Below are 112744 nucleotides of genomic sequence, written 5' to 3' on the forward strand. Positions count from 1 at the left end.
CCCAAGGGTTTGTGCAGGTGGATCAGCCATTCATGACGCTCGGACACCGAGGCCACCATGCCCGCGCCGATAAACAGCATCGCGATGACCATCAATGCCATCAGCCAGTGCAGCAGGCGCGCCAGCGGGACGAAATGCTTGGGTTGGGCGCTCATTGTTGAGCCTCCTGTTTGGCGGCGGGCAACTGATTCACTTCGCTGGTGCGACGCAGGTAGGAACTGGCGTATCCGGCGGAGCGCGCGGCGAGCAACGGGTCGTCGGAACCTTCGATCCCGGCCGGCAACACCAGCGGGTCGTAGTTGATGTCGCGGCACTCGCCGTTGAGTTGCGGCTGGGTTGCGTCGAGCACCAGAGTCCCGGCGTTGATCACTTTGCGGCCCTCGGGCCAGGTCTTGCTGGCGTCATTCACCGGATCACCAGGGTTGGCCAGGGTGATGTTCAACTTGAAGCGCAGTGGTCCTGCGGCAATTTTCTGCACCAGGTCCTTCTCCAGGAAATCGGCACCTTCAGGCGCCGTGGCACCCGCCGCGTCCTGGGCCACCGGGACCATGCTCCAGCGCACTGCCTGCTTCTGCCCGGACGCATTCACCAGGTAAAACGCGTTGATGCTGTTGTAGGTTTCCGTCACGTAACTGGCCGAAGGCTTGGCCGTCTTGATCCAGGCCAGAAACGGCCCAGCTTCCGGGTGCGCGCCGAAGAATGCCGGCACCGCCGCAGGATTGGACTTGCCCGTGGCCGGATCCGGCGATTGCGCCTGCTGCAACTGATAGAACGCCTCGGGCGTACCCACCGGGAACACCGGCATGCTGTTCATCCCGGTGCGCCACTGTTGGCCGTTGGCCTGGGTGAAACGCAGCGCCAGGCTGCGGATCGGCACGGCGGAGTCCGGCGCATAAGGATTGCCGGCCGGCAGGGCGAAACGTCCGACCACCGGGGTCCGCGCGTCATTGAACACCTGGGCAGTGGAATAGCTGCGGGCCTCGCCGCTGCTCTCGAAGTGGCCGATCACGCACACGCCTTTGGAGTGATTACGCCGGAACCCCGGGTGCACGCCGTTGTTGGTTTCCAGCACGTTGATCAGTTTTTTCGGCGTCAGGCGTTGTGGGTCGAAGGTGCCGTTGACGTAGGCAAAAGCCCCGGCCACGGCCGCAACGATGACGGCGATACCGGCCAGGCGCGCGGTCAGGCTGGCGGTACTCAGCGGCGGCCGGTTGGGCGGTGTTGAGCGATCTACCATGAAAGACTCCAGGGCCATCGGCCACAAGTGAGAAGAACCAAGCAGACGCACCCCGCGCAGGTTTATTCCATCGGCCGGTATTTATTTTTTCGGGCGTGGAATAACCTCAGGTGCCGGGCGTCTTCCCGGAGTCAGGTCTCGCAAATACGTTCCTTTTGGCGAGTGGCTGTTGTTGCCAGACAAGGCGCCGCGACGAGTCGTAGCCCGCTATGGCGAGGAGCGGCAACGCAGTATGGCGACAACAGACGCCGCCAAAAAGGAACGTATTTGTGAGACCTGACTCCCCCTAGCGTAGTGACTAGTCAGAAACTCATGAACGATATCGACGAACAGCTCAGAGAAATCATTCCCAGATTGCGCCGGTTTGCCGTGTCGTTGACGCGCAACCCCAGCAGCGCCGACGATCTGGTCCAGGCCAGCCTCGAGCGGGCGCTGTCGAGTTGGAGCGACAAACGCCCCGACGGCGATCTGCGGGCCTGGCTGTTTTCGATCCTCTATCGGCAGTTTCTCGACGCGCACCGGCGCTCCCGGCGTTATGCGCGGATGCTTGAATTCTTTACCGGACGTGACGATGCCCAGCCCTCGGCCGAGCGCACCGTGATCGCCCAAACCACCCTGCAAGCCTTCGACCAGCTCAACACCGAACAGCGCGCCCTGCTGCTGTGGGTGTCGGTGGAAGGCCTGACGTATAAAGAGGTCGCCGAGATTCTCGGCGTCCCGACTGGCACCGTGATGTCCCGCCTGTCCCGCGCCCGCCAGGCCTTGCGCGAACTCAGCGATGGCAAAATCAGCCGCCCTTCCCTGCGGAGACTCAAATGATCAGCATGCCCCCAAGCGAGCGTGACCTGCACGCCTACGTCGATCACCAACTCAACGAGGCCGACCGACATCTGGTGGAGACTTTTCTGGCCAGCAATGCAGAAGTTTCCGAACAAGTGCGGGCCTGGCAGCAAGACGCTCAACAACTGCGCGCGGCGTTAAGCGGCGCGTTGCAGCAACCGGCCAATCCGGACCTCGATCCCGTGGTGATTCGCCAGGGCCTCAAACGCCAATCCCGGCGCCATCTGGTCAGCGCTGCCGTATTGTTGATCGCGGTCAGCGTCGGCGGCATCAGTGGCTGGCAGGCGCGGGAAATGACCCTGCTCAGCACCCAGGCGCCGATGGCCGATGCGATGCAGGCCTACCGCTTGTTTGCCCAGCAAGGCATGTTGCCGGCGGACTACAAGGTCAGTGATGACGGCGACATGCAGCGCTGGCTCGACCGTTACTTCACCCAGGCTAACCGCTTGCCGGACCTGGCGGGGGCTGGTTTCAAACCGGTCAGCGGACGCTTGCTCAGCACCGAGCAAGGGCCGGCGGCGATGGTGGTTTATGAGGATGCGGTCGGGCACAAGATCAGCTTCTACGTCCGCCCGCCAGGCCCGAAAAACTACCTGCTGCCGCGAGGCAGTCGCAGCGATGGCGAGTTGCAGGCCGAGTACTGGTCGGGGGCCGGGTACAACTACGCGATGGTCAGCCCGACTGACACAGCGGCGGCGCGGATGCTCAAACAAACCGTGAACTTCTGACCCTGATCGTTCCCACGCTCCGCGTGGGAATGCAGCCCGGGACGCTCCGCGTCCCTTCCCTAAGCTGGAACGCGGAGCGTCCCTTGAGGCATTCCCACGCGGAGCGTGGGAACGATCAACAATACTGGTCAGGGGCCGGGTATAACTATGCGATGGTCAGCCCGAGCGACACGGCGGCGGCGCGGATGCTCAAGCAAACCGTGAACTTCTGACCCCGATCGTTCCCACGCTCCGCGTGGGAATGCAGCCCGGGACGCTCCGCGTCCCTTCCCTAAGCTGGAACGCGGAGCGTCCCTTGAGGCATTCCCACGCGGAGCGTGGGAACGATCAACAATACTGGTCAGGCGCCGGGTACAACTACGCAATGGTCAGCCCGACTGACACAGCGGCGGCGCGGATGCTCAAACAAACCGTGAACTTCTGACCCTGATCGTTCCCACGCTCCGCGTGGGAATGCAGCCCGGGACGCTCCGCGTCCCTTCCCGAAGCTGGAACGCGGAGCGTCCCTTGAGGCATTCCCACGCGGAGCGTGGGAACGATCAACAATACTGGTCAGGGGCCGGATACAACTACGCAATGGTCAGCCCGACTGACACAGCGGCGGCGCGGATGCTCAAACAAACCGTGAACTTCTGACCCTGATCGTTCCCACGCTCCGCGTGGGAATGCAGCCCGGGACGCTCCGCGTCCCTTCCCGAAGCTGGAACGCGGAGCGTCCCTTGAGGCATTCCCACGCGGAGCGTGGGAACGATCAACAATACTGGTCAGGCGCCGGGTACAACTACGCAATGGTCAGCCCGACTGACACAGCGGCGGCGCGGATGCTCAAGCAAACCGTGAACTTCTGACCCCGATCGTTCCCACGCTCCGCGTGGGAATGCAGCCCGGGACGCTCCGCGTCCCTTCCCTAAGCTGGAACGCGGAGCGTCCCTTGAGGCATTCCCACGCGGAGCGTGGGAACGATCAACAATACTGGTCAGGGGCCGGGTATAACTATGCGATGGTCAGCCCGAGCGACACAGCGGCGGCGCGGATGCTCAAGCAAACCGTGAACTTCTGACCCTGATCGTTCCCACGCTCCGCGTGGGAATGCAGCCCGGGACGCTCCGCGTCCCTTCCCGAAGCTGGAACGCGGAGCGTCCCTTGAGGCATTCCCACGCGGAGCGTGGGAACGATCAACAATACTGGTCAGGGGCCGGGTATAACTATGCGATGGTCAGCCCGAGCGACACGGCGGCGGCGCGGATGCTCAAGCAAACCGTGAACTTCTGACCCTGATCGTTCCCACGCTCCGCGTGGGAATGCAGCCCGGGACGCTCCGCGTCCCTTCCCTAAGCTGGAACGCGGAGCGTCCCTTGAGGCATTCCCACGCGGAGCGTGGGAACGATCAACAATACTGGTCAGGCGCCGGGTACAACTACGCGATGGTCAGCCCGAGCGACACAGCGGCGGCGCGGATGCTCAAGCAAACCGTGAACTTCTGACCCCGATCGTTCCCACGCTCCGCGTGGGAATGCAGCCCGGGACGCTCCGCGTCCCTTCCCGAAACTGGAACGCGGAGCGTCCCTTGAGGCATTCCCACGCGGAGCGTGGGAACGATCAACAATACTGTGGTCAGGGGCCGGGTATAACTATGCGATGGTCAGCCCGAGCGACACGGCGGCGGCGCGGATGCTCAAGCAAACCGTGAACTTCTGACCCCGATCGTTCCCACGCTCCGCGTGGGAATGCAGCCCGGGACGCTCCGCGTCCCTTCCCGGCGCTGGAACGCGGAGCTTCCCTTGAGGCATTCCCACGCGGAGCGTGGGAACGATCATCAGGCCTGCCCAAACACTTGCGAGGGCCTGCGCAACAACGGATCAAACGGATTAATCCTTGGCCCGATCAGCGCCGCCTCACGCTTCAACATCTCCACCACCGTCGGCAACCGATCCGGCCCCAGTCGATCACTAACCGTCGCCACACTCAACGCCGCCACCGCCCGCCCGTCACGATCCAGAATCGGCACCGCCACCCCGGCCATGCCCTGCAACACCCCCGTGTTACGCCCGGCATACCCCAGCGCCCGCACGTTCTCGACCTCCGAGCGCAGGAACACTTCGTCATACAAATGGAAGTCCTTGAGCCGTGGCAGGTTGTAGTGAATCACCGTATCCCGCTCTTCTTCCGGCAGAAACGCCAGGATCGCCAGACTCCCCTGCCCCACACCCAACGCCACCCGCCCGCCGATGTCGCCGGTAAAGGTACGAATCGGAAACGGCCCCTCACTGCGGTCCAGGCAGATTGCGTCAAAACCACTGCGCGCCAGCAGAAACAACGAATCCCCCAACGACGCCGACAGCCGCAGCAACGCCGGGCGCGCCAGTTCCCGCAGGTTGCCGGTGTTGCCGGCACGGGCCGCCAGGGCAAAGAAATCCAGACTCAGGCGATAGCGTTTAGTGCGCGCATCCTGCTCGACCATGCCCTCGTCCATCAGGCTTCGCAGCAAACGATGCGTCGTCGGTTGCGATAAACCGATGCGCTGGGCCAGTTGCGTCACGCGCTCACCACCCTCCACCGTATCGCCGAGGCTACGCAGCACCGCAAACAGGCGTGAGACGGCGCCGACACCGACTTCATTTTTTGTTTCGTTCCGCTCAGTGGAATCAGGCATGGGTTTTCTCGACAATAAATTTACTCACCGAATGAAACTGAAAATAGTCATCGCTTCAGTGAAATAGGCCATTGAGCGCATCCTATTCTTCGTCCTACTCTGCGTCCATACAGGGGCGATTCGAACAACAGCGGCAGCCGACCCAAGTCGAGCGCCAACGCACCCCGCATCATCCTTTCGTATCTGCCCATACAAAAAAGCGCGACCTCAAGGCCGCGCATAACAATCTCAGGTGGAGCGCAGCTATGGCCTTCGTGCAACTTGAAAACCTCGGTAAACGCTACGGCGAAATCGATGCCGTCGTCGCCACCAACCTCTCGGTGGAAAAAGGCGAGTTCGTGTCCCTGCTCGGCCCTTCCGGCTGCGGCAAAACCACCACCCTGCAAATGATCGCCGGCTTCGTCGACGTCAGCAGCGGACGCATCGTGCTCGACGGTCGCGACATCACCCACGCCAAACCCGCCAGCCGTGGTCTGGGCGTGGTGTTCCAGAGTTACGCTTTGTTTCCGCACATGAGCGTGCAAGACAACGTTGCCTTCGGCCTGCGGATGCGCAAAGTGCCCAACGCCGAGTTGCAGCAACGGGTTGATCGCGTCCTGAAACTGGTGCGCCTCAATCAACACGCCGAACGCTATCCACGGGAACTGTCCGGCGGTCAGCGTCAGCGCGTCGCGTTGGCCCGGGCGTTGGTGATTGAACCGCCGGTTTTGCTGCTCGACGAACCACTGTCCAACCTCGACGCCAACCTGCGCGAAGAGATGCAATTCGAGATCCGCCGCATCCAGCGCGAAGTCGGCATTACCACGCTGATGGTCACCCACGACCAGTCCGAAGCGCTGTCCATCAGCGACCGCGTGGTGGTGATGCAGGCCGGGCGTATCACCCAGATCGACGCGCCGTACACCCTTTATGAACATCCGCGCACCGAGTTCATTTCCGGGTTTGTCGGCAAGGCCAATCTACTGCCCGGCGAGCGTGATGGCGCCGGCATTGTTCAAGTGCGCAGCGGCGGTGATCTGACCCTGAGCCTGCGCCCGGAAAAAATCGATCTGCGGGATAAAGATCACGGCCGTTTGCAAGGTCAGATCGTCAGCCGCTTCTTCCTCGGCAGCCAATGGCTGTACGGCGTCTCCACGCCCCTGGGCGAACTCAGCGTAGTGCGTCGCAACGACGGCTCGGCACCGTTGGCCGAAGGCACGGCGGTGGGCCTGGACTGGGACGCGGCGCTGTTGCGGGTGTTGAGTGTCGACGAGGTGCCGGCATGAGTCTGCTCGCCGCCGCCCGCCAGGGACGCCAAGGCTATCTATTGTCGGCACCGGCCCTGGCCTTGTACGTGTGCCTGCTGGTCATTCCGTTGCTGCTGACATTGGTGTTGTCGTTCAACGTCTTCGACTACAACTCCGGCATCAACGGCAACGCCTACACCCTCGACCACTACAGCAGCCTGCTGGGGGATCCGTACTTCTACGAGATCTTCCTGCGCACCTTCTGGATCAGCGGCCTGACCACGCTGCTCTGTGTGCTAATCGGCGTGCCAGAGGCGTACATCCTCAGCCGCATGGGCGCGCCGTGGCGTTCGATTTTCCTGATTCTGATCCTCACCCCGCTGCTGATTTCGGTGGTGGTGCGCGCCTTTGGCTGGAGCCTGTTGCTCGGTGCCGACGGCCTGGTCAATCAGACCTTGCAAGCCTTCGGCGGCTCGCCGATGAAGCTGCTGTACACGCCGTTTGCGGTGGTGATTGCACTGGTCCATGTGATGCTGCCGTTCATGATCATTCCGGTCTGGACCTCGCTGCAGAAACTCGACCCGGCCGCCGAGCAAGCCGCGCTGTCCCTCGGTGCCAGCCACCTCACCGTCATGCGCAAAGTGGTGCTGCCGCAAATCATGCCCGGCGTATTGTCCGGCACCTTGATCGTGTTCGGTCTTGCTGCCAGCTCCTTCGCCATTCCCGGTTTGCTCGGCGGCCGTCGTCTGAAAATGGTCGCCACGCTGATCTACGACCAGTACCTGTCGGAGCTGAACTGGCCGATGGGCGCGGCGATTGCCGTGGCCCTGTTGCTGCTCAACCTGCTGATCATGCTGTCGTGGAACCGGATGATCGAAGGCCGCTACAAGAAGTCATTGGGATAACTCGACATGTCCAAAAACGGTCCTTTCGCCCTGCTGTTTCATGCCCTGGTGGTGCTGTTCATGCTCGCGCCGCTGGTGGTGGTGTGCCTGGTGGCGTTCACCCCGGAAAACACCCTGAGCCTGCCCACTACAAACTTCTCGTTGCGCTGGTTTCGCGCCGTATTCGAGCGCGCCGATTTCGTCGATGCGTTCTACAACAGCCTGATCCTGGCGTTCTGCGCCGCGACGCTGGCGACGTTGATTGCGGTGCCGGCGGCGTTAGCCATCACTCGCTATGAGTTTCCTGGGCGGGGCTTTTTCAACGGTTTGTTCCTGTCGCCGATCATCATTCCGCACTTGGTTCTGGGCGTCGCACTGCTGCGCCTGTTTGCGCTGATGGGCGTGAATGGAAGCTTCGGCTGGCTGATCTTTGCCCATGTGCTGGTGATCACGCCGTATGTGCTGCGGCTGGTGCTGGCGTCGGCGATTGGCCTGGACCGCAGCGCCGAACACGCCGCGCAATCCTTGGGCGCCGGGCGGTTCACGCTGTTCAGGCAAATCACGTTGCCAATGATTCTGCCCGGTGTGGCCGGGGGTTGGTTGCTGGCGTTTATCAACAGTTTCGATGAGGTGACGTTGTCGATTTTTGTCACCTCGCCGGCCACGCAAACCTTGCCGGTGCGCATGTATGTGTACGCCACTGAGTCCATCGATCCAATGATGGCGGCGGTGTCGGCACTGGTGATTGGTTTGACGGCGTTGACGATGATTCTGCTCGACCGGGTCTATGGCCTGGATCGGGTCCTGGTGGGCAAACAATGAGGGCGCCATGGCTCTGCTGAAACGACTGGCCGAAGGCGACCGCCCGGCCCTGGACTTCGTCCTCGACGGCCAACCGTCCACCGCCCTGCTCGGCGACACCGTGCTGACCGCCGTGCTGACCTGCAGCGACCACCTGCGCGGCAGCGACTTCAGCGCCGAGCCCCGCGCCGGGTTCTGCCTGATGGGCGCGTGTCAGGATTGCTGGGTGCGCCTGGGCGATGGCCGCCGGGTGCGGGCCTGCTCGACGCTGCTCGAAGCCGGGCAACAGATCAACCGTGAGCCGGGGCGTTTGGTATGAATCCCGTGATCATCGTCGGCGCCGGTCCCGCGGGTATCCGTGCCGCACAAACCCTGGTCGCCCATGGCGTGCGTCCGATCCTGCTGGACGAAGCCGCGCGCGGCGGCGGGCAGATTTATCGGCGGCAACCGGCAAACTTCACGCGCTCGGCAGCCAAGCTCTACGGCTTCGAAGCGCACAAAGCCAAGGCGATCCATCAAACCCTCGACGTCCTGCGCGAGCAACTCGACTACCGCCCGGAAACCCTGGTGTGGAACGCCGAGGCCGGTGCGCTCGACACGTTGCAGGATGGCCGCGCCACACGCCTGGCGTTCTCCCGGGTGATCGTCGCCACCGGCGCCACCGACCGGATTCTGCCGGTGCCGGGCTGGACCTTGCCGGGGGTTTATAGCCTCGGCGCGGCGCAGATTGCGCTGAAGTTTCAGGGCTGCGCCATCGGTGAGCGAGTGGTGTTCGCTGGCAGCGGACCGTTGCTGTACCTCGTCGCCTACCAGTACGCCAAGGCCGGCGCGAAAGTGCTGGCGGTGCTCGACAGTTCACCCTTCGGCGCCCAGGTCCGCGCCCTGCCCGGCCTGCTGACACAACCGGCGACCCTGGCCAAAGGCATCTATTACCGCAGCTGGCTGACCGCCCACGGCATCCCGGTGCATCAAGGCGCCAGCCTCGTTCAGGTCAACGGCGAACAACGGGTGCAGTCGCTGAATTGGCGCAATCAAAAAGGCTCACAGCAAATCGACTGCGACGCTGTCGCCTTCGCCCATGGCCTGCGCAGCGAAACCCAACTCGCCGACCTGCTCGGCTGCGAATTTGCCTGGAACCCCCTCAACCGCGCCTGGCTGCCCCGACGGGACAGCGCCGGTCGCAGCAGTGTCGCCGAGGTGTACCTGGCCGGTGACGGCGCCGGGATCATGGGCGCCGACGCGGCGGAAATGGCCGGTGAACGCGCCGCGTTGGCCCTGCTTGCAGACAGCGGTTTCCTGATCCCGACCGAGCGCCCCGCGGCCCTTGAACAATCACTGCAAACGATCGGAACGTTCCGCAAAGGACTGGAGCAAGCCTTCGCCTTCCCCGAAGACTGGGCCGCCAACACCGCCGACCACCTGATCGTCTGCCGCTGCGAAGAAGTCCGCGCCGGTGATATCCGCCAGGTTGTGCGCGAAGGCCACTGGGAGATCAACCGGGTCAAGGCGCATTGCCGGGTCGGCATGGGGCGTTGCCAGGGCCGGATGTGCGGGGCCGCAGCGGCGGAAATAATTGCCTGCGAAAGCCAACGTCCCGTGTCGCAGATCGGCCGATTGCGCGCGCAGTCCCCGATCAAACCGCTGCCGTTTGGCCTGGAGGTCAAGCCATGATCGAAGTCGACGCCATCATCATCGGCGGCGGGATTGTCGGCGCCTCGGCCGCGCTGTTTCTGAGCAAGGCCGGGCGCCGTGTGGCGCTGCTGGAGCGAGACTTTTGCGGCTCCCATTCCAGCGGCGTGAACTACGGCGGCGTGCGCCGTCAGGGCCGGCCGTTGTCACAACTGCCGCTGTCGCAACAGGCCCACGAACTCTGGGAACAATTGCCGCAGTTGATCGGTATCGATGGTGAGTACCAGCGCAGCGGCCATCTGAAACTGGCCCGCAGCCTCAACGACCTGCGCGCCTTGCAGGACTACGCCGCCAGCAGCCAGGGGTTCGGTCTCGACTTGCAGATCCTCGAACGCGATGAGCTGCGCGCACGGTTTCCGTGGGTCGGCGACGTGGCAGCCGGTGCGTCCTTCTGTCCCGATGACGGCCACGCCAACCCACGACTGGTGTCCCCGGCGTTTGCCCAAACGGCGCGGCGCCATGGTGCGCAGATTCATGAGCAATGCGCCGTCACCCGGGTTGAACACGACGGCCAGCTTTTTCACGTCGGCACCGCGAGCGGCCTCGAATTCCGCGCACCGTGGCTGCTGAATTGCGCCGGAGCCTGGGCCGGCAAACTCGCCGAACAGTTTGGCGAAGCCGTGCCGATGCACGCCGGCCACCCGGCGATGCTGGTCACCGAACCGCTGCCGCTGGTGATGAACGCCAGCACCGGGGTCGAGGGTGGCGGCATTTACGCCCGCCAGGTCTCACGCGGCAACTGTGTGTTGGGCGGCGGCCAGGGCTTTGCCCTCGACGACGCCCGCGCCCGGCCGGGTCAGATCGCCGTGCTTGAGATCCTGCGGCAAGCGGTCGAACTCTACCCGTTTCTTGAAGGTGCCCAGGCGATTCGCACCTGGAGCGGCACCGAAGGTTATCTGCCAGACCGCCAACCGGTGATCGGGCACAGCGGCACCCAGCCCGGTCTGTTGCACGGGTTTGGCTTTGCCGGCGCCGGTTTCCAGATCGGCCCGGCGGTGGGCCAGGCGCTCACCGAGATCATCTGCAGCGGCGCGTCAAAAACGTCGCTGGATGCGTTTTCCATCACCCGGTTTCACTCCATCCCAGTTGCTTGATAGAGGAAGGTCGCGCCAATGAATAACGTCAAACGCACTGCACTGCTCGGGTTGTCCTGCATGGGCGCCCTGCTCACGGTCGCCCAGGCCCAGGCCGAACCGACGCTTTACCTGGGCATGAACGGCGGGACCATGGAGCGGCTCTACGCCGACAAGGTGCTGCCGGTGTTCGAGAAAGCCAACAACGTCAAAGTGGTGATCGTGCCGGGGACATCCGCCGACATCCTGGCCAAGGTCCAGGCCAGCAAAGGCAACCCGCAGCTGCACGTGATGTTCCTCGACGACGGCATCATGTACCGCGCGATCTCCATGGGCCTGTGCGACAAACTCCAGGACAGCCCGACCCTGGCGCAGATTCCGGCCAAGGGCCGGATCAAGGATCAAGCCGTGGCGGTCAGCCTCGGCGTCACCGGGCTGGCCTACAACACCCGGCTGTTCAAGGAAAAAGGCTGGGCCGCGCCGACCTCGTGGATGGACCTGGCCGACCCGCGTTTCAAGGATAAAGTGGTGTTCCAGTCCATGGCCTCCTCGACCTTCGGCCTGCACGGTTTCCTGATGTTCAACCGGATTCAGGGCGGCAGCGAAACCGACGTCGAACCGGGCTTCAAGGCCTGGCCGAACACCGTGGGGCGCAACGTGCTGGAATACATCCCAAGCTCGGCGAAGATCTCGGAAATGCTGCAAACCGACGAAGCCGCGCTGTTCCCGCTGACGCCAACCCAGGTCACCGCGCTGAAACTCAAGGGCATGCCAGTGGAATATGCGCAGCCCAAAGAAGGCGCCGTGGTGCTCAACGTCGCCGAATGTGCGATCGCCAACAACACCCAGCCGGAACTAGCGCAAAAACTCGCGGCGTTCCTGCTGACACCGGACGCACAAGCCGCTGCGTTGGAAGATGGCGACCAGATCCCGTCCAACCCCAACACCCCGACTACCGACAAGACCCGGGGGCAGGTCGAGGCGATGCAGCAGTATTTGCAGACAGCGATTGCGGTGGATTGGGACCAGGTGAACGAACAGCGCCCGGCGTGGAATGCGCGGTGGAATCGGAGTATTGAGCGCTAGTAAACCCATGGCTTCGCACGCCCCTGGAGCTGCCGATGGCTGCGATCTTTTGATCTTGATCTTCAAACATGCCAACCGCACACGCGGGTGGCAGGTCGTTTAACCCTTTGGTTAAACTACGCCGCCGCCGCTCGATGAGCCGGCCTGAAGAACCCGGGAGTGACATGATCGTGGCCATTCGACCGCCCACCCGTTCGCGACTCACATCACGCTGGCCCGCGTTGCGCCGCTTGTTCGGCAAGGTCGCCGCGCTGCCGGCCAGCCACCGGGTCATCCATGATTACTTCCAGCACAAGGCGCTCGCCCAGGGTTACACCCTCAGCCACAGCCAGCAGCGAGTGATCGACTGCATGGCCCAGCACGCGACGACGCTGCTCGGTACGTCGGCGAAAACCCTGCCCGGCCTGTACCTGCACGGCGCGGTCGGGCGCGGCAAAAGCTGGCTGCTGGACGGATTCTTCCAGGCCATCCCCCTCGCGCAAAAACAGCGCCTGCACTTTCATGAGTTTTTCGCGCGACTGCATCAGGGTATGTTCAGCCATCGCGAACAACCCGATGCCCTGGCGACCACCCTCGATGAGCTGTTGCAGGATTGTCGGGTGTTGTGTTTCGACGAGTTTCACGTCCACGACATCGGCGATGCGATGCTCATCGCCCGGCTGTTCAAGGCGTTGTTCCGCCGGGGCATTTTGCTGTTGATTACCTCCAATTACCCACCGGAAGGCTTGCTGCCCAACCCGCTCTACCACGCGCGTTTCAAACCGGTGATCGACCTGATCAACACACGCATGCAGGTCATGGAGGTCGGCGGCCCGCATGACTACAGAAGCCAGGCGCGAACCCACGCCCAGCAGGTGTTTACCCACGGCCGGTACGTCTGGCCGGGGACGCCGCTCCAGCGCCAGGCGTTGAAGCTGCCAGAACGCGGCGCCCCCCTGGCGTTGCCCGTCGGCACTCGCCATCTGCCCGCGCGGTACTGCGAAGGGCGAACCGTCGAATTTACTTTCAGCGATCTGTGCGACCACCCGACGGCGGTAATGGACTATCTGGAACTGTGTCGGCGTTTCGATCACTGGATCATTGATGAACTGCCGACCCTGGGCGATTGTTCGATGGCGGCGCAGCAGCGGTTTATCAACCTGATCGACGTTTTGTACGATCAGGACAAGCACCTGGTGTTGCTGGGACGGCTATCGTTGCGCGAGAGTCTGCGCGGCGATGCGATTGACCTGGCGCGTACGCGAAGTCGGTTGGGGCAGTTGGTTGAAGTCCGGGAGTCATAGGCCGAGATCTTTTCAGGGCCGACACCGCCTCATATCGTTATCATGTCGCCCGCGTTCTTCTTCACCCTTCAATAGCGAATCCGTTCATGAATACCCTCGCACAACTGCGGGCCGGCGAGCTGGCCGGCATCACTCGTCTGGATCTGTCCTGCGGCCTCACCGAGTTTCCCCGGGAAATCTTCGACCTGGCGGACTCGCTGGAAGTGCTCAACCTCAGCGGCAATGCCTTGAGCAGCCTGCCGGACGACCTGCATCGTCTGACCCGTCTGCGGATTGTGTTCTGCTCCGATAACCAGTTCACCGAACTGCCGGCGTGCCTGGGCCAATGTGCCGCGCTGAGCATGATCGGCTTTCGGGCCAACCGCATTGAACATGTGCCAGGCGCCGCCCTGCCACCACTGCTGCGCTGGCTGATCCTGACCGACAACTGCATCAGCGAACTGCCGACTGAATTGGGTGAACGTCCGCTGCTGCAAAAACTGATGCTGTCCGGCAACCAGTTGCAGCAACTGCCCGAGAGCCTGGTGCAGTGCCATCGCCTGGAACTGCTGCGTATTTCGGCCAACCGTTTTACCGAACTGCCCGAATGGCTGCTGACCTTGCCAGCCCTGACCTGGCTGGCCTATGCCGGCAACCCGCTGGAAACCGAAGCCGACGCCACCGCCCTCGACGCCACACCGAGCATCCCTTGGTCAGCGCTGCACCTTGAGCAAAAACTCGGTGAAGGCGCTTCCGGCGTGATCCATCGCGCCTCTTGGGAACGTGCGCAGCCGCCGACCACCCAGGTTGCGGTAAAACTCTATAAAGGCGAAATGACCAGCGATGGCTCGCCGCTGCACGAAATGAACGCCTGCATTACCGCCGGCCTGCACCCCAACCTGATCCGTGTCGAGGGGCGTATCGTCGAGCACCCGCAAGACCAGGCCGGGCTGGTGATGCAACTGATCGACCCGAGCTATCGCAACCTGGCCGGGTTGCCGAGCCTGGCGTCCTGCAGCCGCGACGTCTACACCGACGACACCCGCTTTACAGGTGCTGTGGCCTTGCGCATCGCCCGTGGCATCGCGTCGGCGGCTGAACATTTGCACCAACAAGGCATCACCCACGGCGACCTCTACGCCCACAACATTTTGTGGAATGAACACGGTGATTGCCTGCTGGGCGACTTCGGTGGTGCGTCGTTTCACGCGACCACGGACAACCTGGAAACCCGCGCGCTGCAACGGATCGAGGTGCGGGCGTTCGGGGTGTTGCTGGAGGAATTGCTGGCGCGGATCGATTCAGGTCTGAGCGATGCCGATCGGCTGGCGCTGGAAGCGTTGCAGCGACGTTGCTGCCAGGCGGATGTGCTGGCGCGACCGGGGTTTGGCGAGGTTGTCCTGGAATTGGCTGCCATGCATTTCCGATAGCCCTACCAAAAAACCTGTGGCGAGGGAGCTTGCTCCCGCTGGAGTGCGCAGCGCTCCCAAGCTTTTGGGGCCGCTTCGCAGCCCAACGGGAGCAAGCTCCCTCGCCACAAAGTCAGATCACAAATCAGCGTTGCGGCTTAACCCGCCAACCCGACAAACATGTCCTGCACGTCATCGTGGTTGTCGAGGCCTTCGAGGAAGGCTTCGACTTCAGCCATTTGCTCGTCGCTCAACCCGCTGACCGGGTTCTTCGGCTGGTAGCCCAACTTGGCGGATAACACGGTAAAACCCTGCCCAGGCAAGGCTTTCTGTACGGCGTCGAGGTCCGCGGGCTCGGTCAGGAACAGGGTCGTGCCCTCTTCGTCACCCGGCTCGAAATCCTGGGCGCCCGCTTCGATGGCGGCCATTTCCGGGTCGGCGTCGGGGCTGTCCGGGGACGCCTCGATCATGCCGACGTGGTTGAAGTCCCAGCTGACCGAACCGGAAGCACCCAGTTGGCCCTTGCGGAACGCCACGCGGATTTCAGCCACGGTACGGTTGATGTTGTCGGTCACGCATTCAACGATCAGCGGCACCTGATGCGGGGCGAAGCCTTCGTAGGTCACGCGATGGTATTGCACGGTCTCGCCCAACAGGCCCGCGCCTTTCTTGATCGCGCGATCCAGGGTTTCCTTGGGCATCGAGGCTTTCTTGGCCTGCTCGACCACCAGACGCAAATGTGCGTTGGTGGCAGTATCGGCGCCGTTACGTGCAGCAATGGTGATTTCTTTCACCAGTTTGCCGAAGATCTTGCCCTTGGCGTTGGATGCCGCTTCTTTGTGTTTAACCTTCCACTGTGCGCCCATTACTCACTCTCTTGATCTGTGGCGCCGAGACATCTATTGGCCGACGCAGGGTGCGAAGTTTATACGGCCTAAAGTTGGCAATCGACCAAAAATTCCATCCTGTTTACCGGCAGCACGCATCGGCATCTTCAGCAGTGCGTGTAGGGCAATTCTGAAAAGTCGCTTTGCGATGACTATTCAGGCCTGTGGTTTCGTACCCTCTGCGCCCACGTATTTCATGGCAGAAGCGCACTCGATGCACAACGACAAGGAAAGTCCTTTCACCCTGACCCTCGTCGAGGCTGATTTGAGTTTGCAGGTATTGCAGTTCAACGGCCGCGAAGGCCTTAACCAGCCCTTTCGGTTCGACATCGAAGTGATCGGCCTGGCGCCGGCGATGAACCTCGAGCGCCTGCTGCAACAACCGGCCTTCCTGAGCCTGGGTGACGAACAGGGCTTTCACGGTGTGCTGTGCAGCGCCAGTCGTGAGCATCGTGGCGCGCACCGGATCGGTTATCGACTGACGCTGGTGCCGCATCTGCAAACTCTCGAACAACAGCGCAACCGTCGCGTGTTTCATCACCTCAGCGTGCCCGCCATCCTGCGCCAATTATTGGAGGAGCATGCCCTGCCCACACTCAGCTATCGCTTTGAACTGAGCACCGGGCAGTATCCGGTCCGGCCCTTTTGCATTCAGTACGAGGAAACGGATCTGGGCTTGCTGCATCGACTTTGCGAAGAGGAAGGCATCCACTATCACTTCGAACACCGGCGCGAGGGGCACGTGCTGGTGCTGGCCGATGACAGTTTGAGTTTCCCCCAGGAACCGGTGCTGACGCCCTTCCATGACCAGCCATTCGACGAGCCTGAATCTGCCGCGATCCGCGAACTGTTCCAGCGTCATGACTCACCGCTGACGCTTGCCCCCACCCAGGCCCGGGACCGCAGCACGGGGGCCGACGGCTTTGGCGCGGCCAATCATCCGCTGACCGGCAAACCGGCGATGAACCGTGATCAACGCAGTCGTCGAACCTTGGAGCGGTTGCGTTGCCAGCAACGGCAAGTCCACGGCCAGAGCGATCAGACCGCGTTGCTCAGCGGACGGATCGTGCAGGTGGAGCAACACCCGATCACGAGTTTCAACGACCAATGGTTGCTCACCGACATTCGCCACCAGGGGCAACAATCGTCGATCCTCGCCGAGGCGCCGTTTGAAACGCCGGGCTACTGCAATCGGTTCCGCGCGATCCCCTGGTCAACGGAGTTTCGCCCGGCGCTTAAACAACCCCGGCCGAACATCCCCGGCTATCAACCGGCCCGCGTCCTGGGCGAGCCAGGGCGACCGGCGACGCTGGACGAACAGGGGCGGATTGAGGTCAGCCTGTGGCCGGGACCCAATACGCGCGAGCCCATGGGTTTGTGGCTACCGGTGGCCGTGGGCGCATCCGGGCTGCCCTTGGCCGGCAGCGACGTGTTCATCAGTTTTCTGGACAGCGACCCGGATCGGCCGGTCATTTGCGCCGCTTCAAACATCCAGCATCCACAACCGCCACAGCCCCCACCACCGCGCGGCGATACGCGGTTGTTGCTCGATTGGTTGGTCAATCGCCCGGACATGCCCTGACCCGGTTTAGCAAACAACACTCCACTGTAGCTAGGTGCTTGGGTGAGGGGAAATTGTCTGTGGCAAGCCCCCTCGCCACAGGTTTGTTGTCACCCTTAACTGAGAGGCGCGCTCAACCCTTGTCGGCTTTGCCCGCCGCCGCCGCGAATTTCGCCAGCCGTACATCCAGATGCCGCGGCCGGCGGCCATGATCCTCGGCGCGTTCCTTGCGGCGGATCGCATTGCGCACCATCAATGAGCCCAGGTAACGAATCGGCTCCGGCGGGAAGTACCCCAACGGTCCGTTGACCAGCGGCGAGCGGGTCCAGGGGTTGTCCAGGCCTTGCACCATCGAGGCCAGAATCTGCCCGCCCATATGACACGGGCCGACGCCACTGCCGGAGTAACCGAAACCGTAGAACACATTGCCGCTGGTGCTCATCTGACCGAAGAACGGCAACCCGGTGACCGAGCGATCCGAAGGGCCGTTCCAGGTTGCCTCGACCTTGACCTCGGCAAACGCCGGGAAGAAGTCCGCCAGGCTGCTGCGCAACAGCCCGGCATAGGGCGATGGCTGATCGAACACCGGCAGCATCCGCCCGCCGTAGGCGAAGGTATTGCCGCCCTTGCCGAGCATGATCCGGCCGTCCGGGGTGTTGTGGTAGTAGTGCACGAAAATCCGCGAATCGAGCACGGTGACGCCACTGGTCAAGCCGATTTCATTGAGTAAGTCCGGGCGCGGTTCGGTGATCAGCATGTCGCTGGAGACAATCGCCACGCTGCGCTCGAACTGCGGGAAGGCCCGGGCCATCCACGCGTTCATCGCCAGCACCACCCGGTCCGCGCGGACAGTGCCGTTCGGCGTTTGAATCCCCGCCGGTTTGCCCTCCTCCAGTCCGGTCATTGCCGTGTTTTCGTGAATCCGTACGCCCAGTTGCAACGCCACCCGCCGCAAACCGCGCACCAGTTTGCCCGGTTGCACACTCGCCGCCGCTGGGGAAAACCAGCCTTCCAGGTGCTTGCTGGAACCGGCCATGCGCTGCACATCCGCCACCGGTCGTTGGGTAAACGAGTTGATGCCGTTGCGCTCCAGCGCCGCGATCACCGCGTCGGTCGAACCGCATTGCGCGCGGTTGGTGGCGGTGTAGAGCGTGCCGTCGAGGCGGTAATCGGCGTCGACCCCGTACTGCTCGCAGAACGTACCGATCGCGTAGATGCTGCGTTCCGATTCCTTGACCAGTCGCACCGCTTCTTCAACCCCGAACAAGCGTTCCAGGGTGAAATACTTGGCCGACCACGACAGTGCGCAACCACCGTTGCGGCCACTGGCACCGGCGCCGCAGATGTCGGCCTCGATCAGCAACACGTCGAGCTCGGGGTTTTGCTCCTTGAGCATGATCGCGGTCCACAACCCGGTGTAGCCACCGCCGACGATGCACACGTCGGCCCGGGTGTCGCCCGCCAGTGGCTCGCACGGCGCGCAGGGCTGCGCCGCCAGCGCTTGGTCCAGCCAGAAAGGTCTCATGGGGGTTTCCTCAGGTACGCAGGGGTTTGATGGTCATGGGTTGGTTGGGCACGGAGGCGCAATCGAGGCTCAGGCCTGCCGGGCGGCTGTTCCAGTGCGGGATCAGGACGAAGGCCGAGAACATGGCGCAACCGGCGAAGATGATGAACACCGTGACCGAGTCGAAATACCCCGGCAGCAAGCCGCCGAGAATCGCCCCGACTGAGCCGCAGCCATTCACAAAACCCGCCGCCGTGGCGCCGGCCTTGGCAGTACCAAAATCAATCGCCGCCGCGCCGCTGATCATCGAATCCGGCCCGTAAAGCGTCAGGCCCATGACGAACAACAGCGCCACCACCAGCATCACGCTGCCGGTGTGCAAGGCGCCCATGAACAGCGCCAGGGAAACCGTCAGCGCCAACAGACTGATCACACACGCCGGCATACGACGGGCACCGAACAGTTTGTCCGAGGCCAGCCCGAGCAGGATCGGCCCGAGCAGCCCGGCCAGTTCGAACGAAGTCGGAATGATCGCCGCACCGACCTTGCCCACCGAGGGCATTTGTTCGAAGACGATCACCGGACCCCACAACAGAATCGCGTAGCGCGCCGGTTTCAACAGGAAGTACGAGAGCCCGAGCACCAGCACCGTGCGGTTGCGCAGGATTTCCTTCAGGGGTTCCAGAACGCTGATTTTGCTTTGTGCGTAAGCCTCTTCGGCACTCAGCTCGGGTTCCGGCTCGACGGCAGGCAAGCCCACGTCTTCAGGTTTGTTACGTTGAAAAATAAAAAACAGCACGGCGACCAGCCCAACCACCGCCGCACTGGAAATAAACGCCGCGTGCCAACTGCCCACCAGCGTGTAAGCCCACCAACCGGCGAACGGTGACGCCACCAGTCCGCCGAAGGCATAACAGGAACTCCACAACCCCAGCACCCGCCCACGCTGCTGGGCGGGAAAGAAACTGCCGATGTTCTTGCACAGTCCCGACCAGCCGGTGGACTGCGCCAGGCCTTGAATCAACATGCAGGTGGCGAAGATCGGCAACGTGGCGAAATTGCCCATCACCAGTGCTGCCGCCGCGGAAATCAGCAAGCCGCCGAGCACGACTACTCGCGGGCCAAAGCGGTCGGCGAGGATGCCCCAGGTGAATTGGCCGACGGCGTAGGCCGCCAGGTAGATCGCGTCGAGGTTGGCCATGGCCATTTTGTCGAGCATGAAGGTGGGGTCTTCGGCGATCCCCAGTTTGGCCACCGAAAAGGCTTTGCGGGTGAAATAGAAAGCGGCGTAAGCGAGCCAGGTGATAGCGAAGATCTGCACGCGCCAACGCTTGATGGTGCCGATATGCTTGTTCATGGTGGTTCTGACCTCAGGGTGTGAGTGTGCCGGCAGAAATTGAGAAATAACGCCTGTTTTTTTATTGTTGAGCACTTCGGTATCGCGGCTTCCCTGAAGCGATACCGGTCAGATGAGTCCTGCTGTTGCACGCACAGGCTCATGGCACCCGACGCTGTTCGACTGACCAGTCACCGGGGCTGAGGCGGATAAAAACAATTACTGATTAATAAGTGAAATCGATTTATCGTATTTCCAATATAAGCTCAGCTTGTTACTGGAGGTTTCGATGTCGGTTTCCCACGCCCAACTCAAAGCCTTCCACGCCGTGGCCGTTCACGGAAGCTTTACCAAGGCCGCCGAGCGGCTATTCCTCACGCAACCGGCGATTTCCGACCAAGTGCGCAAACTCGAAGAGCGCTTCGGTGTTTTGCTGTTCCATCGCAACAAACGCTCGGTGCGCCTGACGGATCTGGGCGAGCGCTTGCTGAGCATCACCCAGCGCCTGTTCGTCATCGAGGCCGAAGCCCAGGAGTTGTTGCAGGATTCCCGGGCGCTGCAAACCGGCAGCCTGATCCTCGCGGTGGATGCGCCCATCCACGTGTTGCCGCAGATCGCCCGGTTCTGCGAGCGCTACCCCGGCATCAGCGTCAAGATCGAAACCGGCAACACCGATGAGTCGCTGTTCCGGTTGTTCAACTATCAGGCGGATCTGGCGTTACTGGGCCGCGATGTCAGTGATGAACGATTGATCTCGTTGCCGCTGCGCAATGACCCGATGGTGGCGTTCGTCTCGCGCAATCATCCGTGGGCCGATCGCGAGTCGATCTGCCTGGCGGACCTGGATGACACGCCGTTAGTGCTGCGGGAGATTGGCTCGGTGACGCGCCAGACTCTGGAGGAGGAAATGGCCGGGGCCGGGTTGCGGATTCGGCCGGCGATTCAGGTCGAAGGCCGGGAAGCGGCGCGGGAGGCGGTGGTGGTCGGGATTGGGGTTGGCGTGGTGTCGGCAGCCGAGTTTGGTGCTGACTCCAGGGTTTGCGCGTTGCCGATTATCGACTGCAAGCGGCGGCTGACGGAGACGCTGGTGTGTTTGCGCGAGCAGAGTTCACGGCGGGTGGTGGCGACGTTTCTGGAGATGGTGCGCGAGAGCCTGCCCAAATGATCGTCCTCACGTAGATCGTTCCCACGCTCCGCGTGGGAATGCAGCCCGGGACGCTCCGCGTCCCAAAGCGGACGCGGAGCGTCCATTGAGGCATTCCCACGCGGAACGTGGGAACGATCAGGTCAGCGGCCTGGCGCTAAATCGAAAAACGCCTGAATCAAGCGCAAATCCCGCCGCCGATCCATGCAGCCGATCATGTGCCGATTGATCAGCCCCTCGCCAATAATCGGCACCGCCACCACCCGCGGGTCATGGCTGACTTCCACTGACGACACCACGCCAACCCCCAACTCCGCGGCAACGGCCTCGGTCACCGCCTCACGACTGTCCAGCTCCAGCAACACCCGGGGATTGACCTTGGCCTGCGTGCACGCCTCATCAAACGTACGCCGGGTGATCGAGCTCGGCTCGCGCAGCACCATGATCACCTGGTCCAGTTCCTTGAGCTGCACATCCTTGGAACGCTGCGCCCACGGATGCCCGGCCGGCACCAGTGCGCAGATCCGTGACTCGCTCAACGCTTGCAGATGCAAACCCTTGCGCGGTTCGACTTCGGTCAGCACCGCCACATCGGCATGCTCGGACAACAACGCCGCCAGGGTTTCCTGGGCATTGCCCAAACGCAGGTTCACCGTGATCCCCGGATAGCGCGCCCGCAAGCTGGCAAGCATCGGCATGACCATGTGCGGTCCGTCCGCCGCCACTTCCAGGCGCCCGGTCAGCAACTGGCGGTTGGCTTCGAGCATCACTTGCGCTTCTTCCGCCAGGCCGAACATCGCCCGGGTGATCGCCGCCAGTTTGGTGCCCTCCTCCGTCAGCTCCACTCGTCGGGCGGTACGGCGCAGCAGGGTGATTTGGTAGTGCTCCTCCAGCGCCTTGATGTGCCCGGTGACCGCCGGCTGGCTGATGAACAGCCGCGCGGCGGCCCGGGTAAAGCTGCCTTCCCGGGCCACGGCATCGAATGCGCGGAGCTGGAACAGATTCATGAATAACCCTCACTGATGGCTGGCATAACAACAAACAATTTGATTGATAGCTCGGCAAATTGCAATTTAAGCCCCGTAGCGTCATCCCATCGATTACGAGGACATGAGAATGAGTACTGCCGAACCCATCCTGCTCACCCCCGGCCCGTTGACCACATCGGCCCGCACCCGTCAGGCGATGATGGTCGACTGGGGTTCATGGGATGACCGCTTCAACCAACTGACCGCCAGCCTGTGCGAACAACTGCTGGCGATCATCAACGGTGCCGACACCCACCACTGCGTGCCATTGCAAGGCAGCGGCACTTTCGCCGTCGAAGCCGCCATCGGCACATTGGTCCCGCGTGACGGCAAAGTGCTGGTGCTGATCAACGGCGCCTACGGCAAACGCCTGGCGAAGATCTGCGAAGTGCTCGGTCGTTCGTTCAGCACCTTCGAAACCGCCGAAGACGAACCGACCACCGCCGCCGATGTGGATCGCCTGCTGCAGGCTGACCCGAGCATCACTCACATTGCGCTGATTCACTGCGAAACCAGTACCGGCATCCTTAACCCGCTGGCGGAAATCGCCCAGGTCATCGCGCAACACGGCAAACGCCTGATCATCGACGCCATGAGTTCTTTCGGCGCGCTGCCGGTGGATGCGCAACAAGTGCCGTTCGATGCACTGATCGCCGCTTCGGGCAAGTGCCTGGAAGGTGTACCGGGGATGGGCTTCGTCTTCGCTCGCAAGGAGTCGCTGGCGAATGCCGGCGGCAACTCGCACTCACTGGCGATGGATTTGTTCGACCAGCACACCTACATGGCCAAGACCGGCCAATGGCGCTTCACCCCGCCGACCCACGTGGTCGCGGCGCTGCACGAAGCGCTGCTGCAATACAACGAAGAAGGTGGTTTGCCGGCGCGGCATCAGCGCTACGCCGACAACTGCCGGGTGCTGCTCGATGACATGGCCCAACTCGGTTTGCGCAGCTTCCTGCCCGCCGCAATCCAGGCGCCGATCATCGTCACCTTTCACGCCCCGAAAGACCCGCGCTACCAGTTCAAGGAATTCTACGAACGGGTCAAGGCCAAGGGTTTCATCCTTTACCCCGGCAAATTGACCCAGGTCGACACCTTCCGCGTCGGCTGCATCGGCCACGTCAATCCGCCCGAGATGCACGCGGCGGTGGCAGCGATTGCCGAGGTGTTGCAGGAAATGGAAGTACTCGACATCTGAATCAGCAGACACCGCCGAACCTGTAGGAGCGAGGCTTGCCCGCGAACACAGGCGACGCGGTCCCCCAGGCACACCGAGTTATCGTTCTTCGCGGGCAAGTCGGTACGCCGCATCGCTCGCTCCTACAAAGGAATCTGAGACATGAACTACAACAACCCTACCAAGCTCCAAGCCGCCATCCTCGACTGGGCCGGCACCGTGGTCGATTTCGGCTCATTCGCACCCACCCAGATTTTTGTCGAAGCCTTCGCCGAGTTCGACGTCCAGGTGTCCATCGAAGAAGCCCGCGGGCCGATGGGCATGGGCAAGTGGGACCACATCCGTACCCTGTGTGATCAGCCGCAAGTCGCCGAGCGTTATCGCAAGGCGTTCGGCCGCACCCCGACTGACGATGACGTCACCGCCATCTACAAACGCTTCATGCCGCTGCAAATCGAAAAAATCGCCGAACACTCGGCGCTGATCCCCGGTGCCCTGGACACCATCGCTAACTTGCGCCAGCAAGGGATCAAGATCGGCTCCTGCTCCGGCTACCCGAAACAGGTCATGGACAAAGTCGTGGAACTGGCCGCCACCAACGGTTACATCGCGGACCACGTGGTCGCCACTGACGAAGTGCCCAACGGCCGTCCATGGCCGGCCCAGGCCCTGGCCAACGTCATCGCGCTGGGCATCGACGATGTCGCGGCATGCGTGAAGATCGACGACACGGTGCCGGGCATTCTGGAAGGTCGTCGTGCCGGCATGTGGACCGTGGCGCTGATCTGCTCCGGTAACGCGCTGGGTCTGGACTACGCGGGTTATCAGGCCCTCGGCAGCGAGGAGTTGGCCAGCGAGCGCAAGCGTATTCACGGGATGTTCGAAGGCTCGCGGCCGCACTACATGATCGACACCATCACCGATCTGCCCCAGGTGATTGCCGATATCAATAAGCGACTGGCCAACGGCGAGATGCCGCAAGCCGCCTGACCCACCGCCCACCTTGTAGGAGCATGGCTTGCCCGCGATGACAGTCTCAAGGACGCCATCGCGGGCAAGCCATGCTCCTACAGGGTTTTTTATTGTCAATTAGCTGAACCAGAGCATTGAACGGGCAAATCGTCTCAGGCAAATACGGCAAAACAGGATTACAGTTAAAGCACAGTGCCGCACAAGAACGGCGCTTTGAGCATTGACCTGTGGAGAGCCCCGTATGCCCTGGAAGAACTCCGACTCACGTTACAGCACGGTGTCGATCACGTTGCACTGGCTGATGCTGGTCTTGCTGATCCTGGTTTACGCCTGCATCGAATTTCGCGGGATTTTTCCCAAAGGCAGCGGTGGCCGCACGCTGATCACCGAATCGCACTTCATGTTGGGCCTGACGGTGTTTGTGCTGGTGTGGCTGCGCCTGTTTGCCCGCAGCCTGGGCCCGGCGCCGCAGATCTTCCCGGCGTCGCCGCATTGGCAGACTACCCTGGCCAAATTGATGCACTGGGCCTTGTACTTGTTCATGATCGCCATGCCGATCCTCGGCTGGCTGGTCACCAGCGCCAAGGGGCATCAGGTAATGTTCTACGGCTTTGACCTGCCGTTGCTGGTCCCGGAGGACAAGGTGCTGGCCAAGCGGATTCAGGGCTGGCATGAACTCGGCGGCACCATCGGCTACTGGCTGATCGGCCTGCACGCCGTGGCGGGGCTGTATCACCACTATGTGGTGGGGGATAACACCTTGTTGCGGATGATGCCGAAGCGGGTTTGAGCCGTTGCCTCAATTTTTGGCCAAATGATGACCTGTGGCGAGGGAGCTTGCCCCCTCGCCACAATTGTTCAGTGTTTTGAGCTAAATCCCCGTCGGCCTTGCAAGCCACCGGTATGGATGAAGATCAACCGCGTGCCTTGAGGGAATCTTCTCGCTTCGATCTGCTGCTTGAGCGCCAGCAACGCCTTGCCGGTGTACAGCGGCTCCAAGGGAATGCCGCTGGCCTGCTCGGTCTCCTCGATGAACTCCAGCAACAGCGAATCAACCTTGGCAAACCCGCCGCGACTGGCGTCGAACAGCTCATAAGCTGGCTCCCCCCCTCCCACAATCGCTTCAACCTGATGCGCCACGCCGTGATCGCCCGGCACCGCCAACGCGCCATAGACCGGATGCTCGCCCGCCTCGGCCAGCACCAGCCCAGCCAGCGTGGTGCCCGTTCCGCAAGCCAGCCACCAGCCGTCGTAGTCGCTCCAGCCCAATCCGGCCAATCGCTCACGCACCTGATCCCTGAGCTGCATGCAGCCCCGCGCCCCACGCAAACCACCTCCCCCTTCCGGCACCGGGTGCAAGGTCGGGTATTGCGCCTGCCACGGCTGCCAGAAACCCGGTTCATGGCGCGCGCGATAACCGCCGTAACCCAGCCAGTGCAGGTGCATGCCGAAGTCTTGTAGATCCTTTACGGTCGGCGTGCCTTGCGGATGACCGCGCAGCAATCCCACGGTGTTGAAGCCGAAGCGTTTGCCCGCAGCGGCCAACGCGTGCAGATGATTGGAGTGAGCGCCACCAAGACTAATGATGCCGTCGGCACCGGCCTGGTCGGCGGCGTGAAGGTGTTCGATGAGTTTGAACCACTTGTTGCCGCTGATCAGCGGGTCGATTTGGTCCAGGCGCAGGATGGCGACTTCGATGCCGGCTGCGGTGAGCCAGTCGAGGTGCAGGGGTTCTAGAGGAGCTTGGGGTAGCCAGTCGTTGAGAGGGAGGAGCATGAGGCCGGCTCTGGGAAAGAGCCGACATCTTAGCAGCACCTTTGTGGCGAGGGGGCTTGCCCCCGTTGGGCTGCGCAGCAGCCCCAAAAACCATGTAGCGCGGATTATCAGAATGACCGCGTTGGATGGGTTTACGACTGCTGCGCAGCCCAACGGGGCCAAGCCCCCTCGCCACAAGGGGTGTGTTGTTACAACTCGGCGGCCAGACGCGACCCTTGGTTGATCGCCCGCTTCGCATCCAGCTCCGCCGCCACGTCCGCGCCGCCAATCAAATGCACATTCTGTCCCGCCGCCACCAGACCATCCTGCAACTCACGCAGCGGATCCTGACCGGCGCAGATCACAATGTTGTCCACCGCCAGCACTTGCGGCTCGCCGGTTTCGCCGATGCGGATGTGAAGGCCGTCGTCGTCGATTTTCAGGTACTCGACGCTGTTGAGCATCTGCACCTGCTTGTTCTTCAACCCGGTGCGGTGAATCCAGCCGGTGGTCTTGCCCAGACCGTCGCCGACCTTGGTTTTCTTGCGTTGCAGCAGGAACACCTCACGGGCCGGTGCATGGGGCTGAGCCTTGATCCCGGCCACGCCGCCGCGCGCCTCAAGCTTGGTGTCGATGCCCCACTCTTTCCAGAACGCGGCACGGTCGAGGCTGGTGGCCACACCTTCGTGAACCAAAAACTCCGAGACGTCGAAACCGATACCGCCGGCGCCAATCACCGCCACGCGCTTGCCCACCGGTTTGCGCTCGAGGATCACGTCCAGGTAGCTCAACACCTTGGCGTTCTCGACACCCGGGATGGCCGGGGTACGCGGTGCGATACCGGTGGCGAGGATAATTTCGTCGTAACCGCCGGCCACCAGTTGCGCCACGTCGACGCGGGTGTTCAAACACACCTCGACATTAGTGGTCTGCAATTTGCGGTTGAAGTAGCGCAGGGTTTCGAAAAACTCTTCCTTGCCCGGCACGCGTTTGGCGATGTTGAACTGACCGCCGATTTCGCTGGCCGAATCAAACAAGGTCACCTGATGCCCACGCTCAGCAGCCACGGTTGCCGCAGAAAGACCTGCAGGACCGGCACCGACCACGGCGATCTTCTTGATCTGCTGCACCGGTAAATAATTGAGTTCGGTTTCATGGCAGGCACGCGGGTTGACCAGGCAACTGGTCAATTTGCCGCCGAAGGTGTGGTCCAGGCACGCCTGGTTGCAGCCGATGCAGGTGTTGATTTCATCGGCGCGACCCGCGGCAGCCTTGTTTACGAAATCGGCGTCAGCGAGGAATGGCCGGGCCATGGACACCATGTCCGCATCGCCTTCCGCCAGGATCTGCTCGGCGATTTCCGGGGTGTTGATGCGGTTGGTGGTGATCAGCGGAATGCTCACCGAACCGCGCAGCTTGGCCGTGACCTTGCTGAACGCGCCGCGCGGCACTTTGGTGGCGATGGTCGGGATCCGCGCTTCGTGCCAGCCGATGCCGGTGTTGATGATGGTCGCGCCGGCCTGCTCGATAGCTTTGGCCAGGGTGACGATTTCTTCCCAACTGCTACCGCCTTCCACCAGGTCGAGCATCGACAGGCGGAAGATGATGATGAAATTCGGACCGACCGCTTCGCGCACCCGGCGCACGATTTCCACCGGCAGGCGCATGCGGTTTTCGTAGCTGCCGCCCCAACGGTCGGTGCGGTGGTTGGTGTGGGCCGCGAGGAACTGGTTAATGAAATAACCTTCGGAACCCATGATTTCGACGCCGTCGTACTCGGCGACTTGCGCCAGTTTCGAACAGGTGACGAAATCGCTGATCTGCTTCTCGATGCCTTCCTCGTCCAGCTCTTTAGGCTTGAACGGGTTGATCGGCGCCTGGATCGCGCTCGGCGCCACTTGTTTCGGGCTGTAGGCATAACGCCCGGCGTGCAGGATCTGCATGCAAATCTTGCCGCCCGCCTCGTGCACCGCGCGGGTGACGATCTGGTGCTTGAGCGCTTCTTCCTCGGTGGTCAGCTTGGCCGCACCGGAATACACCCCGCCTTCATCGTTCGGGCCGATACCGCCAGTGACCATCAGGCCTACGCCGCCCAGGGCACGTTCGGCAAAATACGCCGCCATGCGCTCGAAACCGCCGGGCTTTTCCTCAAGACCGGTGTGCATCGAGCCCATCAGGGTGCGGTTGCGCAGCGTGGTAAAACCCAGGTCCAGCGGGGCCAACAGGTGCGGGTAGTGAGCAGCGGCCATCGGAAACTCCACATCGAGCGATCACGGGAAAAATGCAGGAGCTCTTCGGCCCCCGTCGGTCATGTGCCACAGACTAAGAGTCGCACCGCTGTCACTCAATGACCCAAACTGACAACTTATTGATCCAAATGTGCAGCGCCCCTTGGCAAGCGCCGACCGGGGCCCTACCCTAGTCGACGAATCCTGCACACGGCTGTCGACTGCTTTCCCATGCGCAAACTTCTGTACCTGACCTTTTCCATGGCGTTGATCGCCGCCCTCACGACCTACGCCATGTGGGCCGCGGACCGTCCGGTGGGTCATTACCTGTCGGACCTGCGGATCAGTCTGGCGGTCGATCAAGGCACCCCGGCCGATCGCGGCAACCTGCTGGGTATCCAGCCCGAGCTGTTCCCCACCGACTATCAAAGCCCGGAGCGTTTGCACCGTAAGCTCTCCGCGTATCTGCAAAAGGCTCAGGATCAGGGCCTGCTGAACGAAAAGACCATCGTGGTGCTGCCGGAACATGTCGGCACCTGGCTGATGGTCAGCGGCGAGAAGGATGAGCTGTACCAGGCCAGCACCCTCAAGGAAGCCATGAACTGGCTGGCGGCGAGCAATCCGCTGCAGTTCGTCCGCGCGCTGATCAGCGCCAAAGGCGCCAGTCGCCTCGACGACGCTCATTTGCGCATGAAGGCCAAGAGCATGGCCAAGGACTACCAGGCGCTGTTCGGTGGCCTGGCGAAAGAATTCCACGTGACCCTGGTGGCCGGCTCCATCGTGCTCCCGGAGCCAAGCGTCAACGACGGCACCTTGAAAATCGGTCACGGCGCGCTGTTCAACAGCACCGTGGTGTTCGGTCGCGACGGTTTGCCTATTGGTCAGCCGCAACGGCAGATGCACCCGATCTTCGCGGAACAGGACACCCTCGCCGCCAACACCGATCACACGGTCAATGTGATCGATACGCCGGCCGGACGTTTGGGCATTCTGATCGGCAGCGACAGTTGGTACCCGGACAACTACCGCAAACTCGACGAACAGGGTGCGCAACTGGTGGCGGTCCCGGCGTTTGTCGTCGGACGCGGGACCTGGGACAAACCATGGCGCGGTTACAAAGGCCTGTCGACGCCCGGCTCCGTCAGTCTCAAGGCCGGTGAACTCAGTGAAGGCCAGGCCTGGCACCGTTTGACCCTGATCGGCCAGCCACCGAGCAGCCAGGCCATAGCCGGCATGAGCGTATTCCTGCGCGGACAGTTCTGGGACAAGGGTAGCGCCGGCCAGAGCTTTCTCAGCAGCAATGGCCAGCATTCCGCTGACGGTGATATCCGTGGCGCGCGCATGCTGAATCTCTGGTTATAAACCATGAAGCCACTGCCGATGCGCCTCGGGGATCTGTCGGTGGGCTTTGTTCATAGCCTGGCCGATGCCGTGCGCAGCCACGGTGTTGACCCGCAGCCATTGCTCGATCAGTACGGTCTCGACGCGGCGCGCCTGGGCGAGGCTGGCGCCCGGCTGTCGATTCCGCGCTACATGCGCCTGGGCCACGGCGCGATTCAATTGACCGCCGACCCGGCGCTGGGGTTGCGCATGGGGCAGCTCAGTCGTCTGAGTCAGGCAGGCCTGGCCGGCGTCACCGCCGCCCAGGCGCCGACGGTGCGAGAAGCGGCCCGCTGTCTGATCCGCTTTGAAGCCTTGTACGGCTCCAACTATCGAGGCCAGTCGAGCTTTCACGAAGACGTTCGGGGCGCGTGGCTGCGTTTTTACTCCATCAGCCCCTACAACGCCTACAACCGCTTTGTGGTGGACTCGATCATCGCCGGCTGGTTGCAGCAATTGTCCAGCGTGAGCCCTGCCCCGCTGCGGGCCGAACGCATCGAAATCGAATTCGAAGAACCGCTGTATCGAGACGCCTACAGCGTGTTGGATTGCCCGATCCAGTTCGGCGCCGAACACAATCAACTGCGCCTGAGCCTGGACGCCCTCGCCCAGCGCAACCCGCAGCACTGTCCAAGCACCTGGCGGCACTTGCTGCAACTGTGTGAACGGGAACTGGAGCAACTGACACGCACCCGCAGCCTGCGTGAACGCATCACTCAGTTGCTGGGGCCATTGCTCAATGGAGGTCGGGAACCTGACCTGGAAGAAGTGGCGGCACGCCTGAAGCTGCCCACCTGGACCTTGCGTCGCAAACTCGCCGAGGAAGGCACGCAATTTCGCGCGATTCTCAACGACACCCGCCGCGACCTGGCCATGACCTACATCCGCGATACCGAACTGGCGTTCGGAGAAATCGCCTATCTGCTTGGCTTTGCTTCAGCCGAAGCCTTTCAACGGGCCTTCAAACGCTGGAACGGCCAGACACCCGGCGAGTTTCGCCGCAGTCATCGCCAATCCGCGTAACGCCCTACAGTTCGGTGGCGTCTTCCGCTGGTTCCAGCGGATCCAGTTCAAACGCCGAATACTCAAGCAACTCTTCTTGATACTCGTCCATTGTGATGTCCCCCATCGCTCATTAAAAATGGCCTGATCAACTGACCCGTACCTTGAGCATAAAGTGCCCGCGTGAAAGAAAAATGACGTTCACACGACACTCGCCCGCTACTGAATAAAACGTAGCAGGTGGTCAGGAATTTATCACAGGATTTTTTCGATAGAGGCCGTAGGACAACAGCCTGGTTTGACGTGGGTCAAGCTTGATGGCCCGTTACGGGAGTCGTGCCGTCTGACACGCTCCCGCAAGGCCTGGACCGCTTACTGGGCCGGGATGGGTTCGCTTGGGGGTGGCATGTTGTCCGGATGCGTCGGTGGCGTGATCGTCTCGGCGGCTGGAGCCGGTTCGGACGATTGAGCCGGAGCAATCGGTGCAGCTTCCGCAGGCGGTGCAACAGGCTCCGAAGCAGCAGGCTCGGCGGCCGGAGCCGCTACAGGCTCTGCGGCGGGAGCCGGCGTTGGCGCCAATGCGGCCGGGGCAGCCTGGGCTTCAGGCACGCCCAGGTCGGTTTTCGGCTTCTCGACGATGTGCGCCGCTTTCTTCGCTTCCGGCGGCAGGAACAGCTCTACCAGAGTGAAGAACCGCTCATAAAACTTGGCCGAGGACACGGTCTCGCTGGCGACCTTGACCATCGAATCATCGGACGAACCGATCGGCATCGACACCGAGCCCAACACACCGACGCCGAGGCTGGCGGAGTTGTTGGTCTTCTTCAGCGCGTAGCGATCCTGCAAGGCGTTGGCGAACATGGTCGCGTGGTGGCCTTCTGAGCCATCATCGGCACAAACCACACTGAAGCTGATCTCCATGTGGGTCTCGCCGGTCTGCTGGAAGCTCTTGTGGCCGCTGACCAGTTTCGGATCGCTGCTGGTGATGATGTAGCCCTGGCTGAGCAAGGCGCGACGGGCGGCTTCGCAGGTCTGGGCGTCGGTTACCGGGTAGTTGCGGGAGAACGTTCCGGAGTCGTCGAAGTTCTCATGCTCGTAGATGGCGGCTTTTTTCGACGAACAACCGGCAGCAACAGCCAGCACCAAGGCTAGCCCGACAATACGCATGGGAATTGATCTAAACATTGAACATCCTGAGAGAAAACGGTCCGGGGCGTATTGTGCAACAGATCGATGCTTAGGTGCGCATCGATTAGTGTCTTAAAACGGTTACAGGGGTGTTGACCGTTATATGCGGGAAAAGTCGCATAGATTGATGAATAACCGATGGGCAGGGCAACATTTTTGATCGCCCACAAAAAACCCCGGTCTTTCGACCGGGGTTCTTGTGAAACGCAAAACTCAATCAGCCATTAGTAGCGCTTGATCTCGGCTTCGCTTTCCAACTGCTTGCGGTAAGCCGCAAAGTCTTGCTGGCCAATGCGCGAGGCGAGGAAGCGACGGTACTGAGCCTTCTCTTCATCGGTCGGCGCTGCGGCTTCGTTCACGCCGTTCAAGCGCACGATCACCAGGCTACCATCGGCCAGGGTCACGCTGCTGAAGGTCGGCTTGTCCTTGGCGGCAGGTTTTGGCATGCGGAACAGCGCTTGCAGCACGGTAGGGTCAACCCCTTCCTGTGCGCGAGTGGCGGCCGCAGTGACCTTCCAGTTCTGGCCGTCGATAGCCTTGTCCAGCGGTGTCTTGCCGTCACGCAGGCTGGCGATCAACTGATCAGCCTTGGTCTTGGCGGCAGCACTGGCATGCTCCTTGGCCAATTGCGTGCGGATGCTGGCGGCAACGCTTTCCAGCGGCAGCTGCGAAGGCTTCAAGTGCTCCTTGGCGCGCAACACGATCACGGTTTCCGGATCGAGCTCGATGGCGGTGCTGTTGGCACCTTCATCCAACACTTCAGGGCTGAACGCTGCGGTGACCACGGCACGGTTGGCCGCGACACCTTCGCCACCTTCACGGCCGAACGGCGCGGAGGTATGGACGGTCAGTTTCAGGTCCTGCGCTGGCTGGGCCAGGTCAGACGCTTCAAACGAGGAATCTTCCAGTTGCTTGGTCGCCTCGACGAAACGCTGCTCGACCTGCTGGGTTTTCAGCTCGCGGGTCAGCTTGTCCTTGAGACTGGCAAACGTCGGCACTTCCGGCGCTTCAACGCCTAACAGCTTGATCAGGTGGAAACCGAAGCCAGTACGGATTGGCTCCGAAACCTGGTCCTTGTTCAACGAGTACAGGGCTTTTTCGAACACTGGATCGTAAACGCCAGGACCGGCGTAACCGAGGTCACCACCGTTGTTGGCCGAACCTGGGTCCTGGGAGAATTCCTTGGCCAACGCCTCGAATTTCTCACCTTTGGCCAGACGCGCCTGAACTTCTTCGATCTTGGCCTTGGCTTGCGCCTCGGTCACCTTGTCGTTCACTTCGATCAGAATGTGCGCAGCCCGGCGTTGTTCGGCCAGGTTGGCGATTTCTTTCTGATACGCCGCTTGCAGGTCTTCGTCCTTGACGCTGACCTCATTAAAGAAGGAAGCCTTCTTCAACTCCAGGTAATCGATAACCACCTGGTCCGGCGTCATGAACTCCTTGGCGTGTTCGTCGTAGTAAGCCTTGACCTCGTCGTCGGTCAGTTTCACCGCCGTCGGGTCAACCTTGATGTTCAGGGAAGCGAAGTCGCGGGTCTGTTTTTCCAGACGGGCGAAGGCCAACACCTGTGCATCGGTGACGAAGCCGCTACCCGCCAGGCCAGCGCGCAGCTGACCGATCAGCATTTCCTGAGCCAGCATCTGGCGGAACTGCATACGGCTGTAGCCCAGTTGACGGATCACCTGGTCGAAACGCTCAGGGCTGAACTTGCCGTCAACCTGGAATTCAGGCGTCAGCAGGATCACCTGGTCCAAAGCGCCTTCGGAGAAAGCGAATTTCGATTTTTCTGCGCCTTGCAGCAGCAGCTTGCGATCGATCAGGCCTTTGAGGGCCGATTCGCGCAGCATTTTTTCATCGAGTAACGAAGCGTCGAAATCCTTGCCCAGCTGTTGCATCAGCTGACGGCGTTGCATGTCGACGGCCTGGCTCAGCTCGTTCTGGCTGATTTCTTCGCCGTTGACCTTGGCCGCATCATTGCTGTGCGTCGTGGCCTTGAAAATGGCGTCGAAACCGGTCAAAGCCATCAGTGCAACGATGACTCCGATGATGGTCTTGGCAATCCAGCCTTGTGAATTGTCCCTGATATTCTGCAGCATGCGTCCCCCAGAAACGGTTGAACTTCAAAATTAGGCAACCGTGGAGCGTGGGTAGAATCCGGATAGAAGAAAGGCGCATCCGGGGATGCGCCTTCTCGTAACTGGCGGAACGGACCGAGGGTTCGAACTTGCGACCCTCGGTGTCTCAGATCAACGATTTGTTGGCTGGACTACCGCTCCGCTGCCAGGTCAGGCATGACCCCGACCCGGATAGGCAAAAACCTGAATCGAACTTAGTTGACAGCTTCTTTCAGTGCTTTACCGGCTTTGAAACCTGGTTTTTTGGCTGCAGCGATTTCCAGCGTCTTACCGGTCTGTGGGTTACGACCGATGCGAGCAGGACGATCGGTCACGGAGAACGTACCGAAACCCACCAGAACTACGGAGTCGCCAGCCTTGAGAGCGCCAGTGACGGATTCGATTACAGCGTCCAGCGCACGGCCAGCAGCAGCTTTCGGGATATCAGCGGATGCAGCGATAGCATCAATCAGTTCCGACTTGTTCACTCTAAGTCCCCTTATATCTATTTGAGTATGATTCTAAGTTTTTTGGTGAAAGCAAAAACGAGTGCTGAATGGCCTACAGACACTTAAGAGCCGCTTTATAACAAGGGCTCTAAAAAGCTGTCAAGGAAGCCCCCCAGGCAAATGCGTACTAATGCGTGCTAATTCTTTCCTTAGAGTCAGACTCGCGTTTTTCATCCTTTGCAACTATCTCCGGAGCCACATCCGGCAAGGGCTCCGGCGCGTATTGCAGCGCAATTTGCAGGACCTCGTCAATCCATTTAACTGGTTTAATCTGCAGATCTTGCTTGATATTGTCAGGAATTTCCTTCAGATCGCGTACGTTCTCTTCAGGAATGATCACGGTCTTGATCCCGCCACGGTGAGCCGCGAGCAGTTTTTCCTTCAAACCGCCGATCGCCAGCACTTGGCCACGCAGGGTAATTTCGCCAGTCATGGCGACGTCCGCGCGTACAGGAATGCCAGTCAATGCCGACACCAGGGCCGTGCACATGCCTACACCAGCGCTAGGGCCGTCCTTCGGGGTCGCCCCTTCCGGCATGTGGATGTGCGTGTCGCGCTTCTCGTGGAAGTCCAGGGGGATCCCCAGGCTCTTGGCACGGCTGCGGACCACGGTCAGGGCGGCAGTGATCGATTCGACCATCACATCACCCAGGGAACCGGTCTTGATCAACTGGCCTTTACCCGGAACGACAGCGGCTTCGATGGTCAGCAGTTCCCCACCCACCTGAGTCCACGCCAGGCCGGTCACTTGACCGATCTGATCCTGGGATTCAGCCAGGCCGTAGCGGAATTTGCGCACACCCAGGAAGTGTTCCAGCATCTCGGCAGTCACCTTCACCGAGAAGCGTTTTTCCAGTGCGTGCTCTTTGACCGTCTTGCGGCAAACCTTGGCAATCTGGCGCTCAAGCCCCCGCACACCGGCTTCGCGGGTGTAATAGCGGATGATGTCGCGGATCGCTTCGGCGTCGAATTCCAGCTCACCTTTCTTCAGGCCGTTGGCAGCAATCTGCTTCGGCGACAGGTACTTGACGGCGATGTTGATCTTCTCGTCTTCCGTGTAGCCAGGCAGACGAATCACTTCCATCCGGTCCAGCAGCGCCGGCGGAATGTTCATGGAGTTGGAGGTGCAAAGGAACATCACATCGGACAGGTCGTAATCGACTTCCAGATAGTGATCGTTGAAGTTGTGGTTCTGCTCCGGATCGAGCACTTCCAGCAACGCAGACGCTGGATCACCGCGCATATCGCTGCCCATTTTGTCGATTTCATCGAGCAGGAACAGCGGGTTGCGAACCCCGACCTTTGTCATCTTTTGAATCAATCTTCCTGGCATCGAACCGATATAAGTACGGCGATGACCACGAATTTCCGCTTCATCGCGCACGCCACCGAGGGCCATACGGACGAATTTACGGTTGGTGGCGTGCGCAATCGACTCCGCCAGAGAGGTTTTACCCACCCCCGGAGGACCGACCAGGCACAACACCGGACCACGAATTTTCTTCACGCGCTTTTGCACGGCGAGGTATTCGAGGATGCGTTCCTTCACTTCGTCCAGACCATAGTGGTCGGCGTCGAGAATGTCTTCGGCACGGGCCAGGTCCAGACGCACTTTGCTCTGAGCCTTCCACGGCACCTGAACCAACCAGTCGATATACGAACGCACCACGGTCGCTTCCGCAGACATTGGTGACATTTGTTTCAGCTTGTTCAGTTCGCCCTGCGCTTTGGCCAAGGCGTCTTTCGGCAGGCCGGCAGCATCGATGCGCTTTTTCAGCTCTTCGATTTCGTTGTGGCCTTCCTCGCTGTCGCCGAGCTCCTTCTGAATGGCCTTCATCTGCTCATTCAGGTAGTACTCGCGCTGACTGCGCTCCATTTGTTTTTTGACGCGACCGCGAATGCGTTTTTCGACTTGCAGCAGGTCGATCTCGGCATCCAGCAACGCCAGGACGTGCTCGACCCGGGCCGACAAATCGATGATTTCGAGGATTTCCTGCTTCTGCTCGATCTTCAGGGCCATGTGCGCGGCCATGGTGTCGACCAGGCGCCCTGGTTCGTCGATGCTGTTGAGCGACGACAGGACTTCAGCCGGGACTTTCTTGCCCAACTGCACATATTGTTCGAACTGAGCCAGCAGGCTACGGACAAACACTTCCGACTCGCGCTCAGGCGCGTCGACTTCGTCGATCAGCGAGACTTCGGCACGGCAATGGCCGTCCACTTCGCTGAAGCGCTCCACGGCGCCCCGCTGCTCGCCTTCGACCAGAACCTTGACGGTGCCGTCAGGCAGCTTGAGCAGTTGCAGAACAGTGGCGATGGTACCTACGCGATAAAGTGCTTCTTCACCGGGATCGTCGTCAGCAGGGTTCCGCTGAGCCAGCAGAAGGATCTGCTTGTCGCCCGTCATCGCAGCCTCGAGGGCTTCGATGGATTTCTCGCGCCCCACGAACAGCGGGATAACCATGTGCGGATAAACCACGACATCACGCAATGGCAAGAGAGGCAATTCGATGGTTGTCTTCATGATTTCGCCTCTACGGCGGCCATAAGGCCGTAAACAGATGGAAGTAAGCTTGAAACCAAGATGGGGGCTGCTTTCAAAAAAAACAAGCGCAAAGAGGGTGTTAAAACGGTTTAAAAGAAAAGGGGCCCGAAGGCCCCTTCTTTATTCCAGCTGCGTGACGCTTAAGCGTCTGGCGCGGCCTTGGCTGTCGGCTCACTGTTTTCGTAGATATACAGTGGCTTGGACTTGCCTTCGATAACGCTTTCATCGATCACTACTTTGCTCACCTCGGACTGCGAGGGGATTTCATACATAGTGTCGAGCAATACGCCTTCGAGAATCGAGCGCAGTCCACGGGCGCCGGTCTTGCGTTCCAGGGCACGTTTGGCGACCGATTTCAGTGCGTCGGCCCGGAATTCCAGGTCCACGCCTTCCATCTCGAACAGCTTGGCATACTGCTTGGTCAGAGCATTTTTCGGCTCGGTCAGGATCTGCATCAACGCAGCCTCATCAAGCTCGTCCAGCGTGGCGAGGACCGGCAGACGACCGACGAATTCAGGGATCAGACCGAACTTGACCAGATCGTCAGGCTCAACTTCACGCAGGGATTCACCGACTTTCTTACCTTCTTCCTTGCTGCGTACCTCGGCGTTGAAGCCGATGCCGCCACGGGTGGAGCGCTGTTGAATAACCTTCTCCAGACCGGAGAACGCACCACCGCAAATGAACAGGATGTTACGGGTGTCGACCTGAAGGAATTCCTGCTGCGGATGCTTGCGGCCACCTTGCGGCGGAACGGAAGCGACCGTGCCTTCGATCAACTTGAGCAAGGCCTGCTGCACGCCTTCACCGGAAACGTCCCGGGTGATCGACGGGTTGTCAGACTTGCGCGAAATCTTGTCGATTTCATCGATGTAGACAATGCCCATCTGGGCCTTTTCCACATCGTAATCGCACTTCTGCAGCAGCTTCTGAATGATGTTCTCGACATCTTCCCCTACGTAACCCGCCTCGGTGAGGGTGGTTGCGTCGGCGATGGTGAACGGAACGTTCAACAAGCGGGCCAGTGTTTCGGCAAGCAGGGTTTTACCCGAGCCTGTCGGGCCGATCAGCAAGATGTTGCTTTTGCCGAGTTCGACGTCGTCATTCTTTTTGTCACGCTGGTTCAGGCGTTTGTAGTGGTTATACACCGCTACGGCCAGAACCTTTTTCGCACGCTCTTGACCAATCACATACTGATCAAGGATGCCGCTGATTTCTTTAGGCGAAGGCAATTTATGCGCGCTGCTCTCGGCCTGGGCTTCCTGCACCTCCTCTCGGATGATGTCATTGCACAGGTCGACGCACTCGTCGCAGATAAAGACCGAGGGGCCGGCAATCAATTTGCGCACTTCATGCTGGCTTTTGCCACAGAAGGAGCAATAGAGCAGCTTGCCGTTGTCCTCGCCGTTGCGGGTGTCAGTCATTCGTTCGATCCAAATCCGATAGGCTTGCAACACAAGATGAAGGCTATTGCGGGCTTTTTCAAGCCCGCTAGTGATCGGAGCGGCCGACCAAGCCTATTTTGAGCTGCTTATTTAAGCGGGCCGCTGGCTGATCACTTCATCGATCAACCCGTACTCACGCGCGGCTTCTGCGCTCATGAAGTTGTCGCGGTTGGTGTCGCGTTCGATTTCTTCCAGTGTGTGCCCGCTGTGCTTGGCCATCAGCGTGTTGAGACGCTCACGAATGAAGAGGATTTCCTTGGCATGGATTTCGATATCCGATGCCTGACCCTGGAAACCGCCCAATGGCTGGTGAATCATCACACGCGAGTTCGGCAGGCAGAAACGCTTGCCAGCGGCACCGGCCGTCAGCAGGAACGCACCCATGCTGCACGCCTGGCCGATACAGGTAGTCGACACGTTGGGTTTGATGAACTGCATGGTGTCGTAGATCGACATGCCTGCTGTCACCGAACCGCCCGGGGAGTTGATATAGAGATGGATGTCCTTGTCCGGGTTTTCCGCTTCAAGGAACAGCAGTTGCGCACAGATCAGGTTGGCCATGTAGTCCTCTACCGGACCAACCAGAAAGATCACTCGCTCCTTGAGGAGACGCGAGTAAATGTCGTAAGCGCGCTCGCCACGAGCAGACTGCTCGACAACCATCGGGACCAGGCCGCCTGCGGCCTGGATATCAGAGTTCTGCTGAATATACGAATTACGGAACATGCTCTGCAGTCACTCCCAAATAGTTATGTCTTGAATACGCATAAGCCAGCGCGAAGGCTGGCTTATGGTGATTACTTCTTAGCGCAGAAACGATCAGTCGGCTTGTGGAGCTTCTACCGGCTTGACTGCTTCTTCGTAAGAGACCGCTTTGTCGGTCACGTTTGCCTTCTGCAGAACAGTATCCACAACTTGTTCTTCCAGCACAACCGAACGGACTTCGTTCAGTTGCTGGTCGTTCTTGTAGTACCAGGACACAACCTGCTCAGGCTCTTGGTAGGCCGAAGCCATTTCCTGAATCATTTCGCGAACGCGGGCTTCGTCAGGCTTGAGGTCGAACTGCTTGACCACTTCAGCCACGATCAGACCCAGCACAACGCGGCGCTTGGCTTGTTCTTCGAACAGCTCGGCCGGCAGTTGGTCAGGCTTGATGTTGCCGCCGAATTGCTGAACAGCCTGCACGCGCAGACGGTCAACTTCGTTGGACAACAGAGCCTTTGGCACTTCGATCGGGTTGGTGGTCAGCAGACCGTCCATTACCTGATTCTTGACCTTGGATTTGATCGCCTGACGCAGCTCGCGCTCCATGTTCTTGCGAACTTCGGTGCGGAAGCCTTCCAGACCGGTTTCCTTGATGCCGAATTGAGCGAAGAATTCTTCGGTCAGCTCAGGCAGTTTTGGCTCGGAAACAGTGTTCACGGTCACGGTGAACTCAGCAGTCTTACCTGCCAGGTCGAGGTTCTGGTAGTCCTCTGGGAAGGTCAGGTTCAGAACGCGTTCTTCGCCGGCTTTAGCGCCAACCAGACCGTCTTCGAAACCAGGGATCATGCGGCCGGAACCCAGAACCAGCTGAGTACCTTTGGCGGAACCGCCAGCGAACACTTCACCGTCAACCTTGCCAACGAAATCGATGTTCAGTTGGTCTTCGTTCTGGGCAGCACGATCGGCTACTTCGAAACGGGTGTTTTGCTTACGCAGGATGTCGAGCATCTTGTCCAGGTCAGCGTCAGCCACGTCAGCGCTCAGGCGCTCGACAGTGATGCCTTCGAAACCGGCTACAGTGAACTCAGGGAACACTTCAAAAATCGCGACGTATTCCAGATCCTTGCCAGCTTCGATCGATTTAGGCTCGATCGAAGGAGCGCCAGCCGGGTTCAGCTTCTGCTCAACGACAGCTTCGTAGAAGGAGGACTGGATCACGTCGCCTACAGCTTCCTGGCGTGCATCAGCACCGAAACGGCGCTTGATTTCACTCATTGGCACTTTGCCTGGACGGAAGCCAGCAATCTTGGCCTTTTGGGCGGTCTGCTGCAGACGCTTGTTGACCTGAGTCTCGATGCGCTCAGCCGGCACGGTGATGCTCATGCGGCGCTCAAGAGCAGAAGTATTTTCAACAGAAACTTGCATGGATATTCCTCGTTGCACAGACGTTAGCCGGCCGTTTCCGACCCCAGAATCAAGGGCATGCATTCTAGTGGGTCAAACTCAAGAAGTCACCCTACTGAAAACGGGTAAAAAAACAGCAGGCAATTTATAGGCGAGGGACAAACGGTTGTGCCTCGCCCTGTTAGCAAATACAGCCAGTCAAGCCAGGGCTCTGCACCACCTCTTCTATATATAGAAGAAGTAGCAGGCATCTCCCTGACAGCCGACCTTGCGAGCAAGGTCGGCGGGCGGCGCGGCATCATCGAGAAACATAAATACGACGAAACACCCCACCCCGGCGACCCAGAACCTGCAGTCGCTGAACACTCGAACCGCTAAAACAAAAAAGGCGCCAGACTATTAAATCTGGCGCCTTTCGAAATATGGGGTGGACGAAGGGGATCGAACCCTCGACAACGGGAGTCACAATCCCGTGCTCTACCAACTGAGCTACGCCCACCATATTGCCTCACAAGAAAGTCAAACAACTTCCTTGCTGCGCCCCCACCGGATCAACGACCCGGGTGAAGCTTTATTTGGTGCGGATGAAGAGACTCGAACTCTTACGCCTCGCGGCGCTGGAACCTAAATCCAGTGTGTCTACCAATTCCACCACATCCGCGGCTTGAAGCTGTTAAAGCAAAGGCGCCAGACTGTTAATCTGGCGCCTTTCGAAATATGGGGTGGACGAAGGGGATCGAACCCTCGACAACGGGAGTCACAATCCCGTGCTCTACCAACTGAGCTACGCCCACCATATTGCGCTACTTGTGCCAAAGCTGCCTAATGGCGCACCCGGCAGGACTCGAACCTGCGACCATCCGCTTAGAAGGCGGATGCTCTATCCAGCTGAGCTACGGGCGCCTTATTAATCTGTACTCTTGGAGGACTACAAACTAAGTGCTTCCAGCCTCACGGAACCGTAATCCCGCTTGACCTTCTCATCCAGTGCTAGGCTGTGCCCGACAAGTGCGACGAATAGTATAGAGCGCCCCAAAGCCCGTCAAATCCTTTTTAAAAAAAATTCATTTAATTAAAGGGCTTAGAGGAATTTGCAGACCAAGCGCCTTTGCCCTCGCCGCCTGACATGCGAGAATGCGCCCTCTTTTTTCCCCCTCTCGATGGTTAATCACGCGCAATGACTGCACAACTTATCGACGGCAAGTCAATCGCCGCCAGCCTGCGCCAGCAGATCGCCAAACGAGTCGCCGAACGTCGCCAGCAAGGCCTGCGCACGCCCGGTCTCGCGGTGATCCTGGTCGGCAGCGATCCTGCCTCTCAGGTTTATGTCTCGCACAAGCGTAAAGACTGTGAAGAGGTCGGCTTCCTGTCCCAGGCCTACGACCTGCCTTCTGAAACCACTCAGCAAGCGCTGACCGAGCTGATCGATCGCCTGAACGACGACCCGGCAATCGACGGCGTTCTGCTTCAGCTTCCTTTACCTGCCCACCTGGACGCCTCCAAATTGCTGGAGCGCATTCGTCCGGATAAAGATGTCGACGGTTTCCACCCGTATAACGTCGGTCGCCTGGCCCAACGCATTCCACTGCTGCGCCCCTGCACACCCAAAGGCATCATGACCCTGCTGGAAAGCACCGGAGCGGATCTTTACGGGATGGACGCGGTGATTGTCGGCGCTTCCAACATTGTTGGCCGTCCGATGGCGATGGAATTGCTGCTGGCCGGCTGCACCGTGACGGTCACTCACCGATTCACCAAGGATCTGGCCGGCCACGTTGGCCGTGCCGATCTGGTCGTGGTTGCCGCCGGCAAGCCGGGCCTGGTCAAGGGTGAGTGGATCAAGGAAGGCGCGATCGTGATCGACGTCGGCATCAACCGCCAGGAAGACGGCAAGCTGGTGGGTGACGTGATCTACGAAACCGCCCTGCCCCGCGCCGGCTGGATTACTCCAGTGCCTGGCGGTGTAGGTCCGATGACGCGTGCCTGCCTGCTGGAAAATACGTTGTACGCAGCGGAGACGCTGCACGACTGAGTTCCCAGGCGTGCCGCATACAAGAGCCCCGCTAATTGCGGGGCTTTTTGTTTTTTGGGCACTGGACAAACAACCCGCGAGTTTCAGAATAAAGAGACAGGCCATCGGGCAAATGACCTACAGACCTCAGCGGGACAAACGGATACAAATGGCACTCGCCAGGAGCCGTTCATGAAGCCGAGCAACCCCACTCAACAGCGCACGCTTGCTTTCGCAGGCAAACTGGCGGGCCTGCTTTATAGCCTCTGTTGTTATGTGTTTTTCCTGCTCACTGCGCTGTACATGATTGGCTTTCTCTCCGGCATTGGTGTGCCCAAGGACATTAATACCGGGCCCGGCCTCAACTGGCCCCTGGCGGTTATCGTCGACACCTTGCTGATTACGCTTTTTGCGGTCCAGCACAGCGGCATGGCGCGAATGCGCTTCAAACGCTGGTGGACCGGATTCATCCCGGCGCCTATCGAACGCGCGACCTACGTCCTGTCTTCCTGCCTGGTGCTCGTGCTGCTTTTCTGGTTGTGGCAACCCATCGAATTATCGATCTGGAGCGTCACGTCCGCCTGGGGCCATGGATTGCTGATGGCGCTGTTCTGGCTGGGTTGGGGCGTGGTGGTGCTCGCGACTTTTCTGATCAGTCACTTCGAATTGCTGGGCATAAAGCAGGCCCTCAACGCCTTTTATCCTGACCGGCGCGAGAGCCCAACCTTCAAAACCCCGTTGCTCTACAAAGCGGTTCGTCACCCCTTGTACCTCGGGTTTCTGATCGTATTCTGGGCGACACCCGAGATGACCGCCGGACATCTTCTGTTCGCGCTACTGAACACGCTCTACATTCTGATCGGCGTTCATTTTGAAGAGAAAGATCTGCTGGAAATGTTTGGCGAACACTATCGACGCTATCAACATAACGTCGCGACGCTTGTGCCCTTGATCAAACGCAAACCCACCAAAAAACATTAAATTTTCTTCATATAAAGCGCTCGTCATACGGGCGCCTAGCGCTTTCGTGGCTCATACTCCTAGAATGCGTCGTTTTTAAGAAACAGCCCGTAACAAAACGGCATATCCACCCTTATGAGTTCGCCCGCGTGAAAATCCGTCTTTCCATCCTGAGCCTATTTTTTGCGTTGACAGGGACTGTTATCACGCCAATCACCCACGCTGCGGAAACCACCGCAGCACCACGCGACGCCTCGCAACTCAAGATTGCTTCTGGCAGCGCTCTGCTTATGGATTTGCAGACCAACAAAGTCATTTACGCCAACAACCCTGACGTGGTGGTGCCGATCGCCTCGGTCAGCAAACTGATGACGGGACTGGTGGTGGTTGAAGCCCGCCAGAACATGGATGAGTACATCAATGTCGACATCAGTCACACGCCGGAAATGAAAGGCGTGTTTTCGCGGGTCAAGCTCAATAGCGAGCTGCCGCGCAAGAAGATGCTGCTGATTGCGCTGATGTCCTCGGAAAACCGCGCAGCCGCCACCCTCGCCCACCATTACCCGGGCGGCTACGTCGCGTTCATTGCAGCCATGAACGCCAAGGCCAAGGCACTGGGCATGTCCAGCACCCACTTCGTCGAACCCACCGGGCTTTCTCCGCGCAACGTCTCGACGGCGCGTGACTTGAGCAAATTGCTGATCGCGGCGCACAAATACCCGCTGCTGACTGAGCTGACCACCACCAAGGAAACCACCGTAGCGTTCCGCAAACCCAACTACACCCTGGGCTTTCACAACACCGACCATTTGGTGAACAAGCCCAATTGGGACATCAAAATCACCAAGACCGGCTTTACCAACGAGGCCGGGCACTGTCTGGTGCTGGTGACCAGCATGGGCAATCGCCCGGTGGCGCTGGTGATTCTCGACGCATTCGGCAAGTACACGCACTTTGCCGACGCCAGTCGGATCCGCAGCTGGGTTGAAACGGGCCGCAGCACCGAAGCCCCCTCCGTTGCCTTGCAGTACAAAGCGGCGAAGAATCTGAAGCACCGTCAGAGCGGTGTGGTTGAAGCCTCGAAATAAACCGGCGACAGCAACAACAAAGCCCCGATTTGTCGGGGCTTTTTTTATCGCGAATCCGCGGGCTAATCGTTGGGCAAAGGCATCTGGTCGTCATCGGGAATGCCATCTCCGGCACTCGGGTCTTTGTGGCTTTGCGGATGCTCCGTCGGCACCACCATGGGACGCGCCAACGGATCCCTCATCGGACCGTCCGGATCCAGCACAGGGTCGATGTCATCTTCGGGGGGCGTTGGGACGCTGTCCGGACCTTTGTCATCAAAACTCGAATCGGTAGACATAAACACCTCACTGCAGGTCAGGGTTTGAGATCAGCCAACGGGTCGTAGGGCTTGGCCGGTTTCTTGTCATCCTCGCCCGGCTTGATATCCCGGGGCGCCTTGGCGGGGCCGACGGGATCGACCTGAGGGTCAGCGAGGTCCGGCGAGTCAGGATCGAAATCCAGTTCATGACCGGACGAATGCTCGGAAGAATGCGGACCGTCTGGGGTAGTGGAATGTGCCATGGACGCCTCCTTGGGTCTGGCCCGGAGAAATCCGGGCCCTACCCATAAGAGGCCAAGGGCACGCGACGGTGCCCTGGAGATGACGAACGGAGCTGCTATTGAGCCTGCAACGCCTTGGTCGCCCGTGCGGCGGCCTGTTCCTGCCCCGCCTGTCCCAATTCGCTCGCGGCCTTGAGCCAGCGTTGTTCATCGACCCTGGCCGGAATCTGGTTCGGCTTCTGGATCAGCACAGCCCAGCCGCCCGCATCCTTGAAGGATGACTCAAACGAATTGAAACCCATCAACAAGCGACGGTTCATCCCGGAGCGCAACAGCACCGTCTGCTTCTGCCGGTTGTAGCCGGCGAGGATGGCGTAGCGCGGTTCGGCCCAGAACGCCGAGCCTTCGGTGAAACGCACCATCACCGGATAACCGGCGGCAACCTGGGTCAGCAACGCCGGCAGATGACTGTCGAGGGGATACACCACCATGCCGTACTCGCGGGCCAGGTTCTGCATGTTCTGCTGCAACTGCGCTTCGGCACCCGGCAAATGCAGCGGCTTTTCCAGCAGCCCTGGCGTGATCACCACGCCTTGTTGGGACAACATGCTGGCAAGGACTTGCGGCCCACTTTGATTGGCCTCGCCGCGATAAAACGTACCGCTGAGTTCAACACGCTCCGGCAGTCGCTTGACCTCCGGTGCCACGCTGCCGGCGCAACCCGCCAACACGCCGACGCAGCCCATCACCAGCACCGCAGAACGAATTCGAGAAAATACCCGCACCATCATCACTCTCTTGTTCAGACGCCGGCAATCGCGCTCCCGGCTTGGCCACTGATCATAGGACGCTACGGGACAGCGGTATAGCCTTAACCGGCAGTTGTTTGCGTTCGATAGAGCGAAGTGGTTGGTGACAGGCGACCTTTGGTCAATAGCCTGAAACACAGCAGCGACTAGACTGTCACTTGCATAGCGTGTGTGCCCGCAGCAGGGCAAAGAGGAGGCACCGATGAGCCTGGCAATGACAATCGTAATGCTGATTTCCGGCTGGCTGGCCGTGGCCGCCGCCATGTTGTGGGGAGTCCTGCGCATCACCCGGCGGCACCATCATCATCCGGTGCACTCGGCCCCCGCCAAACCTGATCAACCGGCGGCACGCCCCGTCACCGCGCACTGACCGGCATTTTTTCCAACCACCAAAAACAAAAACGGCCGCCTGGACTCTTTCGAGTGCAGGCGGCCGTTCTGTTTAGCGCCGGTTAAGCTTCAGCAGCAAGTCGCTTCTGCTTGGCCCGCCGGGACATCATGTTCAAGCCCTCGATCGTGGCCGAGAAGGCCATGGCCGCATAGACGTAGCCTTTCGGTACGTGGGCGCCGAAGCCTTCGGCGATCAGCGTCATGCCGATCATGATCAGGAAACCCAGGGCCAGCATCACCACGGTCGGGTTGTCGTTGATGAACTTGGCCAGCGGATCAGCCGCCAACAACATCACCAGTACCGACACCACCACTGCGATGATCATGATCGGCAAATGCTCGGTCATGCCGACGGCGGTAATGATGCTGTCGATGGAGAACACCATGTCCAGCATCAGGATCTGCCCGATCGCCGCAGCAAAGCCCAGGCTGACGCCGGAGGTGGCCGACTTCGGATCATCCGGCGCCGGGTCCATGCTGTGATGGATCTCGGTGGTGGCTTTCCACAACAGGAACAGGCCACCGGCGATCAGGATCATGTCCTTCCAGGAGAACGTCTGGCCGAGGATATCGATCACCGGCTCGGTCAACTGGACGATGAAGGCAATGGTGCTCAACAGTGCCAGACGCAGGATCAACGCCATGCCGATACCGATGCGGCGCGCTTTCTGCCGATGCTGCTCCGGCAGTTTATTGGTCAGGATCGAGATGAAGATCAGGTTATCGATGCCGAGCACGATTTCCATGACGATCAACGTGGCCAGGGCGACCCACGCGGTGGGGCTGGCGGCTAGTTCAACAAGGTATTCCATGGGTCAGTCCTGACTCGCTTAAGACGATTTAGATTTCCTGGGACGAAGATTCGGTGTTCCCTTTCTCTCCGGCCGGTTGTTCTTTCTTGCTGATCAGACCGCCGGTGGCATCACTGAGCGCCTGTTCCGCGGCTTTATGGGTGTCGTCGATGACCTGTTTGGCACTCTCGGTGGCCTTGCCCATCAACTGCTGGGCGCTCTTTTCGGCCTGGTCACAACCGGCCAATACCAGTAAAGACGTGATCAACAGCGCCGTAGCGGTAAGTTTCATAGGGCTTTCCTCGTTAGAACGGACAGCGCGAAAAGCCGCCCCGTCGATAGCGAGGCATTCTAGGGAGGCAAACACTTCAGTAAAATTCGTATTTTTAACGGTTATACTTCGGTTTTAACGAAGTGTAGGTCGCTATGCTGAATTATCGACAGCTGCATTACTTCTGGGTGGTGGCCAAGACCGGCAGCATCGTGCGCGCCTGCGAGCAGTTGAACCTGACGCCGCAAACCATCAGCGGACAGATTTCCTTGTTTGAGCAAACCTACGGTATCGAGTTGTTTCGCCGGGTCGGCCGCAACCTGGAACTCACCGAAGCCGGGCGCCAGACCCTGCCCTACGCCGAGCAGATGTTCCAGCTCGGCGGCGAACTGGAGTTGATGCTCCGCGCCCAACCCAATGAGCAGCAGATTCTGTTCCGGGTCGGCGTGGCGGATGTGGTGCCCAAATCCATCGTCTATCGCCTGATCGCGCCGACCATGGAATTGAGCGAGCCGCTGCGCATCACCTGTCGCGAGGACAAGCTGGAACGCTTGCTCGCCGACCTGGCGATCCAGCGCCTGGACCTGGTGATTTCCGACAGCCCGATGCCGTCGCACCTGGACATCAAGGGCTACAGCCAGAAACTCGGGGAATGCGGGATCAGTTTTTTTGCGACGAAAGAACTGACGGCGCAGTACGGCCAGGATTTCCCGCGCAGCCTGCACGGCGCACCGCTGCTGATTCCCGGGCCGGAAACCGTGGTGCGCAGTCGTTTGCAACGCTGGTTCGCCGAGCAGCAGATTCAGCCGCGCATTGTCGGTGAGTTCGACGACAGCGCATTGATGCAGGCGTTCGGCCAATCCGGCAGCGGGATTTTCATCGGCCCGAGCGTGATTGCCGACGAGGTGAAACGCCAATACGGCGTGGAGTTGATCGGCCAGACCGACGCGGTGACCGAGTCGTTCTACGCCATTTCAGTGGAGCGCAAGGTCAAGCACCCCGGCATCGTTGCGATTACCGAAGGTGCCCGACGCGAGCTGTTTACTGAACTGTGAGGATCTCGCGCGGCTTCATGGTCATCAGCGCCATGGCCAGCAGGATCGAAGCCAGGATGAAAGCGGCCGCCGCGAAACCCAGGCCACTGAGGCCGACAGCGTTGATCACCCGACCGCCCACCATCGCGCCCAGGCCAATCCCGAGGTTGGCCCCGGCGATGTTCAGCGATGCGGCAAAGGCCGGCGCCTCGGGAGCGGCTTTCATCAATCGCACATGGCTGACCAAAAACAGGGCCGCCTGAGTGATCCCCCAAATGCCCATTGCCGCCGCCAGCCCCAGCGGCGAATGAATATTCGGCACCAACGCGATCATGCCGGCAATCAAGAATGCGCAGAACATCATCGACGCGATCAACGGGTGCCGATCCACCGCACGACCGCCCCACCAGTTGCCGATCAGCCCCACCGCACCGAAGCCCATCAGGCACCAGCCGACCAGCGTGCCGCTGAAACCGGCCAGGCGTTCAAGAATGTCCGCCAGGTAGGTATAAGCGGTGAACATGCCGGTAAACACCAGGATCGACAGCAGCACATGCCCGATCATCAACGGGCTGCGCAGGATTTTGAACTGCGAACGAAAGCTCACCTGATTCTGATGCAGGAGCGTGCCCGGCAAATAGATGAACAGCAGCAAGGCCTTGGCAAACGCGATCACTGCCAGGATGCCAAAGGCGCTGCGCCAACCGAAGGCATCGGAAATCAGCGTGCCAACCGGAATCCCAAACACCATGGCGCAGACGATGCCAAACCCGATCTTGGAAATGGCGCGCCCCGCGTGATCCGGACCGACGATGTCCACCGCCGTCTCGCTGGCCAGGGCCCAGAACACCGGCAAGCCCAGCGCGGGAATCAACCGGGCGAAGGCCATCACCCAGATATTCGGCGCCAACGCCGCGACCGTGTTGGCCACGCCAAACATGATCAGCACCGAGATAAACAGTTTACGGCGCTCGAAGCGTGCGAAGTACGCGGTCAGGAACGGACCAAACGCAGCCACGGTAAAGGCGAACAACGTCACCAGCAGACCGGCCTGGGGAATGCTGACCTCCAGGTCTCGGGCAATCGCCGGCAACAGGCCGACGATGATGAACTCCGTGGTCAGCACCGTGAAACCGGCGGCCGACAACAAAAGAATGGGCAGCAACATGCGGAACTCCAGAAAACGACGACAGCAGCGATAGCCCGGAAGGCCCGCTGGCAGAACTTGAAAATGAGGAGGGCGAATCTTAACAGAGTGTTTCCCGAGCGGGTTGCACGAACCTGCCGATTATGTTGAAACCCGGGTGGCAGATCGTCACAGGTCTGAAGGATCGGGACGACCCTGTGATAAAGTCCGCGCCCTGCGATTCGTACACCCTGTTCATCGGCCAGTTGCTGGCCTTGATGGCGCGATACCCCTCGGTTCCTCCATGTGGCCTGCCCCGCTTATTGCTGCGTGACCTGCGGAACCCTGTACCCAAAAAAAATCAGAGATACCGTTATGAGCGCTTCATCCCCTTCCCTATTGCACCGTTTGAAACGCACCAGCCTGGTCACGCAAATCATCATCGGCCTGATCGCCGGGATTGCCCTGGCCTTGTTCGCGCCGGACGTGGCGAAGTCCACTGCGTTCATCGGCAAAGTGTTTGTCGCCGCGCTGAAAGCCGTCGCGCCGATTTTGGTGTTCGTGCTGGTCATGGCCTCGATCGCCAACCATAAACACGGTCAGGAAACCCACATCCGGCCGATTCTGTTTCTTTATTTGCTGGGCACGTTTGCCGCCGCCGTGGTCGCGGTGGTGGCCAGCACGCTGTTCCCGTCGAGCCTGGTGTTGGCGACACATGATGTCGCGGTGACGGCGCCGGGCGGTATCGGTGAAGTGCTGCAAAGCCTGCTGCTGAGTGTGGTCGACAACCCGGTCAAAGCGCTGATGAACGCCAATTTCATCGGCATTCTGGCGTGGGCAATCGGCATGGGCATTGCCATCCGGCATGCCAGCGATACCACCCGCGAGGTGCTCGGTGACTTGTCCAACGGCGTGACCTTGATCGTGCGCCTGGTGATTCGCTTCGCACCGCTGGGGATTTTCGGGCTGGTGGCTTCGACCCTGGCCACCTCGGGCTTCGGTGCGTTGATCGGTTACATGCACCTGCTGGCCGTATTGCTCGGCTGCATGCTGTTCGTGGCGCTGGTGATGAACCCGGCCATCGTGTTCTGGAAACTGCGCCGCAACCCGTATCCGCTGGTGCTGATGTGTTTGCGGGAAAGCGGGATCACCGCGTTCTTCACCCGCAGTTCGGCGGCGAACATTCCGGTTAACCTGGAATTGAGCAGGCGCCTGGGTTTGCATGAAGACACCTACTCGGTGTCGATCCCGCTCGGTGCGACCATCAACATGGCCGGTGCGGCGATCACGATTACCGTGCTGACCCTGGCGGCCGTGCATACGTTGGGGATTACCGTGGACATTCCGACCGCCATTTTGCTCAGCGTCGTCGCGGCGATTTGTGCGTGTGGTGCTTCGGGTGTGGCGGGTGGTTCGCTGTTGCTGATCCCGTTGGCGTGCAGCCTGTTCGGCATTCCGAGCGAAATCGCGATGCAGGTGGTGGCGGTGGGTTTCATTATTGGTGTATTGCAGGATTCGGCGGAAACGGCGTTGAATTCGTCTACCGATGTGTTGTTCACAGCCGCAGCGTGTTTGGGTGAAGACGAAAAAGCCCAACGTCTGGCGTAACACCGGACCCTGTAGGAGCCAGGCTTGCCGGCGAAGGCGATCTTGAGTACGCCTTCGCCGGCAAGCCTGGCTCCTACAAAGGCAAAGGCAAACGAAAAGCCCGCCAAGGCGCAAACCTTGGCGGGCTTTTTTGTAGCCGGGAGGTTTAGAACGCGCCCATGTAATCGCGCTTGCCCACTTCCACACCGTTGTGACGCAGCAACGCGTAGGCGGTGGTGACGTGGAAGAAGAACTGCGGCAAGCCGTAGCTCAGCAGGTAAGCCTGGCCGCTGAAGCGCTTCTCTTTCGGCGTGCCTGGACGGGTGATGATCTCGATGCCTTCCTTGCCATCGATCTGCTCCGGCTTGATCTCGCCGATGTAGCCCAGCACCTTGGTGATCAACGCTTGCAGCTCGGCGAAGGTGGTTTCAGTGTCTTCGTACTTCGGCACTTCGACTTCGGCCAGACGCGAAGAAACGCCTTTGGCGAAATCAACGGCGATCTGCACCTGACGCACCAGCGGGAACATGTCCGGGTACAGGCGGGCTTGCAGGAACGCGTTCGGGTCAATGTTTTTAGCAGTGGCTTGGGCTTCAGCCTTGTTCAGAACATCGCTCAGGGCGGTGAGCATTTGTTTGAAAACCGGGACGGAAGCGGCGTACAGGGAAATGGTCATGGCAGTCTCGTGTTGTGGCGGGTGTGAAAACGTGGAGCGATTATAGCCATGCTTGATGACCGGGCGGCTTGCCTTTTGTTTCGCAAGGATTAGGCTAGGCGGCTTCGACTGCATGCTTCGACAGCAAAGGGAAAAGCGCGAATGAGTACTGAGCAAGAGACCACGTTCGACGAGCCGCGCCTCAACAGCACGGAAATCCGCATTTTGGGCGCCTTGATCGAGAAGCAGGCCACCAGCCCGGAAACCTATCCGCTGACCCTCAATGCGTTGGTGATCGCCTGCAACCAGAAAACCAGCCGCGAACCGGTGATGAACCTGACCCAGGGTCAGGTCGGCCAGAGCCTGCGCGCCCTCGAAGGTCGCGGGTTCACCCGGCTGGTGATGGGCAGCCGTGCCGACCGCTGGGAACACAAAGTGGACAAGGCGCTGGAGCTGGTGCCGGCCCAGGTGATCCTGACCGGGCTGTTGTTTCTGCGCGGCCCGCAAACCGTCAATGAACTGCTGACCCGCAGCGGCCGCATGCATGAGTTCGAAGATGCCGAGCAAGTGGTGCATCAGTTGGAGCGTTTGATCGCGCGCGGTCTGGCACTGTTGATTCCGCGCCAGGCCGGGCAGCGTGAAGACCGTTACATGCATGCACTGGGCGATCCCGCGGACATCGAAGTGATTCTGGCGGCACGGCAGAACCCGACGGAGCGTGGCGCTGGTGGCGGCGTGTCGGTGGAGCGGATTGAAGAGCTGGAGGCGCGGATTGCCGCGCTGGAAGAGCGCCTGGCACGCCTCGAATAACCCTGACACCCACCTTGTGGCGAGGCGGTCCGACAAGCCCCCTTGCCAGGCTCACTCGACGCCGACTATTCGCCGTCCCAATAATCTATGCCGTCGGCCTGCCTGGCCACGGCGACGAAACCTGACGTGTTGCCTTCAGCATCAACCTTGAAATCATCCATCACCACGTACTTGCCGGAATCCGGGTACTCACAAATCTCCGGCGATTGCTGGGTACTGACCGCCAGATAACGCAACTCGGCGTTGCTGCTATTGATGATCTGATGCGCCGCTTCGGGACCACCTGGCGGGCAGGCAATCACGTCGCCGGCGCGGATCGGGAAACGCTCGGCGCCGAGGCGCACCTCGCCTTCCCCGGCCACGACATAAAACATCTCCTCGTTGACTCGATGGCTATGGAACGGACTGCCACGCATGCCCGGCTCCAGCGCGTACAAGCGATAACCGAGCTTCTGCGCGCCCAGTTGCTGGCCGATGCGGGCCATGCGTTGTTGATAACGATCGGCGGTGTCGCCCACCGGGGCCGCCGCTTCAGGCAGCGGCAACAGCTCGGCCTGATCCAGATTGAGAATGGCGGGATGCATGGAGACCTCGATCACGGTTTTTTAGTGTTGGAGGCAAGTCTTGGCTTGCTGGCGAGCAGTATAGGCTGGGGTGTGGTTTTGTCTGCGGGACCGTGGCGCGGCCGTTCGCGGGCAAGCCTCGCTCCTACAGGATTGGGGTGTGCCATGGTTTGGGCTACAACGCATAACCTGTAGGAGCGAGGCTGCCCGCGAAGAGGCCGGTACAGCCGCCAAAAATCCTGAGCGATCAGCTCCGGGCAAACGCCACTGCCGCCTGGAACTGCTCATCCGTCGGCCGCACACCGGTATAAAGCACAAACTGCTCCAACGCCTGGATCGCAATCACTTCCAACCCGGTGATCACCCGCTTGCCTTCGGCGCGACCGCGCACGATCAGCGGTGTTTCCGAGGGAATCGCCACCACATCGAACACAGTCTCTGCAGACTTAATCACCTCGGCCTCGAATGCGAGTTGATCGGCCTCCGGTCCGCCGGTCATGCCGATGGGTGTGACGTTGATCAGCATCTGCGGGCGCCGGGCACCCAGCTCTGCTTGCCACTCATAACCCAGGCCGTCGGCCAGGGCACGGCCGGCGCGCTCGTTTCGGGCCACGATCAGGCCGTTGGCGTAACCGCCATCGCGCAAGGCACTGGCCACTGCTTTCGCCATGCCACCGCTGCCGCGCAGGGCAAAGGTCGAGTCCTTGGGCACCTGGTGGGTTCCCAGCAATTGGGCTATGGCGATGTAATCAGTGTTGTAGGCCTTGAGATGGCCGTCCGTATTAACAATGGTGTTGATCGACTGAATGGCGGCCGCAGAGCCGTCCAGTTCATCGACCAGCGCAATACAGGCTTCCTTGAATGGCATTGATACGCCGCAACCGCGAATGCCCAAGGCGCGAATGCCACCGACCGCGCCGTTCAGGTCCTTGCTGCTGAAGGCCTTGTAGTAAAAATTCAATCCCAACTGTTCGTACAGATGATTGTGAAATCGCAGGCCAAAGTTCCCGGGGCGCCCTGAGAGCGACATACACAGCTGGGTATCTTTGTTGGGGCTCATCTGCATGAAACTTCTCCTTCCAATGCACTTTCAGATAGACGGGATTAGCCATTCCATCCTGTTCTGTTCGATCATAAGGCCTGTCTGCACGGGGCTTTGCAGGACCGTAAGGAAGCCGGTACAGACCTTACACAAAATTTACCTAACGGCTGTGCAGTTTTTCAAAAAAGCGCTGTCTTAGAAGTATCCCCGCGACAATCCTTGGGTCTATTGCAGATTCAAGCGCCGGGTCGAAGAACCGAGGAATTATCATGATCCGTAAAATCCCCACAGTAGCCTTGTTGATCGGTGTACTGGCTGTCGCAGGGCAGGCAGAAGCCCATGGCGGTGGCGGTTGGCAAGGTCCAGCGGTGTTTGGTGCGATCGTTGGCTCGGCCATCGTCGGCTCGGCCCTCATCAACGCCAATCGGCCGGTCTATGTAGAGCAGGCGCCGGTTTACGTTCAGCCTCAACCGGTTTACGTACAACAACCGCCACCACCGGTTTACTACCAGCCGGCCCCGGTGTACGTGCAGCAACCGGTCTACTACCGCCCGGCGCCGGTTTATTACGGCCCACCACGCGGCTATTACGGCCGGCCCCATGGTTACTATGGTGGCCCACGTTACTAACTGATTGATCAGGCCCCGCCTTAACAGCGGGGCCTTTTTTATGCCCGCCAGTCGGACGAAGTCTGGATAAATCGCGTCAAGGTCGCTGTCGGGACAGTGTTGGCGGGTAAAACAGGCAACATTGACTGGACCGCCTTCCCTTGCTCTGGGGAAAACGGTCATATTTATGTCATGACAGGTCCGCACAGTTGGAGCTGTCCGTAAACAACAGGTTGATAAAAACAAGGACGACCTCATGCCCACGCAAAACCCGCACCGCAATGTCGGCTTGTGCACTTCCAGCAAGGTGTACAACGCTTTGACCGAACTCAAGCACCTGGAAGGCCATCGCAGCGCCAAATTTCTTTCGCTGCTGGCCGAAAACCTGGTGCGCAAGGGCCTGCTCAACGAGCAGGAAGTCGTGCATATGCTCGACCTGGTCGTGGATTGACCGCCACACTCGCTGTCATCAATGACCACTATCGAGAACGTTGATTGTCCGTCGAACCGCGCGATCCGTAAGGTAGCCCCCATAGATTGATGGAGGTACTTATGATGTCCCAGGTTCAGATCATGTCAGTAATCGGTAGCGCCGTTCCCGCACCGCTTAGAGAGCTAGGACTGCTCGCCTGTTGGTATGTGGTGCGCGACGGCGAACCGATCAGCGGTCCGCTCACCTCGCTGCCCGCCGCCCAGGCCCTGTCGCAACGCATCGGCACCATCCGACTCACAGCCTAAGGCAATTGCACCCGCGGCTTGGTTTCGATGAAGATCGCCCAGCTCGACATAAAGAGCGCGGCGATCAGCGGCCCGATGACAAATCCGTTCAGCCCGAACACGGCCATGCCGCCCAGGGTCGAGATCAGGATCATGTAATCCGGCATCTTGGTGTCCTTGCCCACCAGGAGCGGCCGTAGCACGTTGTCCACCAGGCCAATCACGAAGACCCCGAACAGCCCCAGCACCACGCCCTGCCAGATCGCCCCGCTGAGCAGGAAGTACAACGCCACCGGCGCCCAGACAATCCCCGCCCCCACCGCCGGCAACAGCGACAGAAACGCCATCAATACCGCCCAGAGCAACGCACTGGGAATGTCCAGGAACCAGAAAATCAAACCACCCAACGCGCCCTGTGTGATCGCCACCAGCAGGTTACCTTTGACGGTGGCCCGCACTACACGATTGAACTTGAGCTGCAAGCGGCGTTTCTGATGTTCCTGCAACGGCACGGCGGTGCGGACTTTACGCGCCAGGTCGGCGCCGTCTCGCAGAAAGAAGAACAACAGGTACAACATGATGAAAAAGCTGACGATAAACTCGAACGTGCCCTGGCCAAACGTGACCACCTGCGCGGCCACGAACTGACTGCCCTGCATCGCGCCCTTGACGACTTTGTCCTGCAAGCCCTTCAACTCGCCGACACCGAACCGGTCTAGCAAATGCTGGAAGTAAGGCGGCAAGCCATGCTTGAACTGCGACACATAGCTGGCGATGTCCAACTCGCCGCTTTCGATGCGGCTATATAGCGACGCGCCTTCCTGCACCAGCAATAGGCTGATGATGATCACCGGCAGAATCGCGATCACCAGACAGATACTCAGCGTGCACAGCGACGTCAGGTTGCGCTGCCAGCCGAACTTCATTTGCAGGCGCCGTTGCAAAGGCGCGAACACGATGCCGAGGATGACAGCCCAGAACACCGCGCCGTAAAACGGCAGCAGGATCCCGATAAAGGCCAGGGTGACCACCAGCAGCAAGACGAGCAGCGATCTGTTTTGTAGCGTGGTTTCTTTCATGTCCGATCCATGTCAGTGCAAAGGACGCAAGTGCGCGTCTGATGCTTAGTCCGCCACGGTTCGCGCGAGTGCCATCCGTTTGTTCAACAAGCATAGATCCAGATCAATAAACCCCCGGGCCAAGCCGCTTACCCTGCCGGGCTTTTGTGGCCGACCCTCCCATGACCCTCATCGCCCCTGAACTCCTCGCCCCCGCCGGCACCCTGAAAAACATGCGTTATGCCTTCGCCTACGGCGCCGATGCGGTGTACGCCGGACAGCCGCGTTACAGCCTGCGGGTGCGCAACAACGAATTCGACCACGCCAACCTGGCCCTTGGCATCCGCGAGGCCCAGGCGCAAGGCAAGCGTTTCTACGTGGTGGTGAACATCGCGCCGCACAACGCCAAGCTCAAGACGTTTTTAAAAGACCTCGAACCGATCATCGCCATGGCCCCGGACGCGCTGATCATGTCCGACCCCGGCTTGATCATGCTGGTGCGCCGGCACTACCCCCAGATGCCAATTCACCTGTCGGTGCAGGCCAACACCGTGAACTGGGCGAGTGTCGAGTTCTGGCAGCAACAGGGCTTGAGCCGGATCATCCTGTCGCGGGAATTGTCCCTGGAAGAAATCGCCGAAATCCGCCAGCAAGTACCGGCGATGGAGCTGGAAGTGTTCGTCCACGGCGCACTGTGCATGGCTTATTCCGGACGTTGCCTGCTGTCGGGCTACATGAACAAACGCGACGCCAACCAGGGCAGTTGCACCAATGCCTGCCGTTGGAAGTATTCGGCGCAAGAGGCCACGGAAAACCAGCTCGGCGAGATCGTCCAGCAGTTCCAGCCGACCCTCGGCATCGGCGCGCCGACTGATCAAGTGTTCCTGTTGCAGGAAGCCAATCGCCCGGACGAACTGATGCCGGCCTTCGAAGACGAACACGGCACCTACATCATGAACGCCAAGGACCTGCGGGCCGTGCAGCACGTCGAGCGTCTGACGCAAATGGGCGTGCATTCACTGAAGATCGAAGGCCGGACCAAATCCCATTTCTACTGCGCGCGCACCACCCAAGTGTATCGCCGGGCCATCGACGATGCGGCGGCCGGTCGGCCCTTTGACAGGAGCCTGATGAGCGACCTGGAATCCCTGGCCCAGCGCGGTTACACCGAGGGTTTCCTGCGTCGGCATGTGCATGATGAATACCAGAATTATCAGAACGGCAGCTCGGTGTCTGAACGCCAGCAGTTTGTCGGGGAATTGACTGGCGAGCGGCGCGATCGACTGGCGGAAGTGAAGGTGAAGAACCGCTTTGGCCTGGGCGATCACATGGAACTGATGACGCCCAAGGGCAATTTCCAGTTTGATCTGCATCAGTTGCAGAACGTTCGGGGCGAGCCGATTGAAGTGGCGCCGGGGGACGGACACACGGTGTATGTGCCGATCCCGGATGCGGTGGATTTGCGCTTTGGGTTGTTGATGCGCGATATCAGCAGAAACTGAGAAAACACAAAGCTTTGCTCCTACCGCGGCAGGCGTCAGGCGAACTCTTCGCGCAACATCCCCACAAACGCCTCCCGCGCCGGGTGAACCCCGGCGTTTTCGTGCCAGTAGAATAAATTCTCCACGGCCGTCAGCTCCGGGAACTCATACCCGGCGCAGCCCGCGCCTTTGGCGAATTGATCGAACACGCCTTTGGGCACCAGCGCCACGCCGGCCCCGGCACTGACGCAACCGACAATCGCGCCGTAACTGGCCAGGCTGACAATCGGCAACGCCTGCCCCTGGCGCAGCAACCAATGCTCCAGCGCCGCGCGATAGGGACAGCCCTGGGGCCACATGAACACGGTTTTGTCCTGCAAATCGGTGATGTCGCGCACCGGCCCCAGGGACGTCGAGGCAATCAGCAGCAGCTCTTCGCGGTACATCGGCGTGCGCTTGAGTTGTGAGCGCTCGACATCCACCGCGACGATCGCGCCGTCGAGGCGGTGATTGGCAGTGTCGTCGAGCAGTTGACTCCAGGTGCCGGTGGTCAGCTCCAGGGCCACGCCGGGATAGCGTTTGTGGAACTTGGCCAACAAGCGCGGTAAGCGCCCGGTGGCCGAGGATTCGATGGCGCCGATGCGCAGCGGCCCGGACGGCTCGGCGCACGGGTCCAGTGCGCGCTTGGCTTCAGCGGTCAGCGCGAGGATCTTCGAGGCATAGGCCAGGAACGTTTGCCCCGACGGACTGATCCGCAGGCCCCGGCCCTCGCGCAGGAACAGCGCCACCCCCAACTCGGCTTCCAGCGCCTTGATCCGCGCCGTGATGTTCGACGGCACGCAGTGCAACAGCTGCGCCGCCCGGGCAATGCTGCCGACGTCGGCGACGGTCTTGAACATGCGAATCTGAGCCAATTCCATACATCACCCAAAGTGAATAGTTGGCGCAGTATAAGTCAGTTGTGGCGAATGATCCGGATTCTGATACTGAGTGCATCCACCCACAGGTGCACGACCATGCCGCGACTCTCACCCGCTCTGAAAATCATCCTGGCCATGGCGTTTGTCGTCGCGTGCTGGGGTTATTCACCGACCGGCATCCACATTGGCTTGCAGGCTTACGACCCGGGTCATCTGGCGCTGCTGCGGTTTCTGGTGGCGTCGGTGTTCATGGCGATCATCGCGCTATGGCGCGGCATCAGCCTCCCGAAACTCCGTGACCTGCCCTTCCTGATCGCCCTCGGTTTCTTTGCCGTGAGCCTGCACCATGTGTTGCTGAATTTCGGTCAGCAAAGCGTCAGCGCCGGGGCCTCCAGCGTGTTGGCGCAATCGACGCCGATATTCAGCACCTTGCTGGCGCGGTTTGTGTTCAAGGATCGAGTCAGCGCCTGGCGCTGGCGCTGCGTATTACTGGGGCTGATCGGCGTGGTCATCGTGGTGGCCGGCGATAAAGGGCTGGGCAGCATTGACGCCCACGGCTTGCTGATTTTGCTGGCGGCGGTGTCGTGGAGTGTTTACTTCGCCCTGCAAAAACATCACACCGGGCGCTATGACGGTTTGACCCTGACCTGCTGCTCGGTGTGGTCCGGGACCGTGCTGTTGCTGGTGTATTTGCCGGGGTTGGCGGAGCAGGTGGCGAAGGCGCCGCTGGATGTGCAAATCGCCGTGATGGGACTGGGCATTTTCCCGAGCGCCTTGGCGTACCTGGCTTGGGCCTTTGTGCTGGCCCATGTGGATTTGAGCCGTGCGGCGATGACGCTGTATCTGGTGCCGCCGACGGCGATGGCAATTGCGTCGGTGGCGTTGGGAGAACGGCCGGCGTTGATGGTGATTGTCGGGGCGGTCGTGGTGTTGATCAGCGTGCTGGCGTTGAATCTTGAGCGCAGGCCTGCGGGGGTTCGTGTGGCAGGGGTTTAAAGAAACCCGGCGCCATGGCCGGGTTCTGTTTACCGCAGGTCATCGGACAGCGGTGTCTCTTCATCCGCTGCCGGTACGTCTTCATCGGCGGCCGGGTCTTTCCAGTCTTCGGGACGATCCTCGTCACTCAAGGCCGGGTCCCGTGAAGGGTCCATCCCTGCCGGTGCATCCGAATCCAGCGTGGGTTCGTCCGTGCCGGGCATGGGTCTGGTATTGGGTGTTGTGTCCTGGAACATCGAATCGTTAGCCATGATGCACCTCACTGATGTGGCCCGGTTGATCCGAGCCATATCAGTTGGAAGCGGAGGCAGGAACGGCGTGCTATCGACTAGACCAACGGTTGTCAGCCCTGGGCCAGAAAGCGGTCGCGACTATTGGTCAGGTGCAGCCACATGGCGGCGCGCGCCGCGTCCGGGTCCTGGCGCTTGATAGCGTTGAGGATCGCCTCGTGTTCCTGATTGGCCAATTGCCCGAGCTTGCTCAAATCCGTGGCGCCGCGTTCGGCGGCATTCACCCGGGTACGGGGAATCATCGCACTGCCCAGGTGCTGCATGATCTCGGTGAAGCAGACATTGCCGGTGGCTTCGGCGATCAGCAGGTGGAAGCGTTTGTCGGCTTCAACGCAGCTGTCGTTGTTGGCCAGCAGACGCTGATAGTCATCCAGCGCCTCGCGCATCTGCGCCAGTTGAGGCTCGGTGCGACGGGTCGCGGCCAATGCGGCAGCCTGGGTTTCCAGCCCCATGCGCAACTCCAGAATGCTGCGCACGCCCAGCGCGGTGTCGACGTTCAGCCGCAGCCCCTGCTCAGCCGCGCGTTCGATGACAAAGGTGCCGATGCCGTGCCGGGTTTCCACCAGCCCCGAGGCCTGCAACTTGGAGATCGCCTCGCGCACCACGGTGCGACTGACGCCATGCTCCTGAACAATCGTGTTCTCTGACGGCAGCTTGTCCCCCGGCAGCATCTGGCCGAGCAGGATGCTCTGGGTCAGCTTGGCCACCAGGTCATGGGCGAGGTTGTGGCTGCGCTTGCGGGCAGGTGCGTCGAGGTCTTCTTGCATGGCGATCATCCGAAAAGCAGGGCTATCGGGATCGTAGCACCGGGCACCGCAGAAAACAGCGCTTAACTTGTATGACAACACTCAACAAAATCGCTGTAACGGCCTGGAAAACCACCCAAACCAGTCAACGAAAGAATAACTAGTCGCCCAATAAGCGCCATTTTGTTGGACAACAACCCTTGCGCGACGAAAAAATGCAGTTGTATGATGTCTATCAACATCGCAACACCAGCCGCACCCCGCATAAAAATAATCAGTGGGAGAAACGCAAGTGAACAAAGCCCTGTCCCGGATGAACGACGGCACCGATTCGGTCCTCGCATCCGCTATCTCGAAAGTCAAACGTCACGTTCTGCCGTTGTTCGTGATCATGTTCATCGTCAATTACATCGACCGCGTGAACATCGGTTTCGTCCGCGCCCACATGGAACAGGACCTGGGCATCGGCGCTGCCGCCTACGGCCTCGGGGCCGGCCTGTTCTTCATCGGTTACGCGCTGTTTGAAGTCCCCTCCAACATGCTGCTGCAAAAAGTCGGCGCGCGTATCTGGCTGACTCGGATCATGTTCACCTGGGGCCTGGTCGCCGCCGGCATGGCCTTCATCCAGAACGAAACCCACTTCTACATCCTGCGCTTTCTGCTGGGCGTGGCCGAAGCCGGGTTCTTCCCGGGGGTGATCTACTACTTCACCCGCTGGTTGCCCGGGGTTGAGCGCGGCAAAGCGATTGCGATCTTCCTCAGCGGCTCGGCGGTTGCGTCGCTGATCTCGGGGCCGCTGTCCGGCATGCTCTTGCAGATCGAAGGTTTCGGTTTGCATGGCTGGCAATGGATGTACTTCATTGAGGGCATGTTCTCGGTGGGCCTGTGCGTATTCGTCTGGTTCTGGCTCGACTCCAAACCCCACGACGCCAAATGGCTGAGCCGCGACGAACAGGACGCATTGGTCAAAGCCATCGACGACGAACAACTGGCTCGCGAAGCCGCGACGCCGATCAAACCGTCGTTGGGCAAACTGCTCAAGGATCGCCAGATCATCCTGTTCTGCCTGATCTACTTCTTCATTCAACTGACCATTTACGCCGCGACCTTCTGGCTGCCGAGCATCATCAAGAAGATGGGCGACCTCAGCGACATTCAGGTCGGGCTGTTCAATTCGATCCCGTGGTTGCTGTCGATTGTCGGCATGTACGCCTTCGCCGCGTTGTCCGCCAAGTGGAAACATCAGCAAGCCTGGGTCGCTGCGGCGCTATTGATCGCCGCTGCCGGGATGTTCATGTCCACCACTGGCGGGCCGATCTTCGCCTTCGTCGCGATCTGCTTCGCGGCCCTGGGTTTCAAGTCGGCGTCGTCACTGTTCTGGCCGATTCCCCAGGCGTACCTGGACGCGCGGATCGCTGCGGGGGTGATCGCGTTGATCAACTCGGTGGGCAACCTCGGCGGTTTCGTCGCGCCAACCACGTTTGGTCTTCTGGAAGAACACACCGGTTCGATCCAGGGCGGACTCTATGGCCTTGCCGCGACTTCGATCATCGCCGCGATCATCGTTTTCGCCGCGCGCAATACGCCCAAACCAGCCCCCGCCGTCGTCGGCCAAGCCACTTCCAGCCACGCCTGAATATCCGTAGTCAAGGACAATAAAAATGAACCCTCAAGACACTGCAAAAGCACCGATCATCACCAGCATGCAGGTTATTCCGGTGGCCGGGCACGACGGCATGTTGCTCAACCTGAGTGGTGCCCACGGGCCGTTTTTCACTCGCAACATTGTGATCCTCACCGACAACGTCGGGCACACCGGTGTCGGTGAAGTGCCCGGCGGCGAGCGTATTCGCCAGACTCTGGAAGACGCGCGTTCGCTGGTGGTCGGCAGCCCGATTGGCACCTACCAGAAGATCCTCAATCAAGTGCGCCAGACCTTTGCCGACCGCGATGCCGGTGGCCGTGGCCTGCAGACGTTCGACCTGCGCATCACCATTCACGCGGTCACTGGCCTGGAAGCCGCCCTCCTCGATTTACTCGGCCAGCATCTGGACGTGCCGGTCGCCGCGCTGCTCGGCGAAGGCCAGCAACGCGACGAAGTGAAGATGCTCGGTTATCTTTTTTATGTCGGTGACCGCAACCAGACCGACCTCGCCTATCGCAGCGAAACGGACGCCGATAACGATTGGTTTCGCGTGCGTCACGAAAAAGCCATGACGGCCGACGCCGTGGTACGCCTGGCCGAGGCCGCCCATGCGCGTTACGGCTTCAAGGACTTCAAGCTCAAGGGCGGCGTGCTCAGTGGCGACGCAGAAATCGAAGCGGTGACGGCCCTGGCCGAACGCTTCCCGGATGCGCGAATTACCCTCGATCCGAATGGCGCCTGGTCACTGAAAGAAGCGATCCGCCTGTGCCGCGATCAGCATCAGGTGCTGGCCTACGCCGAAGACCCGTGTGGCGCGGAAAACGGTTACTCCGGACGTGAGGTCATGGCCGAATTCCGCCGCGCCACCGGCCTGAAAACCGCGACCAACATGATCGCCACCGACTGGCGGGAAATGGGTCACGCGATCCAGTTGCAGTCAGTGGACATTCCCCTGGCCGACCCGCACTTCTGGACCATGCAGGGTTCGGTGCGCGTGGCGCAGATGTGCCACGAATGGGGCCTGACCTGGGGTTCGCATTCCAACAACCATTTCGACATTTCGTTGGCCATGTTCACCCACGTTGCGGCGGCCGCGCCGGGTGAAATCACCGCCATCGACACTCACTGGATCTGGCAGGACGGCCAGCGTTTGACCAAGGCACCGCTGCAGATTGTCGGCGGCTGCGTGCAGGTGCCGAAGAAGCCGGGGCTCGGTGTGGAACTGGATCTGGATCAACTGGCCAAGGCCCATGAGTTGTACAAAAGCATGGGCCTGGGCGCGCGGGATGACAGCGTGGCGATGCAGTTTCTGATCCCGGGCTGGAAATTCGATAACAAGCGGCCGTGCCTGGTGCGCTGACACCCACCGGACTCTGTAGGCGCAAAGCTTGCTCGCGATAGCGGTCTGCCCGGCACATGGATGTTGGATGTGCCGCCGTCATCGCGAGCACGCTTTGTTCCTACAGGTGTGTTGCTTGAATTAGCCACGTCTTGAACGCCGCCATGGCTGACGTTTCCGGTCGCGACTGCAACCGCGTCAACCAATAACTCCCCGTGGTGATGTGAATGGCGAACGGTTGCTCAATCGCACCCGCCGCCAGTTGCCGCGCAAACATCAGCGGCGGCGCCAACGCCACGCCCGCCCCTTGCAGCGCCGCTTCCATCATCGCCAGCGACGAGTCGAACATGATGCTCTGGGGCGGTGCGGCGTGGGTCGAGAGGCCCGATGCGTGGAACCAGTCCGGCCACTCGTCCGTTCGATAGGAGCGCAACAACGTTTGCTGCAACAGATCGGCCGGCTCGCGCAGTTGCCGGGCAATCTCGGGCACACACAACACCGACAGCGGCGCCTCGATCAACCGTACCGCTTCAATCCCATGCCACGCCCCCGCACCGAAACGGATCGCGTAATCCAGCCCTTCAGCCGCCACGTCCACCCGGTTGTTATTGGTCGACAGGCGCAAATCTATGAACGGATGTTTCGACTGAAAGTCCGCCAGGCGCGACAACAACCAACCCACTGCAAACGTCCCCACCGCGCCCACGGTCAATACTTCCCGGTGATGCCCGCCTTCCAGTCGTTCCAGGGTTTCGGCAATCCGGTCGAAGGATTCGCGCAGCACCGGCAACAGGGTTTCGCCCTCACTCGTCAGCATCAGGCCACGGGGCAGGCGTTTGAACAGGGTTACGTTAAGCTGAGCCTCAAGGCTCTTGACCTGATGACTCACCGCCGCTTGCGTGACGCACAACTCCACCGCCGCCCGGGTGAAGCTCAAATGCCGCGCCGAGGCTTCGAAGGCGCGCAATGCATTCAACGGTAATTGAGGCCGGATCATGCCTACTCCCAAATTTTTCTAATGGCTCGTGCGAAATATCATCGGTTGTCGATCAGCGGCAGACTGCCTAGATTTGCCTCGCCGCTGATCGGCAGTCTACCGGCCGGCCGCCTCAATTCGCAGGGAATAGAATCAATGACGAACCTAATCAACACCACCAAACTGACTGTGTTCGGGGCTTGCGTCGCCTTGCTCAGCGCTGGCCCGTGCCTGGCGCAGGGTCAGACCGATCAGCAGGTTCAAAGCGTTGTCGATGCCGCGATTAAACCGGTGATGCAAGCCCAGGGCGTTCCCGGCATGGCCGTGGCCGTCACCGTCAACGGCCAGCCACATTACTTTAACTACGGCGTCGCCGACAAAGAAAACGCCAAGGCAGTCACGGAAAACACTCTGTTCGAAATCGGCTCGGTGAGCAAAACCTTCACCGCCACCCTCGGCGGCTACGCCCAGGCGACCGGTAAATTGTCCCTGTCGGACAAGGCCAGCAAGGTCCTGCCGGAATTGGACGGCAGTGCGTTCGACAACGTCAGCGTGTTGCAACTGGGCACCTACACCGCCGGTGGTTTGCCATTGCAGTTTCCGGATGCCGCGGATCATGCGGACAAGATGCTCGGCTATTTCAAGCAGTGGAAACCGGTGTATGCGGCGGGTACTCATCGCCAGTATTCGAACCCCAGCATCGGCTTGTTCGGCTATTTAGCCGCTCATCAACTGGGCCTGCCGTTTGATGAGGCGATGGAAAAAATCTTGCTGCCCAAACTCGGGCTGTCCCACACCTTCTTGCAGGTGCCGCCGGATCAGATGAGCGTTTACGCCCAAGGCTACGACAAGAACGGCAAGCCTGCGCGCGTCGGGCCAGGGGCGCTGGATTCCGAGGCCTATGGCGTGAAAACCAGTGCGGTGGACATGATTCGCTTTGTTCAGGCGAACCTGAAACCGGCGTCACTGGAAAAACCGTTGCAGCAAGCCATCGCCACGACTCACGCCGGCTACTACACCGTCGGCGACATGACCCAGGGCCTGGGCTGGGAGCGCTACACCTACCCGATCACCCTCGACAAATTGCTGGCAGGCAACTCGACGCCCATGGCGATGGAGGCGCATAAAGTGCAATGGCTGAACCCGCCGCAACCCGAGCCGAACAGCGTGCTGCTCAACAAAACCGGTTCGACCGGTGGCTTCGGCACCTACGTGGCGTTTGTGCCGGCCAAAGACATCGGCATCGTGATCCTGGCCAACAAGAATTTCCCGATTCCGGAGCGGGTCAAAGCGGCGCACCAGATTTTGAGCGCGTTGACCGAGTAGTCCCGCTTGTCATTGGCATAAAAAATGGGCGACCCCTTAAGGTCGCCCATTTTCGTCAAGGTCTTGGCAGCACACCCTTTTTGCGCTCCAGACAAGCCAATGCACTGGCCGCCAGACATAACGCGGCTGCCGTATACACCCATTCCGACGGCGCCACCGGCAACACAAACCCGGCCAACAACGGCCCCACGCCCGCCCCGATATCCCGCCACACCGCATTCCCCGCCAGCGCCCGCACCCGCCCGCTGTCCGGATGACGTTGCGCGATGACGGTCACCACCAACGGCAGTTGCAACGCGCGCAACACCAGCACCAACGCCCCGCCGACCACCAGCCAGTGGAAGCCAAAGCCGATCAACGCCGCTGACGTCATCAACGAGAAGACGATCAGCATCCGCGTCGCCCCCCAACGCTGGGCTGCGATACCGCCCAAGGGGCTGAGCAACAATTCCGAGACATAACGCAACGCCAGCAACGTCCCGGCCACCACCACTGCGTTGCCTTCCAGCAGGTGTTGCGCCAGCAGCGAGAGGCCAATGATGAACAGCCCGTCGAGGGTCAGGCCTTCGATAAACGACCACATCGCGACACTGTCGGGACGCTTGAAACGACGGGTCGACGCCGACATCGGATGCGGCGCCGATGGCAACCCCAACGCCAGCCACATCGCAATCAACGAGGTGGCGAACATCAGGAAAAAAATCAACCGTGGCCCATATTCCACACTCAGCAACGCCCCCAACGGCAGCGCCAGCATCGGCCCCGCCGCAATCACCGCCCGCGAACGCCCGGTACGACGCGCAGCGCCCAAGGGCTCGGCGGTCGCCATCACCTGCGTGGACAAATTCAGCGCCGCATAAGACAAGCCCCAGCCCAGGCGCAACAGCAACAACCACCAAAACCCCGACAAGGTCGCGTAACCCAGCGCGCACAACGCGGCAGTCCCGGTGGCCAGCAACAACGCCGGCCGATCACCCTGGCGGGTGTAAAACTCCATGACATAGCGATAACCGAAAATACGCACCAAGCGATTGGCCGCCAGCAAAATGCCCGCTTCGGCCAGGCTGATGCCGAAGGCCTGAGGCTGCATCGGCAACAGCAGGTACAACAAGACATCGCCAGGTAGACACAGGGCCAATACGGACGCGGCTCGGGTTGAGTGTTTGTCGGCGGTTTTTTCAGACATGGGGGCGAAAGGCCTTGGTAGAAATCAGCGGCCCCTCAGACTGGCGTTAAGCGTTGCTGCTGACAAACTTTTTTACAACAAAGCAGCCCCGCAGGGTGGGTGCAGGGCTCACATCCGGGTTTTTTCTCTTGAACTAGGCTAAGAGGCTCGCAGTCCTCCCTCTGACCTCCCCTTCAAGAGCGCGATTCCCATGAACATCGATCTATCCAACAAAACCGCCCTCGTTACCGGTTCCACCCAGGGCATCGGTTTCGCCATCGCCAAAGGTCTGGCCCAGTCAGGCGCCGAGGTCGTGATCAATGGCCGCAAGCAGGATGCCGTGGACGCCGCTGTCACCCAGCTCAAGCACTTGCTTCCCTCCGCCAAGGTGCGAGGTGTTGCCGCCGATGTCGGTAGCGCCGAGGGTTGCAGGGTGATGGTCGCCGCCCTGCCCCAGGTGGATATCCTGGTGAATAACGTCGGGATCTACGGCCCGCAGGATTTCTTCGAAACCGAGGATGACGTCTGGGAAAAATTCTTTGAAGTGAATGTGATGTCCGGCGTGAGGCTGTCTCGTGCGTATCTGCAAGACATGGCGAAGAACGGCTGGGGCCGGGTGGTGTTCATTTCTTCGGAGTCGGCGTTGAACATCCCGGCGGACATGATTCATTACGGCTTTACCAAGACTTCCAACCTGTCGATTGCCCGGGGCCTGGCCAAGCGCATGGCGGGTACGGGGGTGACGGTGAATGCGGTTCTACCGGGGCCGACGTTGTCCGAAGGCCTTGAAGAGATGCTCAAGGATGCGCAGCAAAAGTCCGGTGAGCCGATGGAAAAAGTGGCGGCGGACTTTGTCATGGCCAACCGCCCGACGTCGATCATCCAGCGGGCGGCGAACATGGAGGAAGTGGCGAACATGGTGGTTTACGTGGCGTCGCCGCAAGCATCGGCCACCACCGGCGCGGCGTTGCGAGTGGACGGCGGCGTCGTGGACACCATTGCCTGACCATCCCTGTGAGGTGGAGGGCAGGGAGCTTGCTCCCGCTGGGCTGCGAAGCGGCCCCAAAAACCGGCGATCGAGGTCTTTCAGATAGACCGCATTCGCTGGTTTTACGACTGCTGCGCAGCCGAGCGGGAGCATGACTCCCTCACCACAGGGTTCATCCGTTCCAGTAGCCGACTTGCACAAATGCCCCAACATTTCGCGCAATCGCTGTGCGCCCGCCCCTATCGCGACGCCACGCAAACCGCGTAGGATCGCCCCCTTTTTTACCGCCCTCACCATGCATCCGCTCCTCTGAGCCGTTTTTCAACTCCGGGACTATGCTGAATCTGGGTATGAGGGCTGACCGATGAAAGTGTTACTGGTCGATGATCACGCGGTAGTACGCATGGCGCTCGGGATGATTCTGGCCCGTGAAGGCCATGAAATTGTCGCCGAGTGCGATAACGGCGTGGACGCACTGAGCAAAGCCTTCGAGCTCCAGCCGGACGCCATTGTCCTGGACCTCGATATTCCGCAGCTCGACGGCATGGCGGTGCTCGACCGGCTGCGCGTCGGCGGCAACAAGGCCCATGTGCTGGTGCACACCGGGTTGAAAAGCCAGGCCTACGCAGCGCAATGCATGCGGGCCGGGGCGTCGGCGTTTCTGTCTAAGGTCGATGACCCGGAGGAAATCGGCACCGCCCTCAAAGCCATCGCCAGCGGCAAGACCTGGTTTCCCATCGGCGCATTCACTTCGGTACGGCAAAGCGATTTCGCCCAGAACGATGCACAACTGCTCAGCGCGATAACCCGTCGCGAGCTCAAGGTGTTGCATGGCTTGGCCCTGGGCAAAAGCAACAAGCAGATTGCCGACGACATGCTGCTGAGCAACAAGACCGTCAGCACCTACAAAACCCGGCTGATGCAAAAACTCAACACCTCCACGCTGCTGGAGCTGATCGAGTTCGCCAAACGCAACCATCTGGTCTGAGCCATGATCCGTCGAATGCTCATGGGCGTGCTGCTGCTGACGTCGTTGCTGGCGTCTGCCGAACCGCTAACGCTGCTCAGCCGCTCCGCTGACAGCCACGTAGAGCCGACGCTCAGCGTCACGCAACGGCAATGGCTGGCGAAGAAAAGCGTGATCAACGTCGGCGTCTACCTGCCCGATCGTCCCCCCCTGGACATGACCACCAACCAGAAAGACTACGAAGGCCTGTCCGCTGATTACCTCGATGTGTTGGCCCGGGCTTTGGGCGTGCGTTTGCAGGTCAATCGCTACCCTACCCAGCAACAGGCACTGGCCGCCCTGCAACAAGGTGATGTCGATCTGGTGCCGCGCATCAATCACCTCGAACCGAACCACGGCGATATCGTGCTCAGCGCGCCCTATGCCTATGACCAGGCGGTGTTGATCAGCCGCTTCGGCACCCACTGGCCCAACGACAGAGTGCCTCGCGGCACCACCGTGCTGTTCGACCCGGACTGGATTCAGCAGGAACGCGTGGCCACGCTGTTTCCCGAGCAACAAGTGCAATCGGTGCTGTCCACTGAACAAGGGCTGGGCCGGGTGGCCTACGGCGCCAACACCGCGCTGCTGACCGACGCGATTTCCGCGCAATACCTGCTGGAACGCAGCTATCAACAGAGCCTGAAACAGACGATCCAGCGCGACTCCGAAGGCCTGGGCTTCAGTTTTGCCCTGCGCCGCCAGGATGCTCAACTGATGACCTTGCTCAACGGCACCCTGGCGAAGATCTCCCCCCAGGACAGTGCAGTGATTGCCCGGCGCTGGGGCATCGGCACCAACCCGAAACTGGGTTACAGCCGCTTGCAACTGACCGCCGCCGAACAGCAATGGATCAAGGAACATCCCGACGTCGAACTGCTGGCCAACGAGCTCTATTCGCCATTCAGTTTCTTCAATGCCGACGGCCAACTGCGGGGCATGGCGGTGGATCTGCTGGAGATAATCAACGACCGTACCGGCCTGGTGTTCCGCCCGACCAAAATCACCTCGGTCGACGCCATGACCAGCCGCGTGCAGCGCGACCCGGTCAGCCTCATCGGCGCCCTGACCTACAGCGCCGAACGAGAACAGAACCTGATGTTTACCCGACCTTATGTGGTCAACCCGTTCGTGCTGGTGACCCGCACCCAGCCCGAGCATGCGGGGCTGGTCGGGCTCAAAGGCCTGTCCGTGGCCATCATCCGCGGTTCGGCCACCGCCAATTGGCTGGAACGGGAATGGCCGGACATTCGCCGGGTGGAAGTCGACACGCCGATTGAAACCTACGAATTGCTCGCCGAGGGCAAGGTTGAAGGCGTGGTCCAGCCGCAACTGGGCGCGGCATACCTGATCGACCGGTTTTTCCGTGGCCGGTTGCAAATCGATTCGGTGATCGGGTCGCCACCGGCGCTGATCGGTTTTGCCACTGGCACGCAGAACGTCGAACTGGTGTCGATCCTCAACAAAGCCCTGCTGGACATCCCGCCCAACGAGTTCAGCGACCTGGCCAACCGCTGGCAGAGCCCCCAGGAAAGCCCCGCAGGCTGGAATGCTTACAAGGACTGGTTGTACCGCGCCGTTGTCGGGGCGCTGGTGGTGTTGCTCGCTATCCTGGCGTGGAACCTGGGCCTGCGCCGGCAAATCGCCGAACGCTTGAAAGCGCAAAAAGCCTTGAACGACCAATTGGTGTTCATGAAAGTGCTGGTGGACGGCACGCCCAACCCGATCTACGTGCGCGACCGCCAAGGCCTGCTGCTGACCTGCAACCGCGCATATTTGCAGGCGATGGAGGTTGAGCTCGACCAGGTGCTGAACAAAGGCTTGATCGAGGCCAGCATCATGGACCTCGATGCCGCCCGCAGTTACAAACGCATCCACCGCGCCACCCTCGACAGCGGCGAGCCGTCTTTCGACAACTTCGACCTGACCGTCAAGGACAAGACCTATCACATCTACCACTGGGCCCTGCCCTACCGCGATTCCGACGGCACCATGACCGGGGTCATCGGCGGCTGGATCGACCTCACCGAACAGCAGAACCTGCAACACGCGCTGCACCAGGCCAAGGATCAGGCCGAAGCCGCCAACCGGGGCAAGAGCCACTTTCTGGCGGTGATGAGTCACGAAATCCGCACGCCGATGAGCGCCCTGATCGGAGTCCTGGAATTGATGCGTAACGGGCGTCCTGACCCTGAGTTGGTCGACATCGCCCAGAAATCGGCCGGCGGCATGATGGAGTTGATCGGCGAGATTCTCGACCTGTCGAAGATCGAGTCGGGCAAGTTTGAACTGCGCTGCAGCAGTTGCCAGTTGCAACGCCTGGCACGCACGGTAATCCAGAGTTTCGCCAGCCTCGCCCAACAGAAAAACGTCGAGTTGAAGTTCGTCAGCCATGGCGAAGACAGCGCGGTGCAACTGGACTCGCTGCGCTTCCGGCAGATCCTGTCGAACCTGTTGAGCAACGCGATCAAGTTCACCCCGCAAGGGACGGTCACCGTCGAGTTGAGCCTGGACACCGACGGGCCACTGGCCCACGTGCAACTGGCGGTGATCGACACCGGCATCGGCATGGATGAGCAACAGCGCCAACGGCTGTTCCAGCCCTACACGCAGTTCCAGAGCAGTGACACCGAGTTGCAGATCGGCACCGGCCTGGGCCTGGCGATCTGTCAGCAACTGTCGCAACTGATGGGCGGCCAATTGCAGTGCGCCAGCACGCCGGGACAGGGCTCGTGTTTCACCTTCAGCCTCGACGCGCCGCTGGTCGCGGTCGATGAAGCGCTGCCGGTGCTCGACACCGAACAGCTGCCGCCCCTGCCGTCGCGCCATGTGCTGATCGTCGAGGATCACGAGTTCAACCGCGTGGTCCTGCAACGGCAACTCGAAGCCCTGGGCATGCGCGTCACCTGCGCCGAAAACGGCGTGGAAGGTCTGCGCCTGTGGGGCCGGGACACCTTCGATTATGTGATGACCGACAGCAACATGCCGCTAATGGCGGGCGACGAAATGACCCGCCAATTGCGCGCCATCGAAGCCGCCGAGGGCCGTTCGCCCACCCATGTCCTGGGGCTGACCGCCAACGCACAACCCGAGGAAGTCCAGCGTTGTCGGGACGCCGGCATGAACGATTGCCTGTTCAAACCGGTCACTCGCGATGCACTGGAACGTTATCTGCGCGAGGCGGAACTGGGACGTCAGGCCAGTGCGCCATGCTTCGATTTATCCAGGATCAGCGACATCACGGCGGGCGACGCAACGTTGACCCGCCAACTGCTGAGCACCGTGCTGCGCACCAACCAGGAAGACGCCGATGCCCTGCAAGCGCTGTACGCCGCCGGGGATCTGGACGCCACCGCTCGTCGCTGCCACAAGATCCTCGGCAGCGCGCGGATCATCCACGCCGCGCCGTTGATCAGCGCTTGCGAACAGCTTGAGCATGGCTGCCGGGACGCCGCGCCGGCAGCGGGTTTGAGCCCGTTGCTGGAGGCGTTTTTCACGCAAATGAAGCGCCTGCAGGACAGCCTCCGCGCCACGATCAACAGCTGACTTTGTAGGATACTTCCGACAAAAACTTGGGAAACACCTGCGTTACCGACACCCGCCAGCCCCGGAGAATCTGCGGCACTTTCCAAGCAGTCGGCAGGTGTCCCATGTCCAAATCAAATAAGCGTTTTTCTAAAGTATCGCTCTCGGGTGCTGTGTTGCTGCTGGGCTGCGCCGTTGAACAGGTGTCTGCCGAGAACTGCGACCAGAGCCGATGCCTGACCACGTTTCAGGAAAACATCCGGATGGACGACGGCAGTTCGCTGCAGGTCGGCACGGGCGGTTCTATCGTCAACAGTATGGTGATCAACGGGCGCCTGCGCGTCTGGGATTCGGGCTCAGTGATTGGCACGACCGTTAACGGCAACAACGGTTGGCTGGAAATCAATGACTCCGCGTCGGCGCAAGACAGCCTGTTGAACAACGGTCAGATGGTGGTCGTCGGCTCGGCCACGGCGCAGCATACGACGGTCAACAACGGCAATCTGGACGTCGCAAAACAAGCGTCGGTCAGCGATACCCAGCTCAACGGTGGTTCCATGTGGGTGTTCAACGAAGCCTCGGCCACGGACACCCGCGTCAGCAACAGCCAGATGACGGTGTATGAAAATGCCCACGTGCAGGACACCACCGTGAATGACGGCGGGGTCATGTCGGTCTTCGATTCGGCGTTTGCCAGCGATACCGTGGTGAACGACGGCGGCCTGTTCGAAGTCGATTCCGGCACCACCGTGCACAACACCACCGTCAACCAGGGCGGGCTCATGGCCATGGCCGATCGCGCCGAAGCCAGCAACACGTCGATCAACCAGGGCGGGGTCTTGCAGCTCAAGGGCGATGCGATCCTGGGTGAAAACACCCATGTCGACGGACAGGTCAGCTTTGCCGATCCGGCCATCAGCGGCTTCCATACCTTGTTCGTCAAAGGCCCGTTGAGCGGCAATGGCACCTTCATGATGAACACCGACCTGGCCGATCTGCGCGGCGACCTGATCAAGGTGCAGGGCGAGATCAGCGGCAATCACACGCTGGTGGTTGCCGACTCGGGCAAGGCCCCCGCGAACCCCTACGCCTTGGCGCTGGTGGACGGCAATGGCGGCCACGGCAGCTTCAGCCTGTATGGCAAGACCGTGGATGCCGGGGCCTTTCGCTATGAGCTGCAACACGTTGGCGAAGATTGGTATCTGATGAACTCGGCGGATGTCGATCCGATCAACGATCCCGATGGCTCGAAAGTCCCACCGGTCGATCCGGTCACCCCGGTAACACCGATTGACCCGACAACGCCGGTCAATCCCGTCACGCCGGTCAACCCGCAGGAAAAGCCGGCGATCCCTGCCGAGCTGGCCAAACCTGCCCAGCCTGTGCACCGCCCTCAAGCGCAAACCCTGAGTAAGGGCGCCAACGCGGCGGTCGCCAGTCACGCCGCCAGCGCCGCACTGATCAGCGCCCAGATGAGCGCCACCCTCGGCCATTTCGGCGAGCTGCGTTCGGGCAAGGATCAGGGCGGTTTGTGGACCCGTGGCTACGGTGCCGAGCAACACCTGGACACCGGCGCCAGCCGCGCCTTCGACCAGCAGATCAACGGCTTCGAGGTCGGCGCCGACAAGGCCATGTCGTTCGCCGATGGCACGCTGTACGTCGGAGCTTTGTTTGGCCAGGGCAAGGGCCGGCAGTCGTTCGGCGAGGCCAGCAAAGGCACCACCGACAGCACGACCCTCGGCGGTTACGCCAGCTACCTGGACCGTAGCGGTCTGTACGTCGACGGCACCGTGAAATATAGCCGCCTGGACAATGAAACCAAGATCACCAGCAACCTGGGCAACAAGGTCAAGGCAAAATTCAAGAACCACGCGGTGACGGCTGACGTGCAAGTGGGCAAGCACATTGACCTGAGCCAAGGCTGGTTCGTCGAGCCGCAAGCCGGCCTGCAAGTAACCCGCATCAGCGGCAGCCGCTACGCCGCCAGCAACGGCTTGACGGTGGAGCAGGATGCGATGCTGTCGGTGCAGAGCCGGATCGGCGGTGTGGTCGGTCGTGACCTGAAACTGGACAACGGCATGACCGTCAAACCCTACGCCAAGGCGAACTGGATCACCGAGCATGCCGGCAAGAGCAACGTGAAGGTCAGCGGCGCGAAACTCGACAGTCGCCTGCCGGGTTCCCGGGCCGAGATCGGTGGCGGGGTCATGATCAGCGTCGCCGACAAGCACAACCTCTATGCCGAGGCCACCTACACCAAGGGTCGCGGCATCGAACAGCCGATGGCCGTGACCGTGGGTTATCGCTACACCTGGTAATCGCGCTGCGGCGGTGAAAAAGGCCGGGTGTAAAAACCCGACCTTTTTGCGTTTACTCGTAGCGCAGGACAAACGGCAGACTGCCATTGGCGGCGCCCGGCACTTCGGCGCCGGAAGTGCGCAAGTAGGTCGCGCGCAACGCGATATTCGCCGTCCCTACCCCGTCTTCATCAATGTCCAGCGGTGCCGAAATGCTCGGCGCGCTGGACATGTCGATGATGTCATTGGCGCTGTTGACCAGCGCAATCGCCGCACCGCTGGCGCCACCCGGCGACAGGGCCAGCAGGCGACCGTCGATGCTATCCAGGCCACTGCCGCTGTTCGGGTCGAAGCTCATGATCACGCTGCTCAAGGCACCGACGCCGCTTGGGCAACCGATGTCGAAATTAAGGTCCGTGACCGCCACGCCGACATTGCCCACACCCGGCGACGCCACTTGCAGGTCGGCAAAGGACACGTCGCCCATATCAACCAGGATGTTGTTACCGGTGCCGGCACTGGCATCACCGCCCGGGGTCACGGTGCAACTGGCGTTATTGAGTTCGCCATTGAATTGCAAGGTGCCGCTGGCAGCGAAAGCGCTACTGGACAGTGCCGCATGGGCGACGATAGCTAGGGCCAATAAGGAGGTTTTTTTCATACACAGTTCTCGTGAAAAGGGTGCTCGTGAAAATGATGGGGACCTGCTTCCTGCAAGTCCTTCAGAATTTACCAACCGCCCCTGGGCTGCGTGGTAGGAACCATCCGCCATGCAGGTAGGACCGAGTGCGCAACACAGGTAGGACATCTCCCACAGCTACCTGAGATTCAAGTGTTCACGCCGGAAATCTTTAGCCGCTTCAAGGGTCAGGGGCCGGGAATACCAGACGCCTTGCACGGTGGTGCAGCCCATCTGCTTGAGCGCATGAATCTGGAAAAAGTTATCGACGCCCTCGGCCACAGTCTCCAGCCTCAAGGACTCCGCCAGGGCCAGGGTCGCCTTCACACACGCCAGGCTCTTGTGCTCAGTGGCCATGGCGTAGATCAACTGGCGAGGGATTTTCAGCAGGTCCACCGGCAGCTCGCACAGGCGTTCAAAGTTGGAGTGTCCCTGGCCAAAATCCTCCAGAGCCAATTGCGCGCCCAGGGCTTTCAAGCGCTCCGCCCCTTGCAGAACCCGGGCGTAATCGACGTCGATCTCGCCTTCACCGGTGATTTCAAAGGTAATACCCAACAGGCTGGTGGTGGCCGGGGCGAACGCCTGGACAATGCGCTCCACCATCGCCCTGTCCGCCAGCTGGGTGATGTCCACATCGACATGAATCGCCTCCAGCACCTTCAGGTCCCGGGCGGCCTGTTCGTACAGGCTGATCGTCATGTCATCGAGCACGCCGCTGCGGCGCGCCATGGGCATGAAGACCTCGGGCGGGACACCCTGCCAGCGTGGATGCACGCAACACGTCAGCGCTTCAAACCCGACGACGCGACGCTGGGGCACATTAATGATGGGCTGGTACAGGGGCGAGACGTGTTTCAACAGGTCAGTGGCAGGAAGCAATCGATTGATGTTCATGAACAGGCTTCCTTGCACAATTACTGACAGGTCAGGGTTTTACTCTGGTAGTTCTCGCCCGGGACTTTTTCGCTCATCACGTACTGCGCCCAGCAGCTTTGATCAGCCCATTTGACCTGCAACTTGCCCTCGGTCTTTTCCACCAGGACCAACGCCGTTTGGCGTGGATCGACCACCGCCAGTTGCTGCCCCTCTTCGTCCTCGACCACCGCGCCAAACGGAATCTTGCCTTTGAGGTACTGGAAGGTCGCTTCCAGGCGCAGGCCGCTCTTGGCCTTGAACGTAGCCTTGGTGATCGCACCGCGACGTGGAATCACCTGCTGGCTGGTGCTTTCCAGTTCGATATCGGCGCCCAGGTCCTGGGTGTTGAGGCTGACGAAGTTGCCGCGATACGGTTGCGAGTTGGGAATGACCGCGTAGCCGTTGGCCGCGGTCTTGACCCCGGCATAACGCCCGACCTGCACGCCCGGTGTGTTCTCGACTTCAGCCAGGGTGAAGGTCTCCCCCACCGGCTGGCCGAAATTGACTCCGCCAGCATGGGCGACCACGGAGCCCCGGGCACTCAGGTTGGCCGACTTGTAAGCGCGACCCTGGCTGTAGCCAGCGCCGACGTTGGCGTAAGGGGTCTTGGCATTGATTTGGCCATCGCCGCTGTACTCGCCGGTGACGCTCCGATTGCCACCCACGGAGAAGGTCATGTCATTGCGTCCCGCAAGGTAACCACTGACGTTGGCATTGGAGTTGGTGCCGGTGCTGTCATGGGCCGAACTGAAACTGGCCCGAGGCGCACGGCCTTCATCGCCCAGGGGAAAGGAGACGCTGAAGGTCGCCTGGGTATCCCGACTGCGGGCCCCACCCTGGCCGGAATAGGCGCTCTGGCTATCGGCGTAGCGGGTATGAGTGACGTCGAACGAATAGTTCGCCTTGCCCCAATAGTTGGAATAGCCGGCCTGCAACGAGCGGGTCTGGCCCGGCAGATTCCAATAGGTCTGATCGCTGGCGGACAGGTACAAAGAGCCAAACCCCTGGCCCATGACCTGGTTGGCCGTGAGGTTGAAGCGCGACTTGGCCCGGCCTCGGGCTGGTTGCCCCGGATCGCGGTTTTCATCGTCAACGTGCTCGCTGAAGGTCCGATAACCTTCAGTGGAATAGCGATAACCGGCCAGGGTGAACGTGGTGCCGGTCAGGTTCAGGGTCTTGCTGTAGAGAAAGCGCAAACTCTGGCCGGTGTTTTTGCCTTGGCGGGTCGTGCTGCTGGACTGGGTGGCGTCCACCGAAATCGCCCCTGCCGGGGTGTTGAAACCGGCCCCGGCGTTGGTCGCGCTGAAGCCATCGCTCAACATCACGCCGCCGAACGTGGTGACGTTATCGGTCAAGCCGTAGACCAGGTTGCCGGTGCCGAACATCGGCGAATCGCCTTCGCCGTTCAGGTCGTCGAATTGCCCCAGGTCGAGGTTGTAGCGAAAGCTGCCGCGTCGCACCAGGATCGGCAGCGAGGCAAACGACTGGGTGAACGTACGCACCTCACCATCGGCTTCGGTAATGCTGATTTCCAGGTCACCGTTGGAGCCGCTCGGGTAAATGTCCGTCAGCTCGAACGGTCCCGCCGATACGGTGGTGGTGTAGAGGCTGAAACCGTTCTGCTTCACTTCCACCGTGGCGTTGCTGTTGGCCACGCCACGGATCACCGGCGCATAACCGCGCTCGCTGTCCGGCAGCATCGCCAGGTCGGAGCCCAACTGCACGCCCTTGTAGCGCACGCTGTCGAAAATCTCAGAATCGGAATAGGTCTGGCCGACCGTCAACTGACTGCGCAACGAGGTGATATCGCGTTGGGCGTAGGTGCGGTTGCTGTTGAACAAGCCAGGGCTGTCGGTGCTTTTGGAATAGCTCGACTCGTTGCGCAACCGCCACGGCCCGAGGTTCAGGCCATTACGCAGGTTGGCGTTCAGACTGTCGGTAGTCGCAAAATCGTTTTTGCGCCGGTTGCCGTTGACGCTGTAGTCCATGAAGGCCGCCGTGACACCTTCGTCCCACAACGATGGGTCGACGTAACCCCGGGCCGAGCGGCTCATCATCGCCTGGGGGATGCTCAGATACAGGCGCAGCAGGTTGGCCTGGTACTCACTGCTGAACTGCGGGATCAGCGCCTTGATGTCGATGCAACTGTCGGTGTCGGCGTCCTTGCTCAGGGTGCCGGCGGTGACCAGGCTGTCGATGTCCACGCCGAACTGGCGCAGCAGGGTCAGGGTCAGGCACGGCGTTACGTCACCATCGTCCTGCTGCGTGAATGTCATGTCCTGGCGCCCGCTCAAGCTGCGATTGACGTAAATGTCCACGCGGTAAGTACCTGGCAATACGCTGTTGCCGTCGATGAATTGCTTGAGGTCGGCGGGCTGGCCCAGGCCTTGAATGAATGACGTGTTGAAGGTCACCGGGGCCGAGTCATCGGCCGCCTCAGCCAAACCTTGCACGGACAGGCCCAGGGCTACCGCCAGGCTCAAGCGTGACAGCCGCGACGGTTGGTCAAAACGCTGTGAGAGGGGGCTGTGGCGGTGATGGCGTGTACGCATGACAAAAACCTGGATTCATTTTTTCGAGGCAAAGCCCGGCCAACGGACGTTTGCTGGAAACGTCCGGGCGGCTTTAAGAGGAGCGAAGGCGAACGGTTACTGAGCGTCGACCCGGGTGGCGGTGCTGCTGGAAGCGGCTTGCAGTTTGGTGCGATAGGTCTCCTGGCCGCCCCAGTCATTGATGCTGCGGAAGCTGAACTCGGCGCCGACCTTGAACCCGCCGTTGTTGACCTCGAAGGTCTTGCGTTCGCCGGGGGCCACCATGAAGCGCTCGGCCACCAGGTTGCTGAAGGCGGGCATCTCGCCGAGCAGTTGCACCATCGACACGTGGTAGGCGCTCGGGTTGTGAACGCTCAGGCGCTTGCCGCCGTCTTCCAGCTGCCATTGCAGAGAACCGGCAGCGTCCTTGGCTTCGCCCGTCAGATTGGCCGGGCGGTAGAACACCTTGATCTTCTGGCGCACGGCGATTTGCAGGGTGTTCTTGCCTTCGACGCTGGCAGGGATTTCCTGCACGCTGAGCCACACCACCGACTCACGGTCCTGGGGCAAACCCGCCCCTTTGTACAGAACCCGCAGCAGTTGTTGGCCGTTGGCGGCCATTTTGGTCAGGGGTGGTGTCACGGCAAACGGTACGGCCCCGTCGCCTTCCTTGCCGTTGTCCAGCCAGGATTGCAACAGGATCGGTTTTTCACTTTCGTTGCGAACCGTGATGTTTTCTTCCTTGTTCTTCGCCTCAAAAATGATCCGCGTGGCACCCAGGGAAATCCCCGCTTGAGCATTGGAAAGAACCACGAATGGCAACAAGCAGAACAGCGCTTTAAATGTGCACTTGAACATACAACCCTCAACGTCATTAAGGCATTTTGAATATCTGGACCTGCGAGTGCACAACCACTCTCAACCCTTAAAACCGAACCATCTCAAACACACTTCATTGACGACGCGACCGATATCAGACAACAGCGACACATGCGCCAACCCGTACACTAAAAAAAGTAACAACAGACAAAAATAAAACACTACCGAACGCATGTTATAAAACGTCGCATTCGGTAGTGGTCACATCACTTACTCGTAAGTCAGCACGAACGGCAGGCTGCCGTTTGCAGCGCCTGGCGTTTGAGCGCCAGTGGTACGCAGGTAAGCAGCTGCCAGGTTAATCTGGGCGGTGCCAGCACCGGTGCCCGCGTCAACGGTCAGGGCGGCACGGACTTCCGGGTCCTTGGACATGTCGATGATGTTGCGGTTGCCATCAACCACGGCGATTGCAGCACCGGCTGCGCCACCTGGAGCCAGGGCCAACAGACGGGCATCGGCAGTGTCACGGCCCGAACCGGCTTGCGGGTCGAAGTTCAGGACTACGGTGTCGTAGGCGCCCACGCCGGTACAGCCGATGTCGAAGCTCAGGTCGGTGACAGCAACGCCTACCGAACCTTTGCCTGGCGCAGCGGTTTCCAGGTCGCTGAACGAAACGCTGCCCATGTCGACAACGATGTTGCTGCCGGCACCGGCGCTGGCGTCGCCACCCGGGGTCACGGTGCAACTGGCGGCAGTCAGGTTACCGGTGAACTGCAGGGTGCCGCTTGCAGCGTTGGCAGTGGAGGACATGGCAGCGGCAGCAGCAATGGCCAGGGCAATAAAGGAAAGTTTTTTCATGATGCGTTATCCGTTCGAATTAATTGTCCTGCGTTGGCAGGTAAAACTAGATTAATTCGCGGGGCGGGAAATTATTGTAGGACCGGTCCATAACATGCGTCAGATTAGAACTTACATTGCTGTAGGACCGAGACTACAAACAATGATTGCACTGATATAAATCATTATCAGCGCACCCACTTAATGCCCACTATTTTTAATAAGCCGCATCATTTACCCTTGTATTGATCCGAATTCACATCGAGAATGATGGCACTTTACCTCTTCACACTTCTTTTACACTTATTTTTTCCACCCGCTGAGAGAAACAATGAAAGTCTTAGTCGTTGACGACCATCAAATCGTTACCCTGGCGGTTACCAATCTGCTTCATGGACAAGGCTTCGAAGTTGTGGGCGATGCCACCACCGGCATTCTCGCTATCGATGGGGTGCGCAAGTTGAAACCGGACCTGGTGATACTCGACGTCGACATTCCACAACTGGATGGTTTGAGTGTCATGAAGCGCCTGTCCAGCTTCAATCCCAAGCCACGGATCCTGATCTTTACCGGGGCGAAAAACTCACGCCTGCCCCAGCGCTGCCTGCAAGACGGCGCGTCGGGGTATGTGAGCAAGGAAGGCACCATGGGTGAACTGCTGAACGCGTGCCTGGCGATCAAGGACGGTTACACCTGGTTCAAGGCCGACACCATCGACTCGGTGCGCGAAGAGGACTTCAAGACCGACGAGGACGACGCGGTGAAAAAGCTTTCGCCTCGGGAGATGAACGTGTTGCGCTGCCTCGCGGCGGGCCTGACCAATATCAAGATCGCCGAGTCGCTGCACATCAGCAATAAAACCGTCAGCACCTACAAGACCCGTCTTCAGGAAAAACTGCGGATCGACAGCATTGTCGAACTGGCGGAATTCGCCAAGCGGCATGGGTTGGTCTGAATCCCACCGCCGACCCCGAGCGAGGCTTGCCCGCAAAGGCGATCTCACATACGCCATCGCTCGTAGGAGCAAAGCTTGCTCGCGATGGCGATCTCGCGGACGCCATCGCGGGCAAGCCTCGCTCCTACAGGTTGGGTGGCGATTTCAAGGACGCCATCGCGAGCAAGCTTTGCGCCTACCCTTCTACCCTCCCAACAACGCCTCTTCCAATTGCAGCAGGTTCGCCTTCAGGTGATGCACCTGCACCAGGCAATTCTCTTCCTGGCGCTGTTCGGCAAACGCCTGCAAACGCCGACAGTCATCCACCACATCATGGGCATCGATGATCTTCGCCGCGCCCTTGATCTTGTGCGCCAGGCGCGCCAGTTCCGGTAGATCACCCTCGGCAATCAGCGCATCGAGCAGCATCCGGTCCTCCTGGTTGCTGCGTACCACCTGCGCGATAAAGGTTGCGTGGGCTTCTGCCCCCAGGCCATTGACCTTGGCCAGTGCTTCGGCGGAATACGGCAGGGTCCGGTCAGGAAAGGCCAACTGGATACGATTGAGCAAGTGGTCCAGGGTCAACGGCTTGAACAGGCAGTCATTCATGCCCGCCTGCAAGCACTGCTTGACCACTTCGGTCTGGGCATTGGCGGTCAGGCCGAACACCGGGCACGCCAGCCGCTGCTGCTCGCGCTCCCAACTGCGCAGGCCCTGGGTAAAGGCAAAGCCATCCATGTTCGGCATGTTGCAATCGGTGATGACCAGATCGAACGCCGGATCGGCGTGCCTGCACAGGGATAATGCGCGCTCACCGTCTTCGGCGGACTCGGCGCGATGCCCGGCAAACTCCAGTTGCTGGCACAACAGCAAGCGGTTGGCGGCGTGATCGTCCACCACCAGCACGTGCAGTGAACGCCCCAGCATTGGCGCCACGGGAGCCGGCTCCGGCGCTTGCTGCTCCTCACACAACGGGGCGTTGAACACCAGGCTGAACGTCGAACCCGCCTCCAGCTCGCTTTCCACCTGCAACTCGCCGCCCAGCAACTCCGCCAGACGTCGACAGATGCTCAAGCCCAGGCCGGTGCCGCCCTGGGTGGCGCTGCCGCGACTGGTCTGGATAAACGGTTCGAAAATCGCCAGTTGCTGGGCCGGTGACAAGCCATGGCCGGTGTCGGTCACCTGGATCATGAAGTGCCCTACCCCGTCCGCCGGCCCCTGCGCACCATCAAACACGGCGATTTCAATGCTGCCCTGATCGGTGAACTTGATTGCGTTACTCAACAGGTTGGAGACGATCTGCTTGAGCAGCAACGCATCGATCAGCACGTGGTGGTGACGCACCTCCAGCACCAGGTCGATTCCCAGCCCCTTATTGTGGGCGCTGGTTTCGAATAGCTTGAACACCGAGTGCATCAACTTCGGCAAATCGGTTGGGCGCGGCGACGGCTTCATCGCCCCGGACTCGATTTTTGACAGGTCGAGAATGTCACCGATCAGCGACAACAGTGCCTGGGCCGACTCGTGGGCGACGTCCACTGCCTCGCGCACCTGCCGGGCATCGCCGCCCCGGCGCTGGAGCAATTCCAGCAGGCCGATAATGGCGTTCATCGGCGTGCGGATTTCATGGCTCATGCTGGCCAGGAACACCGACTTGGAACGGTTCGCCGAATCGGCGGTGTCCTTGGCTTGGCGCAGTTCCTGGAGTATCTGCTCACGCTCGGTGAGGTCGATCCAGCCACCAATGATCCCGATCACCTGCCCATCGGCGTTACGGAACGGCAAGGTCCAGTGATAGATGCGGTACGCCTGGCCACAGACTTGCACTTCCATGTCGGCGAACGTCGGCTCACCGTCGAGCAAGGTGCGTTCGTAGAACTGCTGGTAGCGCTCGTTGAAGTGCGGCGTCATCAGCGGGGTTTCGCACAGTCTTTTGCCGACGACGATGTGGCGCTCGGTCTGCAAAAAATCCAGGTAGGACTGATTGCATTGCAACAACCGCCCTTCGTGATCGCGCACGTACAACGCCACCGGTGATCCGTCGATCAAGGTCCGGGTGAACTCCAGTTGATCCTTGAGTTTGCGTTCGGCGGCATGACGCTGGTTGATCTGGCGGCGCAGGTAACGGTTCCAGGCCAGGAACAGCACCCCGCACAGCACCGCGATGCCCGTCGCCTTGTAGACAAAGTCCCGGTAGTTGACCCAGGAACTGGCCACGGGCGGGGTGAAGTGGCTGCGCCAGCGCTCGGTCATCTGTTGCAGGTCTTCGGGGGCGATATCGAGCAACGCCTTGTTGATGATGTTGATCAGGATCGCCTGATCTTCCCGCGCCGCCAGGCCGATACGGGCCATGTCCGGCCCCACGGAAGCGCGGACGGCCAGGTGGTTGGGGTAGAAGTTCTTGATGAAATAATCGGCGCCCATCTGGGTGTTGATGGCGCCATCGACCTCGCCCTCCATGAGCATTTCCATGCCGCGCACGGTGCTGTTGACCTCGACCAGAGCGATGCGTGGATAGTGCTGGCGGAACCACGGAATCAGCGTACTGCTGGCGGCGACGGCGATGGAACGGCCATTGAAGGCACTGATTTCGTTCAAACCCGTGGCGTCGACACGGCTGATCAACACCAGCGGATTCACCGCATACGGGCGACTGAAGCGCAGGCTGGGGGTCCATTCCTGCGCCACGCCCAGGGCACCAATCAAGTCGACCGAACCCTCGCGCAGGCGCTCGACCATGTCGATGATGTTGTTGGTGCGCACCATCACGAATTGCAAACCCGTGCGCTGGGCGATGCGTTGCACAATGTCTGCGGTCAACCCGCGATGTACGTCGTGCTGATCATAGAACGTCATCGGCGCGTAACTGCCGCTGACCGCTACCTTCAGCGTTGGATGCCGGGCAATCCAGCGCTGTTCTTCCTGCGTGAGGTCGAGCATCGACGGCATTTGCGCATAGCGGATGGCCAGGTCCCAGCGAGAAGTGATGCGCAGGCGTCCGGCCAGGGGAATGGCGTCCAGGGTCTGATTGATCGCCAGCAGCAGTTGCGGATTGGCGGCGCCGACGGCGAAGGTGATATTGAAGTCCGGCACCACCGCATCACCGGCGATATAGGCACCGTTGTAAAACGCATTCTTGATCAGGTAATCCGCCGAGGCCGCATCGCTCCAGAACGCATCGACCTGGCCATGCACCACCGCCGACAAGGCACTGAGCGCCGATTGCACGGGCACCAGCAGCGCCTCCGGGTATTGGGTTTTCAAGCGATGGTACAGGTCTTGATCATTGGCAAACGCCAACCGCTGCCCCTTCAACCGATCCAGCGCCTGCGCGGTATCGCCGGTGCCCTTGACGATCACCGCGCGGTCCAGCAGATAAGGTTTGGAGGTCAGGATATCTTCGCGACGAATGCCGTGACGGGTGTAGAGCCCCAGCATGTGCACCGTACCGGTGACCAGGGCCTGCTCGGCCTCTTGGCGGCTGTGATAGCGGTAAATCTGCACGTCGGCCACGCCCAGGGTATTGCGCAAGACACCGAGGTAGTCCGCCGCCACGCCTTCGAATTTGTCGGCTTCAAAACCGATGTCGAACGGCGCAAACGAATCGCCCCAGATACCCACCCGCAGCAGCGGATGCTGACGCAGCCACGCACGGGTGGCCGGGGCGAATTCGACCACTGGCGCGATGACCGGGGTGTGCACCAACAGTTGCAATTGCGCAGGCTGGGCCATCGCACAAACGCTGAGCAATAGCCACGTCAGTAACAACCAACGGGTGACGAGGACGTGGCGAAAAAAATCGGTCAAAAAACGTTATCCCTAACTCTACAGACAGCGGGGTCCGGCAGTGATCCGGCATCCTGGATGCCGGATCACTGCCTGTGGCTTACCAGAGGTAGCGATAACCCAGGGTCAACCCCCACGGTTGCTTGATGTCATGGCCCTTGGCGAATTCGGCGTCGAGGGCGATCTTGCTCCGCTCGCTGACCTGCACAATGCCGCCGAAACCCAGCTCCAGACGATCCCCCGGCACCTCGGCCTTGAGCCGCGTGCCGTTGACCTTCACCGTGCTGGCACCTGCGTGTTCAGTGATCCACGACGCCTTGGCGTAGGGCTGCACCTCAATCCCGTTGCCGAGGGTCATGCGCCGGCCGAACAATGAGCCGACACGACTTTGCAATGAGTTCATGTCATCGGCATCGACGCGCAAACCATTAGAGGCGGTGTAGTCGCCGCCGGTCGTATGGGTCGCCGTGACCTCGATTTGCGGCTCGACGAACCAGCCCTTTTCGAGCGCAATGTGGCGGCCGATCTCAACGTCCATCCCTACGCCGTGGCTGGTGTAGGCCCCTTTCACCGGGTTCCCGAGGTTGGTCGGGGTTTTGATTTCGTTATCGAAACGGCTGTACTTGGCCACCGTGTCGACATACACGCCGCTATCGTGCAGGTAAGTGGCGTAGGTCCCGATCATCCGGCTATCGACGTTGCCGGAAGCGCCTTCGCCGAAGTTCATGGTCGAGTGCGCGCCGCCCACCACGCCACCGACGTACAACTTGCCGGCGCCCAACGCAAAGGCCTTGTCGACACCGACTTCCATGCCGGTGACGTTTTGCGTGAAGGCGCGACTGGAGCCTTCGGCCACCTCGAAGCGTCGACCGATGGCCCGGGTCCAGATCCCGCCTTCATCCTTGCCCATGCGCAACTCGCCCAGGCGCTTGACCAGCGCGTTCATCTGCGCGCTCCACAGCGTGGCGCCAGCGGTTTGTGCGGAGATGGCGGCGTTGGCGCCTTTGGACAGGTTGGCAGGGCCTGGATCAACAGTGACCGGAGGGGTGATCGGCGGTGTGATCGGATCGGTTGGTTTTTCGGGATCGACCGGGGGAATGAGCGGATCAGTCGGCGTTTTCGGGTCAACCGGGTCACTTGGCGATTCAGGATCGACGGGAGGCTGAATCACCGAACTGTTGCTCAGAAACCAATCGTCGCCCTGCTGGTTGAGGGTGTAGCGAAACGCACCGGCATCGACGTGCTCGCCATACAGACCGAACGTGCCGCTGCCGCCATTGCCATCCACCACCCGCAGTTGCTGGCCGGGACCGCTCGGGCTGTGGCCGGAGTCTTCGATAAGCAGGGTGTGACGGCCGGAAATTTGCCCGTTGACCCGCAGCAGATCGCCCTGCAGCGTCGCCAGGTCGGTGCGCATGTCAAAGCGGCCGGAACCTGTCAGGTCTTCGTTGACGGTCAGGGTCTTGAACGTGCCGGACAGCGATGGATCAAACACCACGTGGCCGTTTTGTTGATCCAGCGTCCCGACGTTGGAATCGGCGGTCATGAGCCACAGGCTGTTGTCCAGCTCCAACTGTTGCAGACCGCTGATCGAACCGCGCAATGCGGATTGCTCTTTCAATATCACGCCGACGTCCTGGCCTTCCACCAGGATATCGCCCTGCAAGGTCGAGCCGACTGCTGCGACCGAGACGTGCTGGTTATCGACCAGGCTGCCGTCGGCCAACTCACGGACGCTGGTGCGCAACACCTGCTCACCGGCGACACTGCTGTTGAGCAGTTCCAGGCGCAAGCCACCGGAGATATCGAACGCCGCGTGCTGCGCGCTGATGTCCGAGTCCTGCACATGCAAGACGTTGATCTGCCCGGTGCGGGATAGCGAACGAACCGCCGCGCTGTCCTCGCCCCGCACGTGCACCAGTGCATCCGCCAGGCTCATGCTGCCGCCGTCTTGCAGCAACAAGCCGCGAGCCCCTTCACCGTCGGCATTGAGAGTCAGGCCCTGGGCCAGGACATGGCCCGGGCCGTAACTGACGATGCCCATGCCACTGCCGTCGATATTGATCAGGGCATTGTTGAGGTTGATCCGTGCGCCACTGCCCACGGCAAACACCCCGGCGCTCATGCCGTGGGTGTGAATGTCGATGTCGGTGCCGGTCAGCGTCGAACCATTGTCGGCGTAGAGACCGTGGGCATTGTCGCCGAAGGTTTCGACCGTGGCTTTCTGCAGGTCGATCGTCGCACCGCTTTGGGCGAAGGCACCGATGGCGCTGATGCCACTTGTGGTGATGTGAACATCCTGGCCCAGTACCTGGCTGGTGGCGCTGGCGGCCCAGAGGCCATGGGCGACCTGCCCGGCGGTGTTAATGCGGGTTCGTTGCAAGTCGACCTGGGAATCACGATTGGCGTTGATGCCCTTCGCGCTGTCACCGGTGGTCTGGATCAGGCTATCGACCAGTGTGGCACTGGCCCGTTGCTGATCACTGGTGCCCCGCAAATACAACCCATCAGCGGCGCGGCCCTGGGTGGCAATCGTGCTGAGCACCAGGCCGAGGGTGCTGGTCCCGGTGGCATTTACCCCACGAGCGCCGGCGCCCTGGGTGATGACGTCGACCGAATCCAGCGCCAGTTTTGCGCCGCTGCCGAGGGTGGCGCCGTGGGCATTGTCGCCCTGAGTCTGGACGGTGCCGGTGCTTACGCTGATCAGGCTGTCGACGCCATTGGCCGCCAGGGCCGAAGCGTTGGCGCCAGTGGTGGTGACCGTCACGTTGCTCAGGATCGCTTCACCGGCCAGCACCTGGGCAGCACTGCTGCCGCGACCGCTGGTGCTGAACGTGCTGTCGCTGATTTTGGCGCTGGCCGCCGCGCCGTCGACCAGCAACACCGGTTCATTGTCGCCACTGGTGCTGACGTTGAGTTTTTTCAGGGAGAGTTGATCGCCGCCTCCCAATTCGATGGAGGCGGCGTTGGCTTCGCCGAAAGCCAGGCAGGCGAGGGAAATGCCTGCAGCCAGGGCGTGGGGTTTGGATAGGAGGCGGCGCACGGAGTCATCCTTGTTAGTTGAGTTGGGATGCAGGAAAAGTGCGTGGCGCGCAAGCAATGGGCGCGGCACTTAGTGCTCATCAATCTTCAACCGGTGACTTAATGCACAACGTAGGACCAGTCCGTTAATCAATGTCATCCCATTCCTTGCAAGAATGTCGAATGGTCCTACATGCTCCCGTTATTCAACGATTGTTTCAAAAACCAGTTGGGTATCAATCACGCCACCTTTTGATGTTTCATCGGGGTTATTTTGCAGTTCGGCGATGAATTCATACTTAAGACCTTTAGGGCTGATCGTGGTCGAACCGTTACTCGATAACTTGTAGCGCTTCGATAGATCGATGGCTTTACCCGTACCATCTTTCAACGCTATTTGAAGTCCCTTGGCGCAGTTGGCGCACACATTATTTTGCAAAGCCGAGCCATCAACACGAATACGTTCGGAACGGAAGTTCAACGACACGGTGTCATTGAAGCGCTTGCTGTCCGTTTGGTCCGTGCATCCCGAAAATTCAATATTGAATCGCTCGGAAGCTCCGGCCTCAGACACTTCGCCAAAGTCCACCAAAATGTCACTATTCACCAATGTACAGGTGGTAATAATGACCGTCCCTTCTCCGTTTTTTACGCCCAGTAACGCGTTGCTGTAGGGCGCGCCGGGAGTCGTGGTGCCGCGGGCCCACGAGATCCAAATCCGTTTTTCGTAGGGTGCCAACGCATAAGCGCCGGGATTTGAAAGCCTGTATTCATTTCGTACGAAATTCTTTCGTGCATAGCCGCTTTGCGGGAACGGCTTATCGAGATAAATCTTGGTTGGAATAGAACCAAAGGGTGCAACCGTTGCACAGTTGGCTGGGGAGACGTCAAGGTAGATCCCGTTAATCGTCGACCTGCAATAAGGTACCGCGCCTCCGAGCCCCCAATACATCACATAAATCTCACGATTGTAGACTGGGGTTGGAAGTGAAGTGCAACCACTGACTGTCCAGCCAAACTCGTAATACCCCACCACATCCAGATAATTGGCGGTCGCCAGATCAGCCGTCATCACACTGTTAGAGTGAACATCATCAAAATCACACCAGGCCGATGCACCTGCCGCACGAACACCCGAGGCATAGAACAAAGACAGAAAACACACCAGCAATAAACGAAACACTCTAGGCACCCATTCGATCAATTCGATACGCAAACAACATGCAGGTCCGTGGCGTTTTCGTCGCGTAAGGAAACCCGTCGATAGAAACTTCAATCGCGCCAGATTAAGACTGAGAACGGAGCATGAATGTAGGAGCAGTCCGATGCCGATGTCGGATTACACGCGACCACTGCGTAAGACACGTACCACCAATGTGAAACCGCCCAGCCCCGAGCGGCATCCCCTGAACCTTTCATACGCATTCTTGTAGGAAACATCCTTCACCGAAACCGGAGCATTCCTCGTTACTCCTGCGCTTCGCCGCAGCAAAATTCGTTGTTGTTTCTCCAATCCTTGCGTGCAAATCCCATAAAAAAATCGCCCTCTCGCCAACCAGGCGCTGAAGCGGCGGCCTGCAAACCCGGCTCATTAGAACCCCAAGGATTAACCGATGAATTTACGAAACCTGAACATTGCGCCCAGGGCGCTGCTGGGCTTTTCCCTGATCGCGATCATGATGATGATCCTGGGCGGGTACTCACTGACGCAGATGAATGCCATTGCCAAGCTCGGCCAGGATGTCGCCAACAGCGATGTACCCAGCCTGGTCAAGCTCAGCGAGTTCAGTTACATCATCCAGCGGCAACGCAACCTCAATCAGCAACTGAGCAACACCTACGACGCCGATCTCCAGGAGAACCTCATCAAAGAACTGGCGGTGCTGCAACAAATGACCCGTGACACCCAGCACGACTACACGCCGTTCATTTCCAGTGCCGCCGAGCGCTCCAGCTACGACACGCTGGTCAAACAACAATTGCACTATGAAAAGCTGGAAGGACAGTTGATCCGCTTGTCCCGTGATGGCGCGCGCGAAGCGGTGGCGGCCCTCATCGGTGGCACCTTGCTGGACAGCTACACGGCCAGCAGCGATCTGATCAATGCCATGATTTCGATCAACGCCGATCAAAGCAAAGATGCCGCCAAGACCAACGCCGAACAGTTCGGTATCACGGTGAAGGCAACCATCGCCCTGCTGCTCCTGTCCACGGCGATGACCCTGCTCTGCGCCTGGCGCCTGACCATCAGCATCACCCGCCCCATCAACCTGGCCCTGGAGGTGGCCGACGAAATTGCCCAAGGCAATCTCACGCGCACGATCTCGGTCGAAGGCAAGGACGAAGCCGCCCGCCTGTTGGCGGCGATGCAGAAGATGCAAGGCACCCTGCGCGAGACGCTGCAGAAGATCACCAACTCAGCGACCCAATTGGGCGGCGCCACCGCTGAACTTGATTGCGTCACAGCCGAAAGCGCCCACGGCATCACCCAGCAGACCCTGGAAATCCAGCAGGCCGCCACCGCCGTCACACAAATGACCAGTGCCGTGGAAGAAGTTTCGCGCAACGCCACCAGCACCTCCCTCGCCTCGCAAAATGCCCTGCGCTCGGCCGAAGAAGGCTGTGTGCTGGTGGGCGAAACCCTGGTCGCCATCGAAAGCATGAGCCAGGACGTGCAAGGCGCTGCGGACCTGATCACGGCGCTGGCCGTCGAGTCCCAGGACATCGGCCGGGTGCTGGAAGTGATTCGCGGGCTGGCGGACCAGACCAATCTGCTGGCCTTGAACGCGGCCATCGAGGCGGCGCGCGCCGGTGAAGCCGGACGTGGTTTTGCCGTGGTGGCCGATGAAGTGCGGGCACTGGCTCATCGCACCCAACAGTCCACCAGCGACATCGAGGCGATGATCACCAGCATTCAAAACGGCACCGAAAACGCCGTGGCATCGATGCACCAATGCACGGCGCGCACCGTGTCGACCCTGGACATCGCCAAAGGCGCGGGAACGGCGCTGCAAACGATCAACATCGCAGTGATCGAAATCACCGAGAGCAACCTGGTGATCGCTGCCGCCGCGCAACAACAGGCGCAAGTGGCCCGTGAAGTGGACCGCAACCTGCTCAACATCAATGACCTGGCATCGCAATCGGCCACCGGCGCCAGCCAGGTCAGCGCCGCCAGTAACGAGTTGGCGCGGTTGGCGGCGGACCTCAATGAGATGGTCGTCAAGTTCCACATCTGACCTCCAGCCACCGATCCCCTTTAACTCCAGCCTTGCTGGAGTTTTTTGGCTGAATGTCAGTAGAAAACCCAAGCCGAGGGCCCACCCATGAAAGTGCTGATCGTCGATGACCATGCGGTTGTGCGCATGGCCGTCGGCATGATTCTGACCCGCGAAGGCCATGAGATCGTCGGTGAATGCGAAAACGGAATGGAGGCCATCAGCAAAACCCTGGAGCTGAAACCGGACGTGATTGTGCTGGACCTGGATATCCCGTTGATTGATGGTATGAGTGTCATCAACCGGATAAAAGCCAGCCCCGTGCGCACGAGAATTCTGGTGTACACCTCGATGAAAAACCCGGTGTACGCCACGCAATGCCTGCGCGCCGGCGCCGCCGCTTTTCTATCGAAAGTCGGCCAGCCAGGGGAGATCATTGCGGCGTTGCAAGCGATTGCCAGCGGCAAAAGCTATTTCCCCATCGACACGATGGACTCGGTACGACGCAGCGACTTTGCCGAAGATGACGAACAACTGCTCAAGCGCCTGTCGCGCCGTGAACTCAGGGTGTTGCTGGGCCTTGCCCAAGGCAAGAGCAACATGCTCATCGCCAGGGAAATGCTGCTCAGCAATAAAACCATCAGCACCTACAAAACCCGCGTGATGCAGAAATTGAACAACGCGACATTGTTGGAGATGGTGGAGTTTGCGCGGCGTAATCAACTGATCTGAGTGAGGCGGCATGGGAAGAAGGCATGCCGCTGATCTGTGGCAAGGGGGCGTGCCCCCCTCGCCACAGGTTATTCATCCGCCTTGGGATTGAGTGTCAAACCCAGGATGGGTACTCAATCATCCGGCATTTCAGGCGGTTTGGCTGGCTTGGCCGGTTTGCCTGGTTTGGTGCCCTTGGCGGCCTTGGCGCCTTTGGTCGTGGCCGGTTCGGCCGCCACCGGTGGCGGGGTCGGTGCAGCCACTTCCTTCTCCTCTGCCGGCAGGGCATCAATGGTGGCGAAGACTTTCTTCAGATCGACCGACTTCGACTCGTCCCCCGACACGTTGATTTTCTCATTGCCATCCTTGCCCAGCAGGATGACCTTGGGTAACGCGCCGGCACCGAGCTTGAGCGAGCGGATCAGCGCCATGGTGTCCTGTTGCCCCATGTCCTTGCCGTCGAGCTGACCGGACATATTAAGCACGCTGTACACCTTGATGTTGCGCTCGGCGATCCCCTGTTTGTTGGCCGGATCCTCGAGCGACTTTTTCAAGCTTATCCACACCGGGTCAATGGTGCTGGACGTGATCACGATCAGGGGCCTCGCCCTGCCCTTATCGACATCCAGCGGCGAATCGTCAGCGACGGCGAGCAAGGGGCCGGCAAATGCCAGCAGGGTTGTCAGGGTCAAAGACCTGATGAGCATGCGCATCTCCTTTTGATATCCACGCTCTAATGATTGCGCATTGCCGCGATCGTTCCGGGTGACGATCCGCAAATGTGTTTCGCTTAGCCCCAAGCTTAGGTCAGGGCCGACATTGCGCAACAAACTGTGAAGGATTGTGAGCGCGCTTTGATTCGTTTTTATGATCGTTTAGGGTGGGTCGTGATGTCCGCGAGCAAATCGCCAGGGGCCGCAATACAGGAGCTTCAATCCACCATGGAAATCGACTACCTCTGTGACCATCCCGAGCTGATCCACGAATTGGCCGAACTGAATTTCAAGGAGTGGGGCCACTTTCGCGCCGACGACACCGTCGAGGGGCGGATCGAACATTTGCAGGCCAACGCCGGAAAAGGCTCGGTGCCGACGGTGATGGTCGCGATCGAGGGTTCACAATTGCTCGGCGGCGCCATGCTGCTGACCCGCGACATGGCCGCACGCGCCGAACTGACGCCATGGCTGGCCGGGGTCTACGTCAAGGCAGAACACCGCGGCCGGGGCATCGCCTCGCAACTGGTGGCGCGCATCGTCCAGGAAGCAGCGTCGCTGGGCGTGCCGCAACTCTATCTGTACACCGACACGTCACAGACCCTATATGCGCGCCAAGGCTGGGAAGTGCTGGAGCAGCTGGTTTACCAGGGGCTTGATGTGACGGTGATGACGCGTGGGACCACCACCTGATTAACGTGCGACTCGCCACAGGTCAAGGTTGAATCAAGGAGATCGGGGGTAGATCAGAACGCGAGTTTATAGCCGATCAACAACAGCATCGTTGCCAGACACGGCCGCAGCAGTTCATCAGAAATGCGCCCGGTCAGGTGGCTGCCCAGCCAGATCCCCGGCAGCGAACCGATCAGCAGGAAACCCAGCACATGCCAGTCCATATTGCCCATGCTCGCGTGGCCCAGGCCCGCCACCAGGGTCAGGGGCACGGCGTGGGCGATTTCGGTGCCGACCAGGCGGCGGGTTGGCAGCAATGGATAGAGGATGAACAACGCCACGGTGCCCAGGGCGCCGGCGCCGATGGAGGTCAGGGCAACCATGGTGCCGAGGATCAGGCCGGTGATGACGGTCATCACGTTCAGGCGCGTGCCACTGGGGTTGTAGTTGCCACCGGCGCGTTTGTGGGCGAAGTCGAGCAGGCGCTTCTTGAAGAAAATCGCCAGGGCCGTGGCGAACAGCACAAAGCCCAACGCCTGCTTGATGATGGCGTTCATCGCCTCGGGCGCGGTGTGCAGGCTGCTGAGAAACCACAGGGTCATGGCCACCGCCGGCACGCTGCCGAGGGTCAGCCAGCCGGTAATCGCCCAATCGATATTCTTGTTCTTGCGGTGCACCAGCACGCCGCTGGACTTGGTAATGGCCGCGTACAGCAAGTCCGTGCCCACCGCCGTGGCCGGGTTGACGCCAAACCACAACAGGATCGGCGTCATCAGCGAACCGCCGCCCACGCCGGTCATCCCGACGATAAAGCCCACCACCAAACCTGCGACGACTAATCCGAAATTACCGAAATCCATTAACACGCCCACAAAAACCGCATGAAAAATCTGGCCCGCAGCATAGCGATTTTTCTTATAACCACTTATATCGATGCGGTCTATCGTTATGCCCAATCCCGCATACCTGTAGGAGCGAAGCTTGCTCGCGAAGGGGCCGGCACATCCACTATTTACGTTGCCTGACACACCGTCTTCGCGGGCAAGCCTCGCTCCTACAAGGGCAATGGTTATTGGACGGGGAGGAAATTGAGGAACAGCAGGCTCTGCGCGTAATTCAAGCCAATCCGCCGATACCGCTCATCCAGCATCTGCGTCAGCAAATCCAGCCTCGCCACGATCTTGCCGAATTCCACGGCGAAACTCAGGTTGCTGCCCTCCTCCGAAATCTCGTTGGAGAACAGCAACGGCTCGCCGTTCTTGTTCTGCCGCTGACTGAGGATCCAGGTGGCTTTCTCAATGTTGCGCGCGGCGTTGCTGACGAAGACCGGGTTGATCGCATCGGTCATGTAGAACTCCAGCCGATTGCCGTGGGCGGTGACCAGCATGCTGCCGATGGCATAGATGAAGGCGCCGACCCGATCCCCGAGAAACTCCGGACTCATGGCATAGCTCAGCGCCGCCAGGTCTTTCTTGCCGCCGAGGGTCGGCAACGGTTGTTGCAGTTCGATGGCCTCGCGCACTTGTTTCTCGGCGGCGCGGGCATCGAGGAAGCCGGATTTTTTCAGCTCCTGGGGGTTGCGCAGGTACAGCTTGCTCATCAGCAAGTACAGGCTGTCGAGGTTGTCGTGCATCGACAACGTGGCCATGCGATCGACACTGGTCTGGAGGAATTCCTGGGGTTTGCCTTCGCGGAACTGGCTGACGATGTCGCTGCCCTGCTGCTGGCTGCAACCACTGGTGAACAGCAACGTCAGGCACGCCAGCAGGCGAATTCGGGTTTGAAACGGGGTGGACACTCGAGCCATGGATTCTTGGGCTGACACATTCCTGTGCGGCGGGAGTCGCCGCAGCCTGGCCATGGATAGAGCCGGTTAATCGGAAAAAGTGCAGTGCTCGCGATGCCGGACCGATCACTGGCGTCGACCGCCCTCTTATTTAGTCCGACTTTATTCTGGAATAAATCGACCTATAGGCTATAAATCTTCATTCAGTCGATATTTAGTATGACTACTGATCAAAACAACAAAAAGGAAGATCAACCATGCTTCAATCCCGCTACCTGCTCTCCGGCCTCGGACTGTCCCTGATGATCGCCACCCTTCCCGCCCACGCCGCTGGCCTGTCCAGCGAACACAAAGCTTTCGGCAAGACCAATGACGGCACGCCCGTCGAGCAATACATCCTGCGCAACAGCCATGGCCTGCAAGCCACGGTCATTACCTACGGCGCCACGTTGCAGTCGCTGAAAGTGCCGGACAAAAACGGCAAGGCTGAAGACATCGTCCTCGGCTTCGATGACGTCCAGGGTTACCAGGCCGGCACTGCGTACTTCGGCGCGACCATCGGCCGCTACGGCAATCGCCTGGCCGGTGGCGCGTTCAAACTGGATGGCAAAAGCTACCAGGTACCAAAAAACGACGGCCCCAACTCTCTGCACGGCGGCACCCAGGGTTTCGACAAGCACGTGTGGAAAGCGCAGCCGAGCAAAGGCAAGGACTCGGTGAGCGTGACCCTGACGTACCTGTCGAAGGACGGTGAGATGGGCTTCCCCGGCAATATGAAAACCGAGGTGACCTACAGCCTCACCGAGAACAATGAACTGCGCATCGAGTACAAGGCCAGCACCGACAAACCCACGGTGCTGAACCTGACCAACCACAGCTATTTCAACCTGGCCGGCGCCGGCAATGGCGACGTGCTGCAACAGCTCGCCACGTTGCACGCCAGTCATTACACGCCAATCGATGGCACGTTGATCCCCACCGGCGAACTGGCACCGGTGGCCGGCACGCCGATGGACTTCACCCACCCCACCGCCATCGGCAAAAACATCAAGGCCGATCACCCACAACTGAAATTCGCCGAGCCGAAACAGGGTGGTTTCGACTTCAACTGGGCACTGGATGCCAAGGGTGACGTGAGCCAACCGGCCGCCGATGTCAGCGATCCACAGTCCGGCCGGCGCTTGCAGCTCTACACCAGCGAGCCGGGGGTGCAGTTCTATACCAGCAACTTCCTCGACGGCACGGTCAAGGGCAAGGCTGGCAAGGTTTACTCCCATTGGGGCGCGTTCACCCTGGAAACCCAGCACTATCCGGACTCGCCGAACCAGGCGAATTTCCCGAGCACGCGCCTGGATCCGGGCAAGACGTACACCCAGCACACCGTGTTCAAGTTCTCCGCGCAATAATCCCGACCCACACCCTCCCCGGTAGGAGCAAAGCTTGCTCGCGATTTCGGTCTGACATTCAACGTTGATGTTGAATGACACGGCCTCATCGCGAGCAAGCTTTGCTCCTACCGGTTTTGGCTTAGGGAACCCATGGGCGATTCTGCTGCCCACTGAAGTAACGATCGCGTTTAACAAAGGAGGTTTTTCATGCGAACCCTTGAACTGGCCGGCGTGCAGGTACCGATCATCGGCCAGGGCACCTGGCGCATGGGCGAGGATCGCTCGGCGCACCGCAATGAAGTCGCGGCCCTGCGCCAGGGCATCGAGCTGGGCATGAGCCTGATCGACACCGCCGAAATGTACGCCGAGGGCGGTGCCGAAGAGGTGGTGGGTGAAGCCATCGCCGGCCTGCGTGACCAGGTCTTCCTGGTGAGCAAGGTCTACCCGCACAACGCCAGCCGCAAAGGCATTCCCCAGGCCTGCGAGCGCAGCCTGCGGCGCTTGAACACCGATTACATCGATTTGTACCTGCTGCACTGGCGCGGCCAATATCCCCTGGAAGAAACCGTCGAAGCCTTCGAACGCCTGCGCGAAGAAGGCAAGATCGGGCGCTGGGGCGTGTCCAATTTCGACGTCGACGACTTGCAGGAACTTGCCGCACCGGCCTGCGCCACCAATCAGGTGTTGTACAACCTGGAGGAGCGCGGCATCGAATTCGACCTGCTGCCCTGGAGCCAGCAACAGTCATTGCCACTCATGGCCTACTGTCCCATCGGCCAGGGTGGGCATATGCTGGTGAACTCGACGCTCAAGCAGGTGGCCGCCCGTCACGGCGTGACACCGGCCCAGGTTGCATTGGCATGGATACTGCGTCAGAACACGGTTATTGCCATTCCCAAAGCGGTCCGACCCGAGCACGTGACGCTCAATGCGCAAGCCGCGCAGTTGAAGCTGGAAGCGACGGATCTAGAGGCGCTGGACCAAGCGTTTCGCGCGCCACAACGTAAGCAGCGATTGGCCATGGTCTGAGCCATCGCGCCCTGTCAGAGGGCTTCGGAATGAGAAGTACCGATCAGCTCGACTCGTTCAACCTGCCGCGCTTTGTCCAGGCACAGGATCCGGTGTTCGAGTGGGTCCAGGAGGAACTGCGCGACGGCAAGAAGCGTCGGCACTGGATGTGGTTCATTTTTCCGCAGATTGGCGGGCTCGGTGGCAGCGAGATGTCGCGCTACTTCGCCATTCGTTCCGCCGAAGAAGCGGCGGCCTACCTGAATCACCCATTATTGGGTCAACGCCTGCGCACCTGTACTCAGCTAGTGCTGAACCTGGAAAACCGTTCGATCGCCGAGATTTTCGGCCACCCCGATGACCTCAAGTTTCATTCCTCCATGACCCTGTTTGCCCACGTCGCCCCCGACGGCAGCCTGTTCCATCAGGCGCTGGAGCAGTATTTCCACGGCATACAGGATGACTGGACGCTGTCGCTGCTGGACTTAAAACAGGCCAAGCTGCCCACCAATCAGGGTTGAAAAGTCGTCATCGACAAACGGCAGGATCGCATCGGCCACCGGTTGCAATTGCCGGGTGACGTAGTGGTCGTAGTCGATGGGAGCGCTGCGGATCTCCAGCGGCTCGGGCCCGGCGACGGTGATCACGTAGCTGATCCAGCCGCCATTCTGGTATTGCCGGGGGCGCCCCTGCTCATCGTTGTAGGCATCGGCCATCCGCGCCGCCCGCACATGGGGCGGCACGTTGCGCTCATAGTCGTCGAGGGTGCGGCGCAGGCGCTTGCGGTAGATCAGGCGTTCATCAAACTCCCCGGCCAGCGTCTTGCGCACGTAGTCGCGCACATAATCCTGATAGGGCTGGCGATGGAAGATCCGCGAGTACAACTCCTGCTGGAATTGCCGGGCCAGCAGCGACCAGTCGGTGCGCACGGTTTCCAGGCCTTTGTAGATCATTTCGTCCGTGCCGTCGGCACGGGTGACCAGCCCGGCATAGCGCTTCTTGCTGCCCTCCTCGGCCCCACGAATGGTCGGCATCAGGAAGCGCGTGTAATGGGTTTCGAACTGCAATTCCAGGGCGCTTTCCAGCCCATATTCCTGCTGCACATGTTCGCGCCACCATTGGTTGACGTGGTCCACCAGGGCGCGGCCGATCTGCGCCGCCTCTTGCTGACCGTGGGCGCGGCGCAACCAGACGAACGTCGAGTCGGTGTCGCCGTAAATCACCGCGTGGCCTTGGGCTTCGATCAACTGCCGGGTGCGCAGCATGATTTCGTGGCCGCGCAAGGTGATGGACGAGGCCAGGCGCGTATCGAAGAAGCGGCAGCCGCTGGAACCGAGCACGCCGTAGAAGGCGTTCATGATGATTTTCAGGGCCTGGGACAGCGGCGCGTTGTGTTCACGCTTGGCGGTTTCGCGACCTTCGGCGACCCGGGCGACGATGGCCGGCAGGCAATGTCGTGTTCTTGAAAATCGAGCACCACGAAAGCCCGGCACTGATTCGCTGTCATCCGGGTGCTTGAGGCCTTCGATCAAGCCCACCGGGTCAATCAGGAAGGTGCGGATGATCGACGGATAAAGGCTTTTGTAATCGAGCACCAGCACCGACTCGTACAGACCCGGTTGCGAGTCCATCACGAAGCCGCCGGGGCTGGCCTCGGGTGGCTTGCCGCCAAGGTTCGGCGCGACGAAGCCCTGGCGGTGCATCAACGGCATATACAAATGGGTGAACGCCGCCACCGAGCCGCCGCTGCGATCCGCCGGCAACCCGGTGACGCTGGCCCGCTCCAGCAGGAAGGTCAGCAACTCGGTCTTGGCGAAAATCCGCGTGACCAGTTCGCAATCCTTGAGGTTGTAGGTGGCGAGCGCCGGTTTGTCCTCGGCGAACATGCGGTTGATTTCGTCCATGCGCTGGTACGGCGTGCTGATCGCCTTGCCTTCGCCGAGCAGGGTTTGCGCGACGTTTTCCAGGCTGAACGAGGGGAAACTCCAGGTCGCCGAACGCAGGGATTCGATGCCGTCGATGATCAAGCGCCCGGCCGCCGCCGCGAAGTAATGGTTGCGGCTGCCGTGTTCGCGCCACTGCATTTCTTCGCCGCCACGCCCCAGTTTCAACGGCACCGCCAGGCGCCGGGCGTGTTCGTGCAGCACCCGCAAGTCGAACTGCACGACGTTCCAGCCGATGATCGCGTCAGGGTCGTGGCGGGCGAACCACTCGTTGAGTTTTTTCAGCAGCAGGGTTCGGGAGTCGCAGTATTCGAGCTGGAAATCCACGGCGCTGGCGTCACCGTTGGGCGGGCCGAGCATGTACACCTGACGCTCGCCGCAGCCTTCCAGGGCGATGGAATAGAGATCGCCCTGGGCGGTGGTTTCGATGTCGAGGGAGACCAGACGCAGATTCGGGCGATAACCGGGGGCCGGCTTCATCTGCGCGTCGAGCAGCAGGCCGTCGGCGCCGGGCGTGCCACCGAACTGCACGGGCGCGGTGATGAAGCGCTCCATCATGTAGCGCTCCGGCGGGCGCACGTCACCTTCGAACATCTCAACGCCGGCCTTGCGCAGCGCGGTTTCCAGGCGCATCAACTGACCGTGTTGCTGACAGTAGAGGCCGAGCACCGGGCGATGTTCGAAGTCGAGCAGGGCCAACGGCCGCAGTTCGACGTTCTTTTCCCCGCGCAGCACGCTTTCGGCTCGCTCACGCTGCTCGGCCGGGATAAAGGCTACCGACGGTTGATAAGGCAGGCGGATGCGCCGGGGGCCGGCATCGGTCGCCAGCCAGAACTCGACTTCCGTGCCGGCCGGGGTGTCGCGCCAATGCCGGGTCAGGACGAAGCCCTGCTGTAAATCCACCACTGCAACCTCGAAACTGATTCAGAGGGGGATTCTACGCGTGATTGACCACCGATAGCCCCCTCGCCACCCGTCCGTTTTCGTGCGATCACACGAGGATCACCGAAGAAAAACCCGCAAATGGCGCTTTTTGCGTGTTATCTGCCGCTTTCTGCCTTGCCCTGCGCGCCTGCGTCTACGATTCTTCAAGAACAACGACAACACCTAGAGAAGCTGCCATGAAAACCGTCGCCCAACTGCTCAAGTTAAAGGCCCAGCAAAATCAGGAAGTTCACACCATTGCGCCGCATCAAATGGTGCTCGAAGCGCTGATGGTCATGGCTGCGAAGAACGTCGGCGCGTTACCGGTGCTGAGGGATGGCGAGGTCGTCGGCATCATCAGCGAACGTGACTATGCGCGCAAACTGGTGCTCAAGGGCCGCTCCTCGGTCGGCACGCCGGTCGAAGACATCATGGTCTCGCCGGTGATCACTGTGGACACCCATCAAAGCGTCGAAACCTGCATGGGCATCATGTCCGACAAACGCCTGCGGCACTTGCCGGTGGTGGAAAACGGCAAGTTGATCGGTTTGCTGTCGATCGGCGACCTGGTCAAGGAAGCGATTGCCGAACAGGCGGAATTGATCAAGCAATTGGAGCAATACATTCGCGGGGAATGATGTTCCCCCTGTAGGAGCGAAGCTTGCTCGCGAAAGCGGTGTGTCAGTTGGCATTGATTTGACTGACACGCCGCTTTCGCGAGCAAGCTTTGCTCCTACAGGGGATTGCGGTGTGTCGGTTGGCATTGATTGGGCTGACACACCGCTTTCGCGAGCAAGCTTTGCTCCTACACGGGATTGCGGTGGGTCAGTGGGCATTGATTGGGCTGACACGCCGCTTTCGCGAGCAAGCTTTGCTCCTACACGGGATTGCGGTGGGTCAGTGGGCATTGATTGGGCTGACACGCCGCTTTCGCGAGCAAGCTTTGCTCCTACAGGGGATCGCGGTGGGTCAGTTGGCATTGATTGGGCTGACACGCCGCTTTTGCGAGCAAGCTTTGCTCCTACGGGAGGTCGCTGTAAGTTCAGGCGGGCCAATGCCGGGCGAAGACGGGCGCTAAGGTGGGATGCCGGTCGATGCGCGTCAGCCAGGCAAAAAACCCGGGGCGGGTACTGCGTAAATGTTCCCGAGTCCCGGCCCAGCGTGTCACCACTGCCGCCAGCACATCCAGCGCGCCGGGCGTCTCATCGTTCAGGTACAGCTCACCGGAAAACTGATCGGCAAACACCTCCCAGCTCCAGTGCAGCCGCGCGCGGGCGCCGGCCATGAGGTTTTCCCTCGACGACTCATCGGCCTCCGCCAACCAGCGCTCGGGGTAGTCGATGATGCCGATGGCCGCATAACAATTGCTGACGATGTAGACCAGGCCGCGAATCGCCTGATCCCGTTCTGCCGGGTCATCCGGCAACAGGCCCGACGAAGGGAACGTCAGCCCCAGGTGAATCAGGATCGCCGCGCTCTCGGTGAGAATGCTGCCATCGGGCAGTTCCAGGGTCGGAATCTGCTTGAGCGGGTTGAGTTTTTCCAGCGCGTGAGTCGCCTCGGCAGCGCCGGCCACGTCGATGAAGCGATAAGGAATCGCACAGAGTTCGAGGGCCGCTTCGATCGCTGCCGCGCCAGAATTCTGATGTCCGTAAAGCTGATACATGTCGCGCCCTCCCGGCGAACAAACAGTCAGTCGGTAGACGACCGGCCACGGGAGCATGTTCCCTGCCATTTGGCCGATTGAAGCAGGTAAGATGCGCACCCCGGGGCGCACTGTCGACGTCCCGCTGCACACTTCAAAGGAAAGAACATGCGCCAACCGGATGGCAAACCTGCCTCAATGCCTCGCGTCTATTGGTTTGTACTGGCCTGCCTGGCCCTGAGCGGCTGCTCGCCAAGCGACCGATCGTCATCGGCCAGTCTAGCCGGTGAACAGGGACGCGGCGGCGCGATGCTCGCCTACGAGCATGATGTGCAGTTGATGCTGCCACAAGCGCAAATCGTCCCACGCCTGCAAGCCACCCGCGAGGCCTGTGAAACCGCACGCTTCGGCGCCTGTAACGTGTTGCGCATCGAACAAGGTGCCGGCCGCGCCGAGATCACCTTGCGCATCGCCCCCGCCGGCGTCGAGCCGTTGGTCGCCATGGCCGCCGAGGGCGGCGAAATGGGCCAGCGCGTCACCAGCGCCGAAGACCTGGCCGATGCCGTGAACGACACCCGCCGCCGTCAGGAACGGCTCAAGGCCCAGCAACAACGCCTGGACGATCTGGCCAGCCGCCGGGACATCAGCGTCACCGACCTGATCGCCCTGAGCAAGGAACAGGCCGGCATCGAAAACGACCTGCAAGCCTTGGCCCAGGTCGCCGCCGGACATCAGCGCCGACTCGACACCAACCGGGTGACGCTATCGTTCCAGCCGACCGGCGCCAGCAGCCGCTCGTCGCACTTGAGCGAGGCGTTCAGCAACGTGCTGGACAACCTGGCCGATGGCGCCGTCGATGCATTGGAGAAAGGCAGTTATGCGTTGCCGTTCCTGATCCTCGCCTTCCCGCTGGTGATGCTGTGGGTGTGGCTGTGGCGCAAATTTGTGCGTCGTCGCGTGTGAGCCGGGAGTCGAAAATGTCTGAATTATCAACTCCAACCTGTTCGGTGGCCGGTCTCGGCGTGCGCAAACTGACCCTGGAAGATGCCCCACTGGTGCACGCATTTTTCGAGGCCAACCCAGACTACTTTATGCTCGTGGAAGGTGGACCGGCCGACCTCGAACAGGCGCAAGAGGAATTGCTCGGCGAGCTGCCGCCAGGCTGGAACTACAGCGAAAACTGGATGCTGGGCTATCAACCCGCCGATGCGCCGTTGGTGGCAGTGCTGCAATTCGTAACGGACTTGGTGGCGCCGAAGTTGTGGCACATCGGCAGGTTACTCGTGGCCACAGATCTGCACGACTCCGGCATCGCGCAGGCGCTCTATCACGACTTTGAAACCTGGGCCCGCTCACAGGGCGCCGACTGGTTGCGCGTGTGTGAAGTGCATAACAACCCCCGAGACGGGCACTTTTGGCGTGAACAGGGTTTCAAGCACGTTCGAACGAACGAAGGCGTACAGGTGGGCTGGCTGATCCATACCGCGGACATTCTGTTCAAACCGTTGAATGGCGGCACGCTGGAACAGTATTTGGCGTTGATCGAACAGAATCATCCCAAACAAAGCGATTTCTAACGCCAGCCCTGAAATCCTGCGGTGAGTGAGCACCTGTGGCGAGGGGGCTTGCCCCCGTTCGGCTGCGAAGCAGTCGTAAATTCAGACACCACGGACTGACAGGCAGACCGCGTGTATAGGTTTTGGGGGCCGCTTCGCAGCCCAACGGGGGCAAGCCCCCTCGCCACAGGGGACCGCGTCGCTCAACCAAGCAATGCAACCCACTCCATCGTCGTGACAATCGAATGCGCCTACGTCGGCCCGTTAATGTCGTGGGCGGCGTGCATTGCTTCGGCGCTCTTGCCAACCATCATTACTGTCGATGTTCACCATCACATCAATGAAGTTCTCATAAAAAATCCCCGGCGTAACATCCGCTCCATACCAACCAATAAACACCCCGGAGCACACCCTCATGAAACGCCAAATCCTTCTCAGCATCGCTTTCTCGGTTTTTGCAGTTAACGCTTTTGCCGCTTCTTCCCACACCATGATCGCTGAAGGCGGTTCGGATCGTCTGATTGAAAGCCGTGTGGCTGAGGGTGGTTCGGATCGGTTGCAACAGAACCGCGTTGCCGAAGGTGGCTCCGATCGTCTGCAACAGAATCGTGTTGCCGAGGGTGGTTCAGATCGTCTGCAACAGAATCGTGTTGCCGAAGGTGGCTCCGATCGTCTGCAACAGAATCGTGTTGCCGAGGGTGGTTCAGATCGTCTGCAACAGAATCGTGTTGCCGAGGGTGGTTCAGATCGTCTGCAACAGAACCGCGTCGCTGAAGGTGGTTCGGATCGTTTGCAACAGAACCGCGTTGCTGAAGGTGGTTCCGATCGTCTGATCCAGAATCGCGTTGCCTGAATGAATGGCTTTACCGCAGTACTCAACGAAAAACCCGGCCTCATCCGCCGGGTTTTTTATGCCTGCGATCTTTTGATCTTATTTCCCCTTCGTCATACACCGCTGATACCGCTCATCAACCCGCTTGGCAAACCACGCCGTCGTGAGTTTGCGCGTGATCTTCGGGCTCTCCAGCACAATCCCCGGCAACATCGCACGCGGCAACGTCCGGCCTTCAGCCTTGTCAGCCAGGGCGAAGACCTCCTGATAAAGCCGTGTCTCCTCGAACTCCAGGCTTTTGCCTTTCTCCAACTGATCGCGAATAGTCGGGTTGCGCATGCCCAGTCGCTTGCCGAGGGTGCGCACCGCCAGTTCCGTGGTGCCGGGCATGATCGAGTCGTAGCGGATCAAGTCACCGTCCAGCGCCAGCGGGATGCCCGACGCGCGGCTCACTGCGTTCTGAAACGCGGCATTGCGGCTGGCGTACCACCCGGCATTGAAATCGGCAAAGCGGTACAGCGGCTGGGTGTAGCTCACCGGATAACCGAGCAAATGGGCGATGCCGAAGTACATCCCGCCGCGCCGACTGAACACTTCATGTCGAATCGTGCCCGGCACCGGGTAGGGATAATTGCGCGCCTGTTGCTCGGCAAATTCGACGCTGACCTGCATCGGCCCGGCGGTATGCACCGGATTGAAACCGCCGAACAGGGTGCGGCCCATGGGCACCATGCTGATGAAATCGTCGAAAATCGCGCTGAGTTCTTTTTCGCTGCGGGCGGCGTTGAGGCGCTCGCTGTAACTCTTGCCGTTGGACGAACGGACTTGCAAGGCACCGCTGACCAACAGGCTGGGGATATGCACCTTGGCGGCGCGGCGGTCGATCTCGTCCCGGGCGATCTTGCCCAGGCCCGGCACCGGCGGGTCGACCTGAAAGGTCGATTCCTGCTCGGTCACGGCCAGCACCGCACACAGGTTTTGCGTGGTCGGTGAAATGTCCTGGGCGGCAAACGCGGCGTAAATGTCCGTGGCCCAGCCCTCACGGTCGACGGTCTTGGCCGGCAACAAACGCACGATCTGCGCCTTCACCTCGGCAGGCTTGCGCGGCGGGGCTTCCTGGGTTTGCCGGGTGCCGCAGCCGGCCAGGACCAGCAAGGCAGCGAGGCTGATGATCAATCGGTGGGCGTGCATGTTGCTCCGTGAAATTCGTTTAAACCGGATCACCATACGATCAATGGTGGGGCGCAGGCTATGACTCTCAGCTTTTTACGCCGTTCCCTGTGAGCGATTTCGCTACAAATGACAAACTCATTGCGAAACGTTACTGAGAAAACATATCATTTGCGCCTGGAGTCGCATTTGCGCAAGGAGTTCCCCGCGCCGTTATCTCTTTTTCTCATCGGCGGCGCGCCGTCAGGATCCAACATGCTCACTCCTCCCTTTCGCCCGGCTCTTCTTGCCTTGCTTTGTTCCCTGTCCGTCACCGCCCATGCCGCCACCTCCGAAAATGACGGCAAGGCACTGGTGCTGGACGACGTGAACGTCAACGCCCAGGCCCCGACCGTGACGAGCGCCCTGCCCCCGGTGTTTGCCGGCGGTCAGGTGGCACGCGGCGGTCAATTGGGTGTGCTGGGCAACCAGGACATGATGGACGTGCCGTTCACCATGGCGGCCTACACCGAACAACTGATCCAGGACCAGCAGGCCGAAGACGTCGCCGACGTGTTGCTCAACGATTCCTCGGTGCGCCAGGCCTCCGGTTTTTCCAACCAGGCGCAGATTTTCATGATTCGCGGCCTGCCCCTGACCGGCGACGATATTTCCTATAACGGCCTGTACGGCGTGTTGCCGCGGCAGATCATTTCCACCGACGCCCTGGAGCGCGTGGAAGTGTTCAAAGGCCCGAACGCCTTCATCAACGGCGTGACGCCGACCGGTTCCGGCATCGGCGGCGGCGTCAACCTGCAACCCAAGCGGGCCGGTGACGTACCCACCCGCCGCTTCACCACCGACATCAACGATGAAGGCCGCGTCGGTCAGCATCTGGACCTCGGCCAGCGCTTCGGTGAAGACAACCGTTTCGGTGCCCGGGTCAACCTGGCCCAGCGTGAAGGCGACACCGGCATCGACCACGAAAACCAGCGTTCGAAACTGTTCTCCATCGGCCTCGATTATCGCGGTGACGCCCTGCGTATTTCCGGGGATTTCGCCTACCAGAAAGAACGCGTCAATGGTGGCCGCAACACCGTGAACCTTGGCACGGCCACGCACATTCCGGATGCGCCATCGGCCGACACCAACTACGCGCCGAAGTGGGGCTTCACCGACATCGAAGACACCTTCGGCATGCTGCGCGCCGAGTACGACCTGAACGACAACTGGACGGCCTACGCTGCGGGCGGCGCCAAGCACACCCGTGAAGTCGGGCGCTATAACTCGACCACGCTGGTGGGCAACAACGGTGCATCCACCACCACCGGCTCGTTCATCCCCCACGATGAAGACAACACCAGCGTCATGGCCGGCCTCAACGGCCGATTCAACACCGGCCCGGTCACGCACAAGCTCAATTTCGGCCTGGCCGGGATCTGGACCGAACAGCGCAGCGCCTACGATTTCGACCTGACCAAATACGCCAACAACATCTACCACACGGTGCAAACCCCATCGCCGGTCGGCAACTTCTCCGGTGGCAATCTGAGTGACCCGGGCATCGTCGGCAAGACCTTCAACCGCAGCGCGGCGGTGTCTGACACCCTCGGTTTCTTCGATGACCGACTGCTGCTGACCGTCGGCCTGCGTCGTCAGCAATTGGTGGTGCAAGGCTACGGTTACGCGCCTTACGGTTCCGGCAGCCGCACCTCCGCCTATGACGAAGCGATCACCACGCCGGTCTACGGCCTCGTCTTCAAGCCGTGGGAGCATGTGTCGTTCTACGCCAACCGCATCGAAGGCCTGGCGAAAGGCCCGATCTCGCCGCTCACCTCCGGCAGCCGCGTCGTCACCAATGGCAACGAGGCGTTCGCCCCGGCCCGTTCCAAGCAAATCGAAGCCGGCGTCAAGGTCGACATGGGCACCTACGGGGCCAGTCTGGGCGTGTATCGCATCGAACAACCGAGCGATGGTTACTCGGTGATCACCAGCGCGACCACGGCGGAGTTTGTGCGCCAGGGTGAGCAGATCAACAAAGGCGTCGAACTCAACGTCTTCGGCGAGCCGATCGACGGCCTGCGACTGATCAGCGGTTTGACCCTGATGGACACCGAACTGAAGAACACCCAGAACGGCGCCAACGACGGCAACCGTGCCATCGGCGTACCGACCTTCCAGTTCAACGCCGGTGTGGATTGGGACGTGCCGGGCCTGCAAGGTGTCGCGCTGAATGCGCGGATGTTGCGCACCGGCGGCCAATACGCCGACGCGGCGAACAACCTCAGCCTGCCGACCTGGAACCGCTTCGACGCCGGCGCCCGCTATGGTTTCAAAGTCGACCAGAAAGACATCACCCTGCGTCTGAACATCGAAAACCTGGCCAACGAAAAGTACTGGGAATCGGCTCAGGCCGGCTACCTGACCCAAGGCGAGCCTCGGGTGGCGAAGTTGTCCGGCACCATTGACTTCTAAGCCCCTCGTTCATCGAAAAGGCCCCGCAGTTTCACGGCTGCGGGGCCTTTTCGTTTTCCTGCGCCATACTCATTTCACACCTCATGGAGAACAGGCCCATGAACCGTAGCGACGTGTTGATCATCGGCGCCGGCCCGACCGGCCTGGTGCTGGCGCTGTGGCTGAGCAAACTCGGCATCCACGTGCGCATCATCGACAAGACCCTGGCCCCGGGCACCACCTCGCGGGCGCTGGCTGTGCAGGCGCGAACCCTGGAGCTGTATCGCCAACTCGACCTCGCCGATGCCATTGTGCAAAACGGCCATCGGGTGGCGGCGGCGAATTTCTGGGTCAAGGGCGAACCCGTGGCGCACCTGCCGTTAACCCGGATCGGCGAGGGCCTGACGCCCTACGCGTTCCTCGAAATCTTTCCCCAGGACGAACACGAACAACTGCTGATCGAACGCCTCGAAACCTTCGGCGTCCGCGTGGAACGCAATACCGAACTGGAAAGTTTCACTGAAACCGGCGACGGCATCACCGCGCAGTTACGCTTGCCCGATGGCCAGCAGGAAACCTGCCAGGCCTGCTACATCGCCGGTTGCGACGGCGCGCGGTCGATTGTGCGCAAAACCCTGGACAGCGGTTTCCCCGGCGGCACCTACCAGCAGATTTTCTACGTCGCCGACGTGCAGGCCAGCGGCCCGGCGTTCAATGGCGAACTGCATGTGGACCTCGATGAAGCGGACTTCCTCGCCGTGTTTCCATTGGCCAGCGAAGGTCACGCGCGGCTGATCGGCACTGTGCGTGATGAACGTGCCGAGCACGCTGAAACCCTGAAATTCGAAGACGTCAGCAGCCGGGCTATCGAGCATTTGAAAGTGCAGGTCGAACAGGTCAACTGGTTCTCGACCTACCGCGTGCATCACCGGGTGGCGGAGTTCTTTCGCAGCGGTCGTGCGTTTTTGCTCGGCGACGCGGCCCATGTCCACAGTCCGGCGGGCGGCCAGGGCATGAACACCGGGATTGGCGACGCGATCAACCTGGCCTGGAAACTGGCCGCCGTGCTGACCGGCGCCGCCACCACCAAATTGCTCGACAGCTACGAAACCGAACGCATCGCCTTCGCCCGGCGCCTGGTGTCCACCACCGACCGGGTGTTCAGCTTCGTCACCGCCGAGGGCAAAGTCGCGGATCTGCTGCGCACGCGGCTGGCGCCGTTCCTGATTCCCAAACTGGCCACGTTCGGACCGGAGTTCCTGTTTCGCACCGTCTCGCAAATCACCCTCAACTATCGCGGCATGCCCCTGAGCGAAGGCGTGACCGGGCACGTCCACGGCGGCGACCGCCTGCCCTGGGCGCATGATGGCGAAGGTGATAACTACGAATCCCTGAAAAACCTGACCTGGCAGGTGCATGTGTACGGCGACACCAGCGACGAAATGATCGCCTGGTGCATCGAACATCATTTGCCCTTGCACGTATTCGACTGGCGGCCAGCGTTTGAGGCGGCGGGGTTGGCGCGCAACGGGTTTTATCTGTTGCGCCCGGATACCTACGTGGCGATTGCCGATAACAGCGCGGATCCGAAGGTGATCGCGCGGTATTTCCGGGATCACGGGATACGGATGTTTTTTGGCTGAAAAGCAAAAGATCGCAGCCTTCGGCAACTCCTACTGGGTGTACACCATCCCAATGTAGGCGCTGTCGAAGGCTGCGATCTTTTGATCTTGATCTTTATCAGATCCCAGCCAGGGCCAGGTCCATCGCAAAGTACGTAAAGATCAAATCCGCCCCGGCACGCTTGATCGCGCCGAGGCTTTCGCGCACGACGCGGTCTTCGTCGATGGCCCCGGCCTGAGCAGCAAACTTGATCATCGCGTACTCGCCACTGACCTGATACGCCGACAACGGCAACCGCGAAACCTCGCGGATGTCGCGGATGATGTCCAGGTACGCGCCGGCCGGTTTGACCATCAGCGCGTCGGCGCCTTCCTGTTCGTCCAGCAGCGATTCGCGCACGGCTTCGCGGCGGTTCATCGGGTTCATCTGGTAGCTTTTGCGGTCGCCTTTCAAGGCGCTGCCGCCGGCTTCGCGGAACGGGCCGTAGAGCGCCGAGGCGAATTTGGTCGAGTAGGCCATGATCGCGGTCTGAGTAAAACCGGCGGCATCGAGCGCCCGGCGAATCGCCTGGACCTGGCCGTCCATGGCCGCCGACGGGGCGATCACGTCAGCCCCGGCACGGGCGGCGGCCACGGCTTGTTTGCCGAGGTTGATCAGGGTCTGGTCGTTGTCGACTTCGTGGTTGTGCACCACGCCGCAGTGGCCGTGATCGGTGTACTCGCAGAAGCAGGTGTCGGACATCACGATCATCTCCGGCACCGCGTCCTTGGCGATCCGCGACATGCGCGAAACCAGGCCGTTGTCGTTCCAGGTGTCGCTGCCGCTGCTGTCCAGGTGATGGGACACGCCGAAGGTCATCACTGACTTGATCCCGGCACGGGCATAACGCTCGATCTCGCCGGCCAGTTTCGACTCGGGAATGCGCATCACGCCGGGCATGCTCTTGATCGGTACGAAGTCGTCGATTTCTTCTTCGACGAAAATCGGCAGCACCAGGTCGTTCAGGCTGAACTCGGTTTCCTGGAACAGGCTGCGCAGGCTCGCATTACGGCGCAAACGGCGTGGACGTGCTTCGGGGAACTGGCTGGACATGGATTTTCCTGAGACAAAAGTCGTAGGGGGCGAAGCTTATGCCCTGTGCGGCGCAGGATACAAACATCAGGTGAGGAACAAACCTTTACCGGGTTGGCAACAATGCCTCTTGTGCTGGTCACAAAATCAGGGACACCACCAAACAAAAGCCCGTTCCCACAGGGTATTGGGTTTATCCCGAAGATCAGCTACAGCGTCAGGGTGCCGTCGATGCAGGTCACCACGGCGCCGCCGATCCAGATCTCGTCACCGACCTGATCCACCTGAATCCGCCCTGCGCGGCCCATGGTCAAGCCTTGGCTGACCACGTAGGACGCCGGCGCCAACCCTTCGCTGAGCAGCCATTGGGCGATCCCGGCGTTGAGGCTGCCGGTGGCCGGGTCTTCCGGCATGCCGTCGCCGGAGATGAACGCGCGCACTTCGAACTGCGCCTCTTCGCCATCGCGCTCGGGGTGCCACGGTGCGATCACGCCGACGGCCAGGCCGAGCATGTGCGCATGATCCGGTTGCAAATCCAGCACCTGCTGCCGATCCGCGACCATCACCGCCAGCCACCCGGCACCGTTATCGACCCATTGCGCCCGCACAATCGCCCCCGCCGCCAACCCCAGCCCGAGCCGGACCCGCTCCACCACCTCGGCCTCGACCGGACCGGTCTTGAGCAGCGGTGGCGCCAGAAACGCCAGCTCCGTACCTTGCCGACGCACCCGCACCAGCCCGACGCCGCACTCCTGAATGATCTCCTCACCCTTGGGCACGCCACCGGCCTCAAGCCAGGCGTGACAGGTGCCCAAGGTCGGATGCCCGGCGAATGGCAGCTCTTGCAGGGTGGTGAAGATCCGCACCCGATAGTCGGCCCGGGGGTCCCGAGGCTGGAGCACGAACGTGGTTTCGCTGAGATTGGTCCAGCTCGCGAACGCCGCCAGGCGTTCATCGCTGAGTTCGTCAGCGCCGAACACCACGGCCAGCGGGTTGCCTTTGAGCGGTGTACGGCTGAAGACATCGACTTGCTTGAAGGGAAATGAACGCATGACC

Annotated in this window: 98 protein-coding genes, 4 tRNA genes and 8 pseudogenes (1 of these 110 running past the window's edge); 59 read left to right on the top strand and 51 right to left on the bottom strand. The window is 60.5% G+C overall.

What is annotated here, in order from left to right:
- Positions 1 to 155 carry the 5' end (the start) of a cytochrome b gene (locus ACY4LX_RS22795; protein WP_463257921.1) on the bottom strand. The gene continues 391 nt to the left of window position 1, outside the view, so the window shows 155 of its 546 coding nt (coding positions 1–155); its start codon is at positions 153 to 155; its stop codon lies off the left edge, out of view.
- Entirely contained in the window at positions 152 to 1237 is a 1086-nt protein-coding gene (locus ACY4LX_RS22800) for a catalase family peroxidase (protein WP_463257922.1), read from the bottom strand. Before ACY4LX_RS22800 ends, ACY4LX_RS22795 begins: the two co-directional genes overlap by 4 nt.
- A gap of 312 nt (positions 1238 to 1549) precedes the next feature.
- Between ACY4LX_RS22800 and ACY4LX_RS22805 the strand changes: the two genes are divergently transcribed.
- The 10 genes and pseudogenes from ACY4LX_RS22805 to ACY4LX_RS22850 form a co-directional block, all read left to right on the top strand.
- On the top strand, positions 1550 to 2056 hold the full coding sequence (locus tag ACY4LX_RS22805) for an RNA polymerase sigma factor (RefSeq protein ID WP_463257923.1): 507 nt from the start codon (positions 1550 to 1552) through the stop codon (positions 2054 to 2056).
- Positions 2053 to 2805: an anti-sigma factor family protein gene (locus tag ACY4LX_RS22810; RefSeq protein WP_463257924.1), complete on the top strand. Its 753-nt coding sequence runs from the start codon at positions 2053 to 2055 to the stop codon at positions 2803 to 2805. Before ACY4LX_RS22805 ends, ACY4LX_RS22810 begins: the two co-directional genes overlap by 4 nt.
- A 119-nt stretch (positions 2806 to 2924) precedes the next feature.
- Positions 2925 to 3017, top strand: a pseudogene (locus ACY4LX_RS22815) (anti-sigma factor); the annotation flags it as partial.
- 119 nt (positions 3018 to 3136) lie between these two features.
- Positions 3137 to 3229: pseudogene (locus tag ACY4LX_RS22820) on the top strand (anti-sigma factor); the annotation flags it as partial.
- A gap of 119 nt (positions 3230 to 3348) precedes the next feature.
- Positions 3349 to 3441 (top strand): annotated as a pseudogene (locus ACY4LX_RS22825) (anti-sigma factor); the annotation flags it as partial.
- 119 nt (positions 3442 to 3560) lie between these two features.
- Positions 3561 to 3653: pseudogene (locus ACY4LX_RS22830) on the top strand (anti-sigma factor); the annotation flags it as partial.
- A 119-nt stretch (positions 3654 to 3772) separates the two neighbouring features.
- Positions 3773 to 3865 (top strand): annotated as a pseudogene (locus ACY4LX_RS22835) (anti-sigma factor); the annotation flags it as partial.
- 83 nt (positions 3866 to 3948) lie between these two features.
- Positions 3949 to 4077 (top strand): hypothetical protein, encoded by a 129-nt coding sequence (locus ACY4LX_RS22840; protein WP_463257925.1) that lies wholly within the window; start codon positions 3949 to 3951, stop codon positions 4075 to 4077.
- 119 nt (positions 4078 to 4196) lie between these two features.
- Positions 4197 to 4289 (top strand): annotated as a pseudogene (locus ACY4LX_RS22845) (anti-sigma factor); the annotation flags it as partial.
- A 127-nt stretch (positions 4290 to 4416) separates the two neighbouring features.
- Positions 4417 to 4503 (top strand): annotated as a pseudogene (locus tag ACY4LX_RS22850) (anti-sigma factor); the annotation flags it as partial.
- A 118-nt stretch (positions 4504 to 4621) separates the two neighbouring features.
- Here ACY4LX_RS22850 and ACY4LX_RS22855 read toward each other — a convergent pair.
- Positions 4622 to 5458, bottom strand: a complete 837-nt coding sequence (locus ACY4LX_RS22855; protein ID WP_149661952.1) for an IclR family transcriptional regulator — start codon at positions 5456 to 5458, stop codon at positions 4622 to 4624.
- A gap of 245 nt (positions 5459 to 5703) precedes the next feature.
- Between ACY4LX_RS22855 and ACY4LX_RS22860 the strand changes: the two genes are divergently transcribed.
- The 9 genes from ACY4LX_RS22860 to ACY4LX_RS22900 all read left to right on the top strand — a co-directional run bounded on the left by ACY4LX_RS22860 (position 5704) and on the right by ACY4LX_RS22900 (position 14909).
- A complete protein-coding gene (locus ACY4LX_RS22860) occupies positions 5704 to 6723 on the top strand; it encodes an ABC transporter ATP-binding protein (RefSeq protein WP_463257926.1) in 1020 nt (339 codons plus the stop codon).
- On the top strand, positions 6720 to 7589 hold the full coding sequence (locus ACY4LX_RS22865; RefSeq protein WP_149661954.1) for an ABC transporter permease: 870 nt from the start codon (positions 6720 to 6722) through the stop codon (positions 7587 to 7589). The genes ACY4LX_RS22860 and ACY4LX_RS22865 overlap by 4 nt, the downstream gene beginning before the upstream one ends.
- A 6-nt stretch (positions 7590 to 7595) precedes the next feature.
- Positions 7596 to 8390 (top strand): ABC transporter permease, encoded by a 795-nt coding sequence (locus tag ACY4LX_RS22870; protein ID WP_133838737.1) that lies wholly within the window; start codon positions 7596 to 7598, stop codon positions 8388 to 8390.
- Positions 8391 to 8397: 7 nt separating this feature from the next.
- Positions 8398 to 8688, top strand: a complete 291-nt coding sequence (locus tag ACY4LX_RS22875) for a (2Fe-2S)-binding protein (RefSeq protein WP_149661955.1) — start codon at positions 8398 to 8400, stop codon at positions 8686 to 8688.
- On the top strand, positions 8685 to 10040 hold the full coding sequence (locus ACY4LX_RS22880; RefSeq protein WP_463257927.1) for an FAD/NAD(P)-dependent oxidoreductase: 1356 nt from the start codon (positions 8685 to 8687) through the stop codon (positions 10038 to 10040). The genes ACY4LX_RS22875 and ACY4LX_RS22880 overlap by 4 nt, the downstream gene beginning before the upstream one ends.
- Positions 10037 to 11152: an NAD(P)/FAD-dependent oxidoreductase gene (locus ACY4LX_RS22885; RefSeq protein ID WP_463257928.1), complete on the top strand. Its 1116-nt coding sequence runs from the start codon at positions 10037 to 10039 to the stop codon at positions 11150 to 11152. Before ACY4LX_RS22880 ends, ACY4LX_RS22885 begins: the two co-directional genes overlap by 4 nt.
- An 18-nt stretch (positions 11153 to 11170) precedes the next feature.
- The gene (locus ACY4LX_RS22890) at positions 11171 to 12217 is read left to right on the top strand and encodes an ABC transporter substrate-binding protein (RefSeq protein WP_463257929.1); all 1047 of its coding nucleotides are present in this window, start codon (positions 11171 to 11173) and stop codon (positions 12215 to 12217) included.
- 170 nt (positions 12218 to 12387) lie between these two features.
- Entirely contained in the window at positions 12388 to 13500 is a 1113-nt protein-coding gene (gene zapE, locus ACY4LX_RS22895; protein WP_463260637.1) for a cell division protein ZapE, read from the top strand.
- Positions 13501 to 13586: 86 nt separating this feature from the next.
- The gene (locus ACY4LX_RS22900; protein ID WP_463257930.1) at positions 13587 to 14909 is read left to right on the top strand and encodes a leucine-rich repeat-containing protein kinase family protein; all 1323 of its coding nucleotides are present in this window, start codon (positions 13587 to 13589) and stop codon (positions 14907 to 14909) included.
- A gap of 137 nt (positions 14910 to 15046) precedes the next feature.
- Here the strand turns inward: ACY4LX_RS22900 and ACY4LX_RS22905 are convergent, their stop codons facing one another.
- On the bottom strand, positions 15047 to 15754 hold the full coding sequence (locus ACY4LX_RS22905; RefSeq protein ID WP_133838743.1) for a YebC/PmpR family DNA-binding transcriptional regulator: 708 nt from the start codon (positions 15752 to 15754) through the stop codon (positions 15047 to 15049).
- A 235-nt stretch (positions 15755 to 15989) separates the two neighbouring features.
- Here ACY4LX_RS22905 and ACY4LX_RS22910 point away from each other — a divergent pair, with 235 nt between their 5' ends.
- Positions 15990 to 17357: a type VI secretion system Vgr family protein gene (locus ACY4LX_RS22910; RefSeq protein ID WP_463257931.1), complete on the top strand. Its 1368-nt coding sequence runs from the start codon at positions 15990 to 15992 to the stop codon at positions 17355 to 17357.
- A 112-nt stretch (positions 17358 to 17469) separates the two neighbouring features.
- On the opposite strand, the gene ACY4LX_RS22915 is transcribed toward ACY4LX_RS22910, so the two are convergent.
- Both ACY4LX_RS22915 and ACY4LX_RS22920 read right to left on the bottom strand, forming a co-directional pair.
- Entirely contained in the window at positions 17470 to 18861 is a 1392-nt protein-coding gene (locus ACY4LX_RS22915) for an FAD-dependent oxidoreductase (RefSeq protein WP_149661961.1), read from the bottom strand.
- A gap of 10 nt (positions 18862 to 18871) precedes the next feature.
- Positions 18872 to 20197 carry an MFS transporter gene (locus ACY4LX_RS22920; protein WP_149661962.1) on the bottom strand — a complete coding sequence of 442 codons (1326 nt, stop codon included), beginning with the start codon at positions 20195 to 20197 and terminating at the stop codon, positions 18872 to 18874.
- A gap of 268 nt (positions 20198 to 20465) precedes the next feature.
- Between ACY4LX_RS22920 and ACY4LX_RS22925 the strand changes: the two genes are divergently transcribed.
- Positions 20466 to 21341, top strand: a complete 876-nt coding sequence (locus tag ACY4LX_RS22925; RefSeq protein WP_149661963.1) for a LysR family transcriptional regulator — start codon at positions 20466 to 20468, stop codon at positions 21339 to 21341.
- Positions 21342 to 21463: 122 nt separating this feature from the next.
- Here the strand turns inward: ACY4LX_RS22925 and ACY4LX_RS22930 are convergent, their stop codons facing one another.
- Complete coding sequence (locus tag ACY4LX_RS22930; protein WP_149661964.1) at positions 21464 to 22327, bottom strand: LysR substrate-binding domain-containing protein; 864 nt, start codon at positions 22325 to 22327, stop codon at positions 21464 to 21466.
- A 109-nt stretch (positions 22328 to 22436) separates the two neighbouring features.
- Here ACY4LX_RS22930 and ACY4LX_RS22935 point away from each other — a divergent pair, with 109 nt between their 5' ends.
- The 3 genes from ACY4LX_RS22935 to ACY4LX_RS22945 all read left to right on the top strand — a co-directional run bounded on the left by ACY4LX_RS22935 (position 22437) and on the right by ACY4LX_RS22945 (position 25287).
- Complete coding sequence (locus tag ACY4LX_RS22935) at positions 22437 to 23546, top strand: 2-aminoethylphosphonate--pyruvate transaminase (RefSeq protein WP_463257932.1); 1110 nt, start codon at positions 22437 to 22439, stop codon at positions 23544 to 23546.
- Positions 23547 to 23687: 141 nt separating this feature from the next.
- Positions 23688 to 24515 carry a phosphonoacetaldehyde hydrolase gene (phnX, locus tag ACY4LX_RS22940; RefSeq protein ID WP_463257933.1) on the top strand — a complete coding sequence of 276 codons (828 nt, stop codon included), beginning with the start codon at positions 23688 to 23690 and terminating at the stop codon, positions 24513 to 24515.
- A 223-nt stretch (positions 24516 to 24738) separates the two neighbouring features.
- Positions 24739 to 25287 (top strand): cytochrome b, encoded by a 549-nt coding sequence (locus ACY4LX_RS22945; protein ID WP_149661967.1) that lies wholly within the window; start codon positions 24739 to 24741, stop codon positions 25285 to 25287.
- A 68-nt stretch (positions 25288 to 25355) separates the two neighbouring features.
- On the opposite strand, the gene ACY4LX_RS22950 is transcribed toward ACY4LX_RS22945, so the two are convergent.
- Together ACY4LX_RS22950 and ACY4LX_RS22955 are read right to left on the bottom strand one after the other, a co-directional pair.
- Entirely contained in the window at positions 25356 to 26273 is a 918-nt protein-coding gene (locus tag ACY4LX_RS22950; RefSeq protein WP_463257934.1) for a 1-aminocyclopropane-1-carboxylate deaminase/D-cysteine desulfhydrase, read from the bottom strand.
- Positions 26274 to 26461: 188 nt separating this feature from the next.
- Positions 26462 to 28501, bottom strand: coding sequence for an NADPH-dependent 2,4-dienoyl-CoA reductase (locus ACY4LX_RS22955; RefSeq protein WP_149661969.1), 2040 nt, complete (start codon positions 28499 to 28501; stop codon positions 26462 to 26464).
- Between the two features lie 210 nt (positions 28502 to 28711).
- Between ACY4LX_RS22955 and ACY4LX_RS22960 the strand changes: the two genes are divergently transcribed.
- Entirely contained in the window at positions 28712 to 29842 is a 1131-nt protein-coding gene (locus ACY4LX_RS22960) for a carbon-nitrogen hydrolase family protein (protein ID WP_463257935.1), read from the top strand.
- Positions 29843 to 29845: 3 nt separating this feature from the next.
- Positions 29846 to 30883: an AraC family transcriptional regulator gene (locus ACY4LX_RS22965; RefSeq protein WP_463257936.1), complete on the top strand. Its 1038-nt coding sequence runs from the start codon at positions 29846 to 29848 to the stop codon at positions 30881 to 30883.
- A gap of 351 nt (positions 30884 to 31234) precedes the next feature.
- On the opposite strand, the gene ACY4LX_RS22970 is transcribed toward ACY4LX_RS22965, so the two are convergent.
- The 11 genes from ACY4LX_RS22970 to ACY4LX_RS23020 form a co-directional block, all read right to left on the bottom strand.
- On the bottom strand, positions 31235 to 32047 hold the full coding sequence (locus tag ACY4LX_RS22970; RefSeq protein ID WP_149661972.1) for a DUF2242 domain-containing protein: 813 nt from the start codon (positions 32045 to 32047) through the stop codon (positions 31235 to 31237).
- Positions 32048 to 32274: 227 nt separating this feature from the next.
- Complete coding sequence (locus tag ACY4LX_RS22975) at positions 32275 to 34146, bottom strand: SurA N-terminal domain-containing protein (protein WP_463257937.1); 1872 nt, start codon at positions 34144 to 34146, stop codon at positions 32275 to 32277.
- Between the two features lie 233 nt (positions 34147 to 34379).
- The gene (locus ACY4LX_RS22980) at positions 34380 to 34652 is read right to left on the bottom strand and encodes an HU family DNA-binding protein (protein ID WP_002552737.1); all 273 of its coding nucleotides are present in this window, start codon (positions 34650 to 34652) and stop codon (positions 34380 to 34382) included.
- Between the two features lie 148 nt (positions 34653 to 34800).
- Positions 34801 to 37197, bottom strand: coding sequence for an endopeptidase La (lon, locus tag ACY4LX_RS22985; protein WP_133838757.1), 2397 nt, complete (start codon positions 37195 to 37197; stop codon positions 34801 to 34803).
- 161 nt (positions 37198 to 37358) lie between these two features.
- The gene (clpX, locus tag ACY4LX_RS22990; RefSeq protein WP_133838758.1) at positions 37359 to 38642 is read right to left on the bottom strand and encodes an ATP-dependent Clp protease ATP-binding subunit ClpX; all 1284 of its coding nucleotides are present in this window, start codon (positions 38640 to 38642) and stop codon (positions 37359 to 37361) included.
- Positions 38643 to 38753: 111 nt separating this feature from the next.
- Positions 38754 to 39389 (bottom strand): ATP-dependent Clp endopeptidase proteolytic subunit ClpP, encoded by a 636-nt coding sequence (clpP, locus tag ACY4LX_RS22995; protein WP_008148423.1) that lies wholly within the window; start codon positions 39387 to 39389, stop codon positions 38754 to 38756.
- A 93-nt stretch (positions 39390 to 39482) separates the two neighbouring features.
- Positions 39483 to 40793 carry a trigger factor gene (tig, locus tag ACY4LX_RS23000; protein ID WP_149661974.1) on the bottom strand — a complete coding sequence of 437 codons (1311 nt, stop codon included), beginning with the start codon at positions 40791 to 40793 and terminating at the stop codon, positions 39483 to 39485.
- A gap of 402 nt (positions 40794 to 41195) precedes the next feature.
- Positions 41196 to 41271 (bottom strand) — tRNA-His (locus ACY4LX_RS23005).
- 77 nt (positions 41272 to 41348) lie between these two features.
- Positions 41349 to 41433 (bottom strand) — tRNA-Leu (locus ACY4LX_RS23010).
- A 57-nt stretch (positions 41434 to 41490) separates the two neighbouring features.
- A tRNA-His gene (locus ACY4LX_RS23015) sits at positions 41491 to 41566 on the bottom strand.
- A gap of 32 nt (positions 41567 to 41598) precedes the next feature.
- Positions 41599 to 41675 (bottom strand) — tRNA-Arg (locus tag ACY4LX_RS23020).
- Between the two features lie 274 nt (positions 41676 to 41949).
- Here ACY4LX_RS23020 and folD point away from each other — a divergent pair.
- From folD to pbpG, 3 genes are all read left to right on the top strand, one after another.
- On the top strand, positions 41950 to 42804 hold the full coding sequence (gene folD / locus ACY4LX_RS23025) for a bifunctional methylenetetrahydrofolate dehydrogenase/methenyltetrahydrofolate cyclohydrolase FolD (protein WP_463257938.1): 855 nt from the start codon (positions 41950 to 41952) through the stop codon (positions 42802 to 42804).
- A gap of 171 nt (positions 42805 to 42975) precedes the next feature.
- Entirely contained in the window at positions 42976 to 43764 is a 789-nt protein-coding gene (mddA, locus tag ACY4LX_RS23030; protein ID WP_463257939.1) for a methanethiol S-methyltransferase, read from the top strand.
- A gap of 128 nt (positions 43765 to 43892) precedes the next feature.
- Positions 43893 to 44831 carry a D-alanyl-D-alanine endopeptidase gene (pbpG, locus tag ACY4LX_RS23035; protein WP_149661977.1) on the top strand — a complete coding sequence of 313 codons (939 nt, stop codon included), beginning with the start codon at positions 43893 to 43895 and terminating at the stop codon, positions 44829 to 44831.
- A gap of 62 nt (positions 44832 to 44893) precedes the next feature.
- On the opposite strand, the gene ACY4LX_RS23040 is transcribed toward pbpG, so the two are convergent.
- The 3 genes from ACY4LX_RS23040 to ACY4LX_RS23050 all read right to left on the bottom strand — a co-directional run bounded on the left by ACY4LX_RS23040 (position 44894) and on the right by ACY4LX_RS23050 (position 46100).
- Positions 44894 to 45109: a hypothetical protein gene (locus ACY4LX_RS23040; protein WP_463257940.1), complete on the bottom strand. Its 216-nt coding sequence runs from the start codon at positions 45107 to 45109 to the stop codon at positions 44894 to 44896.
- 17 nt (positions 45110 to 45126) lie between these two features.
- On the bottom strand, positions 45127 to 45333 hold the full coding sequence (locus tag ACY4LX_RS23045; RefSeq protein ID WP_133838817.1) for a DUF6021 family protein: 207 nt from the start codon (positions 45331 to 45333) through the stop codon (positions 45127 to 45129).
- Between the two features lie 95 nt (positions 45334 to 45428).
- Complete coding sequence (locus ACY4LX_RS23050) at positions 45429 to 46100, bottom strand: peptidase C39 family protein (RefSeq protein ID WP_149661980.1); 672 nt, start codon at positions 46098 to 46100, stop codon at positions 45429 to 45431.
- A 235-nt stretch (positions 46101 to 46335) separates the two neighbouring features.
- Between ACY4LX_RS23050 and ACY4LX_RS23055 the strand changes: the two genes are divergently transcribed.
- Positions 46336 to 46491, top strand: coding sequence for a hypothetical protein (locus ACY4LX_RS23055; protein ID WP_463260673.1), 156 nt, complete (start codon positions 46336 to 46338; stop codon positions 46489 to 46491).
- Between the two features lie 82 nt (positions 46492 to 46573).
- Here ACY4LX_RS23055 and ACY4LX_RS23060 read toward each other — a convergent pair whose 3' ends face one another.
- Entirely contained in the window at positions 46574 to 47323 is a 750-nt protein-coding gene (locus ACY4LX_RS23060; RefSeq protein ID WP_463257941.1) for a TerC family protein, read from the bottom strand.
- 28 nt (positions 47324 to 47351) lie between these two features.
- Positions 47352 to 47594 (bottom strand): hypothetical protein, encoded by a 243-nt coding sequence (locus ACY4LX_RS23065; RefSeq protein WP_463257942.1) that lies wholly within the window; start codon positions 47592 to 47594, stop codon positions 47352 to 47354.
- A 134-nt stretch (positions 47595 to 47728) separates the two neighbouring features.
- Here ACY4LX_RS23065 and nhaR point away from each other — a divergent pair, with 134 nt between their 5' ends.
- Positions 47729 to 48628 carry a transcriptional activator NhaR gene (gene nhaR / locus ACY4LX_RS23070; RefSeq protein ID WP_149661983.1) on the top strand — a complete coding sequence of 300 codons (900 nt, stop codon included), beginning with the start codon at positions 47729 to 47731 and terminating at the stop codon, positions 48626 to 48628.
- Here nhaR and ACY4LX_RS23075 read toward each other — a convergent pair.
- Positions 48615 to 49775 (bottom strand): MFS transporter, encoded by a 1161-nt coding sequence (locus ACY4LX_RS23075; protein WP_463257943.1) that lies wholly within the window; start codon positions 49773 to 49775, stop codon positions 48615 to 48617. The two genes, nhaR and ACY4LX_RS23075, sit on opposite strands and share 14 nt — an antisense overlap.
- Positions 49776 to 50108: 333 nt before the next feature.
- Between ACY4LX_RS23075 and sstT the strand changes: the two genes are divergently transcribed.
- Positions 50109 to 51341, top strand: coding sequence for a serine/threonine transporter SstT (sstT, locus tag ACY4LX_RS23080; RefSeq protein ID WP_463257944.1), 1233 nt, complete (start codon positions 50109 to 50111; stop codon positions 51339 to 51341).
- A 145-nt stretch (positions 51342 to 51486) separates the two neighbouring features.
- Here the strand turns inward: sstT and ACY4LX_RS23085 are convergent, their stop codons facing one another.
- Positions 51487 to 51996 carry a DUF1993 domain-containing protein gene (locus tag ACY4LX_RS23085; RefSeq protein ID WP_463257945.1) on the bottom strand — a complete coding sequence of 170 codons (510 nt, stop codon included), beginning with the start codon at positions 51994 to 51996 and terminating at the stop codon, positions 51487 to 51489.
- Between the two features lie 141 nt (positions 51997 to 52137).
- Between ACY4LX_RS23085 and ACY4LX_RS23090 the strand changes: the two genes are divergently transcribed.
- Complete coding sequence (locus ACY4LX_RS23090; protein ID WP_133838825.1) at positions 52138 to 52785, top strand: YceH family protein; 648 nt, start codon at positions 52138 to 52140, stop codon at positions 52783 to 52785.
- A gap of 65 nt (positions 52786 to 52850) precedes the next feature.
- Here ACY4LX_RS23090 and ACY4LX_RS23095 read toward each other — a convergent pair whose 3' ends face one another.
- Positions 52851 to 53369 (bottom strand): cupin domain-containing protein, encoded by a 519-nt coding sequence (locus ACY4LX_RS23095; RefSeq protein ID WP_463257946.1) that lies wholly within the window; start codon positions 53367 to 53369, stop codon positions 52851 to 52853.
- Between the two features lie 226 nt (positions 53370 to 53595).
- Positions 53596 to 54414 (bottom strand): shikimate 5-dehydrogenase, encoded by an 819-nt coding sequence (locus ACY4LX_RS23100; RefSeq protein ID WP_463257947.1) that lies wholly within the window; start codon positions 54412 to 54414, stop codon positions 53596 to 53598.
- 245 nt (positions 54415 to 54659) lie between these two features.
- On the opposite strand from ACY4LX_RS23100, the gene ACY4LX_RS23105 reads away from it, so the two are divergent.
- The 3 genes from ACY4LX_RS23105 (at position 54660) to ACY4LX_RS23115 (ending at position 55736) form a co-directional block, all read left to right on the top strand.
- Complete coding sequence (locus tag ACY4LX_RS23105; RefSeq protein WP_149662255.1) at positions 54660 to 55019, top strand: hypothetical protein; 360 nt, start codon at positions 54660 to 54662, stop codon at positions 55017 to 55019.
- A gap of 235 nt (positions 55020 to 55254) precedes the next feature.
- Positions 55255 to 55449, top strand: a complete 195-nt coding sequence (locus ACY4LX_RS23110; RefSeq protein WP_123409983.1) for a hypothetical protein — start codon at positions 55255 to 55257, stop codon at positions 55447 to 55449.
- A gap of 104 nt (positions 55450 to 55553) precedes the next feature.
- A complete protein-coding gene (locus ACY4LX_RS23115) occupies positions 55554 to 55736 on the top strand; it encodes a hypothetical protein (RefSeq protein ID WP_149662254.1) in 183 nt (60 codons plus the stop codon).
- On the opposite strand, the gene ACY4LX_RS23120 is transcribed toward ACY4LX_RS23115, so the two are convergent.
- Positions 55733 to 56794: an AI-2E family transporter gene (locus ACY4LX_RS23120; RefSeq protein WP_463257948.1), complete on the bottom strand. Its 1062-nt coding sequence runs from the start codon at positions 56792 to 56794 to the stop codon at positions 55733 to 55735. The genes ACY4LX_RS23115 and ACY4LX_RS23120 overlap by 4 nt on opposite strands.
- Positions 56795 to 56955: 161 nt before the next feature.
- Here ACY4LX_RS23120 and trhP point away from each other — a divergent pair, with 161 nt between their 5' ends.
- Positions 56956 to 58275: a prephenate-dependent tRNA uridine(34) hydroxylase TrhP gene (trhP, locus tag ACY4LX_RS23125; RefSeq protein ID WP_463257949.1), complete on the top strand. Its 1320-nt coding sequence runs from the start codon at positions 56956 to 56958 to the stop codon at positions 58273 to 58275.
- Positions 58276 to 58310: 35 nt separating this feature from the next.
- On the opposite strand, the gene ACY4LX_RS23130 is transcribed toward trhP, so the two are convergent.
- Entirely contained in the window at positions 58311 to 59174 is an 864-nt protein-coding gene (locus ACY4LX_RS23130) for a LysR substrate-binding domain-containing protein (protein WP_149661863.1), read from the bottom strand.
- 96 nt (positions 59175 to 59270) lie between these two features.
- On the opposite strand from ACY4LX_RS23130, the gene ACY4LX_RS23135 reads away from it, so the two are divergent.
- A complete protein-coding gene (locus tag ACY4LX_RS23135; RefSeq protein WP_463257950.1) occupies positions 59271 to 60170 on the top strand; it encodes a DMT family transporter in 900 nt (299 codons plus the stop codon).
- 29 nt (positions 60171 to 60199) lie between these two features.
- Here the strand turns inward: ACY4LX_RS23135 and ACY4LX_RS23140 are convergent, their stop codons facing one another.
- Positions 60200 to 60421 (bottom strand): hypothetical protein, encoded by a 222-nt coding sequence (locus ACY4LX_RS23140; RefSeq protein WP_149661861.1) that lies wholly within the window; start codon positions 60419 to 60421, stop codon positions 60200 to 60202.
- A 92-nt stretch (positions 60422 to 60513) separates the two neighbouring features.
- Entirely contained in the window at positions 60514 to 61227 is a 714-nt protein-coding gene (locus ACY4LX_RS23145) for a FadR/GntR family transcriptional regulator (RefSeq protein ID WP_149661860.1), read from the bottom strand.
- A 292-nt stretch (positions 61228 to 61519) separates the two neighbouring features.
- On the opposite strand from ACY4LX_RS23145, the gene ACY4LX_RS23150 reads away from it, so the two are divergent.
- The gene (locus ACY4LX_RS23150) at positions 61520 to 62842 is read left to right on the top strand and encodes an MFS transporter (protein ID WP_372242373.1); all 1323 of its coding nucleotides are present in this window, start codon (positions 61520 to 61522) and stop codon (positions 62840 to 62842) included.
- Positions 62843 to 62867: 25 nt separating this feature from the next.
- On the top strand, positions 62868 to 64211 hold the full coding sequence (gene gudD / locus ACY4LX_RS23155; protein WP_463257951.1) for a glucarate dehydratase: 1344 nt from the start codon (positions 62868 to 62870) through the stop codon (positions 64209 to 64211).
- A gap of 100 nt (positions 64212 to 64311) precedes the next feature.
- On the opposite strand, the gene ACY4LX_RS23160 is transcribed toward gudD, so the two are convergent.
- The gene (locus tag ACY4LX_RS23160; protein ID WP_463257952.1) at positions 64312 to 65187 is read right to left on the bottom strand and encodes a LysR family transcriptional regulator; all 876 of its coding nucleotides are present in this window, start codon (positions 65185 to 65187) and stop codon (positions 64312 to 64314) included.
- Between the two features lie 135 nt (positions 65188 to 65322).
- Between ACY4LX_RS23160 and ampC the strand changes: the two genes are divergently transcribed.
- Positions 65323 to 66492: a class C beta-lactamase gene (gene ampC / locus ACY4LX_RS23165; protein WP_463257953.1), complete on the top strand. Its 1170-nt coding sequence runs from the start codon at positions 65323 to 65325 to the stop codon at positions 66490 to 66492.
- A gap of 55 nt (positions 66493 to 66547) precedes the next feature.
- Here ampC and ACY4LX_RS23170 read toward each other — a convergent pair whose 3' ends face one another.
- On the bottom strand, positions 66548 to 67678 hold the full coding sequence (locus ACY4LX_RS23170; RefSeq protein ID WP_463257954.1) for an MFS transporter: 1131 nt from the start codon (positions 67676 to 67678) through the stop codon (positions 66548 to 66550).
- A gap of 190 nt (positions 67679 to 67868) precedes the next feature.
- Here ACY4LX_RS23170 and ACY4LX_RS23175 point away from each other — a divergent pair, with 190 nt between their 5' ends.
- From ACY4LX_RS23175 to ACY4LX_RS23190, 4 genes are all read left to right on the top strand, one after another.
- Positions 67869 to 68663: an SDR family NAD(P)-dependent oxidoreductase gene (locus tag ACY4LX_RS23175; RefSeq protein WP_463257955.1), complete on the top strand. Its 795-nt coding sequence runs from the start codon at positions 67869 to 67871 to the stop codon at positions 68661 to 68663.
- A gap of 346 nt (positions 68664 to 69009) precedes the next feature.
- Positions 69010 to 69633: a response regulator gene (locus ACY4LX_RS23180; RefSeq protein WP_463257956.1), complete on the top strand. Its 624-nt coding sequence runs from the start codon at positions 69010 to 69012 to the stop codon at positions 69631 to 69633.
- A 3-nt stretch (positions 69634 to 69636) separates the two neighbouring features.
- The gene (locus ACY4LX_RS23185; protein ID WP_463257957.1) at positions 69637 to 73197 is read left to right on the top strand and encodes an ATP-binding protein; all 3561 of its coding nucleotides are present in this window, start codon (positions 69637 to 69639) and stop codon (positions 73195 to 73197) included.
- A 104-nt stretch (positions 73198 to 73301) separates the two neighbouring features.
- Positions 73302 to 75494 (top strand): autotransporter outer membrane beta-barrel domain-containing protein, encoded by a 2193-nt coding sequence (locus ACY4LX_RS23190; protein WP_149661852.1) that lies wholly within the window; start codon positions 73302 to 73304, stop codon positions 75492 to 75494.
- Between the two features lie 52 nt (positions 75495 to 75546).
- Here the strand turns inward: ACY4LX_RS23190 and ACY4LX_RS23195 are convergent, their stop codons facing one another.
- The 5 genes from ACY4LX_RS23195 to ACY4LX_RS23215 form a co-directional block, all read right to left on the bottom strand.
- Positions 75547 to 76134: a fimbrial protein gene (locus tag ACY4LX_RS23195; RefSeq protein ID WP_149661851.1), complete on the bottom strand. Its 588-nt coding sequence runs from the start codon at positions 76132 to 76134 to the stop codon at positions 75547 to 75549.
- Positions 76135 to 76290: 156 nt separating this feature from the next.
- Positions 76291 to 77046, bottom strand: coding sequence for an EAL domain-containing protein (locus ACY4LX_RS23200; RefSeq protein WP_463257958.1), 756 nt, complete (start codon positions 77044 to 77046; stop codon positions 76291 to 76293).
- 20 nt (positions 77047 to 77066) lie between these two features.
- Positions 77067 to 79619: a fimbria/pilus outer membrane usher protein gene (locus ACY4LX_RS23205; protein WP_463257959.1), complete on the bottom strand. Its 2553-nt coding sequence runs from the start codon at positions 79617 to 79619 to the stop codon at positions 77067 to 77069.
- A gap of 96 nt (positions 79620 to 79715) precedes the next feature.
- Positions 79716 to 80456 carry a fimbrial biogenesis chaperone gene (locus tag ACY4LX_RS23210; RefSeq protein WP_149661849.1) on the bottom strand — a complete coding sequence of 247 codons (741 nt, stop codon included), beginning with the start codon at positions 80454 to 80456 and terminating at the stop codon, positions 79716 to 79718.
- 231 nt (positions 80457 to 80687) lie between these two features.
- Positions 80688 to 81275, bottom strand: coding sequence for a fimbrial protein (locus ACY4LX_RS23215; protein ID WP_149661848.1), 588 nt, complete (start codon positions 81273 to 81275; stop codon positions 80688 to 80690).
- A 310-nt stretch (positions 81276 to 81585) separates the two neighbouring features.
- Here ACY4LX_RS23215 and ACY4LX_RS23220 point away from each other — a divergent pair, with 310 nt between their 5' ends.
- Complete coding sequence (locus tag ACY4LX_RS23220) at positions 81586 to 82209, top strand: response regulator transcription factor (RefSeq protein WP_149661847.1); 624 nt, start codon at positions 81586 to 81588, stop codon at positions 82207 to 82209.
- A gap of 183 nt (positions 82210 to 82392) precedes the next feature.
- On the opposite strand, the gene ACY4LX_RS23225 is transcribed toward ACY4LX_RS23220, so the two are convergent.
- The 3 genes from ACY4LX_RS23225 to ACY4LX_RS23235 all read right to left on the bottom strand — a co-directional run bounded on the left by ACY4LX_RS23225 (position 82393) and on the right by ACY4LX_RS23235 (position 90211).
- Positions 82393 to 85995 (bottom strand): ATP-binding protein, encoded by a 3603-nt coding sequence (locus tag ACY4LX_RS23225; protein WP_463257960.1) that lies wholly within the window; start codon positions 85993 to 85995, stop codon positions 82393 to 82395.
- Positions 85996 to 86074: 79 nt separating this feature from the next.
- Positions 86075 to 89017, bottom strand: a complete 2943-nt coding sequence (locus ACY4LX_RS23230; RefSeq protein WP_463257961.1) for an autotransporter outer membrane beta-barrel domain-containing protein — start codon at positions 89015 to 89017, stop codon at positions 86075 to 86077.
- A gap of 180 nt (positions 89018 to 89197) precedes the next feature.
- Positions 89198 to 90211 carry a fimbrial protein gene (locus ACY4LX_RS23235; protein ID WP_463257962.1) on the bottom strand — a complete coding sequence of 338 codons (1014 nt, stop codon included), beginning with the start codon at positions 90209 to 90211 and terminating at the stop codon, positions 89198 to 89200.
- Between the two features lie 397 nt (positions 90212 to 90608).
- On the opposite strand from ACY4LX_RS23235, the pseudogene ACY4LX_RS23240 reads away from it, so the two are divergent.
- From ACY4LX_RS23240 to ACY4LX_RS23250, 3 genes and pseudogenes are all read left to right on the top strand, one after another.
- Positions 90609 to 91379, top strand: a pseudogene (locus ACY4LX_RS23240) (MCP four helix bundle domain-containing protein); the annotation flags it as partial.
- Positions 91371 to 92234 carry a methyl-accepting chemotaxis protein gene (locus tag ACY4LX_RS23245; RefSeq protein ID WP_429515953.1) on the top strand — a complete coding sequence of 288 codons (864 nt, stop codon included), beginning with the start codon at positions 91371 to 91373 and terminating at the stop codon, positions 92232 to 92234. The pseudogene ACY4LX_RS23240 and the gene ACY4LX_RS23245, both read left to right, overlap by 9 nt.
- Positions 92235 to 92321: 87 nt before the next feature.
- Positions 92322 to 92945 carry a response regulator transcription factor gene (locus tag ACY4LX_RS23250; RefSeq protein WP_149661841.1) on the top strand — a complete coding sequence of 208 codons (624 nt, stop codon included), beginning with the start codon at positions 92322 to 92324 and terminating at the stop codon, positions 92943 to 92945.
- 113 nt (positions 92946 to 93058) lie between these two features.
- Here the strand turns inward: ACY4LX_RS23250 and ACY4LX_RS23255 are convergent, their stop codons facing one another.
- A complete protein-coding gene (locus tag ACY4LX_RS23255; RefSeq protein ID WP_149661840.1) occupies positions 93059 to 93631 on the bottom strand; it encodes a DUF4174 domain-containing protein in 573 nt (190 codons plus the stop codon).
- A 234-nt stretch (positions 93632 to 93865) separates the two neighbouring features.
- Between ACY4LX_RS23255 and ACY4LX_RS23260 the strand changes: the two genes are divergently transcribed.
- The gene (locus ACY4LX_RS23260; protein ID WP_149661839.1) at positions 93866 to 94330 is read left to right on the top strand and encodes a GNAT family N-acetyltransferase; all 465 of its coding nucleotides are present in this window, start codon (positions 93866 to 93868) and stop codon (positions 94328 to 94330) included.
- Between the two features lie 53 nt (positions 94331 to 94383).
- On the opposite strand, the gene ACY4LX_RS23265 is transcribed toward ACY4LX_RS23260, so the two are convergent.
- The gene (locus ACY4LX_RS23265) at positions 94384 to 95169 is read right to left on the bottom strand and encodes a sulfite exporter TauE/SafE family protein (protein WP_149661838.1); all 786 of its coding nucleotides are present in this window, start codon (positions 95167 to 95169) and stop codon (positions 94384 to 94386) included.
- Positions 95170 to 95378: 209 nt separating this feature from the next.
- On the bottom strand, positions 95379 to 96116 hold the full coding sequence (locus tag ACY4LX_RS23270; RefSeq protein WP_149661837.1) for a hypothetical protein: 738 nt from the start codon (positions 96114 to 96116) through the stop codon (positions 95379 to 95381).
- Positions 96117 to 96352: 236 nt separating this feature from the next.
- Here ACY4LX_RS23270 and ACY4LX_RS23275 point away from each other — a divergent pair, with 236 nt between their 5' ends.
- From ACY4LX_RS23275 to ACY4LX_RS23285, 3 genes are all read left to right on the top strand, one after another.
- Complete coding sequence (locus ACY4LX_RS23275) at positions 96353 to 97501, top strand: aldose epimerase family protein (RefSeq protein ID WP_463257963.1); 1149 nt, start codon at positions 96353 to 96355, stop codon at positions 97499 to 97501.
- A gap of 189 nt (positions 97502 to 97690) precedes the next feature.
- Positions 97691 to 98512, top strand: coding sequence for an aldo/keto reductase (locus ACY4LX_RS23280; RefSeq protein ID WP_149661835.1), 822 nt, complete (start codon positions 97691 to 97693; stop codon positions 98510 to 98512).
- Between the two features lie 29 nt (positions 98513 to 98541).
- Positions 98542 to 99012 (top strand): DUF1810 domain-containing protein, encoded by a 471-nt coding sequence (locus tag ACY4LX_RS23285; RefSeq protein WP_463257964.1) that lies wholly within the window; start codon positions 98542 to 98544, stop codon positions 99010 to 99012.
- Here the strand turns inward: ACY4LX_RS23285 and ACY4LX_RS23290 are convergent.
- Positions 98977 to 101337: a DNA polymerase II gene (locus tag ACY4LX_RS23290; RefSeq protein ID WP_178129286.1), complete on the bottom strand. Its 2361-nt coding sequence runs from the start codon at positions 101335 to 101337 to the stop codon at positions 98977 to 98979. The genes ACY4LX_RS23285 and ACY4LX_RS23290 overlap by 36 nt on opposite strands.
- Positions 101338 to 101555: 218 nt before the next feature.
- Between ACY4LX_RS23290 and ACY4LX_RS23295 the strand changes: the two genes are divergently transcribed.
- Complete coding sequence (locus tag ACY4LX_RS23295) at positions 101556 to 101996, top strand: CBS domain-containing protein (protein WP_463257965.1); 441 nt, start codon at positions 101556 to 101558, stop codon at positions 101994 to 101996.
- A 404-nt stretch (positions 101997 to 102400) separates the two neighbouring features.
- Here the strand turns inward: ACY4LX_RS23295 and ACY4LX_RS23300 are convergent, their stop codons facing one another.
- Complete coding sequence (locus tag ACY4LX_RS23300) at positions 102401 to 103024, bottom strand: glutathione S-transferase N-terminal domain-containing protein (protein ID WP_463257966.1); 624 nt, start codon at positions 103022 to 103024, stop codon at positions 102401 to 102403.
- Between the two features lie 147 nt (positions 103025 to 103171).
- Here ACY4LX_RS23300 and ACY4LX_RS23305 point away from each other — a divergent pair, with 147 nt between their 5' ends.
- The 3 genes from ACY4LX_RS23305 to ACY4LX_RS23315 all read left to right on the top strand — a co-directional run bounded on the left by ACY4LX_RS23305 (position 103172) and on the right by ACY4LX_RS23315 (position 105412).
- Positions 103172 to 103966, top strand: a complete 795-nt coding sequence (locus ACY4LX_RS23305) for a DUF4349 domain-containing protein (RefSeq protein WP_463257967.1) — start codon at positions 103172 to 103174, stop codon at positions 103964 to 103966.
- 14 nt (positions 103967 to 103980) lie between these two features.
- Positions 103981 to 104580 carry a GNAT family N-acetyltransferase gene (locus tag ACY4LX_RS23310; RefSeq protein ID WP_463257968.1) on the top strand — a complete coding sequence of 200 codons (600 nt, stop codon included), beginning with the start codon at positions 103981 to 103983 and terminating at the stop codon, positions 104578 to 104580.
- Positions 104581 to 104974: 394 nt separating this feature from the next.
- The gene (locus tag ACY4LX_RS23315; RefSeq protein WP_463257969.1) at positions 104975 to 105412 is read left to right on the top strand and encodes a phage infection protein; all 438 of its coding nucleotides are present in this window, start codon (positions 104975 to 104977) and stop codon (positions 105410 to 105412) included.
- A 78-nt stretch (positions 105413 to 105490) separates the two neighbouring features.
- Here the strand turns inward: ACY4LX_RS23315 and ACY4LX_RS23320 are convergent, their stop codons facing one another.
- Positions 105491 to 106582 carry a DUF1615 domain-containing protein gene (locus ACY4LX_RS23320; protein ID WP_463257970.1) on the bottom strand — a complete coding sequence of 364 codons (1092 nt, stop codon included), beginning with the start codon at positions 106580 to 106582 and terminating at the stop codon, positions 105491 to 105493.
- Between the two features lie 234 nt (positions 106583 to 106816).
- On the opposite strand from ACY4LX_RS23320, the gene ACY4LX_RS23325 reads away from it, so the two are divergent.
- Positions 106817 to 109015 carry a TonB-dependent receptor gene (locus ACY4LX_RS23325; protein ID WP_463257971.1) on the top strand — a complete coding sequence of 733 codons (2199 nt, stop codon included), beginning with the start codon at positions 106817 to 106819 and terminating at the stop codon, positions 109013 to 109015.
- Positions 109016 to 109113: 98 nt separating this feature from the next.
- Positions 109114 to 110637: an FAD-dependent oxidoreductase gene (locus ACY4LX_RS23330; RefSeq protein WP_463257972.1), complete on the top strand. Its 1524-nt coding sequence runs from the start codon at positions 109114 to 109116 to the stop codon at positions 110635 to 110637.
- Positions 110638 to 110734: 97 nt separating this feature from the next.
- Here the strand turns inward: ACY4LX_RS23330 and hemB are convergent, their stop codons facing one another.
- Together hemB and ACY4LX_RS23340 are read right to left on the bottom strand one after the other, a co-directional pair.
- Positions 110735 to 111709: a porphobilinogen synthase gene (hemB, locus tag ACY4LX_RS23335; RefSeq protein ID WP_133840596.1), complete on the bottom strand. Its 975-nt coding sequence runs from the start codon at positions 111707 to 111709 to the stop codon at positions 110735 to 110737.
- A gap of 188 nt (positions 111710 to 111897) precedes the next feature.
- The gene (locus ACY4LX_RS23340; RefSeq protein WP_463257973.1) at positions 111898 to 112740 is read right to left on the bottom strand and encodes a PhzF family phenazine biosynthesis protein; all 843 of its coding nucleotides are present in this window, start codon (positions 112738 to 112740) and stop codon (positions 111898 to 111900) included.
- Positions 112741 to 112744: the final 4 nt, after the last annotated feature.

The organism is Pseudomonas sp. Emmai, assembly GCF_055179735.1.

Excerpts from the sequence above, each read along its gene's own strand:
- ACY4LX_RS22950 (WP_463257934.1), bottom strand. The coding sequence starts at position 26,273 with ATGCTCCTCCCTCTCAACGACTGGCTACCCCAAGCTCCTCTAGAACCC.
- ACY4LX_RS23315 (WP_463257969.1), top strand. The coding sequence starts at position 104,975 with ATGAAACGCCAAATCCTTCTCAGCATCGCTTTCTCGGTTTTTGCAGTT.
- ACY4LX_RS22890 (WP_463257929.1), top strand. The coding sequence starts at position 11,171 with ATGAATAACGTCAAACGCACTGCACTGCTCGGGTTGTCCTGCATGGGC.
- ACY4LX_RS23140 (WP_149661861.1), bottom strand. The coding sequence starts at position 60,421 with ATGGCTAACGATTCGATGTTCCAGGACACAACACCCAATACCAGACCC.
- clpX (WP_133838758.1), bottom strand. The coding sequence starts at position 38,642 with ATGACTGACACCCGCAACGGCGAGGACAACGGCAAGCTGCTCTATTGC.
- ACY4LX_RS23105 (WP_149662255.1), top strand. The coding sequence starts at position 54,660 with ATGATCCGTAAAATCCCCACAGTAGCCTTGTTGATCGGTGTACTGGCT.
- ACY4LX_RS23270 (WP_149661837.1), bottom strand. The coding sequence starts at position 96,116 with ATGGCTCGAGTGTCCACCCCGTTTCAAACCCGAATTCGCCTGCTGGCG.
- ACY4LX_RS23310 (WP_463257968.1), top strand. The coding sequence starts at position 103,981 with ATGTCTGAATTATCAACTCCAACCTGTTCGGTGGCCGGTCTCGGCGTG.
- clpP (WP_008148423.1), bottom strand. The coding sequence starts at position 39,389 with ATGTTCCGTAATTCGTATATTCAGCAGAACTCTGATATCCAGGCCGCA.
- trhP (WP_463257949.1), top strand. The coding sequence starts at position 56,956 with ATGACCCTCATCGCCCCTGAACTCCTCGCCCCCGCCGGCACCCTGAAA.
- ACY4LX_RS23095 (WP_463257946.1), bottom strand. The coding sequence starts at position 53,369 with ATGCATCCCGCCATTCTCAATCTGGATCAGGCCGAGCTGTTGCCGCTG.
- ACY4LX_RS23190 (WP_149661852.1), top strand. The coding sequence starts at position 73,302 with ATGTCCAAATCAAATAAGCGTTTTTCTAAAGTATCGCTCTCGGGTGCT.
- ACY4LX_RS23075 (WP_463257943.1), bottom strand. The coding sequence starts at position 49,775 with ATGTTGCTGCCCATTCTTTTGTTGTCGGCCGCCGGTTTCACGGTGCTG.
- ACY4LX_RS22855 (WP_149661952.1), bottom strand. The coding sequence starts at position 5,458 with ATGCCTGATTCCACTGAGCGGAACGAAACAAAAAATGAAGTCGGTGTC.
- ACY4LX_RS23250 (WP_149661841.1), top strand. The coding sequence starts at position 92,322 with ATGAAAGTGCTGATCGTCGATGACCATGCGGTTGTGCGCATGGCCGTC.
- ACY4LX_RS22965 (WP_463257936.1), top strand. The coding sequence starts at position 29,846 with ATGAAGCCACTGCCGATGCGCCTCGGGGATCTGTCGGTGGGCTTTGTT.
- ACY4LX_RS22810 (WP_463257924.1), top strand. The coding sequence starts at position 2,053 with ATGATCAGCATGCCCCCAAGCGAGCGTGACCTGCACGCCTACGTCGAT.
- tig (WP_149661974.1), bottom strand. The coding sequence starts at position 40,793 with ATGCAAGTTTCTGTTGAAAATACTTCTGCTCTTGAGCGCCGCATGAGC.
- ACY4LX_RS22945 (WP_149661967.1), top strand. The coding sequence starts at position 24,739 with ATGCCCTGGAAGAACTCCGACTCACGTTACAGCACGGTGTCGATCACG.
- ACY4LX_RS23215 (WP_149661848.1), bottom strand. The coding sequence starts at position 81,275 with ATGAAAAAACTTTCCTTTATTGCCCTGGCCATTGCTGCTGCCGCTGCC.
- ACY4LX_RS23295 (WP_463257965.1), top strand. The coding sequence starts at position 101,556 with ATGAAAACCGTCGCCCAACTGCTCAAGTTAAAGGCCCAGCAAAATCAG.
- ACY4LX_RS23275 (WP_463257963.1), top strand. The coding sequence starts at position 96,353 with ATGCTTCAATCCCGCTACCTGCTCTCCGGCCTCGGACTGTCCCTGATG.
- sstT (WP_463257944.1), top strand. The coding sequence starts at position 50,109 with ATGAGCGCTTCATCCCCTTCCCTATTGCACCGTTTGAAACGCACCAGC.
- ACY4LX_RS22960 (WP_463257935.1), top strand. The coding sequence starts at position 28,712 with ATGCGCAAACTTCTGTACCTGACCTTTTCCATGGCGTTGATCGCCGCC.
- ACY4LX_RS23200 (WP_463257958.1), bottom strand. The coding sequence starts at position 77,046 with ATGAACATCAATCGATTGCTTCCTGCCACTGACCTGTTGAAACACGTC.
- ACY4LX_RS23060 (WP_463257941.1), bottom strand. The coding sequence starts at position 47,323 with ATGGAATACCTTGTTGAACTAGCCGCCAGCCCCACCGCGTGGGTCGCC.
- mddA (WP_463257939.1), top strand. The coding sequence starts at position 42,976 with ATGAAGCCGAGCAACCCCACTCAACAGCGCACGCTTGCTTTCGCAGGC.
- ACY4LX_RS22800 (WP_463257922.1), bottom strand. The coding sequence starts at position 1,237 with ATGGTAGATCGCTCAACACCGCCCAACCGGCCGCCGCTGAGTACCGCC.
- ACY4LX_RS23135 (WP_463257950.1), top strand. The coding sequence starts at position 59,271 with ATGCCGCGACTCTCACCCGCTCTGAAAATCATCCTGGCCATGGCGTTT.
- ACY4LX_RS23340 (WP_463257973.1), bottom strand. The coding sequence starts at position 112,740 with ATGCGTTCATTTCCCTTCAAGCAAGTCGATGTCTTCAGCCGTACACCG.
- ACY4LX_RS23040 (WP_463257940.1), bottom strand. The coding sequence starts at position 45,109 with ATGTCTACCGATTCGAGTTTTGATGACAAAGGTCCGGACAGCGTCCCA.
- ACY4LX_RS22920 (WP_149661962.1), bottom strand. The coding sequence starts at position 20,197 with ATGAACAAGCATATCGGCACCATCAAGCGTTGGCGCGTGCAGATCTTC.
- ACY4LX_RS23100 (WP_463257947.1), bottom strand. The coding sequence starts at position 54,414 with ATGCAGATGAGCCCCAACAAAGATACCCAGCTGTGTATGTCGCTCTCA.
- lon (WP_133838757.1), bottom strand. The coding sequence starts at position 37,197 with ATGAAGACAACCATCGAATTGCCTCTCTTGCCATTGCGTGATGTCGTG.
- ACY4LX_RS23325 (WP_463257971.1), top strand. The coding sequence starts at position 106,817 with ATGCTCACTCCTCCCTTTCGCCCGGCTCTTCTTGCCTTGCTTTGTTCC.
- ACY4LX_RS23185 (WP_463257957.1), top strand. The coding sequence starts at position 69,637 with ATGATCCGTCGAATGCTCATGGGCGTGCTGCTGCTGACGTCGTTGCTG.
- ampC (WP_463257953.1), top strand. The coding sequence starts at position 65,323 with ATGACGAACCTAATCAACACCACCAAACTGACTGTGTTCGGGGCTTGC.
- ACY4LX_RS22915 (WP_149661961.1), bottom strand. The coding sequence starts at position 18,861 with ATGAGACCTTTCTGGCTGGACCAAGCGCTGGCGGCGCAGCCCTGCGCG.
- ACY4LX_RS23265 (WP_149661838.1), bottom strand. The coding sequence starts at position 95,169 with ATGGATTTCGGTAATTTCGGATTAGTCGTCGCAGGTTTGGTGGTGGGC.
- ACY4LX_RS23180 (WP_463257956.1), top strand. The coding sequence starts at position 69,010 with ATGAAAGTGTTACTGGTCGATGATCACGCGGTAGTACGCATGGCGCTC.
- ACY4LX_RS23300 (WP_463257966.1), bottom strand. The coding sequence starts at position 103,024 with ATGTATCAGCTTTACGGACATCAGAATTCTGGCGCGGCAGCGATCGAA.
- ACY4LX_RS23160 (WP_463257952.1), bottom strand. The coding sequence starts at position 65,187 with ATGATCCGGCCTCAATTACCGTTGAATGCATTGCGCGCCTTCGAAGCC.
- ACY4LX_RS23195 (WP_149661851.1), bottom strand. The coding sequence starts at position 76,134 with ATGAAAAAAACCTCCTTATTGGCCCTAGCTATCGTCGCCCATGCGGCA.
- ACY4LX_RS22865 (WP_149661954.1), top strand. The coding sequence starts at position 6,720 with ATGAGTCTGCTCGCCGCCGCCCGCCAGGGACGCCAAGGCTATCTATTG.
- phnX (WP_463257933.1), top strand. The coding sequence starts at position 23,688 with ATGAACTACAACAACCCTACCAAGCTCCAAGCCGCCATCCTCGACTGG.
- ACY4LX_RS23245 (WP_429515953.1), top strand. The coding sequence starts at position 91,371 with ATGCAAGGCACCCTGCGCGAGACGCTGCAGAAGATCACCAACTCAGCG.
- ACY4LX_RS22925 (WP_149661963.1), top strand. The coding sequence starts at position 20,466 with ATGTCGGTTTCCCACGCCCAACTCAAAGCCTTCCACGCCGTGGCCGTT.
- ACY4LX_RS23150 (WP_372242373.1), top strand. The coding sequence starts at position 61,520 with ATGAACGACGGCACCGATTCGGTCCTCGCATCCGCTATCTCGAAAGTC.
- ACY4LX_RS23320 (WP_463257970.1), bottom strand. The coding sequence starts at position 106,582 with ATGCACGCCCACCGATTGATCATCAGCCTCGCTGCCTTGCTGGTCCTG.
- nhaR (WP_149661983.1), top strand. The coding sequence starts at position 47,729 with ATGCTGAATTATCGACAGCTGCATTACTTCTGGGTGGTGGCCAAGACC.
- folD (WP_463257938.1), top strand. The coding sequence starts at position 41,950 with ATGACTGCACAACTTATCGACGGCAAGTCAATCGCCGCCAGCCTGCGC.
- ACY4LX_RS22935 (WP_463257932.1), top strand. The coding sequence starts at position 22,437 with ATGAGTACTGCCGAACCCATCCTGCTCACCCCCGGCCCGTTGACCACA.
- ACY4LX_RS23050 (WP_149661980.1), bottom strand. The coding sequence starts at position 46,100 with ATGGTGCGGGTATTTTCTCGAATTCGTTCTGCGGTGCTGGTGATGGGC.
- ACY4LX_RS22900 (WP_463257930.1), top strand. The coding sequence starts at position 13,587 with ATGAATACCCTCGCACAACTGCGGGCCGGCGAGCTGGCCGGCATCACT.
- ACY4LX_RS23330 (WP_463257972.1), top strand. The coding sequence starts at position 109,114 with ATGAACCGTAGCGACGTGTTGATCATCGGCGCCGGCCCGACCGGCCTG.
- ACY4LX_RS22930 (WP_149661964.1), bottom strand. The coding sequence starts at position 22,327 with ATGAATCTGTTCCAGCTCCGCGCATTCGATGCCGTGGCCCGGGAAGGC.
- ACY4LX_RS22875 (WP_149661955.1), top strand. The coding sequence starts at position 8,398 with ATGGCTCTGCTGAAACGACTGGCCGAAGGCGACCGCCCGGCCCTGGAC.
- ACY4LX_RS23285 (WP_463257964.1), top strand. The coding sequence starts at position 98,542 with ATGAGAAGTACCGATCAGCTCGACTCGTTCAACCTGCCGCGCTTTGTC.
- ACY4LX_RS23260 (WP_149661839.1), top strand. The coding sequence starts at position 93,866 with ATGGAAATCGACTACCTCTGTGACCATCCCGAGCTGATCCACGAATTG.
- ACY4LX_RS23110 (WP_123409983.1), top strand. The coding sequence starts at position 55,255 with ATGCCCACGCAAAACCCGCACCGCAATGTCGGCTTGTGCACTTCCAGC.
- ACY4LX_RS23255 (WP_149661840.1), bottom strand. The coding sequence starts at position 93,631 with ATGCTCATCAGGTCTTTGACCCTGACAACCCTGCTGGCATTTGCCGGC.
- ACY4LX_RS23170 (WP_463257954.1), bottom strand. The coding sequence starts at position 67,678 with ATGTCTGAAAAAACCGCCGACAAACACTCAACCCGAGCCGCGTCCGTA.
- ACY4LX_RS22970 (WP_149661972.1), bottom strand. The coding sequence starts at position 32,047 with ATGTTTAGATCAATTCCCATGCGTATTGTCGGGCTAGCCTTGGTGCTG.
- ACY4LX_RS22955 (WP_149661969.1), bottom strand. The coding sequence starts at position 28,501 with ATGGCCGCTGCTCACTACCCGCACCTGTTGGCCCCGCTGGACCTGGGT.
- ACY4LX_RS23220 (WP_149661847.1), top strand. The coding sequence starts at position 81,586 with ATGAAAGTCTTAGTCGTTGACGACCATCAAATCGTTACCCTGGCGGTT.
- ACY4LX_RS23205 (WP_463257959.1), bottom strand. The coding sequence starts at position 79,619 with ATGCGTACACGCCATCACCGCCACAGCCCCCTCTCACAGCGTTTTGAC.
- ACY4LX_RS23085 (WP_463257945.1), bottom strand. The coding sequence starts at position 51,996 with ATGACCATTTCCCTGTACGCCGCTTCCGTCCCGGTTTTCAAACAAATG.
- ACY4LX_RS23120 (WP_463257948.1), bottom strand. The coding sequence starts at position 56,794 with ATGAAAGAAACCACGCTACAAAACAGATCGCTGCTCGTCTTGCTGCTG.
- ACY4LX_RS23130 (WP_149661863.1), bottom strand. The coding sequence starts at position 59,174 with ATGGAATTGGCTCAGATTCGCATGTTCAAGACCGTCGCCGACGTCGGC.
- ACY4LX_RS23280 (WP_149661835.1), top strand. The coding sequence starts at position 97,691 with ATGCGAACCCTTGAACTGGCCGGCGTGCAGGTACCGATCATCGGCCAG.
- ACY4LX_RS23055 (WP_463260673.1), top strand. The coding sequence starts at position 46,336 with ATGACAATCGTAATGCTGATTTCCGGCTGGCTGGCCGTGGCCGCCGCC.
- ACY4LX_RS22975 (WP_463257937.1), bottom strand. The coding sequence starts at position 34,146 with ATGCTGCAGAATATCAGGGACAATTCACAAGGCTGGATTGCCAAGACC.
- ACY4LX_RS22885 (WP_463257928.1), top strand. The coding sequence starts at position 10,037 with ATGATCGAAGTCGACGCCATCATCATCGGCGGCGGGATTGTCGGCGCC.
- ACY4LX_RS23065 (WP_463257942.1), bottom strand. The coding sequence starts at position 47,594 with ATGAAACTTACCGCTACGGCGCTGTTGATCACGTCTTTACTGGTATTG.
- ACY4LX_RS23145 (WP_149661860.1), bottom strand. The coding sequence starts at position 61,227 with ATGCAAGAAGACCTCGACGCACCTGCCCGCAAGCGCAGCCACAACCTC.
- ACY4LX_RS23115 (WP_149662254.1), top strand. The coding sequence starts at position 55,554 with ATGTCCCAGGTTCAGATCATGTCAGTAATCGGTAGCGCCGTTCCCGCA.
- ACY4LX_RS22805 (WP_463257923.1), top strand. The coding sequence starts at position 1,550 with ATGAACGATATCGACGAACAGCTCAGAGAAATCATTCCCAGATTGCGC.
- hemB (WP_133840596.1), bottom strand. The coding sequence starts at position 111,709 with ATGTCCAGCCAGTTCCCCGAAGCACGTCCACGCCGTTTGCGCCGTAAT.
- ACY4LX_RS23210 (WP_149661849.1), bottom strand. The coding sequence starts at position 80,456 with ATGTTCAAGTGCACATTTAAAGCGCTGTTCTGCTTGTTGCCATTCGTG.
- ACY4LX_RS22870 (WP_133838737.1), top strand. The coding sequence starts at position 7,596 with ATGTCCAAAAACGGTCCTTTCGCCCTGCTGTTTCATGCCCTGGTGGTG.
- ACY4LX_RS23305 (WP_463257967.1), top strand. The coding sequence starts at position 103,172 with ATGCGCCAACCGGATGGCAAACCTGCCTCAATGCCTCGCGTCTATTGG.
- ACY4LX_RS23045 (WP_133838817.1), bottom strand. The coding sequence starts at position 45,333 with ATGGCACATTCCACTACCCCAGACGGTCCGCATTCTTCCGAGCATTCG.
- ACY4LX_RS22860 (WP_463257926.1), top strand. The coding sequence starts at position 5,704 with ATGGCCTTCGTGCAACTTGAAAACCTCGGTAAACGCTACGGCGAAATC.
- ACY4LX_RS23090 (WP_133838825.1), top strand. The coding sequence starts at position 52,138 with ATGAGTACTGAGCAAGAGACCACGTTCGACGAGCCGCGCCTCAACAGC.
- ACY4LX_RS22910 (WP_463257931.1), top strand. The coding sequence starts at position 15,990 with ATGCACAACGACAAGGAAAGTCCTTTCACCCTGACCCTCGTCGAGGCT.
- ACY4LX_RS22880 (WP_463257927.1), top strand. The coding sequence starts at position 8,685 with ATGAATCCCGTGATCATCGTCGGCGCCGGTCCCGCGGGTATCCGTGCC.
- gudD (WP_463257951.1), top strand. The coding sequence starts at position 62,868 with ATGAACCCTCAAGACACTGCAAAAGCACCGATCATCACCAGCATGCAG.
- ACY4LX_RS23175 (WP_463257955.1), top strand. The coding sequence starts at position 67,869 with ATGAACATCGATCTATCCAACAAAACCGCCCTCGTTACCGGTTCCACC.
- ACY4LX_RS22905 (WP_133838743.1), bottom strand. The coding sequence starts at position 15,754 with ATGGGCGCACAGTGGAAGGTTAAACACAAAGAAGCGGCATCCAACGCC.